Below are 115,343 nucleotides of genomic sequence, written 5' to 3' on the forward strand. Positions count from 1 at the left end.
AGCCAAAGACAAAAGAAAATAGCATCTCTATTAAAACGTGACCTTGTAGATGTTTTACAAAGTAGCGCTACACAAGGTGGTATGCAAGGTATTATTATTTCTGTGTCTAAAGTACGTGTGACGGTAGATTTATCGATAGCAAAAGCATATTTAAGTGTTTTTCCGAATAATAAAGGGAAAGAGCTTTTAGAAGGCATTAAGTCTAATGCTCATCTTATTAAGCATGAATTATCACAACGCACAAAACATCAATTAAGGCGAATGCCTCAATTAGAATTTTTTATGGATGACTCTTTAGAATATATTAATCAAATAGAAAAATCTCTTAAAGGCAAAGAAAATCCTATTAATAATCCTGATCTTTTAAGTAAAAGAAAAAAATCATAATTGAACGTTTCTCTTTACATCGCAAAACGTTATTTGTTATCCAAAAGTAGCAACAATGCTATTAATTTCATATCTATAATTGCAGCTATAGGTGTAATATTAGGTTCTGCTTCTCTTTTTATTGTACTTGCCGGTTTTGCTGGATTAAAGGATTTTACATTAGAATTTTCTTCGTTAGTCGATCCTGACTTAAAGGCTGTTCCTGTAACAGGAAAATCTTTTGTGCTTTCTGAAAAACAAAAAAAAGAATTAACCAATATTGAAGATATTGCGAATTACTCTCAAATTATCGAAGAGCGTATTATTGTTTCGTTTGATGATAAAAACTATTTAGCCTCAATAAAAGGTGTTGATGAAAATTACCAGAAAGTCAACAACATTGATTCAGTTATTCAATATGGCAATTGGCTAACCCAAAACACCCATGAGATTGTTGTAGGCTGGGGAATTTCAAGAAATCTTTCTTTTGGGGTTTTAGATTATGGTAAAGCTGTGAGTCTTTATGTCCCCAAGCCTGGTAAAGGCCAAATTACTTCTAGAGAAGACGCATTTAATTTAGTAAACGCTATTAATGTCGGAATATTTGATATTAACGAAAACTTAAACGATACATATGTTTTTGCCCCAATCAGCCTTGCTCAAGATTTATTAAATTATTCTTCAGATCAAGTTTCTGCATTAGAATTCAAATTAAAATCTGAAACAGACGAAGAATCGGTTAGAAATAGAATTAATTCTGTTTTAGGCGATAAAGTCTTACTGAAAAATAGAACTCAACTGAATACTACACTATATAAGATGTTAAATACTGAGAACCTTGCTGTTTATTTAATATTTACACTTGTTTTAATTATTGCGTTATTTAACGTTATAGGCTCTATCATCATGATGATTTTAGACAAAAAATCCAGTCTTAATACATTGTTTAATCTTGGAACAAGCGTTAAAGATATTCGTAAAATATTTTTTATACAGGGAACTTTAATGAGCGTTTTTGGTGGATTGATCGGGATATTTTTAGGTTTAATCCTCGTTATCCTCCAACAGCAATTATCCTTAATTATGATTACACCGAGTTTGCCCTATCCAGTAAGTCTTAAACCTATGAATTTTGTTTTGGTGTTTGTAACCATTTCTGTTTTGGGGATTATTGCTTCCAAAATAGCATCAAGTAGAGTTACTAAAACATTTGCCAGCAACTATACAAACTGATACTCTGAAAATTTTTCAAGTACTTCATCAAAAGCAGCAAATACATCTTTGCTTTCATCGCTGGTGACCATTTTCATTCTATATTCTTTAAAATTTGGAATACCTTTAAAATAATTGGTGTAATGTCTTCTGGTTTCAAAAACACCTAACTTTTCACCTTTCCAGTCAATAGACATTTGTAAATGTCTTCGCGCAGCTTCAACGCGCTCATGAATTGTAATAGGCTTTAAAACTTTGCCCGTTTTAAAATAATGTTTAACCTGTTTAAAAAACCAAGGATTACCAATACTTGCGCGACCAATCATAGCGCCATCAAGACCATAAATATCTTTCATTTCTTTAGCTTTTTCCGGTGAATCAATATCACCATTCCCAAAAACTGGAATGTGCATTCTTGGATTGTTCTTTACCTCTGCAATAGGTTTCCAATCTGCATTCCCTTTATACATTTGAGCTCGTGTACGGCCGTGAATTGCAATAGCCTTACAACCAACATCTTGTAATCTTTCAGCAACTTCTACTATCTTAATAGAATCGTGATCCCAGCCTAATCGTGTTTTTACAGTTATGGGCAGGTTAGTGCGTTTTACTATTTCTGCTGTTAGTTTTTCCATTAAGCAAACATCTTTTAAAATACCTGCACCAGCACCTTTACTTACTACTTTTTTTACAGGACAGCCAAAATTAATATCAATAATGTCTGGGTTAGATTTTTCAACGATATCAATAGTTTGTAGCATACTGTCTAGATTTGCTCCGAAAATTTGAATTCCAACAGGTCGTTCCTTTTCATAAATATCTAACTTCATAACACTTTTTGTAGCGTTACGAATTAAGCCTTCGCTAGATACAAATTCGGTGTAAACAACATCAGCGCCTTGTTCTTTGCACAAAGCTCGAAAAGGCGGATCACTTACGTCTTCCATTGGCGCTAACAGCAATGGAAAATCAGGTAATTCTATGTTGTCTATTTTTACCAAATCTTAAAATTTAATTTCTGCTTCTACTTCTTTCCCGTTTCTTTCAACAACTACAGTTGTTTTATCTCCTTTTTCGAAAACCGAAAGTGATCTCATATAACTCATCAAGTCTGTTATTGTGCTGTCGCCAAGTTTAATAACAATATCGCCTTTTTGTAATCCAGCTCTTTGTGCTGGTTTATCTTCACTAATACCATCAATACGCATGCCTTCGCCATCAAACAAATAATCTGGTACTACGCCTAAACCAACTTTAAAGCGAGGTGTTTCTTCACTTTCGTTTTTAGTTTTTCTAAAAGCCAATTTACCATTGTCGTCCAGATCTGTTATGATGTTATATATATAATTTGAAATGGTCTCCATGCCTTTATAATTCAATTTGTTTGAGTCATCAGAAGGTTTATGGTAATCTTCATGCTGACCTGTAAAAAAATGCAGGACTGGAATATCACTATTGTAAAACGATGTATGGTCGCTTGGCCCTACCCCAGATTCATTTTCAATAATTTTAAAACTTTTATTATTTGAAGTGACTATTTGCTTTAAAATAGGAGATGTGCCAACACCATAAACAGCTAATGTACTGTCTTGTTTTAATCTTCCAACCATATCCATATTTAACATATAATTTGCTTTTGTAAGATCTATGGAGGCATTTTTTGTAAAATAATTTGAACCTAGAAGACCCATTTCCTCACCCGAAAAAGCAATAAACAAGTAATTGTTATTTGGGTTTGAAGTCTTTAATTTACCAGCTAAATTTAACATAACTGCAACACCACTTGCATTATCATCTGCTCCATTGTGAATTGCTTTTTCAGAACCTCTATACAAAGACCCTTCTGCGCCATAGCCTAAATGATCGTAATGAGCGCCTATTATTATGGTGTTTTCAGCCTCATTGTCTATAAATCCAATAACGTTAGTTCCTGTAATTGTACTATCTCCTTCAGCTGAATAAGTGACTTTTTGATGAGGATTGGTTTTGGGCTTAAAGGAAAACTCCTGAAAATAGTTATTTGTTCCTTTAGCCATTAATCCAATATCTGTAAATCGTTGTGCAATATATTCTGCGGCTCTTTTCTCTCCTTCGGTTCCTGTTTGACGACCTTCTAAACCATCATTGGCCAAAAAAGTAACATCTTCTTTTATTTTGTTTTCGGGAACATACGCATTTTCACATCCGAGTAGCGATATAAAAAGAACCAGTAACGATATTTTCTTCATGCTTTAAACATTATTTTAGCGCAAATTTAATATTATTCTTTTTTATGAAGTATTGCTTTTCGTTATTAATCCTTATTATAATCCTGTCTTGTAAAAATAACCCTTCTTCTAAAGTTTTTTATGGAGAAACCGCCGAAGCTAAAGATTCTTTAATTTATCCCGAAGAAATACATTTTAAATCCTTACGGCAAGTAACTTTTGGAGGCGATAATGCGGAGGCCTACTGGAGTTTTGATGACCAACAATTGGTTTTTCAATCAAACAATAAAAACTGGAATGTAGGTTGCGACCAAATGTTTTTAATGAATGTTACAGACACTTTTGATAGTATCGTGCCACCTATGATAAGCACTGGGAAAGGGAGAACTACTTGCGCATACTTTCTGCCTGATAACAAACATATAGTTTATGCCTCGACACATCTGAAAGATGAAAATTGTCCCGAAACTCCTTTAAGGGTTAATGGTAAATATGTTTGGCCGATATATGATTCTTATGATATTTTTGTCGCTGATCTTAACGGGAATATCACTGCTCAACTTACTGATGAGGTTGGATACGACGCTGAAGCAACTGTTTCTCCAAAGGGTGACAAAATAGTTTTTACATCTACGAGAAGTGGTGATTTAGAACTTTATACTATGGATCTCGATGGAAACAATTTAAAACAGATAACCAGTGAATTAGGATATGATGGCGGTGCTTTTTTTTCTCCTGATGGAACAAAAATTATTTTTAGATCGTCAAGGCCAAAAACAAAAGAAGAAATTAAAGAATATAAAGACCTTTTAGCCGAAGGATTGGTTCAGCCAACCGAAATGGAGCTATATATATGTAATTCAGATGGGTCTAATTTGAAACAGCTTACGCAATTAGGAAATGCTAATTGGAGTCCATTTTTTCATCCTTCTGGCAATAAAATTCTATTTTCTTCAAACTTTGAGGCAGAAAGGGGATTTCCGTTTAATTTATATATGATCGATATTGATGGAAAAAATCTAACTAGAATTACGCATGGTGAAACTTTTGATGCGTTTCCAGTATTTTCAAATGATGGCAAGAAACTTATTTTTTCGTCTAACAGAAATAATGGCGGTGGACGAGATACCAATTTGTTTATTGCAGAATGGCAAGATTAATCTCTTTCTTTAAGTCTGTCTCTTTCTTTAAGGTCAATTTCTTTTTTATTATTAGTTAACCTGAAGTTTCCAAACTTATAATTAAAGCCAATAGTAAACATCTTGTTTTCTGTATACCAATCAGAATAAATATCTTGATTTTGATATCTGGTGGTCTGATTAAAGTTTAATGTGTCAAAAATATCGGTGAAACCTAAACTTAAAGACGCTCTTTTGTTGCAAAATGTTTTTCTTAAATTAATATCTAAGCTTGATCTGGAACTTACATCAACTGGTCCTTCAGCTACAGGAGAAATAAATAGAAATGTTAAGTCTGCTGTTAAACTATTGTCCTTTAAAAAACTAAAATAATTTATAATTTGAGTGTAGAATGACCACTTATCATTATTCAGTAAATCATTCTGATTATCTTGAGAATAAAATTTATTGTCATAATAAAAAACTGATGCCAGAGCATACAGGTTCCAATTGGGAAATAATTCTGTATAAGTTGTAAAGTCCAATCCGTAAGTGATAGCGTGATCTAAATTAGTATACGCATATTGCAGTTCGTTATTTTCGTTGTCTTGAATTGTTAATTCAATAATTGGGTTTCTCTCATAACGATAATACAATTCGAAAGTAAAATCCTTTCTAAAAGTATATCCAAAAGTAAGGACATCATCAATCTGTGGTTTTAGTTCTGGGTCGCCCACTATATAATTATTTTCGTTCAAGTAATATTTGAATGGGTTCAGTTCTCGATATCTCGGTCTTTGTATACGTTTGTTGTAATTAAAATATAATTCGTTTTCTTCTGATAATGGTTTTAGGATATGAAATGAGGGGAAAAGCTTAAAATAATCGTTTTCGTTTAACGTGTTTGTAGACTGTGAATTACTTTTAATGTCAGTATATTCAGCTCTCAATCCTAATTTTAAATTCCAATTTTCAAAATCTGAAGTGTAACTTAAATAAGATGCATAAATGGTTTCGTCATAAAGAAAATTGTCTGAATTTAGAGGGTCAATTACAGATTGACCATTCATAAAATTATACTGTTCCAGAATGTTTTTTGAATCAATATCTGTAAATTTTGCTCCAGCCTCAAGCAGTTTAGTTTCTTTAATTGGCAATTCATAATCAATCTGTCCTGTATAAAGTTTTATTTCTTGACTAGATAATGTTTGGAACATACTGTTTCTGATCAATGAATTATCTGGCCAATAGTAATCTGTGTCAACATTTTGATTGCTTGTGAAATCAAAACTGGTATGGTGTGCGCTTACTAATAGCTTTTCTCCTTCTCTTTTAAATTTATGTAAGTAATCTAAGGTGAATGCAAGATTGTTTTTCTTACTAATTAAACTATTGCTTGTAACAAATGTAGAGTCTAATTGATTGGCAGAATTATATACAGCGGTTGTAGAATTGGCAGTTTGTTCTGTGCTTTTTTCTGGAGAAAGGAAAATGTTAGTGGTAAATCCAATTCTATTATTTTGATCTAATTCATACTCTAAATTGGTATTAATGCTTTGGTTTCCTGTTTTTCTCTCTCTTTCAAAATCTGTTTCCCAGCTATTTGCTGGCTGATTATTGTCAAAAAAGTTTATTGATTCATCTATTTGCCGATAATCTTTTCTTGGGCTTATACTATAATTTACATAGGCATTTAAATTTTTTGTTTTAAAAAAATGGCTTGTACCAATTGAATATTTTGGGAATTTTTTGCCTTGTTTATAGTTTCCGAAAACACTTCCATTATATCCAGAAATAACATTTTTACTAGTGATAATGTTTAAGACCACACCTCCTTCGGCTTCGTATTTTGTTGGTGGATTAGTGATGACTTCTATTGATTTTATGTTTGTAGCCGATGTTCCTTCCAGTAGTTGTTGAACCTCTTCTGATGATAAATGAACTTTCCTGTCGTTTATATAAATAGATGGTGTCCTGTTTTTAACTGTTATATTCTGGTCGCGAACTAAAACTCCTGGTGTATGTTTCAAAACGTCTAAAACATTGTTTTCAGAAAGTGTAGAATTTTCAACATTAAAAACTAATCTATCAACCAAACGCTTAACTGTTGGTTTTTTTGCAATAATAGTCACGCCATCAAGTTCTTCTGTTTTTTCTTTAAGAATTATGGTCTTTAGTTTTAAATCTTTACTTAAATCAAGAGTATCTCTATAAGTTATATAGCCTAAATAACTGACTTGAAAAGCATAGTTGCTTTGCTTAAGTTCGACTAATTTAAAAGTTCCGGATTCGTCTGTTGTTGTTCCATGAATTATTGCTGAATTACTGATATCTGAAACTATCACATTAGCAAAAGAAACTAGCTGGTCATGCTCATCTTTCACCGACCCAGAAATGGAAAAATTTTGTGCTATTATTAATGTAGGTAACAGCAGGCAGGAAACAATTAAAACAATTCTTTTAATAAAATTCAAATTCAATGTTTTAAAGTCGCAATATAGCATTTCTTTTGTATTTTAATCTACGGTAAAACCGTAATGGTGCCTTTGTGTTTTGTTTAAAATAAAGCTATTAAAGCATAATAAATCAACTATATTTGCAAAATCTTTTGTTTAGGATTTAGTCTTTATGAAGAATATTAGAAACTTTTGCATTATTGCCCATATTGATCACGGAAAAAGTACTCTTGCAGATCGCCTTTTAGAGTTTACTGGTTCTGTAACCGATCGCGAAAAACAGGATCAGTTATTGGATAATATGGATCTGGAGCGTGAACGAGGTATTACAATCAAATCTCACGCTATTCAAATGGACTATTCCTATAAAGGAGAACAATACGTTTTAAACCTTATTGACACACCTGGTCATGTTGATTTTTCATATGAAGTTTCTCGTTCTATTGCAGCATGCGAAGGTGCTCTATTAATAGTAGATGCCGCTCAAAGCATTCAGGCTCAAACTATTTCGAACCTTTATTTGGCATTAGAAAATGATCTGGAAATCATTCCTGTGCTTAACAAAGTGGATTTGCCAAGCGCAAACCCTGAAGAAGTAACTGACGATATAGTGGATCTTTTAGGCTGTGATGCTTCTGAAGTTATTCCGGCTAGTGCTAAAACCGGAATTGGTATTGAAGAAATCTTAACCGCAATCATCGAACGCGTTCCTGCTCCAAAGGGTGATGAATCAGAGCCTTTACAAGCTTTAGTTTTTGATTCTGTTTATAACCCATTTCGAGGTGTAGAAACTTATTTTAGAGTTATTAATGGTGTTATAAAAAAGAATCAATTGGTGAAATTTATAGCCACTGGGAAAACTTATAACGCAGACGAAGTTGGTACTTTGCGATTAAAACAATTTCCTAGGAATGAAATTAAGGCAGGAGACGTTGGTTATTTAATTACAGGCATAAAAGAAGCTAAAGAGGTTAAAGTTGGAGATACGATAACCGACGCAAAATCACCAACCACCAATGCTATTTCTGGGTTTGAAGATGTAAAGCCAATGGTTTTTGCAGGTATCTATCCTGTGGACACAGAAGATTACGAAGAACTTCGCGCTTCTATGGAAAAATTACAGCTAAATGATGCATCATTAGTTTTTTCGGCAGAAAGCTCTGCTGCTTTAGGTTTTGGCTTTAGATGTGGGTTTTTAGGTATGCTTCATTTAGAAATAATTCAAGAGAGATTAGAGCGTGAATTTGATATGACTGTAATAACAACGGTTCCAAACGTGTCTTATCATGCGTTTACAAGAAAAGAACCTGATCAAATAATTATTGTAAATAATCCTTCAGACTTACCAGAACCGTCTACATTAGATCGTGTAGAAGAGCCTTATATTAAAGCTACAATCATTACAAAATCAGACTTTGTTGGTAATGTTATGTCTTTGTGTATCGAAAAAAGAGGAGTTATAAAAAATCAAACCTATTTAACAACTGAGCGTGTAGAACTAACGTTTGATATGCCTCTTGCTGAAATTGTTTTTGACTTTTACGACAGACTAAAAACGGTTTCTAAAGGCTATGCTTCTTTTGATTACTCTCCGATTGGTTTGCGAGAATCCAAGTTAGTTCGTGTAGATATTTTATTAAATAGCCAAACCGTTGATGCCCTTTCTGCTTTAATTCATGCTGATAATGCCTACTCTATTGGTAAGAAAATGTGTGAAAAATTAAGAGCATTGATTCCGAGGCAGCAATTTGATATTCCGATTCAAGCAGCTATTGGTGCAAAAATTATTTCCAGAGAAACCATTAAAGCATTGCGCAAAGACGTTACCGCAAAATGCTATGGTGGAGATATTTCCAGAAAAAGAAAATTGTTAGAAAAGCAGAAAAAAGGTAAAAAACGTATGCGTCAAGTAGGAAATGTTGAAATTCCCCAAGAAGCATTTATGGCAGTTTTAAAGCTTAATGATTAAGTGTTCTATTCTTTAAATTGATTTTTTTTAAATCAATTGTTATACTTTCTTAATTTAGATTGTTAAAACATTTTGTAACTTGTATATTACAATGGTTTTTGTAGTTAATTAATCTGTATTTTTTTAATGAAAGTCCTTTTTTATACTAAAGAATTTCCGCCACATGTCTATGGTGGCGCAGGTGTTCATGTGGAATATCTAGCTGACGAACTATCAAAATTTATGGATGTTGATGTTCGTTGTTTTGGAGACCAAGATGTTGAGCAACAACATCTGAATATTAAAGGGTTTTCAGAAAATCTTCTGGATTTTCACAAAACTAATGGAAAGATAAAACCAGTTCTCAACACATTGGCAACGTGTATTCAAATGAATGCTAATCCAATTGATGCTGATGTTGTTCATTGTCATACTTGGTATGCTCAATTTGCTGGAATTGTAGCTAAACTGTGTTATGGAGTTCCATTAGTTATTACGACTCATTCTTTAGAGCCCTTAAGGCCTTGGAAAAGAGAGCAACTGGGAAGAGGCTATGATGCATCTTCCTGGATTGAGAAAACTGCAATAGAAATGGCTGATGCGGTAATTGCCGTATCTAAAGAAACGAAAGATGATGTGTTGAAACACTTTGATGTTGATGCGAATAAAATAAAAGTTATCTACAATGGTATTAATCTTAAAGAGTATGTGTCAACAACAGATGCCTCTGCGTTAGAGAAATATGGTGTTGATAAAACCAAACCTTATGTACTTTTTGTGGGGAGAATTACGCGTCAAAAAGGGATTATTCATTTAGTAAATGCTATAAAGTTTATTGATGAAAACACACAGGTTGTATTGTGTGCTGGAGCGCCAGATACAGAGGACATTGCGAAAGAAATGGAAAATAGTGTTGCAGAAGCAAAAAAGACGAGAGACAATATTATTTGGATAGACAAAATGTTAGACAAAAAAGATGTGATTCAATTATATTCTCATGCAGATGTTTTTTGTTGTCCATCAATTTATGAGCCTTTCGGAATAATAAACATTGAAGCCATGGCCTGTAATACTGCTGTTGTTGCAAGTGCGGTTGGCGGAATCAAAGAGGTGGTAGTTCATGGTGAAACCGGTCTATTGATTCCTCTAGAACAACAACGGGAGGCGCCTTTTGAGCCAGTAAATCCAGATAAGTTTTCACAAGATCTGGCAATCGCCATCAATAAAGTTATACAAAACCCTGATTTGAAAAAAACCATGGCTAATAATGGAAGAAGGCGTGTTGAAGAAACTTTTGATTGGCAAGCCATTGCAAAACAAACAGAAGCATTATATCAATCTTTAATATAAATTTAAAATGATCAATAATAAAGTATTATCCATAATTCTTGGCGGAGGTCAAGGCTCTAGGTTATACCCTTTAACTGATAAACGTTCAAAACCAGCGGTCCCTATTGCTGGAAAATACAGGTTAGTAGATATTCCTATTTCAAATTGTATAAATTCTGACATAAAGCGCATGTTTGTCCTAACACAGTTTAATTCTGCTTCATTAAATAGGCATATAAAAAACACCTATCATTTTAGTTTTTTTAGTTCTGCCTTTGTTGATGTTTTGGCTGCTGAACAGACGCCAAAAAACAAAGGTTGGTTTCAAGGAACTGCAGATGCGGTTAGGCAAAGTATGCACCATTTCCTTGAGCACGATTTTGAATATGCCCTAATACTTTCTGGCGATCAGCTTTATCAAATGGATTTTGATGTAATGATAGATAATCATATGAAAAGTAATGCTGAAATTTCCATTGCCACAATTCCAGTAAATGCGAAAGACGCCACTTCATTTGGAATTCTAAAATCAGACAATCAAGACGTTATAACATCTTTTATTGAAAAACCCGATGTGTCGCTGTTGCCAGACTGGACTTCAGAAGTTAGTGAAGAAATGAAAAATAGTGAGAGAATATATCTTGCTTCAATGGGTATTTACATATTTAATCGTGATTTACTTATTGAATTGATGCAAGATGAAAGCACTATAGACTTTGGAAAAGAAATTATCCCACAAAACATTCACAAGCACAAAACAGTAAGCTTTCAATATGAAGGCTATTGGACAGATATAGGGAACATAGATTCTTTTTTTGAAGCCAATTTGGGTCTCACAGACAATATTCCAAAGTTTAATTTATACGATAAAATGCAGCGCGTTTATACACGTGCTAGAATACTTCCTACTTCAAAGATTACTAACACTCAATTCAGCCAAACTGTTATCGCTGAAGGATGTATCATTCATGCAAAGTCAATTGAAAAATCGGTCATTGGCATTAGATCTAGAATAGGAAAAGAATCTGTGATAAAAAACACCTATATGATGGGATCTGACTATTATGAATCGCTTGAGGAAATTGAGAAAAATCACATTTCTGTTTTGGTGGGTGTTGGCCAATATTGTAATATTAATAATGCTATTTTAGATAAAAATTCAAGAATAGGCGACAATGTAACCATTAATGGTGGTAAACATTTAGAAGATGCCGAAACTGAAACTTATGTTGTAAAGGACGGCATTGTGGTTATAAAGAAAGGAGCTGAACTGCCAAAAGGTTTTACTATTGGAGTTTAGTTTAAATTTACTTTGACGATTTATTAAATAGAAAGGCTATTATAACAAAACCAATTCCTGTAAAAATAGGTGGTTTCATGTTTCCTTTTACGCCAAGATAAATCATAACCGCTGCAACTATGATTAGTAAAATTAATAATACTTTGTTTGAATTCATTTTGTTTTATTGTTTAAAATAGATTCTAATGGTTTTCCTAAATATACTAATTTAAATCCTTTTTTTATTTCGTGTACATCTTTATTATAAGATGATATAATTTCTAATTCTCCTGATTGATCTTTTACAAATAGCGGAATTATATCTTTGTCCTGATTGGTTATTTCTATTAACTCGTCGTAATGTGATTTGTCTTTAATTGTATACTCGCGTATGTTAGGGTACATTTCGGCAACGTCACTTAACGACACGTAGTCATCTGTATGTGAAAATAGTCCTTCTTTTGGATTATTATTTGGATCTTTCATTTCTACAGATGTAATTAATCTAAATGAACCGTTCTCGCCAAATTGACTTCCAAATTTATTAATCGCATGGTTGTTTATATCAGAATTGCCTGTGAGCGCCATTAAATACCCTACATCATTAAGCTCAATATTGTCTAATAAAGCATCTGAATATATGTCGCTATTTATGGCTTCCAGCCCAAGTTCTTTGGCCTTCTTTATATTGGTTTGGTTACTGTCAATTAGCACAACATGTCTTCCATTAGATTCTAAATAATGACCTATCAGCCTAGATACTTTAGAGGCTCCAACTATGAGTATCCCTTCTGAATTAGTTAGAAATACACCTGCTAATTTTGCGAAAAGCCTTGCTGTTGTAGCATTTAAAAGTACGGTTCCAAGTACTATCATAAAAACTAATGGTGTTATATATTCAGCTCCTGCAACATCTTGTTTAATAAGTTTAGTCCCAAAAAGTGAGGCAATACCAGCAGCAACTATACCTCTAGGCCCAACCCAACTTATAAAAGTTTTTTCGTTTATTTTTAATTTTGATCTTGATGTGCTTAAAAAAACAGCTATAGGCCTAATTACAAAAACAACAATTCCAAAAAGTACAGCAGTATTCCAATTGTAAATCAACAACATATCATCAAAATCAATATTGGCAGCCAAAAGAATAAATAGTATAGAGATTAACAGAACGCTCAATGATTCCTTAAAATAAAGTAACTCTTTTCGGTTTTGAAGTTTACTATTCGCTAAAACCATGCCCATAACTACAACGGCTAAAAGGCCAGATTCATGAGCAAATATCTCTGATTCAACAAATACCAAAAGCACCGTTGAAAGCGAAACAACATTTAATAAATAATGCGGAATAAGATTTTTATTAATTGCAAACTTAAGAGCGTGAGCAAACGTAAAACCAAAAGTGGTTCCAAATAAAATAATTTTCCCAAACTCGATAAATGCTGTTTTTGTAAATCCACTATCACCACCAACGCTGATAAACTCAAAAACAAGTACAGCAACTAATGCCCCAATTGGGTCAATTAATATACCTTCCCATTTCAAAACAGCAGATACATCTTTCTTTAAAGGAATATTTCTTAAAATAGGTGTGATTACGGTTGGTCCGGTAACAATTATTAATGCTGAAAACAGAAAAGAAATTTCCCAACTTAAATAAAATATGTGGTGGGCGGCTATAGCTCCTCCAAAAAAAGTAATTGCAGCACCTAAAGTTATTAGCTTTGAAATAACTGGACCTACATTTCTGATTTCATCACGTTTTAATGTTAAGCCCCCTTCAAACAAAATCACACTGATGGAAAGTGAAACAAAATAATATAAGCCATCGCCAGGGAATAATCCTTTTTTACCGTTCCAAATTGGTTCTATCCACTTTGAACCGTCTTCACTCAAGAACTCGGCGGCAATAGGACCAACCAATAGACCAATTAGGATTAAAGGTAAAATAGCCGGTATTTTTAAACGCCAAGCAACCCATTGGGCCAATATTCCCAAAATAATTATTCCTGCTAATTCTAACATTACATCTGTTTTTGTCAAAATAACAAATAATTTCTTTAATACACGCCTTAAGTTTGTATTGGCTCTTTTTTATATTTTAAAAAATACTATCTTACAATTTTTATAACCTTTGAAAACTAGTCTTGTCTTTAAAACAGTTTAAAACAATTGGTATCGGTGTTACTTTTTCACCTAATCTTAAAGCTAATATTTATGAAGCTTCAAGACTGGCTTTAATGTTTAAATCTAAACTCGTTTTAATTCATGTCGGTGAGGTATCTGGTGAAAAGAAAAGAAAATTCAATAAGATTTTAGACCCTTTTTTTCAACAATCCCTTGAAGTAGAATTTGTTTTTAAAACTGGAGATCCTGTGGAGACTATTTTATCGGTGTGTCAAAATCAGGCTGTTGATTTACTCATTATAGGTGCATTAAAAAAAGAAAATATAGTAAACTATTACCTTGGTTCTATTGCCAGAAAAATAACCAGAAAGTCAACATGTTCCGTATTATTACTTATCAATCCAGCTATAAAAAGGGTTCCTTGTGAACACATTGTAGTTAATGGATTAAAGGACCCAAAAACGGAACAAACTATTATGTCGGCATTCTATGTAGCGCATCATTTAGGTGCAACAAAATTGACAATAGTAGAAGAAATTAATCAAAATGAAGTCGCGGTAAAAGTTGAAGATGATAAATCTTTAAGAAAACTAAACATTGTAAAAGAGAGAATAAAACTTCGAGAAACATCCAGAATTAAGAAAATAATTGAACATGTTTCAAAAAAACACACTAAAAATATTTCTATTAAATCACAACCTATTTTTGGTAAACAAGGTTATTCTATAAGTCATTATGCTCAAATTATTAGGGCAGATCTTTTAGTAATGAATGGACCTTCCAAAATGACTTTTTGGGATCGTTTATTTCCACATGACATAGAGCATATTCTAGCCGAATTACCAACAGACGTTTTAATTATTCAATGAGTCCTAAAAAAAATACGATAGCTCTATTTATTAAATCATTACCAAAGAATATTTTTTCTGGTTTTGTAGTGAGTCTTGTTGCTTTACCTTTAGGTTTGGGCTTGGCTATGGCTAGTGAAGCGCCTCCAATTTCCGGAATTATTGCTGCTGTTGTTGGAGGTATTGTGGTTTCCTTTTTAGGAGGAAGTCATGTAACGATTTCTGGACCAGGCAATGGTCTTGTTGGTGTATTATTGGTAGCTATTACAACCCTTGGATTAGAATCGGCTTATGCTGCTATTATTTTCTCTGGTTTACTGCTCACATTATTGGGTTTCTTAAGGCTTGGCAAATTGGCTGATTTTTTTCCTTCTTCGGCCATTCAAGGTATGCTAGCGGCAATTGGACTCATAATACTTGGAAAGCAATTTCATATTATGCTGGCTCACAAAATAAGCCGTGAAGACACTTTAGATTATTTATTGGAAATACCTTTTACAATTAACGATGCGCTTCATTATAATGATGAAGGGTTAATTTTTGCTGCTTTAACTGGTGTTGTCAGTCTACTTATCATGATATACTATCCTAAATTAAGGTATAAATATTTACAACTTATACCTGCGCCGATGTGGATTGTTTTATTGTCTGTTGGACTTAGTTATTATTTTGAGTTTATAGTGCATGAATCTAATCCTATTTCAATAAATTATATGATTGCTGGCATTCCCGAATTTAAAGACATTGTGGCGCAGCTACCATCAATTAATTTTAATAAAACCAACGAGTTAGCTTTTTGGGCTAGTGTTTTTGCCCTAACCCTAATTGCAAGTATTGAGTCTTTATTAAGTATCAAGGCGGTTGATAAGCTTGACCCTGAAAAAAGACGCTCAAATGTGAATTCAGACTTAAAAGCTCTTGGTGTAGCAACTATTGGCAGCGGTTTTTTAGGTGGTCTAAATGTTGTAACTGTTATCGCAAGAAGCTCGGTTAATGTAAATAACAATGCGAGTAATCGTTCTTCGAACTTTTTTCATGCTATATTTTTAATTGTTTTTGTTGTACTGTTTAGTTCTCAATTAACAAGAATACCATTGCCTGCTCTTATGGCAATTCTCGTTTTTACAGGATATAAATTGGCTTCTCCAAATACTGTAAAGAATATTTTCTCAATAGGAAAGGAGCAGTTGATAATCTTTTTTATTACGCTTTATATGACCCTTAAAGTTGGCTTAATTTTTGGAATTTTATGTGGTGTTATTGTCACATTCATAATTCATATTTTTCTTACTAAAAGTTTTCTGTTATTTATTAGAAATATCTTAAAACCAAATGTTCTTATGTTTCGAGAAGATGATGCTGACGGTAACTACTATGTAAGTGTTAAACATTTTTGTAGTTTTTTAAACTACTACAGGTTAAAAAGTAAGCTTGATGCAGTTCCTGAAAATCAGGATATTATTGTTGACTTTTCGTTGTGTGAGTTTGTTGATCATACTGTTATGGAAAACTTAAATAGTTATCGGGATTTGTTTTTAAAGCGTGGCGGACATTTTGAGGTGGTTGGGTTAGATTTACATGATACAGATTCACAACATCCTTTTGCCTTAAGACGCGTACTACCTGTTCCGAAAATTATTAAAAACAATTTAACTAGGCGCCAAACAAATATTGAGGAGCTAGCCAAAAGCTATAATTTAAAGTATATTCCAAAAAAGCAAAAAGACACATTGTTTTTAAACGATTTCAAGTTTTTTAGAACAAAGCCTATTAGTTATATATACAATCAATTAATGACTAAAAATAATGTTCTTAATATTTTTGATATTGAATTTTCAGAAGGAGAATTTATTGCAAAGGAGGTCGTGAAAACAACAATGCTCCATATTTCCTTAAAGAATAATATTCCTCAATTCACTCTTGACAGAGAAGGGTTTTTAGAAAAATTCTATGCTTTTGCTGGATTTAAAGATATTCCTATTCACAATCAAACCGATTTCTCAAAGCGTTTTTATCTTTTGGGCGAAGACGAAGAAGCTATAATTGAGTTTTTTAATGAAGATTTGGTTCATTTTTTTGAAAGCAACCCTTATTATCATATCGAATCTAACGGAAACTCCTTACTGGTGTTTAGTAAAGAGCGTCTAGCAAGCATTAAAGAACTCAAAGCATTATTTGATTTTGGTAAAAGGCTAAAGCAAGTAATTTCTTAAATTAGACGCCATGAAACTTTACCCCATAAATACTGGAAATTTTAAGCTTGATGGAGGAGCCATGTTTGGCGTTGTGCCTAAACTACTTTGGCAGAAAACTAACCCTGCAGATCAAAATAATATGATAGACCTTTCGGCACGATGCTTGCTAATCGAAGATGGAAAGCGTTTAACATTGATAGATACTGGAATGGGCAATAAGCAAAGTGATAAGTTTTTTGGATATTATAATTTATGGGGAAATGATTCTATCGATAAGTCGTTAAATAAATATGGTTTTAATAAAGATGACATCACAGATGTTTTTATGACGCATTTGCACTTCGATCATTGTGGAGGAAGTATTCAGTGGAATAAAAATCGAACAGGTTATGAGTCCGCTTTTAAGAATGCACGCTTTTGGAGCAATGAAGACCATTGGCTTTGGGCTACTGCACCCAATAAAAGAGAAAAAGCGTCGTTTTTAAAAGAAAATATTTTTCCTATTGAAGATTCTGGACAACTTAAGTTTGTGCCCATTCCTTCTGGGGATGTTTTAAAAAACTCTGAATTAGGTTTTGATGTGCTTTTTGCTAATGGACATACAGACAAACAAATGATTCCTATTATTCATTATAAAGACAAAATCATTGTATTTATGGCCGATTTGTTACCTACTGTTGGTCATTTGCCTTTACCGTATGTAATGGGTTATGATACTAGGCCCTTACTAACCCTTGATGAAAAAGAACGGTTTCTAAACAAGGCTGCCGATGAAAATTATTATCTGTTTTTAGAGCATGACGCCCATCATGAAATTATAACCGTACAATATACCGATAAAGGTGTTCGCCTCAAAAACTCTTTTTCTTGTGAAGAAATATTCAAATAATGTTTAAGCATCATGAAAATCTTAAAACCTACTTTTCTGCTTATTTATGGTGCCATAATTTTTAATAGTTGTGGAAGTGCAAATGTTATCCCTACGCCAATTGAGAACACTAATAATTTACCTTTAAAAGTATCTGAAATATCAGAACAAGAAAAAAAAGTATGGAGCCATCTGGATTTAATAAAAGATACTATTCCCGGAATGAGTGTTGAGAAAGCTTATTCCGAAATAATTAAAAACAGAAAAGGCGAAACAGTGATTGTAGCTGTAATTGATTCGGGAATTGATATTGAACATGAAGATTTAGCTGGCGTTATTTGGACAAATGAAGACGAAGTCCCAAATAACGGAAAAGATGATGATGGCAATGGATATGTTGATGACATTCATGGCTGGAACTTTTTGGGCGATGGTTATGATGAACAAGTGGAATACGTTAGAATTTTAGCGAAAGGAGATTTAGACAATCCTGATTACGCAAGGGCTCAACGGGAATACATAGAAGAGCGAAATAAATATACAGAGTACAAATCTAACTACGAACAAATCATTCAAAGTCTAAATTATGCTGATGAAACAATTTCTAAACACCTTGAGAAAAAAGAATATTCAATAGAAGAAATCAATGCAATCGAGACCGAAAATAGGCAACTACAACAATCTGTATATATCATTAACTATCTTGTTGATGATCTAGAATTAGAAACTGTAACTAATGCTAAAAATACACTCAAAGATGATTTAGAGGACATCAATAATTGGCTGGATGTTCGCCTCAATAAATCGTTTAAGGGTAGAAAAACAGGTGATGACCCAGATGACTTGTCTCAAAAATTTTATGGCAATGGGAATATTATGCCCATAAAGAAATCTGAAAGTCACGGAACACATGTAGCTGGTATAATCGCGGCCGAAAGAAAAAATGGTATAGGCATTGATGGTGTGGCTAATAATGTAAAAATCATGTCGCTTAGAGCAGTTTCAAATGCAGACGAATATGATAAAGATATAGCATTGGCTATTAGATATGCCGTGGATAATGGTGCAAAAATCATAAACGGAAGCTTTGGAAAATATTACTCTCCTCACCCAGAATGGGTTAAGGACGCGATCATTTATGCTGGAAAACATGACGTTTTATTTGTTCATGGTTCTGGAAACGAAAGCATAGATTTAGATAAAAAGAACAATTATCCAAATGATCAGTTTGATAATGGAAGCGAAATTTCCAATAATTTTATAAATGTTGGTTCTATTGAGTCAAAATATGGTTCTGGTCTCGTTTCAGCCTTTTCGAACTATGGTAAACTAAATGTAGATGTTATGGCGCCAGGTGGAGAAATATATTCAACAATGCCAAAAAATGAATATAAGGCTCAAAGTGGCACATCAATGTCTGCTCCTAGTGTTTCTGGCGTTGCGGCTCTAATAAGATCTTATTACCCTAAATTAACTGCATCGCAAGTAAAACATCTTTTAATGGATTCTGGTGTGTCAATAAATTTAAAAGTGATTGTTGGTGGAAACACTAATGATATCCGGCCTTTTAGTGAACTTTCAAAATCTGGCAAGATTGTTAACGCATACAACGCATTAATAATGGCCGACCAAATCTCTAAAAATTAAATTATGAAATATCCTTATTCTAATATCTTTAATCTTTTTATTGTATTTCTTGTCACAATTAAAATAAGCGCACAACCACATCCTGGTTATTGGCAGCAACATGTAGATTACACGATGGAAATTGATATGGATGTGGAAACCTATCAATATCAAGGTGTTCAAAAATTGGTTTATACAAACAATTCTCCTGATGTCTTAAATCGTATTTTTTATCATTTGTACTTTAACGCATTTCAACCTGGAAGTGAAATGGATGCTCGTTCACAAGCCAGTCCTGATCCAGATAGCAGAATTGGCAATAGAATTAGTGGTTTAAAACCTGATGAGATAGGATACATAAAAGTAACTTCTTTAAAACAAAATGGTATTGATTTAAATTACGAGACTGTAGGAACCATTTTGGAGGTTAGTTTGGCGAGCCCATTAAAGCCTGGTGAACAAGCAACTTTCGACATGCTATTTAATGCCCAAGTTCCTATTCAAATTCGTCGATCTGGAAGAAATAATTCTGAAGGTGTGGCTTTGTCAATGTCTCAATGGTATCCTAAACTTGCAGAATATGATTTTGAAGGATGGCATGCAGACCCTTATATTGAAAGGGAATTTCATGGTGTTTGGGGTAATTTTGATGTTAAAATAGCTATAGATAAAGATTACACCATTGGCGGAACAGGATATTTACAAAATCCAGATGAAATAGGGCATGGCTATACAAGCAGAGATGTCAAATCTCCAAAAAATGAAAAGTTGACTTGGCATTTTGTAGCTCCAAATGTGCATGATTTCACATGGGCAGCAGATCCAGAATATATTCATGATATCGCTCAAGTTCCTGACGGACCAACGCTTCACTTTTTTTACAAAAGTAATATGCCTAAAGGGAAGTTGGAAAATTGGAAAAACCTCCAACCTAAAGCCATAGAGCTCATGCAGTTTTTTAGTGAAACCATTGGTAAATATCCTTATGATCAATATTCCGTTATTCAAGGCGGTGATGGTGGTATGGAATATGGTATGTGTACTTTAATACTTGGAGAGGGAACATTTAATGGACTATTTGGTGTAACTGCTCACGAAATGGCCCATAGCTGGTTTCAGTTTTTGTTAGCCACAAATGAGCTTAAATATTATTGGATGGACGAGGGCTTTACAGAATACTATGGTGAGCTAGCAGAGAGTGTGATTTTTAACACAGATTTTTCGATACCAACCCAAAAAGTATATAATAGATATATAAATTATGTGCGGTCTGGTGTTGAGCAACCTCAAACAACTCAAGCAGACAGATTCTACTTTCGCAGCTCTTATAGTGTATCATCTTACTACAAAGGTTACATTTTTTTATCTCAACTAGGTTATATAATCGGTGAAGAGAATTTAAACAAAACAATCAAAAAATATTTTGAGGATTTTAAGTTTAAACATCCTATCCCTAATGACATTATGCGTACAGCAGAAAAGGTTTCCGGTTTGGATTTAGAATGGTATTTAACAGATTGGACACAAACCACAAATACTATAGATTACGGAATAAAGTCTGTTGAGGAAATCAATGGTGTAGCTAATATCAATTTAGAGCGAATAGGCTTAATGCCTATGCCTTTGGATATTCAAGTGGAATATACAGATGGTTCAAAAGAGCTTTTTTATATTCCTTTACAAATGATGCGTGGTGAAAAGCCAAGCGATCAGCCTATAACCGTTTTAAAAGACTGGGCTTGGGCATATCCCGTTTATAGTTTTGAAGTTAATCGCTCAATAAAAGAAATTAATTCAATTATAATTGATCCGAAAGGTTTAATGGCAGATATTAATACGTCCAATAACAGGGTGCAACAAAATTAATAGGTAGCATTAATACCACTTTTCATTTTTATATATACTTGTTTTTGCAGCTCTTTCTCTGCTAAAAAACTTTATATGGGTTTCGTCAATTTGTCGACTCCTATATCCAAATAAGTGAAAAATTTGTTTTGCTAAAAACTTTGCGGTTTTTAAATCTACTTCAAGTGTTTGTTTGTTTTTATCTTGCCAAGAAACCCCTGGTAACAAAACAAGTAGAGAATCTGCTTTAAGGTTTCTTAAGATTTTAGATAGTTTTAAAACAAATGGCGAGATTCTTCTTATAATAAAGAAACCTTCTTCTCCAATGTCTTGGTATAATGGCATAAACAGTTTTCCCTTCTTTTTAGACTTTATTATTTCATTATTGCTTTTTGCTAAAAGAGTGCCTTTTTTTATTTTTTGAAAACTTTCAAAACCGTTTATCATTTTAAAGGACTCGTCAGGTTTTATTTGGTGCAAATAGATTACCTCAAAAAATTCTGATGTTTTGTTAGATGCTTTTTTTAGTTTGTTAAAACAGTCCGAAACAGAAACGCTTTCTTTTACTACATTGTTTGAAAAAACAAGAGCAAGTTTTATAAATGCTTTTGCATTTTCTATGGCTTTAATATCCTCGTGTTGGCCAGATTCAAACCCTAAAGACACATAGCCCAACTCATTTATGTAACTTAATAATGGGCCTTGCAAAAACTCTTCAATTCCAAGAACAATTGGAACGGGAAATTGTTTAGCGAACTTTCGGTTTATTAATGCGTCGTTTATTGTAATAAAAGGAAGTGTTTTGCTGGAAGTTGTGTGTAAATCGATAAAATAAAACGGTGAATTTTCTGTTGCTATAATTTCCTTTAATAGGCTTAAGAGTTCTTTTAATTCTTTTTGTTCCACGGTTAAGGTATCTCTTCTGTTTAAAAAGTATAAATAACTTTTTGTCCAAAGCCTGTTTAGGTCTTTTTCAACATATCTTTTATTTTGCTTTAATGCGCTTATGTTTCCTGCAAGTCCATAAATTGTTCCTTTTACGTTTTCTGTGTTTATTTCATTTAAGGTTTGCTGAAGTGCTGTAACTCCTGCTTTCTCATTTCCGTGAATTCCCGAAATAAAAACAATGGTTGGGCCTTTTTCTTTTCCTTTAATTTTTGCAATAATTCTTGATGTCGAAGTTTGCGCTTTTGATTCTGTATTGGCTGTTTGTCCCATGCGTTTTATAAGTCTCTTGAAGTAATTATACCTAACAACTGTTTTTTATAAACTACAGGTAAACAATGAATGTTGTGTTGTTTCATTTTATTTTTTGCTTCCTCCAAGCTTTTATATTGTGTTATCGTATGTAATTCTTTTTTCATAACCTCATCTACAGAATAATTTACCCGATTAGGATCATCAAGAATTTTCTCAACATCTGTCCATGAAATCAAACCTATTAAATCCTTATTAGAATTAATCACTGGCATGTGATGAATGTTTTTCCATTTCATAATGTTTATAACCAATTCTACACTATCATTTTCATCAACCGAAAAAATATTGGTTGTCATTTTGTGTTTCACTTTTAAGTTGGCGTCAAATGAAATAGTGGGGTTATTATCAAGAATTTGCCATGAAGAAACAGGAAAATCTGATTCTTGTTTTGAGTACATTTTAGACACAAGAGTTTGTGCTGCCTCAAATGGCTTTTTCCTTTTTAATAAATTTCTATAACTATCAATAATCCATTGCGAACCATTGCTTGTTTTTACTCTGTTTTCAATAATAGTGAGATAATATTCGACATCATTAGGAGAAATACCAGCATCGTATAAACCTCTATAAGCTAACGGTAAGAACTCATCTAAAATTAGGTCTTTACTTGGCTGATACTTTCCGTTCCAATAAAATTGAGCAGCCATACCATATCGAGCAGCATTAAAGAAATTAGATTTCACATCTTTAAAATTCATTTTCTCATGAATATTGTCATACTTCTTTGGCTTACCAAGCATGACACCAACCCAAAACATTAAATTAGCTATTTCGTCCTTAATGGTTGGTCCTGAAGGAATATACCTGTTTTCAATTCTTAAATGTGGCTTGCCTTCATCACTAACGCCATAACAAGGTCTGTTCCAAGGATAAACTGTTCCGTTATGAAGGTTAAGGGCTTTTAGTTTTGGCGTTTCTCGTCTATTCAGCATCTCCACGCTGTCTAATATGTACTCTGAAGAAACTAAACTTCTAAATCTTGAAATGTTGTCTTTAAAAATATCTGTTATAGAGCCTGTTGCCCAGTTATTTCCAAAGCTGACTCTTGATTGCTTTTCATTAAGCATGAACGAATTTGCCCTAGTGTCTACGCTTTGGGTAAATAATGCAATTCTAGTTTCTTTCCATAATTCTTTTCCAAACAGCAAAGGAGAATTTGCACAAGCACTTAAAATGGGTCCAGAAATAGCTTGAGCCCAATTATAGCTATCTACAAAACTATCTGGATTAATCTGCAGGTGCATTTGAAAGCTGGTATTACAGCCTTCTAACATGACAGAGCTGTGTTTTAGGTTAAGCTCGTCTACTCCTTTTATATGTATATCAAAATCTTGTTTTCTGGATTCTTTAATGGCATCATTTATAACACTATACCTTTGTATTGGAGTCATATATTTTAACTTTACATATTTTAGGGCAAGAGTTGGTAAAATGCCTGTTAAAATAATTTTTGTGTTGTGTTTTTCTGCAGCTTTTTTTGCCAGACCTAATTTGGATTTTAATTCTTTGTGCAAATCTGAAAAGCAATTCCCCTTAAGTTCAATTGGGTCTAAATTCAATTCTAAATTATAACTTCCTATTTCGGTTGTAAAGTGATTATCACTAATTTCTTCCAGAACATCTAGCGCATTTTTGTTGGGATTATATTCGCTGTTAACCAAACAAAACTCCTGCTCTACGCCAATTCTAATAGGATTTTTTTCTATTTGATTATCTTGAATCATTATTTCTAATGCCTCAATATCTCTTAATAAATGATGTATATATTTTGCTTTGTCTTTCTTGCTATTGAGCTTAATAACCTTTAATTCTCCCATGCTAAAAAAGTTAATTATTAGAAATGTTAAATTAGTATAAGACAAGAATATATTATATGATTTTTATCATGCGGCATTGTGGACGCATATCGTTGGATATCATTACTTTTGTCTTTACCTTTAAAAATGATCTTATCTTATTCAAATAAAGAGAAGCTTAAAAGCAAAAAACTTATAGGGCAATTGTTTGCCGAGGGAAAGTCTATTACAAATTTTCCTTTGCGGTTAATATACCTTGAAACACATTTTGAAGATGGCTCTAAAATAAAAACTGGTGTTTCGGTAAGTAAAAAAAAGTTTAAAAGGGCTGTTGACAGGAATAGGATTAAAAGATTGTTACGTGAGGCCTATAGGCTTGAAAAACAGACTTATTTTAACAACATTACAACACAATATGCGTTTATGATTTTGTACATTGGTAATGAAAAACCCTCTTTTGAAAAGGTGTCAAAAAAGATGAAGAATCTTTTTGGCTTATTTCTTGATAAGGTTTCTTAAAAATGTTTTATATGAAAGCTTTTATATACTTTTTTATTATAGTGCTTCCTTTAGCATGTACAACCAACTCTAACAAGGAAGATGAATCAGAATTTTATGACGGAGAATTAAGTGAAATGGTGCTTGAAGAAGCGGTTTCAGATAATGCAATGATGGTTTCAAAAAGTTCAGTGCCGGCAACATATGATAAAAAAGTCATCAAAAATTCCTATTTGCGCTTTGAGACAGAAGATTTAGATAAAACCTATGACAAAATCATTCAATTTGTAAAACAAAATGAGGGTTTCATTCAAAATGATAATTCCAATAAATCTGGTAATAGACTATCTCGTAATTTAGAAATTAGAATACCTACAAGCAATTTCCAGAAAACCATAGATTCAATCAGTCGTTATGTGTCTTTTTTTGATACAAAACGCATTTCTGCTAGAGATGTAACTGAAGAATTTATTGATTTAGAAGCAAGGTTAAAAGCAAAGCAAACATTAGAAAAACGCTATTTAGAACTTTTAAGCAAAGCTAATAGTGTAAAAGAAATGCTTGAAATTGAGCGTGAACTTTCAAACATTCGTGAAGAAATTGAAGCTAAACAAGGACGTCTTAAATATTTGAATGATCAAGTATCGCTAAGTACATTAAATATTGAGTTTTATAAAATTACATCGCAGACAGGTGTCACTGTATCTTATGGTTCCAAAATGTGGAAAGCTCTTAAATCGGGTTTTAACGGACTCTCTATTTTCTTTTTAGCATTATTGAATATTTGGCCTTTTATTATAATAATACTCATTGGTTTTTTTGTAATTAAACGATGGATTAACAAAAAGAAGTGATTATGAAAAATTTAAAAAAAATTATAAAAAATAAAATTGTTTTGTCTGTTTTGGCAATGACAATTTTCCTTTCTACAACTGCATTTCGCAATGACTTTTTTGAAATTGCTAAACAAATAGAAATTTTCACCACGCTTTTTAAAGAGCTTAACATGAGCTATGTTGATGAAACTAATCCAGGAGATTTAATGGATACTGCTATTAAAAGTATGTTAAGTGATCTTGATCCCTACACTAATTTTTTGAACGAGCAAGATGTTGAAGCTGCAAGAATTAACAATACTGGTGATTATATAGGTATAGGCGCCAAAGTAAAAACCCTTAAAGATAAGCTTGTTATTATTGAACCTTACAAAGATTATCCTGCAGATGAAGCCGGTCTTAAAGCTGGAGATGAAATTATTAAAGTTGGTAATACGCTTGTTGAAAGTTATAAAGAAGATTCTGGTGATCTTTTAAAGGGTTCACCAGGTACCACTATAGATGTTACATATGTTCGCCAAGGTGAGCGGAAAACAGCAACCATTAAACGTGCTGAAGTGGAAATAGATGCTGTTCCTCATTTTTCTATGATAGATAATAAAACTGGATATATTGTATTGAGTAGATTTAATAATAAAGCATCCTCTCAAACCAATTATGCAGTAAGAGATTTAAAAGCTCAAGGAGCTGAAAGACTTATTTTAGATTTAAGAGGAAATCCAGGAGGCTTGCTTCATGAGGCAGTAAATGTCGTAAATATTTTTGTGCCTAAAGGTCAACTTGTGGTTGAAACTAAATCTAAAGTCAAGAAATTCAATAGAACTTACTATACACAAAAAGAGCCACTTGATACAGAAATTCCATTAGTTGTTTTAATAAATGGAACTAGTGCTTCTGCAAGCGAAATTGTTTCGGGGACATTGCAAGATTTAGATAGGGCTGTAATTGTTGGTTCTAGAAGTTATGGAAAAGGATTGGTTCAAAGACCAAAACAACTTACCTATGGAACTCAAATAAAGATCACAATATCCAGATATTATACACCTTCAGGTCGTTGTATTCAGGCATTAGATTACTGGAATCGTGACGAAGATGGTAAAGCTGTCAGGGTAAAGCAAGAGAACTACAATGAATTTAAAACTAAAAACGGACGGAAAGTTTTTGATGGCGGTGGAGTTCTACCAGATGAAATTATGGATATCACTAAAAATTCTGCGATTACTAATGTTTTAATTAATGATGATTTCGTCTTTAATTTTGCTACAAATTATTATTATAATCATAACATAACCGATTTTAATAATTTTAAAATTACAGATTCTGACTTTTTAGATTTTAAACAGTATTTGGTTGCTAATGGGTTTTCATTTGAAACAAAAACAGAAAAATCTTTAGCAAAAGTTATTGAGATTGCAAAGGAGGAAGAATTGGCAGACGATATTCAAAATGATTATAGTACTTTATTAACTAATTTAAATTTAGCAAAAGTTAATGCAATTGATGAAAATAAACAGCAAATAAAAGCACTGCTAACAGATGAAATTGTGAAACGCTATGTGTATAGAGAAGGTTTATATAACTATTATACATCACATAATCCTGAAATAAAAAAGGCATCTGAAATACTTAAAAATCCAACGACCTACTTTAATTATTTACGATGATTTTTAGAATGTTATTTTAAAACTGTTTCGTAGCTTTATTGATGTAGTTAGTGCGATTGGGTATAAATCATATTTATATGTGGAATATTGTCTTCAAGATATTCCTCGCCCACTGGAATAAAACCTAATTTTTTGTAAAAATCTTTTAAATAGCATTGTGCAGAAATACGTATGTTGTTTTGATTATAGTTTTTCTCTACAGCCTCAATAGAAGCATTCATTATATCATACCCATATTTAAACTGTCTATATGCTTTTGCAACCACTACTCTACCAATACTGGCTTCATTAAAATAATCTCCTGGTTTAAATAGACGGGTGTATGCAATCAGTTTGTGATCTTTAAAACCTAAAACATGTAGCGCTTTTTGGTCTTTATAATCGATATCCTGATAAACACAATCTTGCTCAACTACAAATACTTCAGAACGCAGATGAAGAATATCATAAAGTTCTAATTTAGATAATTGGTTAAATGATTTTACTTGGATATCTAACATAATTAATCTTGAACAATAATATCTTTTGCATCACATTTACCAAATTCTGGTTGAATATTAACATGATTGATTTTAAATTTATGGTACAATATTTCTTCTATGTCTTCAAGAATTTTATCAAATTCAGATAATGAAATATTGTCTTTAAAATCTATATGTGCTTCCAAATGAACTTCATCTTCATTTAATTGCCAAACGTGAACATGATGTACGTTTTTAATACTTTCTATCTGTTGTACCTCTTTTATAATATCCTTTACATGAATGTCTTCCGGTGTAAACAACATGAGGACTCTAAACGAATCCTTTAGTAAGTCAAAACCAACCCAAACCAAGTATAATGCAATTACCAAAGTTAATACCGTATCTACCCAAAAGATTTCATAGAATTTCATTAACAAGCCACCTATTAAAACCGCAACACTTGCTAACATATCTGTTAATAAATGTAAATATGCGGAGCGCATATTCATGTTTTTAGCCGCATCCTTCTTTAATAATAAAACACTAAAACCATTTGCAAAAATAGCTAATAACGATAACCAGATTACTAGATTTGATTCTATTTCAACAGGATTCTGGAACCTTTTTATAGCTTCTATGATTAATAAAACAGCTATTATAATTAATGTTGAGGCATTAACAAAAGCTGCTAAAATTTCTGCTCTTTTAAAACCAAACGTTCTTTGTAAAGAAGCAGATTTTTTTGCTAAAACATTTGCAATATAACTTACAATAAGAGAAAGTACATCTGTAAAATTATGTAAGGCATCACTTAAGAGAGATAAACTTCCGGAAAGTAAACCACCAATAACTTGGGCAACGGTAATAACAATATTTAGAAGAATAGAAATAACTAGATTTCTTCCTTTTAAATTGCTGTGGTTATGATTTGAATGATTATGAGAGTGAGAATGACTCATTTAACAGGATAATGGAATTTTATTGATGCGTCTGTCATGACGACCTCCTTCAAAACTGGTGTTTAAAAAGGTTTCTACCATTTCTATAGCCTGTTCTTTTGCGGTAAAGCGCGCTGGAATACTTAATATATTAGCATTATTATGGCTTCTGGCTAGTTCTGCAATCTCTTTGGTCCAGCAAATAGCCGAACGAATACCTTGATGCTTATTTGCAGTCATACTGGCTCCATTACCACTCCCGCAAATAATAATTCCAAAATCAGCTTTATTATCTTCAACATCTTGCGCAACAGGATGTATAAAATCTGCGTAATCTACACTATCACTAGAATCAGAGCCATGATTTAATACCTCTATCCCTTTAGATTCTAGGTATTTTAAAACAGCGAATTTATATTCAGTTCCTGCGTGATCATTTCCTATAGATATTTTCATAAAAAACTAGCTTATTTTATAGATACCAAAGTTACAAAATAACAACTATTAATATCTAAATGTTCATTAGTATATTCATTAGTTGTTAATAAATGTTTATTATTTTCTAATAGATAAATTTTTTAATCTAGAAATTTTTTACAATTAAAAATAAGAATATAAAATTCAATAAATTATATCTTTTGTTATAACAATCTTACGAGATTAAAATACCTACATACCAACATAAAATTTTTAAAAAGATATGAATAAAACGATGTGTTCTAAACTTATAAACAGTTGTGTATAATTATCATAAAACCTTTATATATGAACACATTAGATATAATTATACGGTTAATTAATAGCTGATAAAAAGTAAATAAGCTATTTTCAAAATAAAAAATAAAAAAGTTATAAGCCTTATTAACACACTATAATAATCACTATTTTCTTTTTTAAAATTTTTAAATAACCTAATTATATAATATATATTGTTAATAATAGTAAAAACTGGTTTAATTTAACTATCTTCAATAAACTGTAAATCAGTTTACTATAGAATTACCAGATAACCAAAATTTAGAAAAAGTTTATATCTATAATAATTTTGGAAATCAGTCAAACCTCACACAAGAGAGTCATAAATTCTTCATAACTCGCGTCTGGACTTTATTATGTAGAGATAGTAATTGATCAAGGAAAAGCTACTAAAAAATTAGTTAAAGAATAGTAAATATTACCAATACTTATCTCTATTAAATATATCAAAGAGATTTAAAAATATAATATTATGAAAAAACCATTCCTTCTTTTATTAAGTATAATGATCTGGTCTGTTGGTTCTAGCCAAATTGTTTTTGACGAACATATACTAGCAGAAACCTTAGAACAAGCCATTGATGTATATGCTTTTGATATTGACGGAGATGGTGATTTAGATTTATTAGGCAATGAATCTTACGGACATATTTTATGGTTTAAAAACACCGATGGACTCGGTGACTTTAGTGAGGCGATTACCATTGAGAAATTGGGATATAGTGTTGTCGACACCTTTACTTCAGATCTAGACGGAGATGGTGATCAAGATGTTATAATTGCTACTTCTGGTGGTATCCATTGGTTTGAAAATATGGATGGTGAAGGCACCTTCAGCACTTTAATTGATATTGGAACAGGATGGGGTGGAGGAAGTGCTTTTGCAGCCGATCTTGACGATGATGGCGATATGGATATTATTGCTGGATACTATGATGATTTATTTGGTTCATTACAATGGTATAAAAACGATGGTTTCGGAAATTTTACAGATGGTATTGCAATGCCGTCTGACCGATTGGTTATAGATGTATTAGCTATAGACATAGATAACGATAATGATCTAGACTTATGTACAACCTCCTACTTTTCAGCTGGACCAGGAGGTACTTCTAGTCATACGGTTGGTTGGTATGAAAACACCGATGGTTTAGGGACTTTTAGTACCCAAAATGTATTTTCAACAGGAAGCGGTCGTATTGGCGATGTTATAAGATCTACGGATCTGGACGGAGACGGTGACCCAGATATATTAATAGGCGGAGAAGGGACATTAGGAGATCAGGTGATTTGGTTTGAAAATTTAGATGGCATGGGAACCTTTGGTCCAGAACGGGTTATAGCAGTGGATTTAGAAAAGTTATATATACATGGAATTCATATAAATGACGTTGATGCTGACGGAGATATGGATGTGATTGCCTCATGGGATGATGGAATTGGGTACGGTGAGATTGTATGGTATGAAAACATCGATGGTCGAAGGAATTTTGGGTACAAACAAATAGTCACATCAACTTGTGAATACGGCGGATCGATTTATTCTGGAGATTTTGATGGTGATGGTTATATTGACGTGTTTGGAGCATCATTGGATAAATTTACTTGGTATGAAAATTCTTTGATTCTTGGAAATATTGATTTTGATACGTCTCGATTTTCAATTTATCCCAATCCAGCAAAAGACCAATTCACCATTAGTTTAAATAAGGGTATAGAATTAGATCATGTTAATATCTACAATCAATTAGGGCAATTAATAAGTTCTACTCACGAAACAACAGTTAGTAATTTAGGTTTATCATCAGGTATGTATTATGTTGAAATCATCAAAAATACAGGAAAAGCAACTAATAAAATTGTTATCGAGTAATACTTAATGGATTGATTTAAAAGAATTCATCTAATTTTGAATCCACCTCACATGAATTAAGCGCGTCCGAACGATAAAAAACTCAATACTTAAAGAGAAAATAATTATTTTATATATATTGTTAAAAATAGCAAAACCTAGTTTAGTTTTCCTATCTTCAGAAAACTATAAATCAGTTAATTATGAAATTATTTTTGTATTTTTTCCTATGCCCTTTTTTTCTATTTAGTCAAACTCAAATTGGTAATGATATTGATGGTGAGGCCGCAGGGGATCATTCAGGATGGTCTGTAAGTTTATCTAATGATGGAAGTATGGTTGCTATTGGCGCTAATGGTAATGATGGTAACGGTGATTTATCGGGTCATGTCCGAATTTACGAAAACCAATCCGGTACTTGGACGCAAATAGGTAATGATATTGATGGAGAGGCCGCAGGAGATCAATCAGGATATTCAGTAAGTTTATCTAATGATGGAAGTGTAGTTGCTATTGGTGCGCCTCTGAACGATGATAATGGAAATTTATCGGGTCACGTCCGAATTTACGAAAACCAATCCGGTACTTGGACGCAGATAGGTAATGATATTGATGGAGAACTAGCGGTTGATCGATTAGGATTTTCAGTAAGTTTATCTAATAATGGAAGTTTGGTTGCTATAAGCTCTCCTTGGAATGATAATAATGGGAATGAATCAGGCTATGTACGAATTTTCGAAAACCAGTCCGGCACTTGGACCCAGGTAGGAAATAATATAGAAGGTGAAGCGGCAGAGGATAGATCGGGAACTTCAATAAGCTTATCTAGCGATGGTTCTATAGTTGCAATAGGAGCTTATCAGAATGATGGTAATGGAAATTTATCTGGTCACGCACGAATTTACGAAAACCAGTCCGGTACTTGGACCCAGATAGGTAATGATATAGATGGTGAAGCTGAAATTGACTATTTCGGTCATTCAGTAAGTTTATCCAGTGATGGTACCATAGTTGCTATTGGAGCTATTTTTAATAGTGGTAACGGAGGTTCATCAGGTCATGTGCGCATATTCAAAAATCAATCTGGTACTTGGACCCAAATAGGTAATGATATTGATGGTGAAGCAGCAGGAGATCAATCAGGATATTCAGTAAGTCTATCCAGTGATGGTAGTGTAGTTGCTATTAGTGCTAATGGTAATGATGGAGCTACTGGAGTAGATTCAGGTCATGTACGTATTTATAAAAACCAATCCGGTACTTGGACCCAAATAGGTAATGATATTGATGGTGAGGCAGCAGGTGATGTTTCAGGATGGTTTATAAGTTTATCGGGTAATAGCAGTATAGTCGCTATTGGGACAATATTTAATGACGGCAATGGAGTAGATTCAGGCCATGTACGTGTTTATGATTTAAGTGGTTTATTATCATTAGATGAGTTTGTATTATCAAATTTTAGTATGTTTCCAAATCCAGCAAAAAATATAATTACTATTCAGTTAAAAGGAGGAATGGAATTAGAAAAAGTTAATATCTATAATTATTTGGGTCAATTTATAAGTTCTACAAAGGAGAATATTATAAATTCATCTGAACTTTCGGGTGGTATCTATTTTGTTGAAATAGAAACTAATAAAGGAAAAGCGTCTAAAAAACTAATTATAGAATAAAAAACGATATAGATAATATTTTGAGGCTTACGGTTTAACGTAAGCCTTTTTTATTATTTAACCTTAAGAGAACACTATTAAATAATTATGTAGTATATATTATACATAAGTCTAGTATGTCAAAAATATGAAGTAAGTTTTTTCTTTAAATTTTTGTATATTTATCATACAACCAATTACTTATAAGATATGAAACAATTATTACTCTCATTTATATGTGTATTTTGTATCACTTTAAACTACTCACAGACCTTTACTATAGATGGATTAGAATATACTGTTACTGATGGAACAAACGTCTCGGTAAAAAAAGGAAATAGTACCTGCCCAACAGGTGCATTAAATATACCTGAAACAGTTGAAGATAATAGTATAACATATACAGTAACTAGTATAGAAACCACTGGTTTTATAGGTTGTATAGATATTACAAGTATTAGTTTTCCAACAAGTATTACTACTATTGGTGTTAATGCTTTTAATAATTGTACAGGTTTAACAAGTATTACTTTACCAGAGGGTCTTATTAGTATTGATTCTGCTGTTTTTTATAATTGTACTAACTTAACAAGTGTAAATTTTCCAATAAGTCTTAATAGTATAGGAAGTTCTGCTTTTGGTAATTGTGCTAGTCTAGCAAGTGCTAGTTTACCAGAAGGTCTTACTAGTATAGGACAAGGATCATTTCAATCTTGTGCGAGCCTAACGAATGTTGTCTTACCAGATAACCTAACTAGTATAGATAATTATGTTTTTAATAATTGTACTAACTTAACAAATATAAATTTTCCATCAAGTCTTACTACTATAGGAGAATCAGCTTTCGGTTATTGTACAAGTTTAACAAGCGTTAATTTACCAAATAGTCTTACTAACATAGCAGATTTCGCTTTTACTAGTGCAGGATTAATAAGTGTTGATATACCAGAAAACATAACTGTAATTAATATGAGTGCTTTTGGTTATTGTTCAAACTTGATCAGTGTAAATTTTCCATCAAGTCTTACTACTATAGGTTCTAGTGCATTTCGTTCTACTGGATTAACAAGTGTTAGTCTACCTGCAAGCCTTACAAGTATAAATGGTTTTGCTTTTCGTGATTGTACTAGTTTGACAAGTGTTAGTCTATCTAATGGTCTTACTAGTATAGGACAAGGATCATTTCAGTCATGTACTAGTTTAATAAGTATTGATCTTCCTGCAAGTCTTACAAGTATAAGTGATTTTGCTTTTCAAGATTGTACTAGCTTAACAAGTGTAACAGCCCGAATGCCGACACCACCAATAATAAATTCTAATGTATTTTTAAATGTAAATATAGAAGGTATGCCATTATTTGTTCCTTCTGGTTCAGAAACATTATACCAATTTGAAAACGTCTGGGAAGAGTTTCTAATCCAAGCTTTAAGTACAGCAGAAATTAATCTATTAATAGCTTTACAATTATATCCAAATCCAGTAAAAGATTTATTTAATATTAGTATTAACAATGATCTTGAATTACAAAAGATTAATATTTATAATAGTTTAGGTCAGAATATGCTAACCACAAATTCTAAAGAAATAGCTATAAATAGCTTTCAATCTGGAATCTACTATGTTGAAGTTTTAACAGATAAAGGAAAAGCAACAAAACAGATTATAAAACAATAAACTCTAATTAAGACTTTTAAAAGGTTGTATTAATACAGCCTTTTTTATTATTTAGCCTTAAGAAAACACTATTTAATATTTAAAGTGTAGCTTTGCACCAGTCTTAAAAGATTGATTTAAAAGAATTCACCTAATTTTAAATCTGCTTCACGTGAGTTAAAGTTCGTCCAAACAATAAAAATCAATACTTTTAAAACAAAATAATTAATAAGATTTCCACAGTTGTGGAAACAAGATGAAATAAATGACAAGAAAGAAAAAAAGGAAATCATCTAACAAGATTTCCAACCTTACAAATACGATCTTAAGTATTTTAAAAAAAGATAGAAACCAATCCTTTAATTATAAACAAATAGCTGCTAAACTTGGTGTTAACGATGCAAGTAGCAGAAATCAAATTATTAAAAAACTTCAACAATTAAAAGCAAAACAAGAAATTGAAGAAGTAGAACGAGGTAAATTTAAAGCGATTGTTAATACCGAGTATCATACAGGAATTTTAGATATATCACAAAAAGGTTCAGGATACGTTATTTGCGATGATTTTGAAGAAGATATTTATATAGCTTCAAATAATATTAATCGTGCTCTAGATGGTGATGAGGTTGAGCTTTATGTATATAAAAGGTCAAGACGAGGCAGATTTGAAGGAGAAATTACAAAAGTTTTAAAAAGAGCAAAAAGCGATTACGTTGGCGTCATTCAGATTCATAAAAGTTATGCCTTTGTTATTGCAGATAGCAACAAAATGTATAAAGATATTTTTGTACCTATCAATAAAATAAATAAAGCAGAAGATGGTGATAAAGTTTTAGTAAAACTTGAAGATTGGCCAGAAAAGGCTGATTCTCCTTACGGAAAAGTGCTTAAAGTTCTAGGAAAACCTGGAGAGCACAATACTGAAATCCACTCCATTTTAGCCGAATACGGTTTACCTTATGAGTTTCCTCACGAAGTAGAAGATTATGCTAACAAAATTGATACATCTATTACAAAAGAAGAAATTGCTAAACGAAGGGACATGCGTAAAGTATTAACCTTTACTATAGATCCAAAAGACGCAAAAGACTTTGATGATGCATTATCTTTTCAAGTTCTTGAAAACGGATTATTTGAAATAGGAATTCATATTGCAGATGTATCACATTATTTACAACCTAATACGGTTCTAGATGATGAAGCTTATGAACGGGCAACGTCTGTTTATTTAGTAGATCGTGTAGTGCCAATGCTTCCAGAGATATTATCAAACAATGCATGTTCTTTAAGACCACACGAGGAAAAGTATACGTTTTCTGCTGTTTTTCAAATGAATGATAAAGCAGAGGTTAAGAATCAATGGTTTGGTAGAACGGTCACGTATTCTGATACAAGATTCGCTTATGAAGAAGCGCAAGCAATCATTGAAAAAAATATCACCATGAGCGCAGTCGAAACATCTCAATTACATAAAATAGATACCAATATTCCATCTGAAGTTTCATTAACAGGAAAAGATTATCAAACTTCGCCAGAAATTGCGCAAGCAATACTTAAACTTGATGAACTTGCTAAAATTATGCGTAAAAAACGCATGAGTTCTGGAGCAATCTCCTTTGATAAAGTAGAAGTAAAGTTTAATTTAGACGAAGAAAATAATCCAATAGGTGTTTTTATTAAAACAAGTAAAGAAGCAAATAAGCTAATAGAAGAGTTTATGCTTCTTGCAAATAAAAAAGTGGCAGAATATATTGGTAAACAAAACCCTAAAAAGACATTTATATATCGTGTTCATGATGAGCCCGATGATAGTAAATTAGCTGCTTTACAAGGTATTGTTTCTAAATTTGGTTATAAGCTCAACTTTAAAGACAGAAAGTCTATAACAACATCACTAAATAATTTATTACAAGATGTTGTTGGGAAAAAAGAACAGAATTTAGTGGATACTTTGGCTATTAGAAGCATGAGTAAGGCAGAATACACCACACAAAATATTGGTCATTATGGTTTAGCTTTCGATTATTATAGTCATTTTACGTCACCAATTAGGCGTTATCCTGACGTGATGGCACATCGTTTATTACAACATTATTTAGATGGCCAAAAATCTGTAAATGAAGACATCTACGAAGAAAAATGCCAGCACTCTAGTAATATGGAATATCTTGCGACAAAAGCTGAAAGAGATTCTATAAAATACATGCAAATTAAGTTTATGCAAGACCATCAAGACGAAGAGTTTCTTGGTGTGATATCTGGTGTGACAGATTGGGGAATTTATGTAGAAATTATTTCCAATAAATGCGAAGGCATGGTAAGAATTAGAGACATTAAAGACGATCATTACGATTTTGATGAAAGCCAATATGCTTTGGTCGGCAGGAATACTAAAAATACATACCAATTAGGAGATGAAGTTTTGGTTAAGGTTAAAGAAACTGATCTTATAAAAAAACATTTAGATTTTAATTTAATTGGTAAAAACGAAGACAATCATTAACTTTTTACACTATAAAATTTTATCATGGTTTTAACAACAACAGACACTATTGAAGGCTTTAAAATACAAGATTATTTAGGTATTGTTTCAGGTGTTGGCGTTAACGCAAGAAAAGCTACTTTTACATTTAATGTTGAAAAATATTTTAACTCTTTAGAGGAAAGTGTTCTTCAAATAAAAGAAGAAGCATTTCAAAAAATAAAAGAAAACGCAAAAAAATTGAATGCAAATGCTATAGTTGGTATAAGTGTTGATGTAGAAACATTTCCATCATCTATGTATATAATGGTATCTGTAACAGGAACAGCCGTTAGAGTTGGTTAAAAATTAATTCTTTAATCCATTAAATAAAACAGTAAAAATGAAAAATTTAGTCTTAACCTTAACAATGCTTATTTCTTTAGTTGCTTTTTCCCAAAAAGGAATAGAAAAAAAAGTAGGAGAATTTAAATCGCTTAAAGTCTATGATTTAATTGAAGTAAAACTTATTAAGTCTGATGAAAACAAAATAGTAATTTTAGGGAAGAATACCGAAGATGTTTTGTTTATAAACAAAGATGGAAAGCTAAAAATAAGAATGGCTTTAGAAAAAATATTCAACGGTGAAGATACCCGAATCAATTTATATTACACAAATATTGATGTTATAGATGCCAATGAAGGCGCATACATTCATTCAGAAGACGAAATTAAGCAGTATGAAATAGATTTAAATGCTCAAGAAGGTGCTTTTATAAAAGCGAAGATAGATGTCACTTATGCAAACATAAGATCTGTTACAGGAGCTAGTGTTCAGGCCTACGGAAAAGCAAAACATCAGGATGTCTCCATTTACACAGGAGGAACCTATAAGGCCCAAAATCTTGAAACAGAATTCACAGATGTTTCTATTAGAGCAGCAGGAGAGGCGCATGTAAAAGCATCAACATTAGTCAACGCTAAAGTTAGGGCTGGAGGAGATATTTATATTTATGGAAACCCCGAAAGAGTTGATGAAAATAAAGTTTTAGGCGGACGAATTAAACACATGGATTAATGGTTGGCGATTAAATAATAGAGTTTTATGATGAACGATATAATATCTGCGATTCCTTTTGGTATCATCCTATCGTTTACCATAGGGCCTGTTTTTTTTGTCTTGCTTGAAACCGGTGCCACCAAAGGATTTAAAAGCGCCCTTATATTCGATCTAGGAGTTATTCTCGCAGATATTGTTTTTATTTTAGTTGCTTTTTACAGCACCAATAGACTTCTTGAAAAGGTAAAAGACGATCCAAGCTTCTTGATTTTTGGTGGGGTTTTATTGGTAGCCTATGGGTTTATCACTTTTATTAAAACATCAAAATCATTTAGATCTATAGTTAAAGAATACCATAAAGTAGAAATTCAAAAAAACTACGGAAAACTTTTTTTAAAAGGATTTTTATTAAACTTTATTAATATTGGTGTCTTACTAGGTTGGCTTGGCTTTATTTTAATAGGCAATTCTTTAACCAATAGCACAGATGGCATTTTTGTGTTTTTAATAACTATACTCGTGGTTTATTTCATTGTAGACGTTTTTAAAATATTGGTTGCAAAAACGCTCAAAAATAAGTTAACACCTCGGTTAATTTTTAAAACCAAAAAGATAATTGCATTAGTGATTTTAGGTTTTGGGATTTTACTGTTGGTTCAAGGATTCTTTCCTAATGAAAAAGAATTAATTAAAGACAAAATAGAGCAATTTAATCCAATAAACGAAAAGCCTCCAGAGTAAATTTCTAAAGGCTTTTTTTGAGGCGTCTAGCGGATTCGAACCGCTGTACGAGCTTTTGCAGAGCCCTGCCTAGCCACTCGGCCAAGACGCCTAATTTTGATTGCAAATGTAAAAAAAATTAAGGGTTAACAAAGATAACAACTTATTTTTTGCGCTTTTCAGTCATTTTAATAGTTACCTTTTCAACATCACCACCTATAGGAGGATTTAGCTTACTTATCCATACAGTAGCTTTGTCGACCAATTCATGCTCTTTAATTACCCTATTTAAAATACGTTCTGCAACAGTTTCTAGCAAATGTGATGGTTTTTGCATTTCTTCTTTAACAACTTTGTTTAAAAACACATAATCTACCGTATCATGAAGCATATCGGTTTGTGAAGATTTTTTAAGGCTTGCATTAACCTTTAAATCAACCCTGTAGTCGCTCCCTATTTTTTTTTCTTCAACCAAGCAACCATGATAGGCGAAAACCCTGATATTTTCAATTTTGACTATTCCCAATATATTAGAATTTATAAGTGAAAAAATAACACGTATTTTGATAACTTTGTAAACTTATTAAAAACTCATGAGCGAAGAAACCAAATCGTTAAATTTTATAGAGCATATTATTGAAGAAGATCTAAAAAATGGACTACCTCAATCTTCTTTGCGATTTAGATTTCCACCAGAGCCAAATGGTTATTTACATATTGGGCATACAAAAGCTATAGGTATAAGCTTTGGTTTAGGGGAAAAATATAATGCACCTGTCAACCTTAGATTTGACGACACTAACCCAACAAAAGAAGAGCAGGAATATGTTGATGCAATCAAAAGAGACATCTCTTGGCTAGGGTATAAGTGGGCAAACGAATGTTATTCATCAGATTACTTTCAGCAACTGTATGATTGGGCTATAGAATTAATAAAGGAAGGTAAAGCTTATGTTGATTCGCAATCTAGTGAGGCTATGGCGGAGCAAAAAGGCACACCAACGCAACCAGGTATTGATGGGCCTTATCGCAATAGGAGTGTTGAAGAAAATATAGATTTATTCCAGCGCATGAAGAATGGTGAATTTGCCGAAGGAACACATGTATTGCGGGCCAAAATAGATATGCAAGATCCAAACATGTTAATGCGTGACCCATTAATGTATCGCATATTGCACGCACATCATCATCGCACAAAAAACCAATGGTGTATTTACCCAATGTACGATTGGACACATGGTGAAAGCGATTATATTGAACAAATATCTCACTCGCTTTGTTCATTAGAGTTTAAACCACACAGGAAACTTTATGATTGGTTTAAGCATAATGTTTACAAGTATCAATCAAAAGAATTACCATTACTTCCTAAACAACGTGAATTCGCCAGATTAAATTTAAGCTATACCATAATGAGTAAGCGTAAATTATTAAAACTAGTACAAGACAAAATTGTTTCAGGATGGGACGACCCTAGAATGCCAACAATATCAGGCTTAAGAAGAAGAGGCTATACACCAAACGCCATTAGAAAATTTGTTGAAACAGTAGGAGTTGCCAAACGAGATAATGTTATAGATGTATCTCTATTAGAGTTTTGTATTCGAGAGGATTTAAATAAAATAGCCCCAAGAGTTATGGCTGTTTTAAATCCTGTTAAAGTAATTATTACTAATTATCCAAAGGAAAAGGAAGAATGGCTTGATGCAGAAAATAACCCTGAAGACGAATCTTCAGGATTTAGAAAAGTTCCTTTTTCTAGAGAAATATATATTGAAAATGAAGATTTTAAAGAACAAGCAAATTCAAAATATTTCAGATTAACAATCGGAAAACAAGTTAGGCTAAAGAATGCATACATCATAAAAGGTGAAAGTGTTATTAAAGATAGTAATGGAAATATTGTTGAAATACACTGCACTTATACCGAAGACAAATCGATAAAAGTGAAAGGAACTTTACATTGGGTATCGGTTAGGCACGCCTTAAATGCTGAAGTTAGAGAGTACGATAGACTTTTTATTGATGAAGCACCAGACAGCCATTCAGATAAAGATTTTATGGATTTAATCAATCCAAATTCATTAAAAATTATTAACGCATTGGTAGAACCAAGTCTCAAAGAAGCTAAAATAGGCGATAGTTTTCAGTTCCAAAGGTTAGGCTACTTTAATGTTGATCAGGACTCAACATCAGGGAATTTAATTTTTAACAAAACAGTTGGCTTACGTGATACTTGGTCTAGACAATCAGACAAACAAAATCAACACCCAAAAAGTTTAAGCTCTAATCAAAATCATCGCAAAGCTATCGATATTATTAAACAGCTTGGGAAAAAGTATACTAACTACCCAGAAGACAAGCAACAAAAAGTTAAAGCTGAAATTCAAGAATTAGCTATAAATGTTAGCTACGATGAATTGTCCCCTTTGTTTAATACCGCAGCCAAAAAGGTCGGGACTCGAATAGCAACATTGATAACACTCAAGGTTTTATTGAACAAAGGACTTGAAACTAATGAAGATATTCAAGATTTTATTGCAAAGGCAGTAGAGGATTCGAATGAGGTTTTATCTAACGAAGCAACCTCGATGTAGTTGTTAAAAAGCAAGACCGCATTTATATTTTTCATACATTTAACACACTAACTAAATTTGTTTAATATGGAAATTAATTTTTTAGCACTAATTGCTGCGGCAGTTTCTGCTCTTGTAGTGGGTTTTGTTTGGTACAACCCAAAAGTATTTGGTACAGCTTGGATGAAGGCTGCAGATATGACTGAAGAAAAAATGAAAGGAGCAAACATGGGTAAAATATTTGCCCTTGCACTCTTTTTTGCATTCTTATTGGCATTCGCATTACAGTTTATAACTATTCACCAAACAGGTGCTTTAGGAATGGTGGGTGGAGACTTATCGACTGCAAAACCATCATTTCAGGCTTTTATGGATGATTATGGCACAGCCTACAGAACCTTTAAACACGGCGCCCTACATGGAGTCATTGCTGGAATATTCATTGCCCTACCAATTATTGGAACAAACGCTTTATTTGAGCGCAAAGGAGCTAAATATATTTTTATAAACAGCGGCTATTGGATTGTTACTCTTTCAGTAATGGGAGCAATTGTTTGTGGTTGGGTCTAATTTGTAACTAATATTAATTTTAAAAGACTAAACGATAACGTTTGGTCTTTTTTGTTTTTGTATTGATAAACTTTAAAGTATATAGTTCTGCAGAGCATCTTCCGGATTCTTGGGATAATCTTCCTATTAATGATGTTTTCTTAAAAAGACATTTTTTAGAAGGGTTAGAAAGAGCTTACCCCGATAATATTTCCGTTTACTATATAGGTGTTTTTTCAGATGCGAATATGGTTGGAATAGCGATTGTACAGCGTGTTAAATTGTATGCTAAAGAGATGTTTAGAAACAATAGTTCGACTTTTTTAAAACAGGTATTGAAGTCAACCGTAGCAGGATTTCTAAAAGGCAACATTTTAGTGGTTGGAAATTTAATGCATACAGGTCAACACGGTGTTTATTTCAATATAGAGCAAATACACGTTCCGGAATATATTAATGTTTTGTTTAAAGCCCTTAAAGAAATTCAACAGGATATAAAAACAAACTATAATAAGAAAATACGTTTAATATTATTTAAGGATTATTTCGAGGATGACAAACTATTAGCAGAAGTTCCTTTATTTAAATTAAACGGGTTTTACAAGGTAAAAGTTCAACCCAATATGATCATGAACATTAGATCGAATTGGCAAGTTTTTGAAAATTATGTATCGGCCATGAACACCAAATACAGAACAAGGTATAAAAGAGCATTGAAAAAATTTGGTGTTATTAAACGTAATGAATTAAGCGAATCACAAATTGAAGAAAATCACAAGGAACTGTATAAACTCTATTTAAATGTCTCAAACAATGCTTCATTCAACACATTTATTCTGCCCGAAAATCATTTTTTGATTTTGAAAAGACAACTAAAAAACAATTTCAAAGTTTTTGGATACTATCTAAACAATCAGCTTATAGGATTTTATACTTTGATCCTTAACAATTCCGTTCTTGAAACTTATTTTTTAGGTTATGACGAGGAACATCAATATCAAAATCAACTTTATTTAAACATGTTGTACGATATGGCTAAATATGGTATTAACAATAAGTTTTCTTCAGTAGTTTACGCCAGAACAGCCATGGAGATTAAAAGTTCAGTTGGCGCAAAACCCAAAGAGATGTATATGTATATGAAACATACCAACAACTTTGCCAATATGATTTTAAGGGTTGTATTCAATCTACTAAATCCAAAGCGAAACTGGGAAGAAAGACATCCTTTTAAATAGAAAAACGCCAGAAAAGTGTCTCCAGCGTTTATCCTTTTACTAATAAAAGAACCAGACTATTCTTTTTTCTTATTAGAGCTTTTCATGGCTTCACCTATTTGATTACTTGCTGTAAAACTGGCCACCATATCGTTTAGCATATTGCTTCCTGCTTGAGGAGAATTAGGTAAAAGAATTAAGTTACTATTAGTTTCGCCGCCAATAGCCTGAAGCGTATCATAATGCTGTGTAACTACTATTAAAGCAGACGCTTCTTGAGAATTGATACCAACTTTATTCAACACTTCTACAGACTCTTCAAGTCCACGAGCGATTTCTCTTCTTTGGTCAGCTATCCCTTGACCTTGTAATCTTTTGCTTTCGGCTTCAGCTTTTGCTTTTTCAACAATTAAAATACGAGCTGCATCGCCTTCAAATTGTGCGGCAATTTTTTCACGTTCAGAAGCATTGATTCTATTCATTGCTTGTTTAACCTGTGGATCAGGATCAATATCAGTAACAAGCGTTTTAATGATGTCAAAACCATAGTCAGACATGGCATCGTTTAATTCTGCCTTCACTGCAAGAGCAATGTCGTCTTTTTTCACAAACACGTCGTCTAATTTCATTTTTGGAACTTCAGCCCGAACCACATCAAACACATAAGATGTAATTTGATCGTGCGGATAATCTAGTTTATAGAAAGCGTCATAAACCTTATCTCTTATCACTTTGTATTGTACAGATACTTTTAACCTTACAAACACATCGTCTAAAGTTTTGGTTTCGATAATAACATCTAGTTGTTGGATTTTTAAACTCAAACGCCCGGCAATCCTATCAACTAATGGAATTTTAATATGCAATCCAGAATGGCGAATACTTTGAAATCGACCAAAACGCTCAATGATTACTGCCGTTTGTTGCTTAACTATAAAGAAAAGCGAAATAAAAATAATTAAACTAATAAAGATAATAGGGATAAGATAAAAGTTCATGGTTTTATTATTAAATGGTTATGAAAAATTAAGATACAAAATTTATGCTATATTTGATTTGCTTATCAAAATCATTATGCAACAACAACTTTATACCCTATTAGTAGCTTTATCTATAGGGTTTGTTACACCAATTTTAGGCCAACATGGTAATTATCAAATTAGCAACGGCTTTGGTGTTATGGGAGGAATAACACAATATGACATTGTTACTGATAATTTCATCACAACAAAAGGTAATGGTTTTATTGGAGGAATGAGCGCAACGGCAGATCTTCCACATAGATGGTACAATGTTAGTTTCGGCATGCAGCTTTCAGAAAATCATCTAGAAATTTCAGGTAGAGGTGCTAGTCTTGGACCTTCGGGACAGGAAATTGAATACAAATTGTTTGCTGCTCAAGTGGCTTTATTGATGCATGTAAAAGTTATCGAGAATCATTTTTTAATAGACCTTGGCCCAATGATTCAGTATAATGGTAAGATGGAACTTAAAGATAAAAACCAGGAGAATTATTTTATAGACAATTATACAAATCTAACAGCTAAAGATATCACAAACATTTCCCAATTTCATTTCAATGGCGCAATTGGGGCATCGGTTGGAGTTAGGCAATTCAAGGTCAAGGCTCAATATATTTATGGTTTCACAAATATTTTGCAAAAACTTAATAAAAAAGATTTAGACACTTCTGGAATGGAAGATGATTTTAAAGGAAATCAATCTATGCTGGCTCTAACAGCAATTTTCACTTTTTAGCTCAAGCTAAAGTATTAATTAAATTTTCAATGCGGATTATGCTTTCTTCTTTGTTAATCATTGACATTATTTGAAACAAATCGGGACCTTTTAAGTCACCAACCAAAGCCAAACGCAGTGGCAGCATAACTTTACCAAAACCAATTTCTTTTGAATTAATCCAGCTCTTAATTTCTGATTGCAGGTTTTCCGAAGAAAAATCGTGAATTGAATTCAAAACAGAAATTAATTCATTCATAATAGCTTCAGAATCTTCTTTCCATGCTTTTTTAGCCGCTTTCTCATTGAGTTCTGTTGGAGTCACAAAAAAGAAATAACTTAAATCCCAGAAATCTGAAATAAAACTTGCGCGTTCCTTTACTAAATCAATAACCATTGAAATGTAAAAATCATTTACGTCTTTTAGTTCTTCACGTATTTTTTTAAACTGTTCAGCTAAAACACGACTTGATTGTTTTTGCATATAATGGTGGTTATACCATTTTGTCTTTTCTGGGTCAAACCTAGCGCCAGATTTATGAACCCTATCTAAATCAAAAGCTTCAATAAGCTCTTCTAAGCTGAACACCTCTTGTTCCGTCCCTGGATTCCAGCCTAAAAATGCTAAAAAGTTAATAACGGCTTCCGGAAAGTAACCATCTTCTCGGTAGCCCCTTGAAATTTCATCTGTTTTATGATCTTTAAAGGCTAACGGAAAAACAGGAAAACCTAATTTATCGCCATCTCGCTTGCTTAATTTGCCTTTTCCTGTTGGCTTTAATATTAATGGTAAATGTGCAAACTCTGGAGCACTCCAACCAAAAGCCCTATATAGCAAAACATGTAAGGCCAAAGAAGGCAACCACTCTTCACCACGAATTACATGGCTTATTTTCATTAAATGGTCATCCACAATATTAGCCAGATGATAGGTTGGCATACCATCACTTTTAAATAAAACCTTATCATCTAATATGTTTGTGTCAATTTGAATATCACCGCGAATAATATCATTTAGATGAAGTGTTTCATTTTGTGGGTTTTTAAACCTGATCACATAGTCGTCGCCATTCGAGATACGTTTATTCACTTCTTCGTCAGAAAGGACTAAAGAATTCACCAAACGACCTTTTTCTCTATTGTGCCAATTATAAATAAATGTTTTTCCTTTAGCCTCATGGTCTTTTCTATGAAAGTCTAATTCTTCTGAAGTATCAAATGCATAATACGCATTTCCGTCTTTTACCAATCGTTCAGCATATTGCTTGTAGATATACTTGCGCTCACTTTGTTTATAAGGACCAAACTTTTCATTCTTTCCAGGGCCTTCATCAAAAGAGATTCCACACCAATTTAAGGATTCAATAATATATTCTTCTGCACCTTCCACATACCGGTTTTGATCTGTGTCTTCTATACGAAGAACAAAAGTTCCTCTATGTTTTTTTGCAAACAAATAATTAAATAAAGCAGTACGAACACCTCCAATATGTAAAGGTCCCGTTGGACTTGGTGCGAAACGCACGCGAACATTTGTATTCATGCAGAAAATTTTCAACAAAGATAAAACGATAATTATTAATTGCTAGGGTTGTACAGCAATCATTTCTCGAGGAATTCGTTTATTCATAATTTTAAACCACAGCGGTGGGAACAATGCCAAAACCATTGAAGTTGGATAACCAAAGGGCATTTGCGGACTTGTATCATGGCATTCTAATATTTGGTATTTTTTTGAAGATTTATAGTGATGATCGCTATGTCTCGTGAGCTCATATAGCACAATTCTCCCTACAATATGATTGGAGTTCCAGGAATGTATTTCCTTAACACGTTCATATCTACCAGAAGATGTCTTTTGTCGCGTCAAACCATAGTGCTCAATATAGTTGACCGTTTCAAGAAGTAAAACACCAACAACGGCACTCAATACTGTAAAAAGGAGGCCGATTTCCCCAAAAAAGATGTAAACAACAACCAAAAACAAAGCGTTAAGGACAATATACCAAAACATATCATTTTTTAGTGACAGAAATAGGTAGTTATTATTCTTCAATAATTTTAACTGAATTCGCCATGCATTTATATATTGCCTAAAAATGGAACCTATCCAAAATGAATAAACAGGCTGGTTATATCTAGCCGTTGCAGGATCCTCTCGGGTAGCTACGTGTAAATGATGACCAAAGTTATGCTCGATATAAAAATGCATGTAAAGCGCCGGCAACAATAGTATTTTGCCTAAAAACCGTTCGTTTGTTGATTGCCTATGTCCTAGTTCGTGACCAACATTTATCCCGTTAGTTCCTAATACCATTCCAACCGATAGAACAGCACCTACAATTTCATAAGTCTTTAAAGTGTTTGACACAACAATAAACAATGAAAAAACCAACAAACCATAAACAATAGGGATATTTAAATACAACAACCAATCAAAAAGCAAATTAATGCTTCTTTGGTCTTGTTCTACATCAGAATAATAGGTGTTCTTTTGAGGCAAGAGGATTTCAAAAACTGGAATAATGCCAAAAGCATAAACAGGAGTTAAATATGTCCAGATGCCTTGAAAATATATGCCCAGAAATGCAGTAACAGGAATTGTTAGAGCGGCAAGATACTTTAAATCTCTAATTGTATTTATAAAAATAGTATTCATTTTTAACATAAGGTTACCAAATTTAGTGATTTAAAGAACAAAATAAAATTGTAGTTTAGTGAGTTGTAATGCTATAACATAAGTGTTTTGAGTAGTTTTAATAATATTTTAAACAAGTTAGAAAACTTTATAAGACGTTTTTATATAAATGAACTTATTAAAGGCTCAATAATGTTCTTTGTTGTAGGTTTCTTGTATTTATTAACAACCTTGTTAATTGAGTATTTTTTATGGCTCAACACAAGCGGAAGAACACTTTTATTTTGGTTGTTTATAATAGTTGAGATTGGACTGCTTTTTAAATTTATTCTCGTTCCTGTTTTAAAACTATTTAGATTGAAAAAGGGAATAGATTACGAATATGCTTCAAAAATTATAGGAAACCATTTTCCTGAAGTCAATGATAAGCTTTTAAACCTTCTACAGTTAAATAAAGACAGAAATCAATCGGAATTATTAATTGCAAGCATAGAGCAAAAATCTTTACAATTAAAACCAATTCCGTTTAGGCTAGCAATAGATTTTAAAAATAGCCTTAAGTATCTTAAATATACTACAATCCCAATTATTATTCTGCTTGTGTCTTTTGTTTTAGTTGATAAGAACTGGTTTAGTGATAGTTATAAACGAGTGGTACACTACCAAACGGCTTATGAGCCACCAGCTCCTTTTCAATTTTATGTTTTAAACGAAAATTTAACGACAAACGAAAATGTAAATTTTAAACTCGTTGTTAAAACATTAGGCGATATTGTGCCAGAAGCACCTCAAATTGTGTTTAACGGTGAATCATATTATTTGCAACAAAACTCAACTAATGAGTTTGAATATCTGTTTTCCCAACCAAAGGAAAATGTTTCGTTCAAGCTGTTTGCAAATAATGTGACTTCAAAAGAATATGAATTAGAAGTGAATAGCGTTCCCGCGTTGTTGAATTTTGAAATGAATTTAGATTACCCTTTGCACACGCATAAGAAGGATGAGATTATTAAAAATACAGGAAGGGCTATAATTCCGGAAGGAACAAAAGTTTCTTGGCAACTCAGAACTAAAGCAGCAAGTAAAGTCAATTTATACTGTGAAGACACCTTACAATTTCAATTTGATGCAGCCAACGCTTTTTCTGCCTCTAAAAGTTTGTATAGAAATTTCAGCTACAGTATAAATTTGAGTAATGATAAACTTAAAGATTACGAAAGCCTAGCTTTTAATATTGATGTAATTAAAGATGAATACCCTGAATTAAAGCTTAAATCAGAAATAGACTCATTAGATCATCAAACACTTTATTTTTATGGGCAGGTAAGTGATGATTATGGCTTAAGAAAACTTAATCTGGTATATTATCCAATTGAAGACGAAGCTCAAAAGCAAATCGAAGAAATTCCCTTAAACGGCTCTAATCTTGATGATTTTATTAGTGTTTTTCCAGACAACCATAATCTTGTTGAGGGCATTTCCTATAATTTATATTTCCAGCTTTTTGATAATGACGTCATTAATAACTTTAAAAGTGTGAAAAGCAAAATATTCACTTTTAGAAAGCTAACCAAAGAAGAAGAAACTCAAAACAAACTTCAAGAACAAAGTCAAACGATTAACGAATTAAGCAAGTCACTAAAAAAAATAGATGAACAAGACAAAAGACTAGAAGATTTTTCTAAAACTCAAAAAGAAAAACAAGAACTTAATTTTAATGATAAGAAAAGGTTAGAAGATTTTATAAAACGCCAAAAACAGCAGGACGAAATGATGAAAAACTTCAACAAAAGATTGAAAGACAATTTAGAAGATTTTCAGAAAGAAAACGAGGAAGAAGACACTTTTAAAGAGGATTTAAAAAATCGTTTAAACGAAAATGAAGAACAGTTAAAACAGGACGAACAACTGCTTAAAGAACTTAAAGAATTACAAGAAAAAATCAATAAAGAACAGTTAACAGAAAAGCTTGAACAACTTGCAAAACAAAATAAAAACAAAAAAAGAAGTTTGGAGCAACTTTTAGAGCTCACCAAACGGTATTATATTGGTAAGAAATTAGAAAAATTACAAGAAGAATTAGAAAGCCAAGCTAAAGAGCAGGAAAAACTATCTAACGAACGGGAAGAAGACAATACTAAAGATAAACAAGATGAGCTGAATAGGAAGTTTGAAGATTTTCAACAAGAAATGGAAGAACTTAAAAAAGAAAACCAAGAATTAAAAAAGCCTTTAGATATTAACGAATCAGAAAGAGACGAAAAACAAGTAGAAGAAATGCAGCAGAATGCTTCTGAAGAGCTTCAAAAGAAAGAGGAGTCAAGTGATTCCGATGAAAAACAAAAAACACAAAACAAAGCAAAACAAAATCAGAAAAGAGCTTCAGAAAAAATGAAACAGATGGCTCAAAAAATGGCTCAGGCCATGCAAGCCGCTAGCGGTGAACAATTAAATGAAGACACAGAAATGTTAAGGCAGATTCTAGACAATTTGGTTTTGTTTTCTTTTGAGCAAGAAACTTTAATGAACCGTTTTAAGACTATTGAAATTAATCACAGTAAATATCCTTCTTATTTGCGCAAACAAAGTAATTTAAGAGAGCACTTTGAGCATATAGATGACAGTTTATTTGCCTTATCATTAAGACAACCAAAACTATCTGAAACGGTTAACAAGGAAATAATTGAGGCTTTTTACAACATTGATAAATCACTAGAAGAGCTTGCAGAAAATAGGCTTTATTCAGGAGTTGCAAGTCAGCAATACACCATTACTGCGGCAAACAATTTGGCAGATTTTTTAAGCAATGTATTGGATAATCTGCAGCAACAATTAAATCCTGCGCCAGGGCAAGGAGGAGATGGGGATATGCAACTTCCTGATATTATTATGAGCCAGGAACAATTGAATAAAAAAATGGAAGAAGGAATTAAAGATGGAGAAGACAATCCTAAAAAAGATGGCGATACTAATGAAGGAGAAGAAGGTAAAGAAAAAAAAGAAGGAGATAGAGAAGGCAATAAATTGGGTGAAGGGCAAAATAATAGTGAACAGCTTAATGGACAGCTATATGAGATTTATCAAAGCCAACAAAAGATTAGGCAAGAATTAGAAGAAAGAATTGCCAAGGACGGATTAAAGGGTCAAGCAGGTAATCTTCTTAAGAAAATGGAGGACATTGAACTCGAGCTATTAAATAAAGGGTTTACTAACCAAACATTGGAGAGAATGATTAAGCTACACCATCAACTTTTAAAGCTTGACAAGGCGACATTTCAACAAGGCCAAGATAATAAACGCGAATCCCAAACCAATAAAAACATTTTTAACGAAAACCCCAACAGTAAAATTCCTACCGCAAAAGAATATTTCAACACTACAGAAATATTAAACAGATACGCATTACCTTTGCAACCCAATTACAAAGAAAAAGTCAAAGAGTACTTTAATAAGGAGAATGATTCAATTTAATTTTGAAACCCAATTTACTTTACAAAATTCTGAAAAAATTAATCAGTGGATTTCTAGTGCTATCATTGCCGAAAACAAAGTTGAAGGCGACATTTCTTACATCTTTTGTGATGATGATTATTTACACAAAATTAATCTGGAATTTCTTGGTCATAATTCACTAACAGATATTATTAGCTTTGATTATACTGTAGGAAAAATAATACATGGCGACATATATATTTCTGTTGAAAGAGTAAAGGAAAACGCTCAAATTTTTAAAAATAATTTTGATGATGAACTGTGTAGAGTTATTATACATGGAATCTTGCATTATTGTGGATATAGGGACAAAAGCAATAGAGAGCGAACAGAAATGAGGGCTAAAGAAAATGCATATCTCAAGAAACTTAAATCAATTATGTAAATTGAACTATATTTGCAAACCGTTTTTTAATAGTCTAAACGTTATGTTTCACGTGGAACAATTATGAGTTTATTTCAAGATATATATGATGTCATTGTAGTCGGAGCTGGTCACGCTGGTAGTGAAGCTGCTGCTGCTGCCGCAAACATGGGCAGCAAGACACTGCTTATCACAATGAATCTACAAAACATAGCTCAAATGTCATGCAATCCGGCCATGGGAGGAATTGCTAAAGGTCAGATTGTACGTGAAATTGATGCTCTTGGTGGTTATAGTGGAATCGTTAGTGACACTTCGGCGATTCAGTTTAAAATGCTGAACAAATCTAAAGGTCCTGCTATGTGGAGTCCCAGAGTACAGAGTGACAGAATGAGGTTTGCTGAAGACTGGAGGTTAATGCTTGAACAAACGCCTAATCTTGATTTTTATCAGGAAATGGTTTCTGGACTCATTATAGAGGGCGATAAGGTTGTTGGAGTTAAAACGTCACTTGGTTTATCAATTAAAGCCAAAACGGTAGTTTTAACTAATGGCACTTTTTTAAATGGGCTAATTCACATTGGCGATAAAAACTTTGGCGGCGGAAGAGCCGGCGAGAAGGCCGCTACAGGAATTACTGAACAATTAGTTGATTTAGGGTTTGATTCAGGAAGGATGAAAACAGGCACACCTCCTAGAGTAGATGGTAGATCTTTAGATTATTCTAAAATGTTAGTTCAATCAGGCGATAAGAATCCAGAAAAGTTTTCATATTTAGACGTCACCAAACCTTTAGAAAAACAGCGAGATTGTCATATGACATATACTAGTCCAGAAGTTCACGATTTGCTTCGTGAAGGATTTGACCGCTCACCAATGTTTAATGGAAGGATAAAAAGTATCGGACCGCGTTATTGCCCTTCTATTGAAGATAAAATTAATCGTTTTGCTGACAAAGAACGACACCAGCTTTTTATAGAACCGGAAGGTTGGAATACGGTTGAGGTATATGTTAATGGCTTTTCGACGTCACTTCCCGAAGACGTTCAATTCAAGGCCTTACGGTCGGTTTCTGGTTTTGAGAAGGTTAAATTTTTCAGACCAGGTTATGCTATTGAATATGACTATTTTCCTCCAACACAATTAAAGCATTCTTTAGAAACTAAAATTATTGATGGCCTATTTTTCGCAGGTCAAATAAATGGAACTACAGGTTATGAAGAAGCAGCATCACAAGGTTTGATGGCCGGTATTAACGCTAGTTTAAAAGTTCAAAACAAAGAATCCTTCACATTAAAAAGAAACGAAGCATATATTGGTGTTTTAATTGATGACTTAATTACCAAAGGAACAGAAGAACCTTATAGAATGTTTACCTCAAGAGCCGAATACAGAACCTTGTTGAGGCAAGATAATGCAGATACTAGGCTAACACCAAAAGGTTATAAAATAGGTTTGGCCAGTGAACTCCGTTTAAGGAGAATGGAAGAAAAAAAGTCAAAGTCTTTTGGTTTTGTTAATTTTTTCAAGGAAACTAGCGTTAGGCCAGAGGATGCAAACCCAGTTCTAGAGCGAAACAATTCTTCGCCAATGAAACAATCTGACAAGATGTTTAAAATATTTTCAAGACCTAACATCTCAATAGATGATATGAGAGAATTTGAATCTGTTGAGAACTATATTAAAGAGAACAATCTAGATGATGAGGTTATAGAACAAGCTGAAATTCAGATTAAATATTCTGGTTATATAGAAAAGGAAAAGAATAATGCTGACAAGTTAAATAGACTTGAAAACATTAAAATCCCTTCTAATTTTGATTATTCACAAATAAAATCCATGAGTTTTGAGGCCAGAGAGAAATTAAAAAATGTACAACCCTCTACAATCGCTCAAGCTTCAAGAATAAGTGGAGTTTCTCCAAATGACATTTCTGTCTTATTGGTTTATATGGGTAGATAATATTACTTCGTTCCACGTGGAACAATTTAAGTTTAATGACGAACAATAAACAAACATTATCAGTTAAAGATCATTCGGTTTCCCAAGAAATGTTTCAATTATTATATAATGAAGATTATAAAATGTTTGAAACTTTTCCAAAACCAACTCTCGAGAACCTCTTGCAATACTACCAAAGTGAGGATTATATTTCTCACACAGATTCCAAACGGAACCTTTTTGAAAGAACGTATCAATTCGTTAAAAGAATTTCCTTAAAAAGAAAATTGAAATTAATTAGCGCCTACGCTTTTAGTAATAAAACGCTGCTAGATGTTGGTTGTGGCACGGGAGAATTTTTGCATATTGCACAAAAAAACAATTGGCATGTTACAGGCGTTGAACCTAACAAAAAAGCCAGAACAATTGCTAATAAAAAAAACAACGATCAAGTATTTAATATAGATATGCTGTCTAAATTGCACAAGGAAAGTTTTCAGATTATTACTCTTTGGCATGTTTTAGAGCACATCTATGATTTAAATGAACTTATCAAAACACTAGAAAGTCTATTAATTCAAGAAGGCGCAATTATTATAGCCGTTCCAAATTATAAGAGCTATGATGCAGGTTACTACAAAGAATTTTGGGCAGCTTATGATGTTCCAAGACATTTATGGCATTTTTCTCAAGAATCTATTCATAAGCTATTTAATGACTTTAACATGCATGTTGAAAAAGTTAAGCCGATGTTTTTCGATGCATTCTACGTGAGTTTACTTTCGGAAAAATACAAATCAAAGAAAATGAATTTGTTAAAAGCATTTTTAGTTGCAACATATTCAAATTTAAAAGCTATTAAAACAAAAGAACACTCTTCTTTGTTATATGTCATAAGAAAGAACGCGAAAAGCAATTAGATGAGCTTATTTTCTATAAAAATCGCTAATCAATACAGATTGTCTTTAAAAAATTTATCATTGATTTAAAAGCCTTATTTAAGCCCATAAACAATAGATTATTTCTATTGAATATTTAAAATATATTGAATAATCTAATTGAAATTAAAAATGAATAATTAGGCATCTTATGTTTACATTTGCAAAAACTTAAATTAAAACTTAATGAAGAATTTATTAGCAAGTATAATATTGGTTTGTTTATTCATGTCATGCCAACAACAAAAAATAGGTTTTGTAGATAACGTAAAGTTAATTAATGATTACCAAGAGAAAAAGGATCTAGAAAACAAGCTTCAAATCAAAATCAATGCTTTTCAAAAAAGGACAGATAGTTTAAGGCAAGCCTTTCAATTAGAAATTAATGAGGCCGAATTAAAAGCTCGTAAAATGTCTCAAACCGATTTGCAAAAATTGTCACAAGAGCTTCAACAAAAAGAACAGATTTTATCTCAAAGAGTTCAATTTGAGCAACAACAAATCACACAGGAAAGCCAATCTACAAACGATTCTCTCATAAAAAAGGTAAAAAAGTTTGTTCAGGATTATGGAAAAACGAATGGCTACACCTATATTTTAGGAAGTAACGAAGCCGGAAGCGTGATGTTTGGTCAAGACGAAAACGATCTTACACAAACTATTCTCGATGCTTTAAACAAATCTTATAAAGAATAATTTTTTTCAGAGGCCATAAGTGATGTAAAATAAAAACCTCCGTTTAGTTATAAACTTAACGGAGGAAAATAATAAAAGGCCTCTCTCGTCTTTTATTCTTTTTTTAGAGTAGGTGTGTTTACATAGATAAATATTTTAAAATTTGCGATAAAGACTTATAGTTTGGGGTCTTGCTTTATCGCAATTATTAATTTCTTTATTATTAGTAACACAATTTCTATTTTAACAAAAAACAGAAATTGCTCCTAATATAATTGTAGGCAAAAAAAATAAGATTTGGGTTTTGGAGCTTTTGCAAACTAAATAATAACATTTGGGATGGTGCTTACACACAATATTATTTAGTTTAACAATTAACTTTTGTGCTTTTCAAAAACTGATATTTAAAACACTCAAGTTATATGTATAACAGTTATAAAATAAAACACCCTACTTTTTTCTTTAATTTTTTCTTTAATTTTGAAAATAACTTGAAAAATAGCATTTTCTAAAAAATGAATATAAAAGCCAAATCTGTCTGTGAGGACAATGCCTACAAAGATCTTTTTGACCTACACTCCAAATCCTTACGGAATTTTATTTACTATAAATGTGGCGATATACAACAAGCCGAAGATATTGTTCAAGATGCGTTTATAAAACTGTGGGATAACTGTTCTAAAATTGTGTTCGAAAAAGCAAAATCATTTTTGTACACAGTAGCGAGAAATAATTTCTTGAACGAAGTAGCTCACAAAAAAATAGTTTTACAACATCAATCAAATTATAAAAACGATAGGACCAACGAATCTCCAGAATTTTTATTAGAAGAAAAACAATTCATGGAAAAGCTAGAAAGGGTCATAGCTGATTTACCCGAAAAACTACGTGAAGTTTTTCTGTTAAGTAGAATTGATAAAAAGAAATACGCAGAAATAGCTGAAATGCTGGATATATCTGTAAAAGCAGTAGAAAAAAGAATGAGCCAAGCCTTATTAATATTAAGAGAAAAGATTGATAATAATATATAAAGTAGGGTAAATCGAGATTTAAATGTTTTAGTATTATAGAATTTTATAAAAATGGATAAACAATTTTCTAAAGACAGCTTTTTAGCGCGTTGGGTTTCTGGCGATTTATCTTCGCAAGAACTGGAAGCGTTTAAAAAGTCAGAAGATTTTGTTGTTTTTAATAAAATTAATGAAGCCTCAAAAAAGCTAGAAGCCCCAATCTTCAATGCCCAAGGTCTATTTAATAAGATACAAAAACAAAAATCTACAAAAACCTCTCAAGAAGAAACTAAAGTTATAAGACTGATTCCTTCTTGGGCCTACGGCGTTGCGGCATCTATAGTTATTGCATTAGGTGTTTTTTACTTTACAAATATGCAATCAGAATTTAACACAGAATATAGTGAGCAATTGGCTGTAGTGCTGCCAGATCAATCTAAAGTTGAACTAAATTCTAATTCTCATTTATATTTTAAAAAATTACGTTGGAATTCAAATAGAGAAGTTAGTTTAGATGGTGAAGCCTTTTTTGATGTAGAAAAAGGATCCACTTTTAGAGTAATTACTTCAGAAGGAACAATTGAAGTTCTTGGCACAGAGTTTAATGTAGTTTCAAGAGATAATTATTTTGAAGTACTATGTCATGAAGGCAAGGTTCAAGTTGAGAATATAGATAGTGGGCAAAGAACGGTTTTAACCAAAGGGAAAGCAGCTAGATTTGTGAACAATAGCCTTGAATCTTGGGATTTTAATCAGTTGAAACCAGATTGGTTAAGCGGCGAAAGCACGTTTAAAAATGCTCCTTTATCTCAAGTTATTATTGATTTAGAAAACAAGTACAACATTAACTTTGATGCATCGAATATTGATAAAGACAAAAGATTTACTGGAGGGTTTACACACAAAGATCTAAATTTGGCTTTAAAAACAGTATTTACCCCAATGGAAATTTCATTTACTGTAAACGAAAAAAACATAATTGTCTTAAATTCAGCGCATAAAATTCAAAGAGATAAGTAAATTTTATTATTATTGTTATAAATTGTAAAGCCCTTTTTGCAAACAACAGCAATAAATGAAATTTAAACTAGCTCTACTTATTTTTTTCTGTTCGTTTTATCTTGCCTCTCAAGAAAAGGTTTCTGTTAGCTATTCAAATACTCCATTAAGTGAAGTAATTTCAGACATAGAGACAAAGTTTGACATTAGATTATCGTTTAACCCGCAATTGACTTCAAATCAATATGTTACCTATCAAAATATTAGTGTTTCATTGTTAGAATTATTTATTGAAATTGAAGGACAAACAAGCATTCAATTCGATAAAGCCAATGATAGATTTTACCTTATAAAAAGACAAGCCGAACTCAATTTATCCAATACTCAAGAGCTAGATGAAGTAGTAATTAAAGAATATATTACATCTGGCGTTAAAGAAAACTTAAATGGGTCTATCAGCATTTCTCCGAAAGAATTAGGGATATTGCCAGGACTTACTGAACCAGATGTATTACAAAGTATTCAATTAATACCAGGTGTTCAAAGCCCAACAGAAACAGCTTCAGGACTATATATAAGAGGAGGAACACCAGATCAAAATCTAATATTATGGGATGGAATAAAAATGTACCAATCAGGACATTTTTTTGGCACCTTCTCGGTGTTTAATCCGTATATAACAGAAGATATTAAACTCTTTAAAAGAGCAACAAATGCTGAATATGGCAATAGAATTTCAGGAGTTGTAGATATTACTTCAGATAATAAAATCACAGATAGTCTTCATGGTGGTTTTGGATTTAACATGACACACTTTGACGCCAATCTTAAAATACCGGTGAGTAAAAAGTTTTCTTTATTAGTGTCAACAAGAAGGTCATTTACAGATATATTTAACACACTTACATTTAGAAATCTTTCAGAAAGGGTTTTTCAAGACACAAAAATTTCTGAAGGGAATAAGGTTTTTGAAGATGATGAAGTGACTACAACTAAAGACCTATTCTATTTTTCAGATTTTACAGTAAAAGCAATAATCAAACCGAGTGATAATGATCAGATAACAATTAGTAATTTATTTACCAAGAACAAACTGGATTATGGTTTTTTAATAGAAGAATATGAAGAGGCTTCTCAAGACAAGCTCGATATAGAAAATTTTGGCACTAGCATATTGTGGAACCATAATTATTCAGAAAATTTTTATCATTCCTTGAGTTCTTATTTTTCGAAATACGATTTAGAGTATGTTGGTTCTAATAGCATTACAGACGAATTTAGCAATGAACTTAAAAAACTTAATGGGATTGATGATTTTGGGCTTTCATTTGATACAGACTGGAAAATAAATACAACATCTGAAATTGGCATTGGATATCAGTTTTCAACAAACAAAGTAGATTATACTTTGAGCTTTAAAGATAGTGAAAGCCCCGAAGATGATTTTACCGAGATAAATTCTGAAATAAATAACATCCACGCTTTTTATGGAAGTTATCAGCTTAAAAAGGAGAATAAATGGCTACTAAATTTAGGTGTAAGATCAAATTATATTTCAATATTGGATAAGATTTTTATTGAGCCTAGACTACTATTTGAAGCTCAATTACATAACAATTTAAGATTTAAATCATCTTTAGAACGACTTCATCAATCTGTAAGTCAGGTGGTTGAATTTAATACTCAAGAGTTTGGTCTCGAAAATCAAATCTGGGTACTTTCCAATGGTGTTAATGCTCCTTTACTTAAAAGCACACAAATTACTGCTGGATTTGTGTATAATAAGAATGGATGGAATATAGATATAGAAGGCTATTATAAAAACATTGGAGGATTAACATCATTTACAATAGGATTTAATAATGCAGATGAGTTATTTTCACAAGGGGAAAGCAAGGTTTTAGGCTTGGATTTGCTTTTAAAGAAAAAGATAAATAATTATAGAACTTGGTTAAGTTATTCATTAACTAATAATGAGTTCACTTTTAATGACATAAACGACGGCGAACCATTTCCCGGAAATTTTGACATAAAACATTATTTAACATGGGCTCACACGTATGAATGGAATAAATTTCATGTTTCTTTAGGGTGGAATTTAAGATCTGGGACGCCATATACAAAAGCACTAGGAGTTGTAGAAACAGATGATGGTTATGAAATTGAGTATGATAAAATTAATAGTGATAGATTACCTTTTTATCAAAGACTGGACATTTCAGGAACATACAAATTCAATATTTCTGAAAGCGAAAGATGGAAAGGAAAACTAGGCTTCTCTTTGATAAATGTCTTTGACCGTAAAAATACTTTGAGTAGAACTTACGAGAAAAGACAAAGCACTACAGATAATACAGAAATATTGAGAGAGATTAACAAAACCTCATTAGGAATAACACCTAATTTGGTTTTTAGAATAGAGTTTTAAACACTTTCTTTTTTTGAAGATTTTTTATGGAGTAGCCGAGTAAGTTTAATAGATAAATCTGTTAAAATTATCTTTGCATTTCCATTTCGCTCAATGTGATAAATAGCATTTTGAAACTCTTTAGCTATCTCTAAAATATTTGCATCATGTATAAAAGGAGCAAATTTTTCAAGCTTAAAATCTTCAGATTTTGGCTCAAAAAACACAAGCTCTTTTGCTTTATAGTTAAGCAACATAGCTTGTCTAAAAAGATTTTGGCAGAAATGTAAAAATTGTTTTTGAGTTTCTCGTCCAGTACGTGAAATTTCCTCACTCCATAATAGCAAATCATGTATTGCAGCCTTATTTCCTTTGGCTTTAAAAGCACTTCTTACCCAATAAACAAACCATTTTTCAAATTGTATTTCTTCAGAGTCCTGATAGACTAGATCACACGCCTTATTATAGTTGCCATTAGCCTGATGTGCTATTTTTGAAGCAATGTTTGCATCCAACTCATAATTTTTAATTAAACCTTCTTTTATCTCATTTTCAGATAAAGCTGGAAAATATAGCGTTTGGCATCTTGATTTTATAGTGCTAATAATTTGTTCTTCATCTTCTGCGATGAGTATAAAAACGGTCTTTTGAGGAGGTTCTTCAATAAGCTTTAAGAGCTTGTTGGCACAGCTGGAATTCATTTTTTCAACCATCCAAAGAATCATAATCTTATAACCACCTTCATAAGACTTTAGAGTTAGGGATTTTACAATTTCACCAGCTTCGTCTACTCCAATTTGTCCTTGTTTATTTTCAACACCAAGAAGTTTATACCAATCAAACAAATTACCATAAGGTTGCCTCAAAACGAGTTGCCTCCATTCTTCTAAAAAATGACTTGAAACGGGATGACTCTTTATTTTATGATTTGTTGTTACTGGAAACGCAAAGTGCAAATCGGGATGAGTTATTTGATTGAATTTTAAATTGCAGTATTTGTTTCCAGTATTATTTTCCCCATTATTGTTTTGACACAAAAGATATTGCGAATAAGCAATGGCCATCGGCAAAGTTCCACAACCTTCGGGCCCTATAAATAATTGAGCATGAGGAATTCTACCCTTATCGATACTGTTTGTGAGGTAATTTTTAATATAGTTTTGACCTAAAATATCTGAAAAAAGCATAAAACAAAGATATATGAAATCATTTATCTACCCGCAGGAAATCCGATATTAAAAGCAAGTTGTCGATTAAATCTTAAGCTCAAAATCATTACAGCTAAATTAATAGTTGATTAACTAATTTTTTAGGTGGTTATAGCATATTTTTTTAAAATTGATTGCTATTAATCCCAGTTTCCCCTCAAAACTTAAAACTTAACATTGTGAAAATATACGGTTTAATACTGCTGTTTTTAAGTCTAGCCTCTCTAAATTTAAGGGGTCAAAATTCCTTTCAAGGATTTGAAGGTTCAATAGATGACAATTGGAACTATAATACAAACATCCCGTTTTATAATTTAAATGGTAATGATGTTTGGGGTGCTATTTCAGGTTCTAACGGAAGAATTGATGGAGCTTACAAAGGAATCTCCTATATGGCGGGAAGGGATTTAGACAATCCATATTCAGAATCTGTTTCAGGAACATCTTCACCAGAACACATTTTAACTTTTCAAACTATAGCTGTTAATGGCGCTCCATCGGAGCTCTCATTCAGGATAAATTATGTGTTTTTAGATAAAAATGATTATATATATTTTCAAGTAAAATATGACAATGGAAGTGATTGGAGTTCTCCAGATGTGCATACAGATGTTTTTAATACATCTCAAAACGGAAATTTTGCAACAAACGATTGGGTAGAATTTAATCACACAATACCTTCAGGAAAAAGCCATGTTAGATTTCGTTTGGTTTTTTACCAAAACGGTAATGGGTATATTGGTTTAGATAATGTTCAACTGTTGTCGTTTCCTTTATCTATAGAAAACAACAAAATAGATGGTTTTGCTTACGGGCCAAACCCTATAAACAATATTCTTAATTTAAGGGCAAGAGTTGCTCTCGATAAGGTTTCAGTATTTGATATTTCAGGCAAAGAAATATTTAGTAAGCGAGGTGACACTAAAGAAATGACTCTAGATGTTTCCAACCTTGCTACTGGAGTGTATTTAGCTAAAATAGAATCTCAAGGTCTCTCTCAAACAGTAAAAGTGATTAAGCGTTAGAAAAAGAAAGCTTTTATTATAATTTTTGGAATCCGAGTAAAATTTTAACATGTTACTCGGATTCTTCATTTATATTTGTTTTCAAAACAAGTTTTTAATGAAAACACTTAAAGATTTTAATTTTAACAATAAGAAAGTTTTAATAAGAGTAGATTTTAATGTACCACTTAATGATAAGTTCCAGGTAACTGATTCAACAAGAATAGTTTCTGCTAAACCTACAATTATTAAAATTTTAGAAGACGGAGGAAGTTGTATACTAATGTCTCATTTGGGTAGACCAAAAGGAGTCCAAGACGAATTCTCATTGAGGCACATAGTTCTAAAAGTAGAAGAGATATTAGGGGTTAATGTAAAGTTTAGTAATGGCTGTATTGGACCTGAAGCTGAAAAAGCCGCAAGCAAATTAAAGCCAGGAGAAATACTTTTGTTAGAAAATTTAAGATTTCATGAAGAAGAAGAAAAAGGAGATATTAATTTTGCAGAAAAGCTTTCTCAACTAGGGGATTTTTATGTCAATGATGCCTTTGGCACAGCACATAGAGCGCATGCGTCAACAACAACAATAGCACAATTCTTTCCAGACAGCAAATGCTTTGGCTCTCTTTTGTTTAAGGAAATAGAGGGCATTGAAAAGGTTTTCAACACAGGAGAAAAACCTGTTTTAGCTGTTTTAGGTGGCGCAAAGGTATCTTCAAAAATTACAATTATTGAAAACATTCTTGATAAAGTCAATCATTTAATAATAGGAGGAGGAATGACCTTTACATTTATAAAAGCACAAGGAGGTCAAATCGGGGATTCAATATGTGAAGATGATAAAATGACTTTAGCATTAAAGATTTTGGAAAAGGCTAAATCTAAAAATGTAATAATCCATTTACCAGTAGATGTGGTAGCTGCAAACGCTTTTGATAATGATGCAGAAACCAAAGTAGTTGATGTTTTTTCGATACCAGATAACTGGCAAGGTTTAGATGCTGGACCCAAAACAATTGAAATCTTTGACTCGGTAGTTAATGAATGTAAAACAATTCTTTGGAATGGACCTTTGGGTGTTTTTGAAATGCCGAACTTTGCAAAAGGAACAATTGCTCTTGGTAATTCAATAGCAAATGCAACAGAAAATGGAGCATTCTCACTTGTTGGAGGAGGAGATTCTGTTGCAGCTGTCAAACAATTTGGCTTTGAAGAAAAAGTAAGTTATGTTAGCACAGGAGGAGGAGCCATGTTAGAAAGTCTTGAGGGCAAAACACTTCCTGGAATAGCAGCAATTTTAGAGTAAATTTTATATTTTGCCAAAAGTACGATTCAAGTGCCTTAATGCGTTACTCATAAGAAAATAAATAAATGAATTTAAAAGTTATTCCACTAATATTTTTGTTAGGGTTTTTTGTTGGGTATTCACAAAATGATATTGATCAAACAATTACATCCGACACATTAATTGACGGGAACACTTATAATTTACAAGAACTAAAACCGGTTATAGATTCAATTACAAGAGAACTAGTAGACCATAATGAGGCTGCTAGTTATGATCAAAAGTGGTTTGATGAACTTTATAACTCATCTTTATATGATACTATTTACAAATCTATAGCCGAACTTAAATATGATTCGATATACTATCCAGAACTTCCTACTGATACACTTAAATTTAGATTGGCTTTGCTTAATGCCAAAACGCCTTTCAATGTTGAATATAATCCTTCTTTGGAGAGTGTCATAAAGAGCTATCTAAAAAATCGTAAAGAGACTTTAGAAAGATTAATGGCCTTGAGTAAATATTATTTTCCAATGTTTGAAAAGGAGTTAGATAATTACGACATCCCTTTGGAAATTAAATATTTGGCCATAGTAGAGTCTGCGCTTAAACCTCGAGCTAAATCTAGAGTTGGTGCAACTGGATTATGGCAATTCATGTTCTCTACCGGAAAGCAATTTGGTCTTGATGTTAGTAGTTATGTTGACGAAAGGAGCGACCCAATTAAATCTACAGAAGCAGCATGTAAGTATTTAGTTAACTTATATGAAATATTTGGTGATTGGGATCTTGTTTTAGCAGCATACAATTCTGGACCGGGAAACGTAACAAAAGCCATTCGAAGATCTGGAGGCTATCAAAACTATTGGAATATAAGGCCATATTTACCAAGGGAAACAGCAGGGTATTTACCTGCGTTTTTAGCTACAATGTATATTTTTGAGTATGCTTCAGAGCACGGTTTTGACCCCAAGGCACCTGAAATCACTTATATTGAAACAGACACAATTAGAGTTAAACAAATGATAACTCTTGATCAGGTTTCAGAACTTACCAAAGTTCTGATAGAGGAATTACAATTTTTAAACCCTTCCTATAAGCTTGATATTATACCTTATATTGAAGACGAAAATTATGTGTTAAGATTACCAAGAAGCGAGGTTGGAAAGTTTGTGAACAATGAAACTCAAATTTATGAATACGCAAAAGCAGAGTTTGATAAAAGAGAAAAACCATTGCCTCAATTTTTTGAAGCAGAGTCAAGAATTCGGTATAGAGTAAAATCTGGAGATTATTTAGGACGAATTGCAAGAATGTATAGCGTTAGGGTTAGCGACATAAAACGATGGAATGGTTTAAGGAGTAACAATATACATATTGGACAACGCCTAACAATTTACCCTAGAAGTCCAAATACGTCTCATACATCATCAAGTAGCTCCTCAAGTAGCGCTCCTCAAGTAACAAGTTCTAACACGTATATTGTAAAAAACGGAGACTCCTTGTGGAGCATTTCACAAAAATTTCCAGGAGTTTCTATTCAAAATATTAAAGATTGGAACAATATTAGCGGTACAAAATTAAAACCAGGAATGGAACTTATAATATCCAAAAGATAAATCATTCTTAAAATAAGAATTCAGATTATGAGAAAAATAATTTTACTAATTGTACTTGTTTGTTTTACTGTTATTGGATGCCAAAATAAAAAATCTTCCAATCAGAGGGTTTTATCAGATTCTTCAGGAAACATTAACAACCTCTCAGTTATTATCGAAAATGATCTTTGGCAAGGTAGTGTAGGAGAAGCTATTAGAGATGTTTTAGCATCACCTGTAGATGGGCTTCCTCAAGACGAGCCCTTGTTTAGCATGAGTCAATTACCACCCCAAGTTTTCAGTGGTTTTACCACACACAACAGGACTGTGTTAAAGATAGAAAAAGGAAGAGCTAAAAATTTTAGAATAGCAAGAAATGTGTTTGCCAAGCCGCAAAAAGTTGTTGTAATTTCAGGAGAATCCAATCAAGAAATTATTGATTTAATTAATCAGAATTCGAAAGAAATTATCAAGGCGTTCAAAGATGAAGAGCTAAAAGAAAAACAAAGACGTATTAAACTTTCACTTTATGATGATAAACCAATTCAAGAAGAGTTAGGATTGTCACTTAAGTTTCCAACGGCTTATAGAATTGCTAAACATGAAGGGAAATTCTTTTGGATTAGAAAAGATATTACAACAGGAACAACAAACCTTTTATTGTACGAATTACCTCTTAATTCTATAACAAAAAACGACAGCTTAATGAGTCGAATTATAAAAGTTAGAGACTCAATAGGAAAAGTTCATATACCAGGACCAACTGAAGGAACATACATGATTACCGAACAAGCATATGCTCCATTTCAATTTGAAACAACAATTGATAATAAATCAACTATAGAAACAAAAGGGAATTGGGAAGTTCATAATGCATTTATGGCTGGGCCTTTTATTAATTATGTAATTGAAGATAAGCCTAATAATAGGTTGGTAGTAATTGAAGGTTTTGCATTTGCTCCTTCGGTCGAGAAAAGAGAATATATGTTTGAATTGGAAGCGATAATAAAATCAATAGAAATAGAATAAAAAAAGCCCAACTTATTGTGTTGGGCTTTTTTTATTAAATTAAGTCACTAATCTTTTTTATTTTCAGATTTATCATCCTCTTTACTTGCGTCTTTAAACTCCTTTATTCCACTACCCAATCCTCTCATAAGTTCAGGAATTTTTTTACCACCAAATATTAATAAAATCACTACTGCAATCAAAACTATTTGTGGCCAACCAATAACTAGAGGTAACATTAATAAGCTCATAATACATTATTTTAAACAACAAAGTTAATAATTTAAAGTTTAATATAATCTAAGTTTACTCGCAACTTTAAGAAAACTAAAAGGACATATGATATAATTTTAATTAATTTTGCTTTTAATATGGCAGAAACAAAAAAAGGGTCCAAAAAAATAGCGCAAAAACTTCTTCACAAGTATCGATTAGTGATCTTAAACGAGGATACTTTTGAAGAAAGACTGTCCTTTAAGTTAACAAGACTCAATGTTTTTGTTTTGATGTCCATATTGTCTATTTTACTCATAGTTTCTACAATTTTATTGATTGCGTTTACACCTTTAAGAGAATATATTCCAGGATACTCTTCAACTGCACTGAAGAAACAAGCAATAGAATTGAACTATAAAACAGATTCTTTACAAAAGGTTATTTATTTAAACGAACAATATTTCGCTTCTATAAAAAGAGTATTAGAAGGGGATGTTTCTACAGTAAACTTTAACAGAGACTCAATTATTGAAGCAGCAAAAATTGATATAAACACTATAGATTTAAATCCAACAAAAGAAGATTCTTTGTTAAGAGAAAAAGTTAATAAAGAGGATAAATATAATTTGTTTGAGTCTGCAACATCTCATGTTAATTTTGTACTTTTTCCTCCAGTTAATGGAAATATTAGTGAAGAATACAACTCCAAAGAAAAACACTATGGAGTTGATATTATAACACCAAAGGGAACACCTATAAAAGCAGCAGCAGATGGTACAATTATATTTTCAGAATGGACTGCAGAAACAGGTTTTGTATCCATAATTGAGCATAGCCATGGATTAATTTCAGTTTATAAACACAATGCTTCATTAACAAAATTTCAAGGCGAACTCGTGAAATCAGGTGAGGTTATAGCAACTTCTGGTAACACAGGCGAATTTACAACAGGACCACATCTACACTTTGAGCTCTGGAGTGATGGGTATCCAATTAATCCAACAAATTTTATTGATTTTAATAAATGATTTCCTTAAAGTCAACATTAGCTAAACCATATTCGAAAAAAGTATTTAAAGACATTCAAAAATGGGCTCAAAACCCAATTAAAACCCAGACTAAAGTTTTTAAAAAGCTAATAAAAGAGGCAAAGTCTACTAAATTTGGGGAAGACCATGATTTTAAAGACATTAAAACTCATCAAGATTTTGTCGATCGTGTTCCAATTCGCGAATATGAAGAACTAAAACCCTATATCTTAACCGTTTTAAATGGCAAAGAAAATATCCTTTGGAAAGGTAAGCCATTATACTTTGCAAAAACATCAGGCACAACTTCAGGAGCTAAATATATTCCAATAACCAAAGAAAGCATGCCAAGTCATATCGATGCAGCACGAAATGCGATTTTACTCTATATAAACGAAACGGGCAAAACCAAATTTATAGATGGCAAAATGATTTTTCTTCAAGGAAGCCCTGAATTAGAAAAGAAAAACGGAATAAACATTGGGAGACTTTCTGGAATAGCTGCACATTATGTGCCTAAATACCTACAGAAAAACAGATTACCTTCTTGGGAAACAAACTGTATTAATGATTGGGAAACAAAAGTTGAAGAGATAATTAAAGAAACTTTACCAGAAAATATGACAGTAATTTCTGGTATTCCTTCGTGGGTCCAAATGTATTTCGAAAAAATAATTCTTCAAACTAATAAACCAATTGGTGAGGTATTTGAAAACTTTACTCTTTTTATTTACGGAGGAGTTAATTATGAACCTTATCGAGCAAAATTTGAAAATTTAATAGGAAGAAAAGTTGATAGTATTGAACTGTATCCAGCAAGTGAAGGTTTTTTTGCATTTCAAGACACACAATTAGAAAAGGGAATGCTATTGCAGTTGAATTCAGGTATTTTTTACGAGTTTGTTAAAGCCGATGAGTTCTTTAATCAAAATAGAGAAAGAATTACATTAGAAGAAATACAAATTGGGGTTAATTATGTTATGATTATTTCTACAAACGCAGGTCTTTGGGCATACAATATTGGGGATACAATAGAATTTACTTCAACAAACCCGTATCGAATAATTGTAACAGGCAGGATAAAGCATTTCATTTCAGCTTTTGGCGAACATGTTATAGGCAAAGAAGTAGATCATGCTATTAAAGAAGCATTAGAAAATTCTAATGCACAGATGACAGAATTTACTGTCGCACCACAGATTAATCCAGATTCTGGGTTACCATACCATGAATGGTTTATAGAGTTTAGCAAAGAACCTGAATCACTGGATGATTTTGCAAGTATAATTGACAAATCCCTGCAAAATCAAAACAGTTATTATTATGATTTGATTAAAGGAAAAATATTGCAAACACTTAAAATAACGAAAGTTGTTAAAGATGGGTTTAATCAATACATGAAAACAGAAGGGAAATTGGGAGGACAAAATAAAATACCTCATCTTACGAATGACAGGACAATTGCTAATGCTCTATATAAGTTAAAAATGATTAAATAGTACTATCTTTACAAGCTTAATAATGTATATGGGTAATAAAAAAAATCACAATAGAACAAGAGCTCAAGAGAGCACAAATGCTATTGAACGTATGTACATCACAATGAGGCATCTATTTAATAGGGGCTTTTATAAACCCATGGGAATTTCCGGAGAAACACTGCGAGAATCTTTATTGCTTTTAAGGCCAGAAATATATGGGTCCATTGCCGAAGAAAAAGCAGAATTAAATGGTTTACTTTATGTAATTGACAGACTACCTCAAGGTATAGAGGAATGCTCTTTTATTAATCTCACAAGTGACGAGGGTTATGCAAATTCTCACTTCAAACCTATTATTCCAGAAAAAAGAAGGCGCAATTGTTATCGTATTGATGACGAGCAAATAAACATTGAAATTACCAGAGGGCGTTCTGAAATCTATGACATTTTAACCCATCTTACGTTTCTTTTTATAGAATCTCATAAAATTAGTAAACGTGTTTTAATTGGAGATAAAGGGTTGACCACTAGGGATTGGGTAAAATTAGAAAGTGCGGTTTTGTCTAAAAATAAACTAACACAACCAGAACGCGAAGTCGCCGTTACTCATGCCGCAAATATTTTAGGCAGAACTTTTAATGAAATTCAAGAAGTCTATGAAGATTTTTCAGAACCTAAACAACCTGAAAGAATCCTTCATATAATTTATTGGCTAGGTAAACTGGCTATTGAAGAAGTCATAGAAAACAAAAAACGCACAGTTACATTTAGTCCAGTTTTAAGAGAACGATTAGGGCATCACATACATGGGGAAGTTTGGGCAAATGATATAAAAAAGATATTACATCAACAAAACCTTTTGGAAAGACCAATTCATATTATAAGTGCAAATATGCATAGTGTGATGAATACCTTATTTTCGCCAAATGCTTTAAAATCTTTAGTTGCAAAAAAAGATATTTTTGAGATATATGAAATTTTAAGCAATAGGAATAATGAATCTCTTCGCTTAAAGGTGAAAAATGAGGCTCTAAAGCATGGCATGACTTTTATTGGAGATAGCTCCGGAACCAATATTGATGTTCAAATATTTGATAGTAGTAAAATAGATTTTTCTAAAACAGATTTAGAATTCAACGAAAGTTTTTTAAAATCTGAAAAGCCTGTTATATTTGTTATGGACTATGCTTTTGGAGAACAAGCATACGAGACTATAGACGAATTGTTAAAACCCTTTAAGTATAAAGGGCAAAAAATTCATTTAAACGTACAGTCCATATCAATAATGGGGAAAGCTGGAATTCTTGAAGGAGGAAAAGGAGATATTATGATTCCTTCTGCACATATTTTTGAGGGGACGGCCGATAATTATCCTTTTGAAAATGAATTAAGTAAAACAGATCTTGAAGGTCAAGGAGTTGATGTATATGAAGGCTCTATGATTACAGTTTTAGGCACCTCGCTACAGAACAAAGACATCTTAAAGTTTTTCCACAACTCAACATGGAATGTCATAGGTTTGGAAATGGAAGGAGCACATTATCAAAAGGCCATACAAGCAGCATCTAAAGTTAGAGCAAGTATTTGTAAAGATGTTAAAGTAAGATATGCGTATTACGCTAGTGATAATCCTTTGGAAACTGGAAGCACATTAGCTTCTGGAGGCCTTGGGACATCGGGAGTAAAACCAACCTATTTAATAACCAGAAAAATATTACAGCAAATATTAAATTAACAAGTTAAGCTATGAGTGAGAATATACAACACCAACCTTCAGAGGAAGTCGATCTAGGACAATTGTTTAAGCTAATAGGCAATACATTTAATAGACTATTTAAATTCATTGGAAGCATATTAAACAGTCTTTTTTTAGCTTTTGTTTGGCTGATCTTTTTTATAAGGAGGCACATTGTAAAGTTAGGTTTGGCTGCAGTTATTGGTTTTGGCTTTGGTTATTTAAAGGAAAAAACTTCAGACCCAGTATTCAAGTCGTCAATTGTAATAAAGCAAAATTATGAGACAGGAGAAGTGCTTAACAGTTTGGTTGAAAGGTATAATGATTTAATTTCAGAGAAGGATTCAATTGTATTGGCAGAAAACTTAAAAATTTCTCCTAAACAAGCTAATAGCCTAAAGGAATTAAAGTTAGAATCAATTTTAGATGAAAATCAAAAACTAAAACTATTTGATGTTTATACAAAAGAGATGGATTCTGTATTAGCATCTAGTATAAGTTTTGAGTCTTATTTAGAAAAAGGGAAAGAGTATGATTATCGATATCAAAGAATAACTCTTAAAGCAAAATCAAAAGACGTCTTTAATAAAGTCTTAACCCAGTTAGTAGCAAATGTTGAGTCTAATACTTTCTTTAAGAATGAACAAAAAAAGGATCTAGTAGAATTAACTAATCGTGAAAATATTATAAAAGAATCCCTTAAAGAATCAGATTCATTACAAAAAGTTTATCAATTTGTTTTGGAAAAGTCTGTAGAAGCTTCAGTAGGTTCTCAAACAAGTGTTACTATTGACAATACAGAGGACAAGAGTATTACGAAGGAATTTGAATTATACACAAAAGATTTAGAATTAAGAAGAGAACTTGTACAAATAGAAAGAGAAAAAGAGGATTTAGCAGATATTATTGAAATTGTTTCTAATGTACAAAGCGATGGAACTTTTGATTTCAAAACTGACATTTTTGGATTCTCTATAGGGACGAAGGTATTTTATAGTGTCTCTTTAATAATTTTAGTTTTCATTGTCTTGATAGGGCTTGAGTTTCTTAAATTTTTGGAAAAATACAAAGACAAAGTATAACATAAATGACAATTTTAATTACAGGTGGAGCAGGTTTTATAGGTTCAAATTTTATTGATTATTTCCTAAACAAGCATCAAAATATTAAGATTGTAAATTTAGACAAACTCACTTATGCTGGAAATTTAGAAAACTTGAATGAGATTTCTAATAACTATAGATATACATTTGTAAAAGGAGATATTTGTGATAAGAAATTGATTGAAAAATTATTCAATCAGTACAATTTTGAAGGCGTTATTCATTTTGCAGCAGAGTCTCATGTTGATAATTCAATACATAGCCCAGATGAATTTATAAAAACCAATATATTTGGGACATTCAATTTATTAGAGACTGCCAAGAATAATTGGATGAATTCACCTCATAGTGTTAAAAAAGAGCATAAAAACAGTAGATTTCATCATATTTCAACAGATGAAGTTTATGGCAGTTTGGGAGAAACGGGATTTTTTTCTGAAAAAACACCATACGCGCCAAATAGTCCTTATAGTGCTTCAAAGGCATCTTCAGATTTTTTAGTTAGAAGTTATTACCATACTTACGGGCTTAACGTTGTAACAACAAATTGTTCAAATAATTATGGACCTAAACAACATAAAGAAAAGTTAATCCCAACAATCATTAGAAAAGCTCTTAAAGGCGAAAGAATCCCAATTTATGGCAAAGGAACCAATGTTAGAGATTGGTTATATGTTTTAGATCATTGTAAAGGAATTGATTTAGTATATCACAAAGGAAAAATAGGAGAAACATATAATATTGGAGGTGATAATGAATATCAAAATATTGATGTGGCCAAAGAAATTTGTGAAGTTCTAGACACTAAAATACCAAAAAATGAATCTTACAAAAAACAGATTACATTGGTTGAAGATAGGCCAGGCCATGATTTCAGATATGCAATTGACGCTTCAAAAATTAAAATTGAATTGCATTGGGAAGCCCAAGAAAACTTTAAATCTGGAATTACCAAAACAGTTAATTGGTATATAAATAAATATAAAAATTAAATGAAAGGAATTATTCTTGCCGGAGGTTCAGGAACTAGACTTTATCCATTAACTAAAGTTGTAAGTAAACAACTCATGCCAATTTATGATAAACCAATGATTTATTATCCATTGACAACTTTAATGTCGGCAGGAATTAAGGAGATTCTAATTATTTCAACATCAAAAGATACTCCAAAATTTAAAGAGCTACTGGGTGATGGTGCAAACTACGGGTGCTTGTTTAGTTACGCAGTACAAGAGCAGCCTAACGGTTTGGCTGAAGCCTTCATCATTGGAGAAGAATTTATTGGGAATGATTCTGCCGCTTTAATTTTAGGAGACAATATTTTTTATGGTTCAGGGCTACAACAAACATTACAGGCAAATATAAATCCTGAAGGAGGCGTTATTTTTGCTTATCACGTTCAAGACCCAAGGCGATATGGTGTTGTTGAATTTGATGCTAACATGAAAGCAATTTCTATTGAAGAAAAACCACAAAACCCTAAATCTAATTTTGCTGTTCCAGGAATTTACTTCTATGATAACCAAGTAATTGAAATCGCTAAAAATATTAAACCAAGTAAGAGAGGCGAATTAGAAATTACAGACGTAAACAGGGCTTATCTTGAACAAGGCAATCTTAATGTCCAGATATTGGATAAAGGAACAGCATGGCTAGATACCGGAACGTTTAATTCTTTAATGCAAGCTTCACAATTCGTTCAAGTTATAGAAGAAAGGCAAGGGTATAAAATAGGTTGTATAGAAGAAACGGCTTATAGCATGGATTATATTAATAAAGAACAATTAAATAAATTAGCAGAGCCATTACTAAAAAGTGGTTATGGCGAATATCTTCAACAATTAAAATAGAATGAAAATTAAAGAAACCTATTTAAAAGGTTGTTTTGTAATTTCTCCAAATGTTATTGAAGACGAAAGAGGTTATTTTTTCGAGAGTTTTAACTATCAATCATTTAAAAATCTTACTGGCATTAGCCAAAATTTTGTTCAGGATAATCAATCGAAATCTTCTTTTGGAGTTTTAAGAGGATTACATTATCAAACAGGAGATTATGCACAAGCAAAATTAGTAAGGGTCATTAAGGGAAAAGTATTGGACGTTTGTGTTGATATTAGAGCAGGCTCTGACACTTTCGGGAAATATTTTTCAATTATTTTAGATGATATCGAAAAAAAACAACTGTATATACCTCGGGGTTTTGCTCATGGCTTTTTGGTATTAGAAGACGAAACCATTTTTTCTTATAAATGCGATAATTATTATAATAGGTCTTCAGAAAAAGGTATTTTATATAGCGATCCAACAATCAGAATTGACTGGAATTTTCCAGAAGAAAAATTAATACTATCTAATAAAGACAAACACTTACCTACGTTTGAAACTATATTCAAATGAGCATTAATATTTTAGTCACAGGAGCTAACGGACAATTAGGAAAGACGCTTAAAGACGAGTCCTCAAACCTCAAAGGCGAATATTGTTTTACGTTTGTTTCAAAAGCTGAATTAGACATTACTAATCCTAAGCAGATTGAAGTTTTTTTAGAAGAAAAAGAATATGACTATTGTATTAACTGTGCGGCATATACCAAGGTAGAACAAGCAGAAGACTCTGCCAAAACAGCTTTTAAGGTAAATGCAGAAGCAGTTAAGTATTTAGGAACTATCTTCAAAAAAACGAATACAGTTTTAATACACATTTCTACAGATTATGTTTTTGACGGCAGTAAAAATAGTCCCTATTTAGAAACAGACGATGTAAACCCAATAAACGTGTATGGAAAATCAAAATTTTTAGGAGAACAACACGTCCAAGATATTCTAGATAATTATTTTATCATTAGGGCTTCTTGGTTATATTCAAAATATGGGCATAATTTTTTAAAGACAATAATTAGTAAAATAAAACAGAATGAAAGGTTAAACGTTATTTCTTCACAAACAGGAACACCAACAAGTTGTATAGATTTATCAAAATTTATCTTTCAACTAATTACAACTAGAAACACAAGTTATGGGATTTATAACTTTTCTGCTAATGGAGAAACAACTTGGTATGATTTCGCTTTATTTATAGCGAAACACTTTCCCGAATATAACACATCAAAAATAGTTCCGCTTAATGAGTTTAACACCAAGGCCCAAAGACCTTCTTACAGCGTGTTGGACAACTCCAAATCACAGCAAATATTGTCCAACCAGAGTTTTTGGCAAAAAAGCGCGGATGATGTTATTGCCGATATATTAAACAATTAATTAGTTGAAATCAAATTCAAAAGCATTAAATTTGGAGTTTTAAAAATTAATTAGAGAACAGTCTCAATATTACTTTACAAACAATAAAAAAAGGGAGTATGCAAAAAAAAGTAGCCTTAATCACTGGAGTTACTGGACAGGATGGTGCGTATTTAAGTGAATTTCTTTTAAAGAAAAATTATGAAGTTCATGGTGTAAAAAGAAGGGCTTCGTTATTTAATACTGATAGAATAGATCATCTATACCAAGACCCACATGAAGAGAATATTAATTTTTTTCTCCATTATGGCGACCTCACCGATAGCACCAACCTAACTAGAATTATACAAGAAGTACAGCCAGATGAGATTTATAATCTTGCCGCAATGAGCCATGTGCATGTTTCTTTTGAAACACCAGAGTATACTGCAAATGCAGATGGGTTAGGAACTTTGAGAATTCTTGAAGCGATAAGAATATTAGGGTTGGAGAAAAAAACTAAAATCTATCAAGCTTCAACTTCAGAATTGTATGGTAAAGTTCAAGAAGTACCTCAAACAGAAACTACACCATTTTACCCAAGAAGCCCTTATGGTGTTGCAAAAATATATGCCTATTGGATTACAGTTAACTATAGAGAAGCTTATGGGTTATTTGCATGTAATGGAATTTTATTCAATCATGAATCTCCTATACGTGGAGAAACATTTGTTACAAGAAAAATTACTAGAGCAACATCAAGAATTGCACTTGGGCTTCAAGACAAAATTTATTTAGGCAATCTTAATGCTCAAAGAGATTGGGGACATGCAAAAGATTATATCCGTATGATGTGGATGATTCTTCAAGCAGATAAGGCAGAGGATTGGGTAATAGCTACTGGTAAAACTACTTCAATTCGTGATTTTGTTAAAATGTGTTTTTCATACATCGGTGTAGAATTAGAATTTAAAGGATCTGACTCAAATGAAAAAGGATATATCAAAGCATGCAACAACCCTGAATTTCAAATAGAAATAGGTAAAGAAGTGATTGCAATAGATGATAAATATTATAGACCTACAGAAGTAGATTTGTTAATTGGAGACGCGACAAAGGCAAAGGAAAAATTAGGTTGGGTGCCAGAATACGATTTAGACGCTTTGGTTAAAGATATGATGTCTAGCGATATTAAGCTCATGCAAAAGCAGCAGTATTTAAAAGATGGTGGCTACAAAATCAAAAATTATTTTGAGTAAAGTTTAAATGCAAAAAACATCCAAGATATATATTGCAGGGCATAGAGGCCTGGTGGGTAGTGCTATTTTAGAAAACCTTGAATCGAAAGGCTATAATAATATTCTAACCAGAACACATTCAGAACTTGATTTAACCAATCAGAAAGAAGTTGCTAATTTTTTCAGCAAAGAAAAGCCTGAGTATGTTTTTCTAGCTGCAGCGAAAGTAGGTGGTATAGTTGCAAATAATGTTTACAGGGCTGATTTTATTTATCAGAATATGATGATTCAAAATAATGTGATTCATCATAGCTATTTGAACAATGTTAAAAAACTTCTTTTTTTAGGGAGCACTTGTATTTATCCAAAGAATGCCCCTCAACCAATGAAAGAGGAGTATTTACTTACAGATATTTTAGAATACACAAACGAGCCCTATGCCATTGCCAAAATTGCAGGAATAAAAATGTGTGAAAGTTATAATTTACAGTATGGCGCAAACTTCATTTCAGTTATGCCAACCAATCTGTATGGTCCAAATGATAATTTCGATTTAGAAAAATCACATGTGCTTCCGGCACTTATTAGAAAAATATATCTTGCGAAACTATTAAATGAATCTAATTTTAGCGCAGTCTTAAAAGATTTAAAAATGGACTCAATACAAAATGCCAAAGCTTATTTAGAAACTTTTGGAGTCACTAAAAACAGAGTTGAAATTTGGGGAAGTGGAAAACCACGAAGAGAATTTTTATGGTCTGAAGATATGGCGGACGCTTGTGTTTTTATTATGGAGAACAGAGATTTCTCCGACACATATTCAGAGGAAGAAACCGAAATAAGAAATACACATTTAAATATTGGTACTGGTCATGATATTTCAATTCAAGAATTAGCAGAAATGATCAAAACAATTGTTGGTTATGATGGCGAGCTGTTTTATAATACAAGTAAACCAGATGGCACAATGAGGAAGTTAACAGACGTTACCAAATTAAATGGATTAGGATGGAGACATTCGGTTGAACTAGAGGAAGGAATAAAAAAATTATACAAATGGTATGTTAGAGATTAATAAGAGTTTAAAAACTGCAATTGAAGCATCTTTAAAAGCAGGAAAAGTCATTATGGAAGTCTATAATTCAGTTATTGAGGTAGAATATAAAGATGATAAATCACCTTTAACTGAAGCCGATAAAAGAGCCAATACAATTATTAATTCGTATTTGATTCCAACAAAAACCCCTATAATTAGTGAAGAAAACAAACAGACCGAATATGAAGTGAGAAAGAATTGGGACTCTTGTTGGGTAGTTGACCCAGTTGATGGCACTAAAGAGTTTATTAAAAGAAATGGAGAATTTACCGTAAATATAGCATTGGTTAAAAATGAAAAACCAATTTTAGGAGTTATATATGTTCCGGCCACAAAAACCGTTTATTTTGCAGATGTAGAAAATGAGATTGCTTTAAAATCTCAAGTCAATTCACATGATGTTTCTGTTGAGGGGGTTTTGGAACAAGCAATTAAATTACAACCAAAAGCATCAAATTCAAAATTAATTCAAGTTGTCGGTAGCCGTTCACATATGAGTCAAGAAACGTTGGATTTTGTTGAAGGATTAAAACAAAGCGGAAAAGAGGTAGAAATCGTTTCAAAAGGAAGTTCTTTAAAGTTTTGCTTAGTGGCCGAAGGAAATGCTGATGTTTACCCAAGGTACGCTCCTACAATGGAATGGGATACTGCAGCAGGACAAGCAATTTGTAATGCTGTTGGCGTCAATGTTATTTCAAAAGAAACCAACCAACCTTTACTATACAATAAAGAAAACCTTCTGAATCCATGGTTTTTAGTGTCTAAAACGTAATGTCTATGACGGAATACAAAAAAGAGTCTCATTTGCGTAGTATTATAAAAGGCATTTCATGGCGTATAGTTGCTACTTTAGATACAATTTTAATAGTCTTATTCATTACCTGTTTATCAGGGAATTGTAGTATAGACGATGCTATAAAAATTGGTGTAGCAGAGTTTTTAATAAAGCTTATTGTGTATTACATTCATGAGAGAGTATGGCAAAAAGCTTTAAAAGAGGGAAAACTTTCAGCAAGAAAAACACTTTTAAAAACTATTTCTTGGAGAGTAATAGCAACAACTATGACTTTTATTATTTCTGGAACAATTCTTAATGCTTTTGATGAAATAGCTTTATATATTGCCTTAATAGAATTATTTACGAAATTTGTACTTTATTATTTTCACGAAAGATTGTGGTTAAAAATTCCACTAGGAAAGATTAGAAATATTTTTTCAGAACATTAAACTGTCAAATGAAAGAGAACATAATTCCGCATACATATCAGATTTCAAAAAATGACCGAAAAAAGTCAAATAACCACAATTCGTTTTTATTATGGTTTACAGGGCTTTCGGGTTCTGGGAAATCTACAATCGCTAATGTTGTTGAACAAAGGCTTCACGAAAAAGGAATAAAAACATATACGTTGGATGGGGACAATATAAGAAAGGGTATTAATAGCGACCTTACTTTTTCTCCTGAAGATAGAACAGAAAACATACGTAGAATAGCAGAGATTGCTGCTCTTATGATAGATGCAGGGTTAGTAGTTCTAGCTGCTTTTGTATCACCCTATAAAAAAGATAGGGAAAACATTAAAAGTATCGTCAAAGATGTTAATTTTGTCGAAATATTTGTAAACACTAGTGTTGAAGAATGTGAACGACGAGATGTAAAAGGGCTTTACAAGAAAGTTAGAGCAGGAGAAATTAAGAACATGACAGGAATTTCTGCACCCTATGAAGCACCTACACATCCAGATATTGAAATTAAAACAGAAGTCGAATCTGTTGAGTCGGCTGCCAATAAAATTACAGATTATATATCTGAAAAATTAAAACTCTAAAAATGAGTAAGTATTTTTTAAACTATTTAGACGAATTAGAAAGCGAAGCAATTTATATTTTGCGAGAAGTATGGGCTCAATTCCAAAATCCAGTAATATTGTTTTCTGGAGGTAAGGATTCTATAGTTGTAACTCATTTAGCAAAAAAAGCATTTTATCCTTCGAAGATACCTTTTCCTTTAATGCATGTAGATACTGGGCATAATTTTCCTGAAACCATTGCTTTTAGGGATAATATTATTAAAGAATTGGGAGCTCAACTTATTGTTGGATCTGTACAAGAATCTATTGATGATGGTAGAGTAGCGGAAGAAAAGGGAAAAAACGCCACTAGAAATGCTCTCCAAACAACAACTTTATTAGATGCTATTGAGTCAAATAATATAGATTGTGCTATTGGCGGTGGAAGGCGAGACGAAGAAAAAGCTAGAGCCAAAGAACGGTTCTTTTCTCATAGAGATGATTTTGGTCAATGGGATCCTAAAAATCAGCGGCCTGAACTTTGGAATATTTTCAATGGAAAACATTTTCAAGGCGAACATTTTAGGGCTTTTCCAATAAGTAACTGGACCGAAATGGATATTTGGAATTATATTAAAAGAGAAAATATTGACATTCCATCATTATATTTTGCTCATGAGAGAGAAGTGGTATGGAGGCAAAACTCTTGGATACCAAATTCAGAATTTCTAATTCTAGAAGACCATGAAGAAATCGTCACTAAAAAGATACGATTTAGAACATTAGGAGATATTACTATTACAGGAGGAGTAGAATCTGATGCAGATACCTTGGAAAAAATAGCGAATGAAGTTGCAGGAATGCGTCAAACAGAACGCGGCAATAGAAGTGATGATAAGCGTTCTGAATCCGCTATGGAAGACAGAAAGCGTCAAGGATACTTTTAATCAAAAGTTTTAATTCGAAAAACATATAATAAAACATGTTAGATAACAATCAATTATTACGATTTACAACCGCGGGAAGTGTGGATGATGGTAAGAGTACTTTAATTGGACGATTACTCTACGATTCAAAATCAATTTTTGAAGATCAATTAGAAGCCATCGAAAACACAAGTAAAAAGAAAGGTCATGACGGTGTAGATTTGGCATTATTTACAGACGGTTTAAGAGATGAAAGAGAGCAAGGTATTACTATTGATGTTGCCTACAGATATTTTACAACACCTAAACGAAAATTTATTATAGCTGATACGCCTGGTCATATACAATATACACGCAACATGGTCACTGGAGCATCAACTGCAAATGTGGCAACTATTTTAATTGATGCGCGTCATGGGGTTATAGAGCAAACTAAAAGACATGCCTTTATTGCCTCTTTATTGCAAATACCACACATTATTGTGTGTATTAACAAAATGGATTTAGTCAATTTTTCTGAAGACGTTTTTAATACTATTGTGACTCAATTTGAAGAAATTTCTTCAAAAATGTTGGTTACAGATGTGCGTTTTATTCCTATGAGTGCATTATTGGGCGATAATGTTGTTAATCGTTCAGAAAACATGCCATGGTATCAAGGAGCACCAATGTTGCATACTTTAGAGACGATGCATATAAGTAGCGATATTAATAAGGTAGATTCTCGTTTTCCTGTACAAACCGTATTACGTCCGCAGCGAGAAGGATTTATTGATTATAGAGGTTACGCAGGACGAGTTGCTGGAGGCATTTTTAGAGTAGGTCAAGAAGTTACGGTTATGCCTTCGGGCTTTACATCCAAAATTAAGTCTATTGACACTTTTGATGGACCTTTAGAAGAAGTCTATGCACCAATGTCCGTATCTATAACTCTTGAAGACGATATTGACGTAAGTCGAGGCGATATGATTGTGAGATCAAACAATAAACCAAGAGCATTACAAGACATAGACGTTATGTTGTGCTGGTTAAATAACAATCCTGCTAAACCAAGAGCTAAATACACAATTAAGCACACTTCGAATGACCAAACCGCAATGATTAAAGAAATTATACATAAGATAGACATCAATACTTTAGAAAGAATTACTGATGATAAAGATTTAAATATGAACGACATTTCTAAAGTAAAAATAAGAACCACAAAGCCTTTAATGGTTGATGAATATCGCGAAAACAGAACCACAGGAAGCATTATACTAGTTGATGATTCAACCAACGAAACTGTTGCTGCTGGGATGATAGTTTAGTTAGTATACAAAGCAACCCTAGTTATACAGGCTTTAAGCTTTTGCCTCTATATAAAGTGAATTTGGTTTATATTCATTACCATTTTGGTCAAAATCAAGACCATAATTATTCCAATTAGTAATGGTACTAGAATTATATTTCTGGGTTTGTGGTTCTTTGAATCCAAAATTGATTAATAATGTACTTAAGCTAATTCTATCATACATCCATTGATGGGTTTCTCCTCTTCGTCTAGCATCTCCCAAAAGAAGGTTTTCAAGATACCTTCTAAATGGCTTTTGTTGGCTAACACCATACGACTCCCTTCTTACAGATTGCTCTATTATTGCTGAAATATATTGGTTGTGCTTTTGAGCTTCAACATCATTTTTTTCCGAAACCTCAATGTGCGAGACGTAATCTCTACACACTTTTTCCATATCGGGAACTACTATTCGTAAAATACCATTAGGTTTGAGTACCCGTTTAATTTCTAATAAAAATTGTTTAGCCACATCTTGATCGAGATGTTCAAGTAAGTGTGAATGATAAACAACATCTATTGAATTTGACTCAAAAGGAATTCCTTTAGCAAGATTATGAACCATAATATTATTGCCCAGTTGTTTAAATCGTTCTAAACGGATTCCTTTAACAAAAAGCGGAACAATATGTCTTAATAGCCAGTTTCTTTTTAGGCGTAAATAGATAGACCAGTCAATATTAGTTACTTCCGGCTTTATACTTGTTTTCGTCCCACAACCAAGATTTAGTATTTTCATTTCTTCATTTTTAGCAATATTTTCTAAACAACAGTTTCATTTTACTTCATTAAGAAAACTTCGACAAATTAACGTAAAATTTTCCTAAATTTGGGCTCAATTAAAGTTGTAAAAAAAACTCCCATATAATTTTTAATAATAATATAAATGAAATTAAAACTTAAAGTATTCGTAGTATTGTTAATTTTACTTTCGCTGTCTTGTAAGGATAATAATAAAACCGAAATACCTACTGCCCAGAACATAGAAGAGGAAACCAGTAATACCAACAAATTGATTTTTGAAATAGATTTAAAAACATCAGAACCTGATGACTTCTCCTTATTTTTAAATGATATTTTTTTGAACAACAGCCAGTTTATGAATATATCTATAAAGAGTAAATTGAATTCCAATGAAACAGAAAAAGTATTACATTTTGAATTTCCAGAAGGTATAAAACCCGACAGACAAATGTTTTTGGCATTGGGCACAAAAAAGGAAAAAGAAGTTCAAATTAATAGTATAACTATTTCGTATGGTGACTTGGAGCATGTAATTACAAAAGGAAATTTATTACAGTACTTCACGATGAATAAGTATGTAGAGTATAACTCTGAAACAAACACTTTAACTACTAAATCTGTGGATAATAGACATAACCCAATTATATTTGTTAGACCAAAGATTTTGGATAGCTTTCAAGATTTAAATTAAACAGATTTTGCATTGATTAGTTTTTTTAAAGATAAGGACAAAAACTTCATTGAGCTTCTTAAGGGAAGCTCAATTTCTTTAATAGTAAGACTATTAGGAATGGCCTTTGGCTATTTGGCTATGATCTTTATAACAACCAACTATGGCGCTGAAGAGTGGGGAATATATTCGTTGTGCTTTACTATTTTAAGCATAACGATTTTATTACCAAAGTTTGGATTTGATAATTCATTGGTACGAATTATAACTGAACTGAACACTTTTAATGACAAGAAACAGATTATCACAGTTTTATTTAAATCACTTTTTATTTCAGCAATTTTATCATTGGTTGTCATTTTTGCTATAAATGCTTTTTCTGAAGTATTGGCCAAAGAAGTTTTAAATCAAAAAGAAATAGAACCATATTTAATAATTGTTGGTTATGCGATTTTCCCTATGACTGTTTTAGTCATTATTTCGGCCATATTTCAAGCTTTAAAGAAACCTATGTTGTTTATGCTCTTTCAAACAACATTAATAAACATTTTATTTTTAATACTACTTGTTATTTTCCATTGGAAGGAAATAGAATTTAATATTTTTAAGCTATACTTCTATTCTATTTGTATCGCTTTGTTTTTTGCAATTTTATTAGTCGTGTTTACCTTATGGAGAAAACAAAACACACTTATATTAAGAAAAAACATTTACAGTTACAGAAAAATAGTCAATATCTCTGTGCCAATGCTACTTTCAAGTTCTTTTGCCCTCTTAATGGGCTGGTCAGATATTCTCATGTTGTCTTTTTTCAAGACTACTAAAGATATTGGAATTTATAATTCGTCATTAAAACTAGCTGCGTTATCTGGAATTACCCTAATAGCCATCAATGCAATAGCTACGCCTAAGTTTGTAGAATTTTTTTCCAAAAACGACATGAACGGGTTAAAGGAAACCGTAAAAAAGTCAACAAAAATGATATTTCTACTTACAGCTCCAGTTTTATTTGTGTTAATTGTTTTTTCAAAAAAGATTTTGTCTTTTTTAGGTGATGAATTTGTAGTAGGGTATTTGGCTTTAGTATATTTGTGCATTTCAAGGTTTATAAATGCCATATCTGGTTCGGTTGGATATATTATGCAAATGACAGATCAACAAAGAACGTATCAAAATGTAATAATACTAGCATTTTTAATTAATCTTGGTCTAAACTTTATTTTAATTCCGGACTATAGTTATAATGGTGCTGCAATCGCCAGTTCTGTTGCAATGATTTTTTGGAATGTTACATTGGTTTTTTTGATAAAAAAAAGACTAGGATTTTGGACTATTTATATTCCATTTTTATCTAAATAAAAGCAAATTTGGAAACACCAATATTTATTTTTTCTTTGCCGCGGTCTGGTTCAACATTATTGCAAAGGGTCTTAATGTCCAACCCTCAAATTTGTAGTGTTTCAGAACCATGGATCCTATTACCACAAATCTACATTTTACGAAAAGAAGGAACCCTTTCAGATTACTCTAGTCTTACAGCACATAAAGGGAATATGGATTTTATTAATAACCTTCCTAATAAAGAAGAAGATTACTTTGATTCATTAAGACAATTTATGTTAGACCTGTATTCAAAACAATGCCAAAATAATGAACAATATTTTTTAGACAAAACACCACGTTATTATTTAATCATTGATGAAATCGTCAAACTCTTTCCAAAAGCTAAATTCATTTTTTTATTCAGGAATCCAATTCATGTTTTTGCATCTATAATTAACACTTGGGGCAAAGGGAGATTTAGAAAGCAATATGCGAACTATAATGATATTGTTGATGGAACCAAAATGTTGAGTCAAGGTTATTCTAAATACATGGGAATAAGTATTTCTATCAAATACGAAGATTTTATTTTAAATCCATTAGAAGAATTAGATAAAGTCTCAAATTATCTAAATATAGATTTTAATAAAGAATCTTTAAAGCTGTTTAACTCCCAAAACACAAAAGGATCTCTTGGCGATTTTTTGGGACCAAGTTCGTATTCAGAAATTTCTTCTAATGGCCTTGGAAAATGGAAAACAACTTTTAATTCAAAGATTAGAAAGAAATTCGCAATTTCTTTAATTAAAAAAATCAGATCAGAAGATTTGGAATTACAAGGATACAATCAAAAAGAAATTATATGTGAGATTAATGCATTAAACAGTAAACAAAATAGCAAGTTTTTTATGGATTTGTTTGATTACATAGTTGGATATATAATTAGAAAATTTAATTTGAATTTATTTTTTGTCAAAGAATTTTCATGGATTAAAAAAAGACCTCTTTCTTGAGATTATATAGGATGTTTATTACCCAAAAAGAATTATTAAAGTTAGCGATATATGCCAATGTCATATATGTCGCCTTGCTTTTTTTATTTCGACCAGATGGATTTAATATTGAGAATATAGTAATTACATCCTTTTTATTAACTTCTGTTGTAATTATACTATTCTTATGTTATATCAATAGAAAAAATCTTTTAAGTATACCTAAAACTACTAGAATAATTTTTTACTTACTTCTTTTTTGGAGTGTAATTGTGGTTGTAAGAAGTTTTTCATTAAACCTTCAAGATTGGCTCACTAACTTTGGCAATGTTTATATGGCTTTTTCATGGTTCGTCCCTGTATTAATTATTTTAGGTCAAAAAGTTGAAAACTGGAACGTAATTGTTGGAGCTATTTTTTTTATGTTTATGGTAATGATATTTGCCTATGCCTTTTTTCCTGTAGAAGGGAAATCTCCAACCGAATGGACTTGGCTTTTAAGACCCATTAACTTTATTTTTTTACTAGGAGTATATAGGTTTAAATTAACAAATCGAATTATTATTATTATTGCATTAACTATCTATATTCTTTTAGCAATTAATTTAAAACAAAGAATAGAATTTCTTTTTTTATTTTTAGTGCTATTTTTTTTAATAATCGAGAGACTAAAACATATAAAAATTAAAAGAGTTTTTTTGAAATACATCATCTTTAGTTTTGTAATTTTGCTGATTTTAGTCTTCACCTATGGCTATGAAAATATAAACCGAATGGCTAATAATATAGTTGAATTTCAAGATTCAAGAACCTTTTTATTTAACGAATTATTTGATGATTTAAGTAATGCTGAAACTATTTTTGGGAAAGGGTCTCTAGGAACCTATTTCAGCCCTTTTATGGAACACACCAAAAACTACATCACTAATTATCTAAATCTAGAATGGTGGGGAGATGCTTCGGATAGAATAACAATTGAAGTTGGGTATTTACAAATGATTTTAAAAGGAGGCTTTGTTCTTTTTTTACTCACGGTAACTTTAATGATAAATTCAGCATATTTGGCTATTTTTAAATCGAATAGTAAATTCATTAAAAGGCTGGGGCTGTTTATTCTAATCATGACAATATTAAGCTTAATATCTTTCAGACCTGCTTTCACACCAACGTTTATAATTCTTTGGTTTGCTATTGGAACTGTATTGAACAAGAACAACAGAAAAATGACAGATGAAGACATTCAAAAAAGATTCTTATTTAGATGAAGCAAACGCCTTTAATTAGCATTATTACGGTTGTTTATAATGGAGAGCAACATATACAACAAACAATTAATAGTATAAAACACCAAACATATAAAAACATTGAGCATATAATTATTGATGGAAACTCAAGCGATGGGACTTTAGATATTATAAAGAAAAATAAATCTGTTAGTAAATATATAAGTGAACCCGACAGAGGTATTTATGATGCAATGAATAAAGGAATTAATATCGCTTCAGGAGAACTAATAGGGATATTAAACAGCGATGATTGGTATGAATTAAGTGCGGTAGAAATTGTAGTTAATGAATATTTAAGAAACCCGAGTAAGAGAATTTTTCATGCAGACCGTTTTGATGTATTAGAAAATGGGGCAAAAAAAAAATTCACTTTTAACCCTTCTAAATTCAAGTTTAAGTATTATTCAATGACCTATAGCCACCCAGCAATGTTTATTCATGAATCAATTTACAAAGTTAGAAAATACAACACCTCTTTTAAGTCTATTTCAGACTACGAGTTTGTCCTTAAGTCTTTTTTAACTAACAAGAAATTATTCCACTATATTAACAAACCTATAACAAATTTCAGACTAGGAGGGACAAGTGGTCAATTGTCGTTTGTAAACTTATTAAAAGAAAATTTTCAAGCCCGAAGAAATGCTGGAATGACTTATATAGAATGTATATTTTTTTTAATATTAAGAGCATCTGGGGAAAGTTTAAGAAGCTTAATGGGCTATTTTAAAAACAAAAATTAATGAATGCTGTATTTACGGTTTCTACACCAAACTATTTAGGTTTCTCAATATCATTATTTAATAGTTTAAGAAAACACAATATAGAAACAGATTTTTATATTGTATTATTTCGACCTACAACAAATGAATTCGAGTCTCATATTCCAAAAGAAATTAAAATTCTATATATAGACGAATTAGGGTTAGATGAAGTTGTTAATAATTTAGTTAAACGCTTTCCTATTAATAAGATGTGTATGGCGTTTAAGCCAGTTGCTGCCAAAATGATTCTTAAACTAAATCCGGAAATCCAGAAGCTAGTTTTTCTTGATTCTGATATACTAATTTTTAATTCGTTAAAAAACATTTGGTATGATTTAAACTCTTCAAACATCTTACTAACACCTCACTTACTAACACCCTTGGCAAACGACAAAGAAAACATTGAGTTAAGAATGCTGTCTAGAGCCGGAGTTTTTAACACAGGTTTTTTTGCGGTTAAAAAGTCTAATGAAACAATAAAATTTTTAGATTGGTGGTTTGAAAAACTCATAGCGTTTGGATTATTAGGCGACCAAGTTTGGCTTAATTTTGCCCCTACCTTTTTTAATGTTAAAGTGTCACAACACAAAGGGAACAATGTAGCTTTCTATAATTTACCAAACAGAAAAATAACATTCAATAAAATAGATAATAAGTATTTAGTAGACAAGGAATATGATTTGGTGTTTTTTCACTATATAAAGCATAATCCTTTTAATAATCAAAACAAAATTAGTTCTGCAAGATTGATTCAAAAACAACTAACTTTTGAAAATCACCCTGAATTAATTCCCATATTTAATGACTATAAAGAATCTTTATTAAGCGCTAATTTTTCTTTTTATAAAAACCTTAAATTTTCACAGCAAGAACAATCATTTTTTGTGAGAAAATATGTAAATTTTAAGCATCAATTTATTAGAATATGCTATAAATTAATCTTTGATATTGTTAGCTTAAAAAAATAAATAATTATGCTTGATTTCTCAAAAGAAGTAAATGAAATTAAACAAGAGATTCGCAAATTTTTAAATCAAAAAAAAAGAATATTTTTAACCTCATCGTTTCAATCGCATAGCATACCGCTTCTTCATATAATTGCAACTTTAGAATTGAAAGTCGATATATATTTTATCAATACAGGATTTCACTTTGTAGAAACACATGTTTTTAAGAATAAAGTTTCTAGCATGTTAGGCCTTGAGGTTAAAACCATTGAGTCTCCAATTCCAAAAATAAATCAAAAAGATAAAAATGGGTTTTTTTATTATACAAGCAACACCAATTATTGTTGCCATTTAAACAAGGTTTTACCTACTAATGATTTGCTTAACGAATATGATGTATGGATTAGTGGAGTTAGAAAAGATCAGAGTTCCTTTAGAAAAAATTTGCAGAAAATAGAAAAAACTCCTAATGGCAAATTAAGGTACCATCCTATGTTAAATTGGAATAGTAAATTGATATATCAATATAGACAAAAATATCACTTACCAGAACACCCTTTAGAATCTCTCGGGTATTTTAGTATTGGATGCCAACCATGTACAGTTAATGTTAGTAACATTAATATTGAAGACGGTAGAGATAGTAGATGGTTTGGTCAGAATAAAATGGAATGTGGGCTGCATACTAATTTAATAGAAAAAAAATGAATGTTTTAGTTACTGGTGGTTTTGGATATGTTGGCTCATCTCTAATTCCTATATTATTTAAAAATGAAGAGATAAAAAAAATTGTTATTTATGACAACCTGTCAAACAATAATTATGATTTGGTTTTATCTCATTTAAGATTGTTGAGTAAAGTAACTTTTGTAGAAGGTAGCATTTTAGACAATGAATTATTGAAGGTAGTATTTAAGAAGCACGAAATACACACCATAGTACATCTTGCAGCCAAAACAGTCACGCCAATGAGTGATAATGGATTTCACGAATTTGATCAGATAAATCATTGGGGCACAAGTATTTTAGTTGACGCAATTAATAGTGTAAAGTCTGTAAAGAATATAATATACTTGAGTTCTTTTTCTGTTTACGGAATATACAAAAGTAAATTTAATGAGAATGACAATCCAATGCCATACTCAAATTATGGGAAGTCTAAATTTTTAGGAGAAAAAGAAATATTGTTACGCCTTCCTAAATCTATTAATAAATTTATATTGAGATCAGGAGTCTTGTATGGGTGTACCATTGGTTATAAACCAAATACAGTTCTTAATAAGTTTATTTTTGAAGCCCATTTTTCTAATAAAATCCAAATATTTGGAGATGGAAATCAAAAAAGGTCATTTATTCATGTTCAAAGATTAAGCGAAACTATTTCTGGCGTCATAACAAATACTGCAATTAAATCTGGTGTTTATAATATTTTAGATCATTCATATTCAGTAAATGATTTAGCCAAAATTCTTACTCAGATTTATCCAAATATCGATTTAATTTATATGAATAGGGATCATAGTATGAAATCAATTGAAATTGAATCAAATTATAATTTAAACTCTCTATTAAATTTAAAACAAGCTAAAAACATAGATTATTACCTTAAAAGGGAATTAAGTAAATTTTCGTTTTAATAATGAAATTTGAATAAGTAAATAAAATAAAATACTTTTGCCGAATAAATAAAATTATATGAGAAAAATATTTGTATTAGGTGGTGACGGGTTTTGTGGTTGGCCATCTGCCCTTCATTTATCAAATAAAGGATTTGATGTAACTATTATAGATAATCTTTCAAGAAGAAATATTGATAATGAATTAGGAGTAATGTCGTTAACTCCAATTGCAACTATTCAAGAAAGAATTAAAGCCTGGGAAGAAATTAGTGGAAAGAAAATAGAATTTTATAATATTGATATTGCTAAAGAATACACCGTTTTTTTAGACTTAATTTTAAAAAAAACTCCTGAAACTATAATTCATTTTGCAGAACAGAGAGCTGCTCCTTATTCAATGAAAAGTAGTAAGCACAAAAGATATACGGTAGACAATAATCTGAATGCTACAAATAATGTTTTATGCGCAATAGTCGATTCTGGTTTAGACATTCATTTAGTACATTTAGGGACTATGGGAGTTTATGGCTATGGAACAGCTGGAATGAAAATCCCTGAAGGTTATTTGGAAGTATTCATGAAGACAGAAGACGGGAAAGAAGTTTCTAGTGAAATATTATATCCAGTAAACCCAGGTAGTATATATCACATGACAAAGACACAAGATCAGCTGCTGTTTTTATATTACAATAAAAATGATAAATTAAAAATCACGGATTTGCATCAAGGTATAGTTTGGGGAACTCATACCGCTGAAACAAAATTAGACGAAAGACTTATTAATAGGTTTGATTATGATGGTGATTATGGGACCGTATTAAATAGATTTTTAATGCAGGCTGCTATAGGCTATCCATTAACAGTTCATGGTACAGGTGGACAAACAAGAGCTTTTATACATATTCAGGATTCTGTAAAATGCATTGAATTAGCAATTAAAAATCCTCCTAAAGAAAATGAAAAAGTAAAAATATTTAATCAGGCAACTGAAACACATAGGGTAAGAGATTTAGCAAATTTAATTTCCGAAATGACCGGTGTAGAAATTCAAAATGTCAAAAACCCTCGAAATGAAGACGCTGAAAACGAATTAAGAGTTGAAAACAAAAACTTTTTAGAATTAGGATTAAATCCAATTACACTTGAAAAAGGCTTGTTAAAAGAGGTTAAAGAGGTTGCTCAAAAATACACCCACAGATGTAACAAAGAGATGATACCTTGTAAATCTTTATGGACAAGTGACACCAAAACTAAAGTATTGATATAATAGATTAAACTAAACATATTCTAGAAATCATATGCTATTTTAATATTGAAAAACATGTGTATTAAACTCAATGAGTATAAATTATTTAATAGCAATCTTGAATCAATATTAGAAAAAAACAAAAAAATTGTTATTAATACAATTAATGCGCATTCATATATTGTAGCCAAAAAAGATGCCGAATTTAAAAATGCACTAGTAAAAAGTGAGGTCTTGCTGCCCGATGGAGAAGGTATTGTTTTCATGGTTAAGCAGCTTCAAGGTATTAAAATAAGGAAAATTGCAGGAGCAGACCTTCACCTTTTTTTGTTGGACTATGCTAATAAAAAAAAACTTAAATGCTTTTATTTAGGGTCTAATCAAAAAACTCTTAATTTAATAAAAGAAAGGCTCTCTGATTCTTATCCTAATCTAAAATTCAGTTTTTTTTCTCCACCATTTAAATATGAGTTTTCGGTAGAGGATAATAATAAAATGATTTCTGAAATCAATTCTTTTAATCCTGATATACTATTTGTAGGGATGACCGCTCCTAAACAAGAAAAATGGGTTACCAAAAACAAAGAATTCATTGACGCAAAGATTATATGCTCTATAGGAGCTGTTTTTGACTTTTTTGCTGGAACAAAAAAGAGAGCTCCAGCTTGGCTAATAGCCTTAAAATTAGAATGGTTTTACAGAAGTTTCACGGCTTGGCGACTGGCAAAACGTTATTTATATTCTACACCTCTCTTTTTAATAGAATTATATAGATTGAAATTATTCCCTAAACAAAATAAAGCTGATGTTTAATGAATTATATTTTAATATAAAAATAATTCTTAAGCAAAAAGACATTTCGTTTTTAGCTTTTATAATTTCATTGTTTTTACTTCCAAACTCCATTAATTTAAGCACTTTTGCTTTAGTAACAGCTGTCACTTTAAAGATTATTCAGGCGATTTTTTTTCAAAATAAATTATTAAAAACCAAAGCTTTAAAGTATTCTGCTTTGCTGGGCTTATTGTTTTTTATTTATATACTGTTGAGTTCAATATTTCAAACTAGTTTTAAAAATACAATTGAGTTATTCAATAAGCAATACTCACATTTTGCGCTTTTGTTTTTAGCCCCATTGCTTTTTAAAAAAAGGGGTGATAACAAATTATTACTATATTCTTTTTTACTAGGAACAATTACCGCTGTTGTTTTAGTTTTTCTGATTTCGATGCTTAATGGAACGCCTTTTAATAGAGTTGCCTTCTTAAAATATTTAGATATACATCACACTTACCTTGCAATTTTTTTACTGTTTATTCTTAACCTAATACTTAACAATTTATTTAATTTTAAGAAAGGATTAACCAATTCATATAAAGCGATATTTTTAACAATTGCGGTGCTTATTATTGCAGTTTTATTTCAGTTAGAAAGTAAGGCTTCAATGATTATTATTATTGGACTCATCGTTTTTTATATTTTTCAAAAACTAAACATCAAAAGACTTTCATTATTCATTATCTCACTTTTTGCATTTATGTTTTTAATCAATGCTTTTAATAACAAAATACACACTAGTTATGAAAAAGCATTGGATTTTAGGTTACAGCTATGGGAAGAATCTTTTAATATATTTAAGGAGTCTCCAATTATTGGAAATTTGAAAGCTCCAGAAAAGGATTTATTGAATTTTAACCATTATGTAAACGGCAAATATTTTTTTCTAGATTCAGATTTAAATAGTCATAACCAATATCTTTCTATTCTGATGAGATTTGGAGCGTTAGGCACTATGATTTTATTACTTTACGGGGTATATATCATAGCTTTGATAATGAAGACCAAACAAAAATATACTATTAGTGAATTTATTGGTTTCTCTCTCATCATCTTATTCATGTTCTACATTGAAAATGTTATAGATAGGCATCATGGGATTGTTTATTTTTCAGTTTTTTATAATTATTATTTAGTGGCATTTGAAAATGAAAAGAATTAATATACTTATTTTTATTTTCGGCACTTGTGCCTTTGCACAAAATGTTGAAAGCCTCCTTAAAACCGATTTCGCTATCAGAGATTTTATTACTGTTAATGATTCTGTTTATTTTATAGAAAAACGGGATGTTCACATATTAGATTCAAAAAAAAATAAAAAATTTAAATATTTTATAGGTGGGTATGGTTTAGAAATGGAACTCATTAATAATAATAGTGTTTTGGTAACAGCTTCAAATGAATTAGTTAAAAACATTTCTTCTGTCAGATTTTTCAATACCAAGAACAATAGACCTGAAAACACATACTTTTATAAAAAAGGAAAAATATTAGACTTTGTATTAATTCCAGAACTTAAATTATTTGTTCTTAGCCTAACAAACAAAAAAATAATTGTAGTTAATTATCAAGAAAGACCAAAATTTCACAAAACTATAGAGATTAATATTGAAGCAATAGCTAGAAAAATGATTTATAAAGACAATAGTCTTTATTTTTCAACAGATAAGGGAGAAATATATAAATATAACTTTAGAGATTACAAGAAAACAAGGCTGTATAATTCTAAGGAATTAATAACAGATTTTTTGATTGATAAAGAAAGGCTAATTATTTCAACAATTAACGGAAAACTACAATCAGTTAATCTAAATACTTTTTCCTCCTCAAATCTAACTTTCAACGATAACTTTATAAACGTACTAGTATTTTATAACCATGAAAAATTAATTTGTGGCACTTGGACAGGGAAAATATTCATAGTTGATTTAAACTCTTTTTCAGTAAAAAATGAATTTAGTTTTCATAAAAGATCGATTTTGTGTATTAAGAAAATAGATAATCAAGAAGTGTATTCATCAAGTCTTGATAAGACTCTTAAAAAATGGCAATTACATTAAATGTTAATAAGTATATTTATCACCAAATTGTATTAAGTTTTTTACAGTATTTTAAGATTTAATCGTTTGAATAGGAATTCATTTTTTACGAGTCTTAAAAACGGTTTTAAGTTTAAAATGACATTAACCCCAATAATATTAAACAAACAGTATGAAAATATCAGTAATAGGAACAGGCTATGTAGGATTAGTAACAGGAACTTGTTTAGCAGAAACAGGGAATGAGGTGCTTTGCATAGATATAGATAAAGACAAAGTAAAGCAAATGCAAAAGGGTGAAGTTCCAATTTATGAGCCGCATTTAGATGTTTTATTTGAAAGAAATATAAAAGCGAACAGATTAAAATTTTCAAACTCTTTAGAAGAAGGTTTAATGCACGGAGATATAATATTTCTTGCATTACCAACACCAGAAGATGAAGATGGTTCTGCAGACCTTTCTTATGTATTGGGCGCAGCAGCAGATATTGGAAAATTAATTAAAGATTATAAGGTCATAGTTGATAAAAGCACTGTACCAGTTGGAACAGCAGATAGGGTACGCAAAACCATTGCAAAAGAGACCAAGGTTGAATTTGATGTCGTTTCTAATCCTGAGTTTTTAAGAGAAGGGTTTGCTGTAGATGATTTTTTAAAACCAGAACGAATAGTAATAGGATCTAGTTCAGAAAGGGCGACTGAGCTTATGAAAAAGTTATATAAACCCTTTGTACGTTCAGGAAATCCAATCCTTATCATGGACGAAAAGTCTGCTGAACTTACCAAATATGCGGCAAATTCATTTCTGGCAACTAAAATTACCTTTATGAACGAAATCGCGAATTTTTGCGAGAAAGTTGGAGCAGATGTCGATAAGGTTAGGGTTGGAATAGGAACAGATTCAAGAATAGGGAAACGTTTTTTATTTCCAGGTATCGGATATGGAGGTTCCTGTTTTCCAAAAGATGTAAAAGCTCTTTTTAAATCTGGAACAGAGGTAGGGTATCATTTTAACATTCTCGATTCAGTTATCAAAGTCAATAGTCTTCAAAAAACGATTCTAATACCTCGTATAGATGCCTATTTTAAAGGGAATTTAAAAGATAAAACGATAGCTATTTGGGGGTTGGCTTTTAAACCAGAAACAGATGATATCAGAGAAGCACCTGCATTGTATATTATAGAAGAACTTCTTTGTCGAGGAGCAAAAGTTACTGCTTATGACCCCGAAGCAATGACAAATGTAAAAAGGAAAATAGGAAATAAAATTTCATTTTCCTCTAACATGTATGAAGCTCTTAATAACGCAGATGCATTAGTTATTTGTACAGAATGGAGTATCTTTAGAACACCAGATTTTGGCAAAATAAAAGACAAGCTAAAAAACAATGCAATTTTTGATGGCAGAAACCTTTACGATTTGGAGGAGATTAAAGAAGAAGGGTTCTATTATAGTTCAATAGGAAGATAAATATGAAGAGAGTTCTCATAACAGGTGCAGCGGGCTTTTTAGGATCTCATTTATGTGATCGCTTTTTAAAAGAAGGATTCTATGTCATTGGAATAGATAACTATATTACTGGCGATAAAAAAAATCTAAATCATTTAAATAACAATTCAAATTTTGAGTTTATTGAACATGATGTTACAGAATTTGTAAAAATTGAAGGTAATTTAGATTATATTTTGCATTTCGCATCGCCAGCAAGCCCAATAGACTATTTAAAAATTCCAATACAAACACTAAAAGTTGGCTCTCTAGGAACCCATAATTTGTTAGGTTTAGCTAAAGCAAAAAAAGCAAGAATTCTTATAGCCTCAACCTCTGAGGTATATGGAGATCCTCTTATTCATCCTCAAACCGAAGATTACTATGGCAACGTTAATACCATTGGGCCAAGAGGTGTTTATGATGAAGCAAAACGTTTTCAAGAGTCAATTACAATGGCTTATCATAGATTTCATGGTTTGGAAACTAGAATTGTGCGAATATTTAATACATATGGCCCCAGAATGAGACTAAATGATGGTAGAGTTATTCCTGCATTTATGGGTCAAGCATTAAGAGGTGAGGATTTAACCGTATTTGGGGATGGCTCACAAACACGTTCGTTTTGTTATGTTGATGATCAGATAGAAGGTATATACAGACTGTTATTAAGTGATTATGCTTACCCAGTTAATATTGGAAATCCCAATGAAATAGCGATAAAAGACTTTGCTGAAGAAATTATAAAATTAACGGGTACAGATCAGAAAATCGTTTTTAAAGATTTACCAATAGATGATCCAATGCAACGTCAACCAGACACGACTCTTGCTAAAAAGTTACTTGGTTGGGAAGCAAAAGTAACCAGAGAACAAGGAATGTTAAAGACTTTTAATTATTTTAAAGGACTTTCTCAAGAAGAACTGCATAAAAGAGAACATAAAGATTTTTCAAATCATATTAAAAAGTAATGCCATACAAACCAGGAAGATATTATAAGCTGATAAAACCATTGTTTTTGACAATGGATTTGTTTATCATCAATGCAACTATCTTTTTGTTTGAAACCAACATCACAAACACCTATATTTTCATCGGATACATTTCTTTAATGTGGATTATTGTCTCTTTAAAAAATGATTTTTATGAAGTGCAAAGAAACACAAGAATTGTTCAAATAATTACGCTTTTAGTAAGGCAAATAATATTATTTGCTTTAATTCTTTATGCATTTATAGGATTTTTTAAACAACCAAATATTAGCCGGTTAGCACTAGGAAGCTATGTGATTTCTGTTTTTGTTTTCATTACTTTCTTCAAGTTCTTTTCCTATTTTTTATTAAGTAAGTATAGAATTTATTTAAAAGGAAATTTAAGAAGGGTTATTGTAATTGGTGACAACAAGAAAACCAAACAACTCATAGATATTTTTAACACGAGACATGATTTCGGATATGAATTCAAGAAACAATTTTGTTTAAAAAACGAAAGTTTTTCTTTAAACCAATGTTTTGAATACATAAAAGAAAATGGAATTGACGAAATATATTCTTCAGTATCCGAATTAACCAACAAACAAATAAACGAACTTATTGATTTTGCAGACAATAATTTAAGAGAGTTAAAATTCATACCAGACAATAAGGATATTTATTCTAAAAAACTCAAGTATGAATATTACGATTATATTCCAATCCTAATTTTAAGAGATATCCCATTAAGCAATACAATTAATAAAATAACCAAAAGAACATTTGATATTATTTTTTCCTCTGCGGTTATTATTCTTTTGTTATCTTGGCTCACACCACTAATAGCCCTTTTAATTAAGTTGGAATCTAAAGGGCCGGTATTCTTTAAACAATCTAGAAATGGGTTCAACTACAAAGAATTTGACTGTTATAAGTTTCGCTCTATGACTCCAAATAAAGATGCTCACAAATACCAAGTAAAACGTGGAGACCATAGAATAACTAAAGTTGGCAAATTTATTAGGAAAACCAGTATTGATGAATTACCACAATTCTACAACGTATTATTTGGAGATATGTCAGTTGTTGGGCCTAGGCCTCATATGGTTAGCCACACAGATATGTATGCTAAAAGAATAGATAAATTTATGGTTCGTCATTTTGTAAAGCCAGGAATAACAGGATTGGCTCAAATAAGTGGCTTTAGAGGAGAAGTTGAATCAGATGCGGATATAATAAATAGAGTAAAGTATGATATCTTTTATATTGAAAACTGGTCCCTTTTGTTAGATTTAAAAATAATCGTTCAAACATTTTTAAATGCAGTTAAAGGAGAAGATAAAGCTTATTAGATAAGTTTTTCTAAACGATTTAATTGAGTTTCAAAATCAAACTTTTCATAAGCCGTTTCCCTTATTTTGGCCTTGCTTTTTAAATCAATTTTTAAATTTCGAACTTCAGAAATTACATTATTTAGGCCTGTATAATCATTCGGCTTAACAGCCCAACCGAGTTCTAAATTTTCAATAATCTGCTCTCCTTCACCTCCGCCAAAATAAATCATTGGTAAACCCAACCGAGCATATTCAAATATTTTCGAAGGAACAGATCCATAAATTCTATTTTGTAGAGGAATAATAGCGGCATCATGCTTAATTATTTTGTCATGTAAGTCATTCCTTTTTAGTTCACCGTGATAAAATATAGGCAGCTCTTTATTATTTGAAATAAATTGTTCAATTTTTTTTTGTTCAGAACCAGATCCATAAATATGAAACTCCATATTATTGTAGTCTAATTCTTGGCAAAGCTTATAAATCCCTTGAGCTACACCTAACAAACCGGCATAAACAAGCTTGATTGTATTTTCGTCAGAATTACTAAATTCAATTTCTGGTGGTTCAAAATCTGGATAGTTCCTATATAAAAATGCTTCTTTTTGAGGTATTAAGGAAGTCACATGAGATAGGATTTCTTCACTCTGCCCTAAAACCAAATCAGCTTTTCTATAATTGAACCGCTCAATTTTTTCAAGCAACTCATAACCAAAATTTTTTTTAAAAACACCCAATTCTACCCCAACTATAGGCCATAAGTCACTTACATTTAGTACCAACTTTCTTTTTTTAGACTTTAAAAGCAACATACTTGTAAAGGCAACAAGTAATGGCGGTGATTGTACGATAACAGTTTGAGGAATTTTATTCCACAAAAAAAACCACATCAAGCTGAAGCTATAAGAAAGCATAGCTAATAAGCGTATGAATTTATTTTTAGAATTAGTGGCATAAATCCAAAGCCTATATATTTTTATACCATTTTCGATTGTACTTACTTTGAATTTACGTTTATAAGGCTCGAAGATTTTTCCAGTTGGGTAATTAGGTAAAGGCGTTATTACCGAAACTTGAAAATTATGTTTTTGAAGACCATTTGCCAAATGAAATATCCTGTTTGAAGCTGCTCCAATTTCAGGAGGATAATAACTTGTTAAAATAAATACTTCTTTCACTTGAGCTTAAATATTTCAATCAAATGATTTACAATCCGTTCGGCTGACTGTCCATCCCAAAGTTCTGGAATTTGCCCTTGCTTCCAATGTCCAGAAAACAATGTTTTAAAGGCTTCATCAATTTTTTCAGGATTATTCCCAACCAGAATGTTTGTTCCAATTGCACAGGTTTCAGGCCTTTCAGTTGTATCTCTTAACGTTATACATGGCACGTTCATTACAGTTGCTTCTTCTGTTATCCCTCCAGAATCTGTTAAAACACCCAAAGCATTTTTTACTAAATAATTAAATTCCAAATACCCTAAAGGCGATATAAAATGAAGGTTTTTAAAATTGAAATTAAGTGTCTCGAGTATTTTTCTAGTTCTAGGATGCGCAGGAAATATTATATGAAAATCTTTAGTTAACGAGGTAATTAGGTTCAATAAAGTTACAAATTGCTCTTCTTCATCAACATTGCTCGGCCTGTGTAATGTTAATACAAAATATTTTCTCTTCTGTAGGTTCAATTCTTTCCAAATTTTGGGCGGATTTAATCTGGAACTGTGTTTGAGTAAAGTATCAATCATTACGTTACCAACAAAAAATATTTGATTGTCGGGAATACCTAAACGCTTAAGATTTTCATTAGCATGAATTGAAGTTGTAAAAAAAAGATCTGTTAAGCTATCTGTTACAATTCTGTTTATTTCTTCTGGCATTGTCATATCTCCAGAACGAATTCCTGCTTCAACATGAGCTACTTTAATTCCTTCTTTTTTTGCAACTATGGTGCATGCCATTGTAGAGGTTACATCACCAACAACCAACACCAAATCACATGTATTTTGTTCTAATTCTTTTTCAAATTCAATCATTATAGCAGCAGTTTGTTCTGCTTGAGTGCCACTTTTTACATTTAAATTTATATCTGGGAACGGAATATCAAGCTCTTTAAAAAAAGTATCGCTTAAGTTATTATCATAATGTTGCCCTGTATGAACCAGTCTATAATGAAGATCAAAGCCAAGTCTAATCTTTTTTTCAATTGCTTCAATAATAGGAGCAATTTTCATAAAGTTTGGACGTGCTCCAGCTATTATGGTTATGTTCATTTGTTTTATTTCATTAGAGAGATAAACTGCTTCAATTTACCACTTTTTGAACGTTGTATTGTATCCTGTTTTTTAAAAATAATATGGAGTCCCTTTTCTAAATAGTTCTCCATTGCAGTAATGATTTTTGCTTTTTTATCATTTGAAATTGCTATTTCTCCCGAATAATTAATTTTAAAAGTATCAATCTTCAATTGCTCAATTACAAATTCTTTAATATGACCATCGTCTTCAATTATACTTTTGGTAATATAATAAAAAGTCAATCCAGCCGCTTTTTTCCCACTAGGTAATATGGCAATATCATTTGTTCTTCCTATTAGGGTTTCTAATATGGGTTTTTTTAAAGTACTTTTTTCAGAAAGCACACCAACATCACCAATATCATATCTAATAAATGGATGTGCTTTGTTATAAAGAGACGTTATAACAACTCGACCTTCTTTACCAAATGGCAATACGTTATTTTGCTCATCGAGTATTTCAACTAATAATGTTTCATTATTAATCTGCCATTCATTTTCAGGGTTGTCAAAAGCAATCAAATCCAATTCAGAAGCTCCATATTCGTTAATTACTGGCACGCCAAATTGCTCTTGCATTAATACTTTATCTTCTTCAAATAACATTTCAGAAGTTACAAAACAATATTCAAGTGTTGGGCAAACATTGGTCAAAACAATCTCTTTTTTTTGTAAAAATTTTGCAAATTGAACAATCGGACTTGTGTAACCATTTATATATTTGAATTTAGTGTTTATGAATGAATGGAATACATTTTCAAATTCAGAATCACCCAAATTAAATACTGAAAACCGTATACGATTACTAAAAAAATCTTTTAATCGTTCTTTATAATAGCCTTTTTTATCTAATGGGATACCATAAAATCGAGCTTGCTTTGAGGTGTTGAAATTTAATCCAAACCATCCAAATCTATTTTGAATAACAGCCCAGGTTAAAGCATGACAAAATTTGTCTTTTGCAAAAATAAATGGATCTCCAGAAGAACCTGAAGTTTTATTTACATAAACGTTTTTTGCATTATATTTATTAGATAGTCTTTGTTTTAAAGGTTGTTGCAAATCCCGTTTAGTCATTACAGGAACATTTAACCAATCATTTATGTTAACATTTTTAGCAAAAGATTTATAAAACTGATTTTCTTTTAGATGATGGGATAAAATATCTTTTTTTGCAGTTTCAATATAATTTTTAAACTCCTCTTCATTTAGTTTTTGAATGTTATCCAAAAAAAGCTTTGCCCTCCTAATTGGAAAGCCATTTATTTGTAAAGAAAAATCAAATAAATTCAAAAGGAAAAAATGATTTTATGTTTTTGTAAAATAATTGTTTTTTAAGCGCAAAAGCAATTATTTTTGCCCAAACTACCCACATATGACAATTTTAATTCTTGGATCTGGAGGAAGAGAACATACATTTGCCTGGAAAACAGCTCAAAGCCCTTTATGTAAAAAATTATATGTAGCACCAGGTAATTCAGGTACCGAAGAAGTAGCTGAAAATCTAGCAATTGGTGTCACAGATTTCTCTTCTATTAAAAAAGTTGTTTTAGAAAAAGGAATTGATATGGTTGTTGTTGGCCCAGAAGACCCATTAGTAGAAGGTATTCATGATTTCTTTTTAAATGATAAAGATCTAATGCATGTGGATGTTATTGGACCAGAAAAGGCTGCTGCTGCTTTAGAAGGCAGTAAAGAATTTGCAAAAGAATTTTTGTTTAGACATAATATACCAACTGCAGCATATCAGAGTTTTAACGTTAATAATGTTGAAGAAGGTTATGCGTTTTTGGAAACACTCAAACCTCCTTATGTTCTAAAGGCAGATGGATTAGCAGCTGGGAAAGGGGTTCTGATTTTAAAAGATATAACACAAGCAAAATCAGAGCTTAAAAGTATGCTGGTTGATGCTAAATTTGGAGAAGCAAGTTCTAAAGTTGTGATTGAAGAGTTTTTGGATGGTATAGAATTAAGTTGTTTTGTATTAACTGACGGTAAGAATTATAAAATACTTCCAACAGCCAAAGATTATAAACGCATCGGTGAAGGCGATACTGGCTTAAACACAGGTGGTATGGGAGCAGTTTCTCCAGTGCCATTTGCCACAAAAGAATTTCTTTATAAGATAGAACATCGTATTGTTAAACCAACAATTACTGGTCTTCAAAAAGATAATTTACCATATAAAGGATTCATCTTTATTGGTTTAATAAAAGTAGGAAACGAACCTAAAGTTATAGAATACAACGTTAGAATGGGAGATCCAGAGACAGAAGTAGTTTTACCAAGACTGAAAAATGATATGGTTGAAATTTTTCAAGCAATAGCTAATCAAACATTGGATAAAATTGACATTGAGATTGATGAACGTTCAGCAACAACAGTGATGTTGGTTTCGGGAGGCTATCCAGAAACTTATGAGAAGGGAAAAGAAATCTTTGGGATAGAAAAAATTGAAGGTTCAATTCCGTTTCATGCAGGAGCAAACCTAAAAGATGGTAAAATAGTTACGTCAGGAGGTCGAGTTATGGCAATAACTAGTTATGGTAATACCTACGAAGAAGCATTAAAAAAATCTTATCAAAATATAGAAAAACTACATTTTGATAAGATGTATTATCGTAAAGATATAGGTTTCGATTTATAAATATTCGTGTGCAGTTACACTCTTATCTTCTTCATTATTATCGTTGTAGCCTTTTAATTGTTTCATCCAGTAAACAAAAGCCACTAAAGAAATAATGGTAAATGTCCAAGACACAATATTAGATAACCACCAATTATTTAAGTCTAATTCTCTTAAAACATCAAATGGCCAAAACAGGTAATCAACAAATAAATCTTGTATAGCGTAAAAAAAATCTTTCATCTGTAGTATATTTACCTTACAAAAATACAAAAACACTTAATGATTACAAGCATTTTTAGTAAATCTAAACCAATAAACTTCATAGTTGTATTTTTTATTTCGCTATTTGCTTATGTAATTGCAAATTTCAAGTTGAGTAATGAAGTATACAACTTTAATGATATACTAGAAAAAATAGTAATTTTTGGCGTATGCTATTTTTCAATTCTTACATTAAATTTCATTGTTGGAAAAAATAGTTTAACACAAAAAAACAACTACGAAATCTTATTGTATAGTTTGTTTTTGCTCATGCTTCCCAAATCTTTATTGAGTGATAAAATAATAGTCTCCAACTTTTTTATACTTCTGGCTTTAAGAAGAACATTAAGCTTACGCTCTCAAATTAATTTAAAAAAGAAACTCTTTGATGCTTCTTTTTGGGTTGCTATAGCTTCGCTTTTCTATTTTTGGGCAATTCTTTTCTTCATCTTAATTTATGCTGTTTTACTACTATTTACTGATAATAAGATTAAAAATTGGATAGTGCCATTTACAGGATTACTTACTGTGTTATTAATAGTAGTATCATATTCTATAATTGTAAACGGAGATTTTTTTGGAGCTATAAAGATCGCATCTGATATTAGCATTGACTACAGCAATTTTAATTCATCAAAGGATATTATTGCAATAACCATTTTATTGTCATTTGGAGTTTGGTCGTCTATTTTTTATTTGGCCTCTATAAGAAAAAGAATGAAAAAGTTTCGACCAATTTTTAAATCCATCTTCATAAGTTTAGCAATTGCATTTGTAATCATGATAATTGCACCAGATAAAAATGGGAGTGAATTCTTGTTTCTTTTTCCAACACTTGCAATTGTTGTGGCAAATTATATTGAAACCATTAAAGAAAAATGGTTTAGAGAAATATTTCTCTTAATATTAATTATTTCGCCGATTGTTTTACTAATTCTGTAGTTTTTCACCAAAAGCTAAATCTCCAGCATCTCCCAAACCAGGAACTATATAACCTTTGTCATTTAAGTTGTCGTCAATTGCAGCAATCCATAAATGTGTATCTTCTCTAAAGTGATTTTTAATATAATCAACACCAGCCTGTGCTCCAATAACACTTACCAAATGAAGATTTCTTACTTTGCCAAATGGTTTCAGGGCTTCAAATGTAGCAACCATAGATTGTCCAGTTGCTAACATTGGGTCTGCTAAAATCAAGGTTTTGTTCTCCAGGTTTGGACATGCAAGATATTCTACAATAATTTCAAAACTTTCAGGGTCATGTTTATGATGTCTATACGCTGAAATAAAAGCATTTTGCGCGTCATCAAAATAATTCAACAATCCATTGTGCAATGGCACACCAGCTCTTAATATTGAACACAAAACAATATTATCATCAAGCGTCATCATGTTTGCATTACCTAAAGGAGTTTTTATTGTAGAAGTTTTATAATTTAAAACTTTACTTAATTCATATCCAAGAATCTCACCTATACGTTCTATATTTCTTCTAAAACGCATACTGTCTTTTTGGGTTTCAGTATCTCTCATTTCAGACAAAAAAGTATTTAGGATAGAATTTTCTTCAGATAAATTATGAATATGCATAACTGTTTGAGATGTTTTTAGAGTCGTAAAGTTAAGTAAATAGACTTATATTTGTATCTAAATTTAGCAAGCAATGTTTTCAAGTAAAGCCAATGTAATTTTTCAAAACGTTATTGAAACCTATCACGTCATAAATACGGTTGACCAACCTTTTAAAAACAGGTATGATGAAAAAACGGAACTTATTGAGCATCTGTTGTATAGAAAATGTTGGATAGATACCGTTCAATGGCATTATGAAGACATTATTCGCGACCCAAATATCGATCCTGTTGCGGCACTGAAATTAAAGCGCCAAATCGACGCTTCAAATCAAGATAGAACAGATATGGTTGAATATATTGACAGTTACTTTTTGGAAAAGTATAAACACGTAACTCCAAAAAGCAATGCAACCATTAATACTGAAAGTCCTGCTTGGGGAATTGATAGATTGTCAATATTAGCATTAAAAATTTATCACATGAATGAAGAAGCAACTCGCATTGATGCATCTGATGCTCATAAAGCTAACTGTCAATCGAAATTAAACGTTTTATTAGAACAAAGAGAAGATTTGTCTTCTGCAATTGACACACTACTTCAAGATATTGAAAATGGAGACAAATACATGAAAGTTTATAAACAGATGAAGATGTATAATGACGATGAGTTGAATCCTGTTTTAAGAGGTCAGAAATAAACTTACTCGAATTCTCGAGATGCCTAACATAAAACATATACTAGTAATTCGTCTTTCTGCTATGGGAGACGTGGCTATGACAGTTCCTGTTTTAAGAGCTTTTCAAGAACAATATCCAGATATTAAACTTACCGTTTTAACAAGAGAATTTTTCAAACCTTTTTTTAGAGATTTAAAGAATGTAAGTGTGTTTTCAGCAGATGTTAAAAGAAAACACAAAGGCGTTTTGGGCTTATATAAATTGTCAAAAGAATTAAAAAAACTTAACACTGACGCAGTTGCAGATTTGCATAATGTGTTACGCTCAAATATTTTAAAATTCTTTTTACTTGGGATAAAAGTTGTTCAAATTGATAAAGGAAGAAAAGCAAAGCAAGCTTTAATTTCTGGTAAAGAGGTTAAGCAACTCAAAACAACAGTTGAGCGCTATGCAGACGTTTTTAGAAGGTTAGGTTTTCTTTTGGATTTATCAAACCCAAAATTCCCAGAAAAAAAAGCATTAAGCAACAAAGCAATTGAAATAATTGGAAGCGACACTAAAGAATGGATTGGTATCGCGCCTTTTGCAGCGTATGAAAGTAAAATGTATCCATTGGACTTACTAACAGAAGTTATTAATTCTCTTTCTAAAAAATATAGGATCTTACTTTTTGGTGGAGGAAAGCATGAGATTGAACAACTAAACAAGCTTCAAGATGAGTTTGAAAATGTGACCAGCATTGCTGGAAAATTATCTCTTAAAGAAGAGATAGATGTTATTTCCAATTTAGACGTCATGCTCTCGGCTGATTCAGGTAATGGGCATATTGCTGCGATGCTTGGCATAAAAGTAGTCACTATTTGGGGCGTTACACATCCTTTTGCTGGATTTACGCCTTTTAATCAACCAACTGATTATTGTTTACTTCCCGATAGAGATAAATTTCCAAAAATTCCAACCTCTATTTACGGCAATAAATATCCAGAAAACTATAAAGAAGCAATAAGGAGTATTTCTCCAGAAACGATAGTTAATAAAATAAATTCGATTTTATCATGAGTTAAACATCATCGTAATCAACATAAATGATCGAGGTAGTTGGTTGTGATTGGCAAGTTAAAATTAAACCTTCTGCAACCTCACTATCTGTTAAAATATTATTTTGCCTCATGGTTACCTGACCTTCTTTTAGTCTTGCTAAACAACTACTACAAATACCTCCTTGGCAAGAATAAGGCGCATCTATCTTTTCAGAAAGGGCTGCTTCTAAAACGGTTTTTTTAGAATCCATTACAAAATCAAACTCTTCATCATCCAGCATCACTCTTACATTTGTTTGACCAATCACAGCGTTTATTATATTGGTTTTTTCAGGAGTGGCAACAGTAAATAATTCAAATTTTATATTGCTTTCAGAAACATGATTTTCAATCAAAACATCTTTAACCATGTAAATCATGGCTTCTGGGCCACACAAATAAAAAGTATCAACTGAAGTTTTATTAAATAGATTTTTGATGACGAAGTTGACTACACTTTTATCAATTCGTCCAAACAATGCATCTTCTTTTTGTGCCTGACTAAATACAAATTGGATTTTAAGTCGATTATTATATTGAGTTTGCAGAGCTAAAAGTTCATTATAAAAGATGGTGTCTTCAGGCGTTTTGTTTCCATAAATTAAAATAAAGTTACTTAATGGCTCTTCTTCCAAAACTGTTTTTACAATACTCATTATTGGCGTAATCCCACTTCCAGCAGCAAATGCAGAGATTGTTCTTGATTTGCTTTGGTCTGGTTCAAAAGTAAACCTACCATTAGGTTCTGAAACCTCTATAACGTCATTTACTTTTAATTCTGAATTTGCAAATTTTGAAAATACTCCATGCTCTACAGCTTTTACAGCAACTTTAAGTTCGCCACTTTTAGATGAAGAGCAAAGCGAATAATCTCTTCTTATTTCTTGACCTTCTAAAGAGGTTTTTAAAGTGATATACTGACCTGCCTTAAATGAGAAAGTGTCTTTTAAGTTTTCAGGAACATTAAAACTAATAGTAACAGCTTTTTGAGTTACTTTCTTAATTTCTTTTATTGTAAGTTTATGAAATTGCGACATTTATTTTTTTGGCAAAAATATAAAACATAAATAGTATTTGAGTTTTGATTGTAACAAAATCTGATATAATATTACTTATACATTAAATCTAACCTAAAACAAATGAAATTAAAGCACTTCTTTAATTTAGAATGGAAACAATATTTTAGATCATCGTATTGGCAAAAAAGTGTAGCACTAAACATCTTGCTCATATTTGTTGCTTTATATTTTATAGCAATATTTTTGTTTTTAGGAATTGCTCTTTATCCAATTTTAATAGAACAACTTCCAGATCAAGACCCTTTAAACATAGTAAATAGCATATTATTTTATTGGATTCTTGCAGATATTTTGATGCGTTTTTTCTTTCAAAAACTACCTGTAATGTCAGTCAAACCGTTGTTGACTTTACCAGTGAGGCGTAGCAAAATTGTGCATTATGTTTTAGGGAAGTCTGCATTATCTTTTTTCAATTTTTTACCACTTTTTGCAATTATTCCATTTGGCGTGACCTTAATTGTAAATGATTATCCAGTAAATTCGGTTTTAATTTGGATGCTTTCGCTTTTAATAATTACATTGATTATTAACTTCTTGAATTTTATAATTGAAAGCCTATCTTCTCAAACAGAGTTATCGTTTTTGCCCATCATCGTTTTTGCTGGAGGATTGTTTGTATTAAATTATTTTAATGTTGTTTCATTTTCAAGCCTATTATCTAACGGAATCTCTTCAATTTACAGTAATCCAATTTTAGTAGTGATTCCTCTTGCTATTCTACTTGGACTTTATATAGCTAATTTCAAAAACTTAAAGAAGCAGTTGTATCTAGATAGTTCATTAAAGTCTAAAACTGAAGAAGTTAAAACTTCAGATTTAGCGTGGACAAGAAAATTTGGCAATGTTGCTCCTTTTCTGCAATTGGATTTGAGACTTATTTGGAGAAACAAAAGACCTCGTTCTTCAGTTTTTATTTTAATTATTGGATTACTTTACGGTTTGTTTTTTTATCCACAGCCTACATATCAAGATATGCCTTGGTTTTTTGCATTCATTGGTATTTTTGTAACGGGCATCTTTTTAATCAATTTCGGGCAGTTTATTCCAGCTTGGGATAGCGGTTATTATAAAATGTTAATGAGTCAAAATATAAAGTATGAAGAGTATTTAAAATCAAAATTCACGCTAATGGCAGCCAGTGTTATTATTCTTTTTGTTTTAAGCATTCCGTATGTTTATTTTGGATGGAAGATTTTAATTGCACATTTTGCTGCGGCAATTTATAACATAGGAGTAAATACGCATGTTATATTGTTTGGAGGCTCATATAACAGAAAGAAAATAGATTTAAATCAAAGAGCTGCATTTAATTATCAAGGCACGGGAGCTGTACAATGGCTTATTGGAATTCCGCTATTGCTTATTCCGCTAGGTTTATTTGCATTGTTTTATGTGATTTCAAGTTTTGAAATAGCTTGTTTATTGTTGATTATTTTAGGAGTGATAGGAATTGTTTTTCATCAAAAACTCATGAGGTTCATAACTCTTAAGTATTTAGACTCAAAATATAAAATGATTGACGCATTTAGTCAAGAAACTTAATTTAAAAATCATGATAGTAACATCAGACCTTACAAAAGTATACAGTAATAAAACGGTTTTAAAAATACAAGGTTTAGATATTCCTAAAGGACAAAGCTTTGGTTTAGTTGGTAACAACGGAGCTGGTAAAACCACATATTTTAGTTTGTTATTGGACTTGATAAAACCAACTACTGGTAAAATTAAAAACAATAACATTCAAGTAGATGAAAGCGAAGACTGGAAACCATTTACCTCAACTTTTATTGATGAAAGTTTTTTAATAGGTTATTTAACACCAGAAGAATACTTCTATTTCATAGGAGACCTTAGAGGGCAAAATAAAGCAGATGTAGATGCGCTGTTGTCTCAATTTGAAGACTTTTTTCATGGTGAAATTTTAAACCAGAAAAAGTATTTAAGAGACTTAAGCAAAGGGAATCAAAAGAAAGTCGGGATTGTTGCTGCACTTATTGGCAACCCAGAAGTTATAATTTTAGATGAACCTTTTGCTAATTTAGATCCAACAACGCAAATACGCTTAAAAGCCATCATAAAAGATCTTGCCGAAAAACAAGGTGTCACAGTTCTAATTTCAAGTCATGATTTACTTCATGTAACAGATGTTTGTGAACGAATTGTTGTGCTTGATAAAGGCGAAATTATTAGAGACTTAACCACTAGCGAGGCAACCTTAAAGGAATTAGAAACACATTTTGCTCAATAATCGTTTCATCTAAAAGAACTTTTATTTTATAGCTATATCCAAAAAGATGTTTATTTTTACGCTTTAACATAATAATAACAAGAGTTTATAGTTATTTATTAGATTAAAGCAACCTATCTTTTGAAAACATTTTTAAAAGTCATATCAGTTGTCGCAATTACAGCAATTTTCATAACAAGCTGTTCTCGTAAAAAAGACAGCTTTGTTAGTAGAAACTTCCACGCTGTAGCAACAGAATACAACACGTTATACAATGGTTATAACGCACTTCAAGAAGGTAAAATCACACTTAATGAATCTTATAAAGACAACTATTGGGAAATTTTACCGATAGAAAGAATGCAGGTTTCAGATGAGGTAATTTTACCAGGAGAATCTGAAAATGAAAATTTCACAAGAGCTGAAGAAAAAGCAGTAAAAGCTATTCAGAAGCACAGTATGAATATTAAGGGTAAAGAAAAGAATCCTCAAATAGATGAGGCTTATTTATTACTTGGTAAAGCAAGATATTTCGATCAACGTTTTGTGCCTGCTTTAGATGCCTTTAATAATATTTTAAATAAATATCCTACAAGCGATAAGATAAATCAAGTTAAAATCTGGAAAGAAAAAGCTAATATTCGTCTTGAAAATGAAGAATTGGCCATTAAAAATCTAAAACGTCTTTTGGAAGAGGAAGAGTTAGAGGATCAAGATTTAGCTGATGCAGCATCAATGCTTGCTCAAGCTTATATTAACACAAAATCTATAGATAGTGCAGTTACACAATTGGAGATCGCATCAAATGCTACAAAAAACAATGACGAGCGCGGAAGATTTCGATTTATCCAAGGACAATTGTATAATGAATTGGGTTATAAAGACAGTGCTAACATAGCGTTTGATAAGGTCATAGAGTTGCATCGTAAAACACCAAGAATATATTTGATCGCAGCACATATTGGAAAAGCTAAAAACTTTGATTTTGAAAATCAAGATAAATTAGCATTTCACGAACTCTTAACTGATTTAGAAGAAGACCGTGAGAATAGACCATATCTTGATAAAATCTATCACCAAATTGCACAATACCATTTAAACAATGGTTCAGATTCCCTAGCCGTGGAATATTTCAACAAGTCTTTAAGAGAACCAAGTGAGGACAAAAGATTAAAGGCGAGAAGTTATGAAGTTTTAGCCGAAATGAGTTTCAATAATTCTTTATACAAAGAAGCAGGTGCTTATTATGATAGCACTTTAACCAATTTAGAGCAGAGCACTAAAGAATTTAGGGTTGTAAAACGCAAAAGAGACAACTTGGAAGATGTAATTTATTATGAAAACATAGTTCAAGTTGATGATAGTATCATGAATCTTGTAGGCATGTCTGAAGCGCAAAAACTAAAGTTTTTTACCCACTATATAGATATACTCAAGGCGAAAGTCGAAGCTGAAAAAGAGAAACAGGAAATTATAGAAAGAAACAAAGGCCTTGTTGTCGCTGATAAGAATTCAAAAGGCAATAGACCAGGGTTGCAAGGTAGTTTAAATAGAAGTGGAGGTTTGCCAAATCAAGCCTCAACATTTTATTTTTATAACCCAACAACTGTTTCTTTTGGAAAAAATGAGTTTATTAAAGTTTGGGGTGATAGACAGTTGGAAGACAATTGGAGGTGGTCTAATAAAACCAGCTCTGGCTTAAACAACACCAACACCATTGATGATGTACTAGCTACTGCTTCTGAAGATGAACTGTATGATCCTGAATTTTACATATCCAAAATCCCTTCAACAGAAAAAGAAATAGATAGCATTACCAAAGAAAGAAACTACGCCTATTATCAATTAGGTTTAATTTATAAGGAGAAGTTTAAAGAATACGATTTGGCAAAGACAAAACTTCAACAATTGTTAAGCAATAACCCGGAAGAACGCTTGGTTTTACCAGCAAAATATAATTTATATAAAATTTATTCTGTTTTGGAGAATAATGATGAAGCCGAGATTGCCAAAAACGATATTATAACTAACTATCCAGACTCAAGATATGCAACAATTTTGATGAATCCAGAATTGGCATCAACCAAGGACGAAAGCAGTCCAGAAAGTTTATATAAAAATCTATATAAGCTTCATGAAAAACAGGAATATGTTGAAGTTATCTCAAAATGTGATGAATATATCAATATGTTTGATGGTGACGCCATGGTTGCAAAATTCGAATTGTTAAAAGCAAATGCCATTGGCCGTTTGTATGGTTATGAACCTTATGCGAAAGCCATAAATTATGTGGCTTTAAACTATCCAAATGATATAGAAGGGAAAAAGGCAGAAAACATTTCCTTAAACATGCTTCCAAAGTTGGCAAGCAAAGAGTTTGTAGATGACACATTGGAAAAAAATGTAAAAGCCGTATACATGTTCAATAATCCCAAAGAAGAAGAGTTGAATACATTTATCACAACTTTGAATGAAGTTATTGGAAATTCGCATTTCAAAAATATTGTTGTCTCTACAGATGTTTACGATTTAGATACTTTACTAGTACTTGTACATGGTTTAGAATATATAGATGAAGCAAAAATGTTTAACTTATTATTTAAAGAAGAAGATAGGAACAAAGTTAAAAAACCTGATTTTGTAATTTCTTCTTCAAATTATCAAATAGTCCAAATACATAAGAATTTAGACGAATATTTGAGCATAAATAATAACTAAAATTATAAGATTATGTTCTCAGAAAATAAAAAAGAAAAGCAATCAATTGAAGGTACTTCAAATCAGAACATAGTGTCTAAAGGCACTAAAATAGTAGGAGATTTAATAAGTGAAGGCGACTTTAGAATTGACGGTCTTGTTGAAGGAAACTTAAGAACATCAGGTAAAGTAGTTGTTGGTAAATCCGGACATATTAAAGGAACACTTCAAGGTACAGACGCTTATTTTGAAGGAAAATTTTCTGGAAAACTAGCTTTGTCAGGCACTTTAACATTAAAGACTTCGGCTCATATAGAAGGAGAAGTTGTTGCAGGAAAATTGGCAGTTGAACCAGGAGCAACATTTAACGTTACATGCGTAATGAAAGGTACCGTAAAAGAATTTAACAAAGGTGACCAACAAAAACCAACAGGATCGACACCATCAGGTTCAGAAAGATCGGCTTAATAACTATGCTCGCTTTACAGGTATTGGTTTTCAAATGCTTGCTACAATTGGGTTAGGTGTCTTCGCAGGTATAAAATTAGACGAACATTACCCTAATCAATATCAATTATTTAGTATTATCTGCTCGTTAGCTTCAATAGGAATTGCGCTTTACAGTGTTATTAAACAAGTAACCAAATCAACAAAAAAATAAAACAAATCTAAATGACCAAAGACACCAGTAATTTTCTAATTCGTCTTTTATTATTTTCATCTGTTCTTTTTGGAATTCACTTTTATATAATTTATGAGTTTTTTGACGGGAAACTGTATATACCGTTATATGCGATATATGTTTTCAATGCACTTTTGGTTTTTCTTGTGTTTTCTATTCTGAATTATAGGAGTAAACGAGGTAGTCAAAAAATATATCAACTCTTTTTAGGATTAACCATTATCAAAATGGTTTTAGCAATTGTATTTTTGCTGCCAATTATTTTTGGAAAATCAGACTATACTCAACTAGAAATTCTCAATTTTTTCATACCATATTTTCTGTTTCTAACGTTTGAAATTTTGAGCATTAATAATTTTCTCCAAAAAAGCTAAACATTGTTGTTTTTAGTTTGCCAATTAATTTAATGCGTGTATATTTGCACCGAATTTTAGAAAAGGCATTTTAATTGGACAAACTAATGCAAATCAAAACGTTTAAAACACTGCTTTTTAGCTTTTTACTTTCATTTTCTTTTATTGGAAATGCTTCAGAAAAGACATCCAGTGAAACCAGTCAAGAAGAGTTTAACGTTACAGATATGATCATGCATCATATTAAGGACGCTCACGATTTCCATATCATGGATTGGAAAGGACACGCTATTTCTTTTCCACTACCAGTGATTCTTTGGACAGACAATGGTTTAGTGACGTTTATGTCTTCTGAATTTCACCATGATGATAGCGGTAAAGTAGTAGTTGAAAGAAAAGGGCAAAAGTTAGTCAAGTATCATGAAGAAATATATTACGCAAGCAATGATGCTGAACATGATTCTTATATTAGCCATGACGAACAACATCATGCTGTAAATGATAAACCGTTAGACTTTTCAATTACCAAATTAGTATTTTCAATGTTCTTATCTATTATATTGCTGGTATTAATATTTGGATTGTCTGCAAGAGCTTATAAAAAATCTGAAAATGGTGTTCCAACAGGTATTGCAAAATTTACAGAGCCTTTAGTTGTTTTTATTAGAGACGAAGTTGCAATTCCAAATATTGGCGAGAAGCATTACAAAAGGTTTTTACCTTTCTTATTAACTTTATTCTTTTTTATCTGGATTAATAACCTGATGGGATTGATTCCGTTTTTTCCATTTAGCGCCAATTTAAGTGGAAACATAGCATTTACTTTAGTATTAGCAATCATCACATTTGTTATTACAACTTTAGTAGGGAATAAAGATTACTGGAAACATATTTTCTGGATGCCTGGTTTACCGGTGCCAATGAAATTGTTTTTAGCACCTATTGAATTTATGGGCATTTTTATCAAGCCAATATCACTTATGATACGATTGTTTGCTAACATTTCAGCGGGACACATCATTGTATTGAGTTTAATTTCATTAATATTTATTGCAAAAAGTATTTGGGTCGCACCTGCGTCTATTTTCTTTTCAGTATTTATTAGTGTAATTGAAGTATTGGTAGTTGCCATTCAGGCATATATATTTACTCTATTGTCAGCTCTTTATATTGGGTCTGCAATGGAGGAACATGAACACGAACATTAATTAATTTTTTTAATATTTTAACACTATGAGTTTAGCATTATTACAGGAAGCAGCAACAACCGTTGATTACGGAGCTTTTGCAGCTATTGGAGCAGGACTTGCAGCTATTGGTGCCGGAATAGGTATTGGTAGAATAGGTGGTTCAGCAATGGACGCTATTGCACGTCAACCAGAAATGCAAGGAAAAATCCAAGCATCAGCAATTGTTATACTTGCCTTCGTTGAGGCGGTAGCACTTTTTGCGGTGGTTGTATCCTTAATTAAGTAAAAAAAGATGGGTGCAACGGTTGGTTGCACCTCTTTTTAAGTATTAAAAAATAGAATTTAAATTATATAAGAAATGGATTTAGTTACTCCAGATGTCGGATTGTTGTTTTGGACATTTATCTCTTTTGCCGTGCTATTTTTTCTGTTGAAAAAATTTGCATGGAAACCAATTGTTGGTACGGTAAACGATAGAGAAAAATCTATTCGTGAAGCTTTAGCATCTGCTGAAAAAGCACGATTAGAAATGCAAAACCTTCAAGCAGATAATGAAAGAATTCTAAAAGAAGCCCGTGTTGAGAGAGAAAACATGCTTAAAGAAGCACGCGATTTAAAAAACAAAATGATTGCAGACGCTAAAGAAGAAGCTCAAACACAAGCTAGTAAACTTATTAGCCAAGCACAAGCGGCAATAGAAAGCGAAAAAAATGCAGCACTGGCTGAACTAAAAAGCCATGTAGCTGGATTAGCTGTAGATATTGCAGAAAAGGTAGTTAGAGAGGAGTTGTCAAGCAAAGATAAACAGCTAAAATTAGTTCAATCAATGCTGGGAGAAGCTAAATTAAATTAATTGTAATGGCAGGAGAAAGAGCAGCAATACGTTATGCAAAAGCGGTTTTAAGTTTGGCAAATAAAGATAACAAAGCCGAAGCTGTTAATAACGACATGAAGTTAATTGTTGAAACCTTGGCAAAAAATGAGGATTTACATAATGTACTTCAAAGTCCTGTTGTGCGTTCTTCGGTTAAAAAATCTATCGTATTAAGTGTTTTTTCAGATATCAAACCAAACACAAGCAACTTAATTGATACCCTTATAACAAATAAAAGAATCAGTATTTTAAGCAATGTTGCTTCAAAATATATTCAGATTTATAACGAGTTAAGAGGTAGTCAGGTTGCTACAGTAACTACAGCAGTTGAAATTACAGCAGACCTTAAAGAAGTTGTTCTTCATAAGGTTAGAGAATTAACAGGTAAAAAGGTTGAATTAAAAAACGTAATTGATAAAGATATTTTAGGAGGCTTTATTTTACGAGTTGGTGATATTCAATACAATGCAAGCATTTCCAGCCAACTAAATAAATTAAGACGAGAATTTACATTAAATTAAAGAACATAGAAACATCTAAATAAAATGGCAGAAGTAAAACCAGCTGAAATTTCAGCAATCTTAAAACAACAACTTTCAGGTTTTGAATCAGGAGCTTCATTAGAC

Annotated in this window: 104 protein-coding genes and 1 tRNA gene (2 of these 105 only partly in view); 81 read left to right on the forward strand and 24 right to left on the reverse strand. The window is 31.7% G+C overall.

Annotated features, from left to right (window positions below):
- Both rbfA and AAFP94_RS03450 read left to right on the forward strand, forming a co-directional pair.
- Nucleotides 1-387 carry the 3' portion of a 30S ribosome-binding factor RbfA gene (gene rbfA / locus AAFP94_RS03445; protein ID WP_316660483.1) on the forward strand. Its footprint begins 9 nt before the window's first position, so 387 of the gene's 396 nt are visible here — the last part of the coding sequence; its start codon lies beyond the left edge, outside the window; its stop codon occupies nucleotides 385-387.
- Nucleotides 388-1,599: an ABC transporter permease gene (locus AAFP94_RS03450; protein ID WP_316660482.1), complete on the forward strand. Its 1,212-nt coding sequence runs from the start codon at nucleotides 388-390 to the stop codon at nucleotides 1,597-1,599.
- Here the strand turns inward: AAFP94_RS03450 and dusB are convergent.
- A complete protein-coding gene (gene dusB, locus AAFP94_RS03455; protein ID WP_316660480.1) occupies nucleotides 1,587-2,579 on the reverse strand; it encodes a tRNA dihydrouridine synthase DusB in 993 nt (330 codons plus the stop codon). The genes AAFP94_RS03450 and dusB overlap by 13 nt on opposite strands.
- A gap of 3 nt (nucleotides 2,580-2,582) precedes the next feature.
- Nucleotides 2,583-3,806, reverse strand: coding sequence for a M28 family peptidase (locus AAFP94_RS03460; protein ID WP_316660479.1), 1,224 nt, complete (start codon nucleotides 3,804-3,806; stop codon nucleotides 2,583-2,585).
- Nucleotides 3,807-3,850: 44 nt separating this feature from the next.
- Between AAFP94_RS03460 and AAFP94_RS03465 the strand changes: the two genes are divergently transcribed.
- Nucleotides 3,851-4,945 (forward strand): TolB family protein, encoded by a 1,095-nt coding sequence (locus AAFP94_RS03465; protein ID WP_316660478.1) that lies wholly within the window; start codon nucleotides 3,851-3,853, stop codon nucleotides 4,943-4,945.
- On the opposite strand, the gene AAFP94_RS03470 is transcribed toward AAFP94_RS03465, so the two are convergent.
- Nucleotides 4,942-7,377, reverse strand: a complete 2,436-nt coding sequence (locus AAFP94_RS03470) for an outer membrane beta-barrel family protein (protein ID WP_316660477.1) — start codon at nucleotides 7,375-7,377, stop codon at nucleotides 4,942-4,944. The two genes, AAFP94_RS03465 and AAFP94_RS03470, sit on opposite strands and share 4 nt — an antisense overlap.
- Nucleotides 7,378-7,531: 154 nt before the next feature.
- On the opposite strand from AAFP94_RS03470, the gene lepA reads away from it, so the two are divergent.
- The 3 genes from lepA (at nucleotide 7,532) to AAFP94_RS03485 (ending at nucleotide 11,936) form a co-directional block, all read left to right on the forward strand.
- Nucleotides 7,532-9,328: a translation elongation factor 4 gene (gene lepA / locus AAFP94_RS03475; protein ID WP_316660475.1), complete on the forward strand. Its 1,797-nt coding sequence runs from the start codon at nucleotides 7,532-7,534 to the stop codon at nucleotides 9,326-9,328.
- A gap of 126 nt (nucleotides 9,329-9,454) precedes the next feature.
- Complete coding sequence (gene glgA, locus AAFP94_RS03480) at nucleotides 9,455-10,657, forward strand: glycogen synthase (protein WP_316660474.1); 1,203 nt, start codon at nucleotides 9,455-9,457, stop codon at nucleotides 10,655-10,657.
- 7 nt (nucleotides 10,658-10,664) lie between these two features.
- Nucleotides 10,665-11,936, forward strand: coding sequence for a glucose-1-phosphate adenylyltransferase (locus AAFP94_RS03485; RefSeq protein WP_316660472.1), 1,272 nt, complete (start codon nucleotides 10,665-10,667; stop codon nucleotides 11,934-11,936).
- Between the two features lie 7 nt (nucleotides 11,937-11,943).
- Here the strand turns inward: AAFP94_RS03485 and AAFP94_RS03490 are convergent, their stop codons facing one another.
- Together AAFP94_RS03490 and AAFP94_RS03495 are read right to left on the reverse strand one after the other, a co-directional pair.
- Nucleotides 11,944-12,093, reverse strand: coding sequence for a hypothetical protein (locus tag AAFP94_RS03490; protein WP_316660471.1), 150 nt, complete (start codon nucleotides 12,091-12,093; stop codon nucleotides 11,944-11,946).
- Nucleotides 12,090-13,937 (reverse strand): cation:proton antiporter, encoded by a 1,848-nt coding sequence (locus AAFP94_RS03495; RefSeq protein ID WP_316660470.1) that lies wholly within the window; start codon nucleotides 13,935-13,937, stop codon nucleotides 12,090-12,092. The genes AAFP94_RS03490 and AAFP94_RS03495 overlap by 4 nt, the downstream gene beginning before the upstream one ends.
- 122 nt (nucleotides 13,938-14,059) lie before the next feature.
- On the opposite strand from AAFP94_RS03495, the gene AAFP94_RS03500 reads away from it, so the two are divergent.
- The 5 genes from AAFP94_RS03500 to AAFP94_RS03520 are packed head-to-tail and all read left to right on the forward strand — an operon-like array spanning nucleotide 14,060 to nucleotide 21,442.
- Complete coding sequence (locus tag AAFP94_RS03500; protein ID WP_316660469.1) at nucleotides 14,060-14,908, forward strand: universal stress protein; 849 nt, start codon at nucleotides 14,060-14,062, stop codon at nucleotides 14,906-14,908.
- Nucleotides 14,905-17,100, forward strand: a complete 2,196-nt coding sequence (locus AAFP94_RS03505; protein WP_316660468.1) for a SulP family inorganic anion transporter — start codon at nucleotides 14,905-14,907, stop codon at nucleotides 17,098-17,100. Before AAFP94_RS03500 ends, AAFP94_RS03505 begins: the two co-directional genes overlap by 4 nt.
- Before the next feature lie 10 nt (nucleotides 17,101-17,110).
- Complete coding sequence (locus AAFP94_RS03510) at nucleotides 17,111-17,971, forward strand: MBL fold metallo-hydrolase (protein WP_316660466.1); 861 nt, start codon at nucleotides 17,111-17,113, stop codon at nucleotides 17,969-17,971.
- Between the two features lie 12 nt (nucleotides 17,972-17,983).
- A complete protein-coding gene (locus AAFP94_RS03515; protein ID WP_316660464.1) occupies nucleotides 17,984-19,597 on the forward strand; it encodes a S8 family peptidase in 1,614 nt (537 codons plus the stop codon).
- A gap of 3 nt (nucleotides 19,598-19,600) precedes the next feature.
- Entirely contained in the window at nucleotides 19,601-21,442 is a 1,842-nt protein-coding gene (locus AAFP94_RS03520) for a M1 family metallopeptidase (RefSeq protein WP_316660463.1), read from the forward strand.
- Between the two features lie 9 nt (nucleotides 21,443-21,451).
- Here AAFP94_RS03520 and AAFP94_RS03525 read toward each other — a convergent pair whose 3' ends face one another.
- Nucleotides 21,452-22,639 (reverse strand): succinylglutamate desuccinylase/aspartoacylase family protein, encoded by a 1,188-nt coding sequence (locus tag AAFP94_RS03525; protein WP_316660461.1) that lies wholly within the window; start codon nucleotides 22,637-22,639, stop codon nucleotides 21,452-21,454.
- Between the two features lie 5 nt (nucleotides 22,640-22,644).
- A complete protein-coding gene (locus tag AAFP94_RS03530; protein WP_316660460.1) occupies nucleotides 22,645-24,498 on the reverse strand; it encodes a CBS domain-containing protein in 1,854 nt (617 codons plus the stop codon).
- 126 nt (nucleotides 24,499-24,624) lie between these two features.
- On the opposite strand from AAFP94_RS03530, the gene rnpA reads away from it, so the two are divergent.
- Genes rnpA through AAFP94_RS03545 form a run of 3 tightly spaced genes read left to right on the forward strand, consistent with a single transcriptional unit; the run spans nucleotide 24,625 to nucleotide 27,475 of the window.
- Nucleotides 24,625-24,996, forward strand: coding sequence for a ribonuclease P protein component (gene rnpA / locus AAFP94_RS03535; protein WP_316660459.1), 372 nt, complete (start codon nucleotides 24,625-24,627; stop codon nucleotides 24,994-24,996).
- An 11-nt stretch (nucleotides 24,997-25,007) separates the two neighbouring features.
- Nucleotides 25,008-25,829, forward strand: coding sequence for a DUF4349 domain-containing protein (locus AAFP94_RS03540; RefSeq protein ID WP_316660457.1), 822 nt, complete (start codon nucleotides 25,008-25,010; stop codon nucleotides 25,827-25,829).
- Between the two features lie 2 nt (nucleotides 25,830-25,831).
- Nucleotides 25,832-27,475 carry a S41 family peptidase gene (locus AAFP94_RS03545; RefSeq protein WP_316660456.1) on the forward strand — a complete coding sequence of 548 codons (1,644 nt, stop codon included), beginning with the start codon at nucleotides 25,832-25,834 and terminating at the stop codon, nucleotides 27,473-27,475.
- Between the two features lie 47 nt (nucleotides 27,476-27,522).
- Here AAFP94_RS03545 and AAFP94_RS03550 read toward each other — a convergent pair whose 3' ends face one another.
- Genes AAFP94_RS03550 through rpiB form a run of 3 tightly spaced genes read right to left on the reverse strand, consistent with a single transcriptional unit; the run spans nucleotide 27,523 to nucleotide 29,333 of the window.
- Nucleotides 27,523-27,975 (reverse strand): GNAT family N-acetyltransferase, encoded by a 453-nt coding sequence (locus tag AAFP94_RS03550; RefSeq protein ID WP_316660455.1) that lies wholly within the window; start codon nucleotides 27,973-27,975, stop codon nucleotides 27,523-27,525.
- A 2-nt stretch (nucleotides 27,976-27,977) separates the two neighbouring features.
- A complete protein-coding gene (locus AAFP94_RS03555; protein WP_316660454.1) occupies nucleotides 27,978-28,898 on the reverse strand; it encodes a cation diffusion facilitator family transporter in 921 nt (306 codons plus the stop codon).
- Nucleotides 28,899-29,333, reverse strand: coding sequence for a ribose 5-phosphate isomerase B (gene rpiB, locus AAFP94_RS03560; RefSeq protein ID WP_316660452.1), 435 nt, complete (start codon nucleotides 29,331-29,333; stop codon nucleotides 28,899-28,901). It abuts the gene before it with no gap.
- A 772-nt stretch (nucleotides 29,334-30,105) separates the two neighbouring features.
- On the opposite strand from rpiB, the gene AAFP94_RS03565 reads away from it, so the two are divergent.
- The 7 genes from AAFP94_RS03565 to AAFP94_RS03595 all read left to right on the forward strand — a co-directional run bounded on the left by AAFP94_RS03565 (nucleotide 30,106) and on the right by AAFP94_RS03595 (nucleotide 39,052).
- Entirely contained in the window at nucleotides 30,106-31,506 is a 1,401-nt protein-coding gene (locus AAFP94_RS03565) for a T9SS type A sorting domain-containing protein (RefSeq protein ID WP_316660451.1), read from the forward strand.
- Between the two features lie 182 nt (nucleotides 31,507-31,688).
- The gene (locus tag AAFP94_RS03570) at nucleotides 31,689-33,158 is read left to right on the forward strand and encodes a T9SS type A sorting domain-containing protein (protein ID WP_316660450.1); all 1,470 of its coding nucleotides are present in this window, start codon (nucleotides 31,689-31,691) and stop codon (nucleotides 33,156-33,158) included.
- Between the two features lie 189 nt (nucleotides 33,159-33,347).
- Nucleotides 33,348-34,811 carry a leucine-rich repeat domain-containing protein gene (locus AAFP94_RS03575; protein WP_316660449.1) on the forward strand — a complete coding sequence of 488 codons (1,464 nt, stop codon included), beginning with the start codon at nucleotides 33,348-33,350 and terminating at the stop codon, nucleotides 34,809-34,811.
- A gap of 244 nt (nucleotides 34,812-35,055) precedes the next feature.
- Nucleotides 35,056-37,293, forward strand: coding sequence for a ribonuclease R family protein (locus tag AAFP94_RS03580; protein ID WP_316660448.1), 2,238 nt, complete (start codon nucleotides 35,056-35,058; stop codon nucleotides 37,291-37,293).
- A gap of 24 nt (nucleotides 37,294-37,317) precedes the next feature.
- The gene (locus AAFP94_RS03585; RefSeq protein ID WP_316660447.1) at nucleotides 37,318-37,617 is read left to right on the forward strand and encodes a heavy metal-binding domain-containing protein; all 300 of its coding nucleotides are present in this window, start codon (nucleotides 37,318-37,320) and stop codon (nucleotides 37,615-37,617) included.
- Nucleotides 37,618-37,654: 37 nt separating this feature from the next.
- Complete coding sequence (locus AAFP94_RS03590) at nucleotides 37,655-38,329, forward strand: head GIN domain-containing protein (RefSeq protein ID WP_316660446.1); 675 nt, start codon at nucleotides 37,655-37,657, stop codon at nucleotides 38,327-38,329.
- 27 nt (nucleotides 38,330-38,356) lie between these two features.
- Complete coding sequence (locus tag AAFP94_RS03595; protein WP_316660445.1) at nucleotides 38,357-39,052, forward strand: LysE family translocator; 696 nt, start codon at nucleotides 38,357-38,359, stop codon at nucleotides 39,050-39,052.
- Between the two features lie 20 nt (nucleotides 39,053-39,072).
- Here the strand turns inward: AAFP94_RS03595 and AAFP94_RS03600 are convergent.
- Both AAFP94_RS03600 and folB read right to left on the reverse strand, forming a co-directional pair.
- Nucleotides 39,073-39,143, reverse strand: a tRNA-Cys gene (locus tag AAFP94_RS03600).
- Nucleotides 39,144-39,194: 51 nt separating this feature from the next.
- On the reverse strand, nucleotides 39,195-39,557 hold the full coding sequence (folB, locus tag AAFP94_RS03605; RefSeq protein ID WP_316660444.1) for a dihydroneopterin aldolase: 363 nt from the start codon (nucleotides 39,555-39,557) through the stop codon (nucleotides 39,195-39,197).
- Nucleotides 39,558-39,624: 67 nt separating this feature from the next.
- On the opposite strand from folB, the gene AAFP94_RS03610 reads away from it, so the two are divergent.
- The 3 genes from AAFP94_RS03610 (at nucleotide 39,625) to AAFP94_RS03620 (ending at nucleotide 43,394) form a co-directional block, all read left to right on the forward strand.
- Complete coding sequence (locus AAFP94_RS03610; RefSeq protein WP_316660443.1) at nucleotides 39,625-41,628, forward strand: glutamine--tRNA ligase/YqeY domain fusion protein; 2,004 nt, start codon at nucleotides 39,625-39,627, stop codon at nucleotides 41,626-41,628.
- Between the two features lie 66 nt (nucleotides 41,629-41,694).
- The gene (locus AAFP94_RS03615; RefSeq protein ID WP_316660441.1) at nucleotides 41,695-42,177 is read left to right on the forward strand and encodes a DUF1761 domain-containing protein; all 483 of its coding nucleotides are present in this window, start codon (nucleotides 41,695-41,697) and stop codon (nucleotides 42,175-42,177) included.
- A gap of 41 nt (nucleotides 42,178-42,218) precedes the next feature.
- Nucleotides 42,219-43,394, forward strand: coding sequence for a GNAT family N-acetyltransferase (locus AAFP94_RS03620; RefSeq protein ID WP_316660440.1), 1,176 nt, complete (start codon nucleotides 42,219-42,221; stop codon nucleotides 43,392-43,394).
- Between the two features lie 56 nt (nucleotides 43,395-43,450).
- Here AAFP94_RS03620 and AAFP94_RS03625 read toward each other — a convergent pair whose 3' ends face one another.
- The gene (locus AAFP94_RS03625) at nucleotides 43,451-44,371 is read right to left on the reverse strand and encodes an SPFH domain-containing protein (RefSeq protein ID WP_316660439.1); all 921 of its coding nucleotides are present in this window, start codon (nucleotides 44,369-44,371) and stop codon (nucleotides 43,451-43,453) included.
- On the opposite strand from AAFP94_RS03625, the gene AAFP94_RS03630 reads away from it, so the two are divergent.
- The gene (locus tag AAFP94_RS03630; protein ID WP_409628063.1) at nucleotides 44,370-45,131 is read left to right on the forward strand and encodes a hypothetical protein; all 762 of its coding nucleotides are present in this window, start codon (nucleotides 44,370-44,372) and stop codon (nucleotides 45,129-45,131) included. The genes AAFP94_RS03625 and AAFP94_RS03630 overlap by 2 nt on opposite strands.
- A gap of 1 nt (nucleotide 45,132) precedes the next feature.
- Here AAFP94_RS03630 and gltX read toward each other — a convergent pair whose 3' ends face one another.
- Complete coding sequence (gene gltX, locus AAFP94_RS03635) at nucleotides 45,133-46,653, reverse strand: glutamate--tRNA ligase (RefSeq protein WP_316660437.1); 1,521 nt, start codon at nucleotides 46,651-46,653, stop codon at nucleotides 45,133-45,135.
- A 42-nt stretch (nucleotides 46,654-46,695) separates the two neighbouring features.
- Complete coding sequence (locus AAFP94_RS03640; RefSeq protein WP_458256408.1) at nucleotides 46,696-47,745, reverse strand: alkane 1-monooxygenase; 1,050 nt, start codon at nucleotides 47,743-47,745, stop codon at nucleotides 46,696-46,698.
- A 360-nt stretch (nucleotides 47,746-48,105) separates the two neighbouring features.
- Between AAFP94_RS03640 and AAFP94_RS03645 the strand changes: the two genes are divergently transcribed.
- From AAFP94_RS03645 to AAFP94_RS03680, 8 genes are all read left to right on the forward strand, one after another.
- Entirely contained in the window at nucleotides 48,106-51,219 is a 3,114-nt protein-coding gene (locus AAFP94_RS03645) for an AAA family ATPase (protein ID WP_409628065.1), read from the forward strand.
- Nucleotides 51,206-51,625 carry an rRNA maturation RNase YbeY gene (gene ybeY, locus AAFP94_RS03650; protein ID WP_316660432.1) on the forward strand — a complete coding sequence of 140 codons (420 nt, stop codon included), beginning with the start codon at nucleotides 51,206-51,208 and terminating at the stop codon, nucleotides 51,623-51,625. Before AAFP94_RS03645 ends, ybeY begins: the two co-directional genes overlap by 14 nt.
- A 63-nt stretch (nucleotides 51,626-51,688) precedes the next feature.
- Complete coding sequence (gene mnmG, locus AAFP94_RS03655) at nucleotides 51,689-53,566, forward strand: tRNA uridine-5-carboxymethylaminomethyl(34) synthesis enzyme MnmG (RefSeq protein WP_316660430.1); 1,878 nt, start codon at nucleotides 51,689-51,691, stop codon at nucleotides 53,564-53,566.
- Nucleotides 53,567-53,601: 35 nt separating this feature from the next.
- Nucleotides 53,602-54,465, forward strand: a complete 864-nt coding sequence (locus AAFP94_RS03660) for a class I SAM-dependent methyltransferase (protein WP_316660429.1) — start codon at nucleotides 53,602-53,604, stop codon at nucleotides 54,463-54,465.
- Between the two features lie 204 nt (nucleotides 54,466-54,669).
- On the forward strand, nucleotides 54,670-55,179 hold the full coding sequence (locus AAFP94_RS03665; protein ID WP_316660428.1) for an OmpH/Skp family outer membrane protein: 510 nt from the start codon (nucleotides 54,670-54,672) through the stop codon (nucleotides 55,177-55,179).
- Between the two features lie 494 nt (nucleotides 55,180-55,673).
- Entirely contained in the window at nucleotides 55,674-56,189 is a 516-nt protein-coding gene (locus AAFP94_RS03670) for an RNA polymerase sigma factor (RefSeq protein ID WP_316660427.1), read from the forward strand.
- Between the two features lie 51 nt (nucleotides 56,190-56,240).
- Nucleotides 56,241-57,188 carry a FecR family protein gene (locus AAFP94_RS03675; protein ID WP_316660425.1) on the forward strand — a complete coding sequence of 316 codons (948 nt, stop codon included), beginning with the start codon at nucleotides 56,241-56,243 and terminating at the stop codon, nucleotides 57,186-57,188.
- 55 nt (nucleotides 57,189-57,243) lie between these two features.
- Nucleotides 57,244-59,595 (forward strand): TonB-dependent receptor plug domain-containing protein, encoded by a 2,352-nt coding sequence (locus AAFP94_RS03680; protein WP_316660423.1) that lies wholly within the window; start codon nucleotides 57,244-57,246, stop codon nucleotides 59,593-59,595.
- Here AAFP94_RS03680 and AAFP94_RS03685 read toward each other — a convergent pair.
- Complete coding sequence (locus tag AAFP94_RS03685) at nucleotides 59,592-60,761, reverse strand: DNA polymerase III subunit (protein WP_316660422.1); 1,170 nt, start codon at nucleotides 60,759-60,761, stop codon at nucleotides 59,592-59,594. The two genes, AAFP94_RS03680 and AAFP94_RS03685, sit on opposite strands and share 4 nt — an antisense overlap.
- Nucleotides 60,762-60,961: 200 nt before the next feature.
- Between AAFP94_RS03685 and AAFP94_RS03690 the strand changes: the two genes are divergently transcribed.
- From AAFP94_RS03690 to AAFP94_RS03705, 4 genes are all read left to right on the forward strand, one after another.
- Nucleotides 60,962-61,807 (forward strand): T9SS type A sorting domain-containing protein, encoded by an 846-nt coding sequence (locus AAFP94_RS03690; RefSeq protein WP_316660420.1) that lies wholly within the window; start codon nucleotides 60,962-60,964, stop codon nucleotides 61,805-61,807.
- A gap of 97 nt (nucleotides 61,808-61,904) precedes the next feature.
- Nucleotides 61,905-63,092 carry a phosphoglycerate kinase gene (locus AAFP94_RS03695; protein ID WP_316660418.1) on the forward strand — a complete coding sequence of 396 codons (1,188 nt, stop codon included), beginning with the start codon at nucleotides 61,905-61,907 and terminating at the stop codon, nucleotides 63,090-63,092.
- 65 nt (nucleotides 63,093-63,157) lie between these two features.
- Complete coding sequence (locus AAFP94_RS03700) at nucleotides 63,158-64,693, forward strand: lytic transglycosylase domain-containing protein (protein ID WP_316660416.1); 1,536 nt, start codon at nucleotides 63,158-63,160, stop codon at nucleotides 64,691-64,693.
- A 27-nt stretch (nucleotides 64,694-64,720) separates the two neighbouring features.
- Nucleotides 64,721-65,701 (forward strand): DUF4837 family protein, encoded by a 981-nt coding sequence (locus AAFP94_RS03705; protein WP_316660415.1) that lies wholly within the window; start codon nucleotides 64,721-64,723, stop codon nucleotides 65,699-65,701.
- 47 nt (nucleotides 65,702-65,748) lie between these two features.
- Here the strand turns inward: AAFP94_RS03705 and AAFP94_RS03710 are convergent, their stop codons facing one another.
- On the reverse strand, nucleotides 65,749-65,931 hold the full coding sequence (locus AAFP94_RS03710) for a twin-arginine translocase TatA/TatE family subunit (protein ID WP_316660414.1): 183 nt from the start codon (nucleotides 65,929-65,931) through the stop codon (nucleotides 65,749-65,751).
- A gap of 120 nt (nucleotides 65,932-66,051) precedes the next feature.
- On the opposite strand from AAFP94_RS03710, the gene AAFP94_RS03715 reads away from it, so the two are divergent.
- The 15 genes from AAFP94_RS03715 to AAFP94_RS03785 all read left to right on the forward strand — a co-directional run bounded on the left by AAFP94_RS03715 (nucleotide 66,052) and on the right by AAFP94_RS03785 (nucleotide 80,818).
- Nucleotides 66,052-66,924, forward strand: coding sequence for a M23 family metallopeptidase (locus AAFP94_RS03715; RefSeq protein ID WP_316660412.1), 873 nt, complete (start codon nucleotides 66,052-66,054; stop codon nucleotides 66,922-66,924).
- On the forward strand, nucleotides 66,921-68,423 hold the full coding sequence (locus tag AAFP94_RS03720; RefSeq protein WP_316660411.1) for a GH3 family domain-containing protein: 1,503 nt from the start codon (nucleotides 66,921-66,923) through the stop codon (nucleotides 68,421-68,423). Before AAFP94_RS03715 ends, AAFP94_RS03720 begins: the two co-directional genes overlap by 4 nt.
- Before the next feature lie 28 nt (nucleotides 68,424-68,451).
- On the forward strand, nucleotides 68,452-70,140 hold the full coding sequence (locus AAFP94_RS03725) for a DUF6909 family protein (RefSeq protein WP_316660410.1): 1,689 nt from the start codon (nucleotides 68,452-68,454) through the stop codon (nucleotides 70,138-70,140).
- An 11-nt stretch (nucleotides 70,141-70,151) separates the two neighbouring features.
- Nucleotides 70,152-71,222, forward strand: a complete 1,071-nt coding sequence (locus AAFP94_RS03730; protein ID WP_316660409.1) for a hypothetical protein — start codon at nucleotides 70,152-70,154, stop codon at nucleotides 71,220-71,222.
- A gap of 5 nt (nucleotides 71,223-71,227) precedes the next feature.
- Complete coding sequence (gene rfbB, locus AAFP94_RS03735) at nucleotides 71,228-72,235, forward strand: dTDP-glucose 4,6-dehydratase (protein ID WP_316660408.1); 1,008 nt, start codon at nucleotides 71,228-71,230, stop codon at nucleotides 72,233-72,235.
- Nucleotides 72,236-73,093: a glucose-1-phosphate thymidylyltransferase RfbA gene (gene rfbA / locus AAFP94_RS03740; protein ID WP_316660407.1), complete on the forward strand. Its 858-nt coding sequence runs from the start codon at nucleotides 72,236-72,238 to the stop codon at nucleotides 73,091-73,093.
- A gap of 1 nt (nucleotide 73,094) precedes the next feature.
- Nucleotides 73,095-73,640 carry a dTDP-4-dehydrorhamnose 3,5-epimerase gene (gene rfbC, locus AAFP94_RS03745; protein WP_316660406.1) on the forward strand — a complete coding sequence of 182 codons (546 nt, stop codon included), beginning with the start codon at nucleotides 73,095-73,097 and terminating at the stop codon, nucleotides 73,638-73,640.
- Nucleotides 73,637-74,500, forward strand: a complete 864-nt coding sequence (rfbD, locus tag AAFP94_RS03750) for a dTDP-4-dehydrorhamnose reductase (protein ID WP_316660404.1) — start codon at nucleotides 73,637-73,639, stop codon at nucleotides 74,498-74,500. The genes rfbC and rfbD overlap by 4 nt, the downstream gene beginning before the upstream one ends.
- A 98-nt stretch (nucleotides 74,501-74,598) precedes the next feature.
- A complete protein-coding gene (gene gmd / locus AAFP94_RS03755) occupies nucleotides 74,599-75,717 on the forward strand; it encodes a GDP-mannose 4,6-dehydratase (RefSeq protein WP_316660402.1) in 1,119 nt (372 codons plus the stop codon).
- A 7-nt stretch (nucleotides 75,718-75,724) separates the two neighbouring features.
- Entirely contained in the window at nucleotides 75,725-76,771 is a 1,047-nt protein-coding gene (locus AAFP94_RS03760; RefSeq protein WP_316660400.1) for a GDP-L-fucose synthase family protein, read from the forward strand.
- Complete coding sequence (gene cysQ / locus AAFP94_RS03765) at nucleotides 76,758-77,564, forward strand: 3'(2'),5'-bisphosphate nucleotidase CysQ (RefSeq protein ID WP_316660398.1); 807 nt, start codon at nucleotides 76,758-76,760, stop codon at nucleotides 77,562-77,564. Before AAFP94_RS03760 ends, cysQ begins: the two co-directional genes overlap by 14 nt.
- 5 nt (nucleotides 77,565-77,569) lie before the next feature.
- The gene (locus AAFP94_RS03770; RefSeq protein WP_316660396.1) at nucleotides 77,570-78,019 is read left to right on the forward strand and encodes a DUF2061 domain-containing protein; all 450 of its coding nucleotides are present in this window, start codon (nucleotides 77,570-77,572) and stop codon (nucleotides 78,017-78,019) included.
- A gap of 8 nt (nucleotides 78,020-78,027) precedes the next feature.
- Nucleotides 78,028-78,621 (forward strand): adenylyl-sulfate kinase, encoded by a 594-nt coding sequence (cysC, locus tag AAFP94_RS03775; RefSeq protein WP_316660394.1) that lies wholly within the window; start codon nucleotides 78,028-78,030, stop codon nucleotides 78,619-78,621.
- Between the two features lie 2 nt (nucleotides 78,622-78,623).
- Entirely contained in the window at nucleotides 78,624-79,529 is a 906-nt protein-coding gene (gene cysD, locus AAFP94_RS03780; RefSeq protein WP_316660393.1) for a sulfate adenylyltransferase subunit CysD, read from the forward strand.
- 35 nt (nucleotides 79,530-79,564) lie between these two features.
- The gene (locus AAFP94_RS03785; RefSeq protein WP_316660392.1) at nucleotides 79,565-80,818 is read left to right on the forward strand and encodes a sulfate adenylyltransferase subunit 1; all 1,254 of its coding nucleotides are present in this window, start codon (nucleotides 79,565-79,567) and stop codon (nucleotides 80,816-80,818) included.
- A 33-nt stretch (nucleotides 80,819-80,851) separates the two neighbouring features.
- Here the strand turns inward: AAFP94_RS03785 and AAFP94_RS03790 are convergent, their stop codons facing one another.
- Nucleotides 80,852-81,580 (reverse strand): class I SAM-dependent methyltransferase, encoded by a 729-nt coding sequence (locus AAFP94_RS03790; protein WP_409628076.1) that lies wholly within the window; start codon nucleotides 81,578-81,580, stop codon nucleotides 80,852-80,854.
- 147 nt (nucleotides 81,581-81,727) lie between these two features.
- On the opposite strand from AAFP94_RS03790, the gene AAFP94_RS03795 reads away from it, so the two are divergent.
- The 15 genes from AAFP94_RS03795 to AAFP94_RS03865 all read left to right on the forward strand — a co-directional run bounded on the left by AAFP94_RS03795 (nucleotide 81,728) and on the right by AAFP94_RS03865 (nucleotide 97,117).
- Nucleotides 81,728-82,276 carry a hypothetical protein gene (locus AAFP94_RS03795; RefSeq protein WP_316660389.1) on the forward strand — a complete coding sequence of 183 codons (549 nt, stop codon included), beginning with the start codon at nucleotides 81,728-81,730 and terminating at the stop codon, nucleotides 82,274-82,276.
- A 12-nt stretch (nucleotides 82,277-82,288) separates the two neighbouring features.
- Entirely contained in the window at nucleotides 82,289-83,614 is a 1,326-nt protein-coding gene (locus tag AAFP94_RS03800) for a flippase (RefSeq protein ID WP_316660388.1), read from the forward strand.
- Between the two features lie 8 nt (nucleotides 83,615-83,622).
- Nucleotides 83,623-84,591, forward strand: a complete 969-nt coding sequence (locus tag AAFP94_RS03805) for a sulfotransferase family protein (protein ID WP_316660387.1) — start codon at nucleotides 83,623-83,625, stop codon at nucleotides 84,589-84,591.
- On the forward strand, nucleotides 84,588-85,835 hold the full coding sequence (locus AAFP94_RS03810) for a hypothetical protein (protein ID WP_316660386.1): 1,248 nt from the start codon (nucleotides 84,588-84,590) through the stop codon (nucleotides 85,833-85,835). Before AAFP94_RS03805 ends, AAFP94_RS03810 begins: the two co-directional genes overlap by 4 nt.
- Entirely contained in the window at nucleotides 85,832-86,596 is a 765-nt protein-coding gene (locus tag AAFP94_RS03815) for a glycosyltransferase family 2 protein (RefSeq protein ID WP_316660384.1), read from the forward strand. The genes AAFP94_RS03810 and AAFP94_RS03815 overlap by 4 nt, the downstream gene beginning before the upstream one ends.
- Nucleotides 86,596-87,585: a glycosyltransferase gene (locus tag AAFP94_RS03820; RefSeq protein WP_316660382.1), complete on the forward strand. Its 990-nt coding sequence runs from the start codon at nucleotides 86,596-86,598 to the stop codon at nucleotides 87,583-87,585. Before AAFP94_RS03815 ends, AAFP94_RS03820 begins: the two co-directional genes overlap by 1 nt.
- Nucleotides 87,586-87,591: 6 nt before the next feature.
- A complete protein-coding gene (locus tag AAFP94_RS03825) occupies nucleotides 87,592-88,272 on the forward strand; it encodes a phosphoadenylyl-sulfate reductase (protein WP_316660380.1) in 681 nt (226 codons plus the stop codon).
- Entirely contained in the window at nucleotides 88,269-89,201 is a 933-nt protein-coding gene (locus AAFP94_RS03830; protein ID WP_316660378.1) for an NAD-dependent epimerase/dehydratase family protein, read from the forward strand. The genes AAFP94_RS03825 and AAFP94_RS03830 overlap by 4 nt, the downstream gene beginning before the upstream one ends.
- A gap of 58 nt (nucleotides 89,202-89,259) precedes the next feature.
- Nucleotides 89,260-90,450 (forward strand): NAD-dependent epimerase/dehydratase family protein, encoded by a 1,191-nt coding sequence (locus AAFP94_RS03835; protein ID WP_316660376.1) that lies wholly within the window; start codon nucleotides 89,260-89,262, stop codon nucleotides 90,448-90,450.
- 54 nt (nucleotides 90,451-90,504) lie between these two features.
- Complete coding sequence (locus AAFP94_RS03840) at nucleotides 90,505-91,242, forward strand: WecB/TagA/CpsF family glycosyltransferase (RefSeq protein ID WP_316660374.1); 738 nt, start codon at nucleotides 90,505-90,507, stop codon at nucleotides 91,240-91,242.
- Nucleotides 91,235-92,428, forward strand: coding sequence for an O-antigen ligase family protein (locus tag AAFP94_RS03845; protein WP_316660373.1), 1,194 nt, complete (start codon nucleotides 91,235-91,237; stop codon nucleotides 92,426-92,428). Before AAFP94_RS03840 ends, AAFP94_RS03845 begins: the two co-directional genes overlap by 8 nt.
- Nucleotides 92,415-93,326 (forward strand): WD40 repeat domain-containing protein, encoded by a 912-nt coding sequence (locus AAFP94_RS03850; protein WP_316660372.1) that lies wholly within the window; start codon nucleotides 92,415-92,417, stop codon nucleotides 93,324-93,326. The genes AAFP94_RS03845 and AAFP94_RS03850 overlap by 14 nt, the downstream gene beginning before the upstream one ends.
- Nucleotides 93,327-93,477: 151 nt before the next feature.
- On the forward strand, nucleotides 93,478-94,776 hold the full coding sequence (locus AAFP94_RS03855) for a UDP-glucose dehydrogenase family protein (protein ID WP_316660370.1): 1,299 nt from the start codon (nucleotides 93,478-93,480) through the stop codon (nucleotides 94,774-94,776).
- Between the two features lie 2 nt (nucleotides 94,777-94,778).
- Nucleotides 94,779-95,765: a UDP-glucuronic acid decarboxylase family protein gene (locus AAFP94_RS03860; protein ID WP_316660368.1), complete on the forward strand. Its 987-nt coding sequence runs from the start codon at nucleotides 94,779-94,781 to the stop codon at nucleotides 95,763-95,765.
- Entirely contained in the window at nucleotides 95,765-97,117 is a 1,353-nt protein-coding gene (locus tag AAFP94_RS03865; protein ID WP_316660366.1) for an undecaprenyl-phosphate glucose phosphotransferase, read from the forward strand. Before AAFP94_RS03860 ends, AAFP94_RS03865 begins: the two co-directional genes overlap by 1 nt.
- On the opposite strand, the gene AAFP94_RS03870 is transcribed toward AAFP94_RS03865, so the two are convergent.
- The 3 genes from AAFP94_RS03870 to AAFP94_RS03880 are packed head-to-tail and all read right to left on the reverse strand — an operon-like array spanning nucleotide 97,114 to nucleotide 100,687.
- Nucleotides 97,114-98,277, reverse strand: a complete 1,164-nt coding sequence (locus tag AAFP94_RS03870; protein WP_316660365.1) for a glycosyltransferase family 4 protein — start codon at nucleotides 98,275-98,277, stop codon at nucleotides 97,114-97,116. The genes AAFP94_RS03865 and AAFP94_RS03870 overlap by 4 nt on opposite strands.
- Entirely contained in the window at nucleotides 98,274-99,371 is a 1,098-nt protein-coding gene (wecB, locus tag AAFP94_RS03875; RefSeq protein WP_316660364.1) for a non-hydrolyzing UDP-N-acetylglucosamine 2-epimerase, read from the reverse strand. The genes AAFP94_RS03870 and wecB overlap by 4 nt, the downstream gene beginning before the upstream one ends.
- Nucleotides 99,372-99,376: 5 nt before the next feature.
- Nucleotides 99,377-100,687: a phenylacetate--CoA ligase family protein gene (locus tag AAFP94_RS03880; protein WP_316660362.1), complete on the reverse strand. Its 1,311-nt coding sequence runs from the start codon at nucleotides 100,685-100,687 to the stop codon at nucleotides 99,377-99,379.
- Nucleotides 100,688-100,769: 82 nt separating this feature from the next.
- Between AAFP94_RS03880 and purD the strand changes: the two genes are divergently transcribed.
- Nucleotides 100,770-102,041 (forward strand): phosphoribosylamine--glycine ligase, encoded by a 1,272-nt coding sequence (gene purD, locus AAFP94_RS03885; protein WP_316660361.1) that lies wholly within the window; start codon nucleotides 100,770-100,772, stop codon nucleotides 102,039-102,041.
- Here purD and AAFP94_RS03890 read toward each other — a convergent pair.
- A complete protein-coding gene (locus AAFP94_RS03890; protein WP_316660360.1) occupies nucleotides 102,036-102,263 on the reverse strand; it encodes a DUF6341 family protein in 228 nt (75 codons plus the stop codon). The two genes, purD and AAFP94_RS03890, sit on opposite strands and share 6 nt — an antisense overlap.
- A 39-nt stretch (nucleotides 102,264-102,302) precedes the next feature.
- On the opposite strand from AAFP94_RS03890, the gene AAFP94_RS03895 reads away from it, so the two are divergent.
- Nucleotides 102,303-103,226 (forward strand): DUF6427 family protein, encoded by a 924-nt coding sequence (locus AAFP94_RS03895; protein ID WP_316660357.1) that lies wholly within the window; start codon nucleotides 102,303-102,305, stop codon nucleotides 103,224-103,226.
- Here the strand turns inward: AAFP94_RS03895 and upp are convergent.
- Nucleotides 103,215-103,874: a uracil phosphoribosyltransferase gene (gene upp, locus AAFP94_RS03900; RefSeq protein ID WP_316660356.1), complete on the reverse strand. Its 660-nt coding sequence runs from the start codon at nucleotides 103,872-103,874 to the stop codon at nucleotides 103,215-103,217. The genes AAFP94_RS03895 and upp overlap by 12 nt on opposite strands.
- A 73-nt stretch (nucleotides 103,875-103,947) precedes the next feature.
- Here upp and AAFP94_RS03905 point away from each other — a divergent pair, with 73 nt between their 5' ends.
- Both AAFP94_RS03905 and AAFP94_RS03910 read left to right on the forward strand, forming a co-directional pair.
- A complete protein-coding gene (locus AAFP94_RS03905) occupies nucleotides 103,948-104,556 on the forward strand; it encodes a DUF4254 domain-containing protein (RefSeq protein ID WP_316660354.1) in 609 nt (202 codons plus the stop codon).
- A 19-nt stretch (nucleotides 104,557-104,575) separates the two neighbouring features.
- Nucleotides 104,576-105,595 carry a glycosyltransferase family 9 protein gene (locus tag AAFP94_RS03910; RefSeq protein ID WP_316660353.1) on the forward strand — a complete coding sequence of 340 codons (1,020 nt, stop codon included), beginning with the start codon at nucleotides 104,576-104,578 and terminating at the stop codon, nucleotides 105,593-105,595.
- Nucleotide 105,596: 1 nt separating this feature from the next.
- Here the strand turns inward: AAFP94_RS03910 and AAFP94_RS03915 are convergent, their stop codons facing one another.
- Nucleotides 105,597-106,652 carry a ferredoxin--NADP reductase gene (locus tag AAFP94_RS03915; protein WP_316660352.1) on the reverse strand — a complete coding sequence of 352 codons (1,056 nt, stop codon included), beginning with the start codon at nucleotides 106,650-106,652 and terminating at the stop codon, nucleotides 105,597-105,599.
- A 102-nt stretch (nucleotides 106,653-106,754) separates the two neighbouring features.
- On the opposite strand from AAFP94_RS03915, the gene AAFP94_RS03920 reads away from it, so the two are divergent.
- The 10 genes from AAFP94_RS03920 to atpA form a co-directional block, all read left to right on the forward strand.
- Entirely contained in the window at nucleotides 106,755-108,236 is a 1,482-nt protein-coding gene (locus AAFP94_RS03920; protein WP_316660351.1) for a DUF5687 family protein, read from the forward strand.
- A 10-nt stretch (nucleotides 108,237-108,246) separates the two neighbouring features.
- Complete coding sequence (locus tag AAFP94_RS03925; protein WP_316660350.1) at nucleotides 108,247-108,942, forward strand: ABC transporter ATP-binding protein; 696 nt, start codon at nucleotides 108,247-108,249, stop codon at nucleotides 108,940-108,942.
- A 120-nt stretch (nucleotides 108,943-109,062) separates the two neighbouring features.
- Nucleotides 109,063-111,639 carry a type IX secretion system periplasmic lipoprotein PorW/SprE gene (gene porW, locus AAFP94_RS03930; protein WP_316660348.1) on the forward strand — a complete coding sequence of 859 codons (2,577 nt, stop codon included), beginning with the start codon at nucleotides 109,063-109,065 and terminating at the stop codon, nucleotides 111,637-111,639.
- A 12-nt stretch (nucleotides 111,640-111,651) separates the two neighbouring features.
- Nucleotides 111,652-112,086, forward strand: a complete 435-nt coding sequence (locus AAFP94_RS03935) for a bactofilin family protein (protein WP_316660346.1) — start codon at nucleotides 111,652-111,654, stop codon at nucleotides 112,084-112,086.
- Nucleotides 112,031-112,279 carry an AtpZ/AtpI family protein gene (locus AAFP94_RS03940; RefSeq protein ID WP_409628087.1) on the forward strand — a complete coding sequence of 83 codons (249 nt, stop codon included), beginning with the start codon at nucleotides 112,031-112,033 and terminating at the stop codon, nucleotides 112,277-112,279. Before AAFP94_RS03935 ends, AAFP94_RS03940 begins: the two co-directional genes overlap by 56 nt.
- 481 nt (nucleotides 112,280-112,760) lie before the next feature.
- Nucleotides 112,761-113,861 carry a F0F1 ATP synthase subunit A gene (gene atpB, locus AAFP94_RS03945; protein ID WP_316660345.1) on the forward strand — a complete coding sequence of 367 codons (1,101 nt, stop codon included), beginning with the start codon at nucleotides 112,761-112,763 and terminating at the stop codon, nucleotides 113,859-113,861.
- A 25-nt stretch (nucleotides 113,862-113,886) separates the two neighbouring features.
- The gene (gene atpE / locus AAFP94_RS03950; protein WP_316660344.1) at nucleotides 113,887-114,129 is read left to right on the forward strand and encodes an ATP synthase F0 subunit C; all 243 of its coding nucleotides are present in this window, start codon (nucleotides 113,887-113,889) and stop codon (nucleotides 114,127-114,129) included.
- Nucleotides 114,130-114,201: 72 nt separating this feature from the next.
- Entirely contained in the window at nucleotides 114,202-114,696 is a 495-nt protein-coding gene (locus AAFP94_RS03955; RefSeq protein ID WP_316660342.1) for a F0F1 ATP synthase subunit B, read from the forward strand.
- A gap of 5 nt (nucleotides 114,697-114,701) precedes the next feature.
- On the forward strand, nucleotides 114,702-115,238 hold the full coding sequence (gene atpH / locus AAFP94_RS03960; RefSeq protein WP_316660340.1) for an ATP synthase F1 subunit delta: 537 nt from the start codon (nucleotides 114,702-114,704) through the stop codon (nucleotides 115,236-115,238).
- A gap of 24 nt (nucleotides 115,239-115,262) precedes the next feature.
- Nucleotides 115,263-115,343, forward strand: partial view of a F0F1 ATP synthase subunit alpha gene (gene atpA / locus AAFP94_RS03965; protein WP_316660339.1) — the start only. It continues 1,500 nt past the right edge of the window; the window shows 81 of its 1,581 coding nt (coding positions 1-81); it begins with the start codon at nucleotides 115,263-115,265; its stop codon lies beyond the right edge, outside the window.

Source organism: Gilvirhabdus luticola (assembly GCF_040117515.1).
In the GTDB taxonomy this organism is placed as follows: domain Bacteria; phylum Bacteroidota; class Bacteroidia; order Flavobacteriales; family Flavobacteriaceae; genus Gilvirhabdus; species Gilvirhabdus luticola.

Bases quoted from the DNA above. Each gene is read 5' to 3' on its own strand.
- AAFP94_RS03460 (WP_316660479.1), bottom strand. From the start codon at position 3,806: ATGAAGAAAATATCGTTACTGGTTCTTTTTATATCGCTACTCGGATGT.
- AAFP94_RS03465 (WP_316660478.1), top strand. From the start codon at position 3,851: ATGAAGTATTGCTTTTCGTTATTAATCCTTATTATAATCCTGTCTTGT.
- lepA (WP_316660475.1), top strand. From the start codon at position 7,532: ATGAAGAATATTAGAAACTTTTGCATTATTGCCCATATTGATCACGGA.
- glgA (WP_316660474.1), top strand. From the start codon at position 9,455: ATGAAAGTCCTTTTTTATACTAAAGAATTTCCGCCACATGTCTATGGT.
- AAFP94_RS03485 (WP_316660472.1), top strand. From the start codon at position 10,665: ATGATCAATAATAAAGTATTATCCATAATTCTTGGCGGAGGTCAAGGC.
- AAFP94_RS03490 (WP_316660471.1), bottom strand. From the start codon at position 12,093: ATGAATTCAAACAAAGTATTATTAATTTTACTAATCATAGTTGCAGCG.
- AAFP94_RS03495 (WP_316660470.1), bottom strand. From the start codon at position 13,937: ATGTTAGAATTAGCAGGAATAATTATTTTGGGAATATTGGCCCAATGG.
- AAFP94_RS03505 (WP_316660468.1), top strand. From the start codon at position 14,905: ATGAGTCCTAAAAAAAATACGATAGCTCTATTTATTAAATCATTACCA.
- AAFP94_RS03510 (WP_316660466.1), top strand. From the start codon at position 17,111: ATGAAACTTTACCCCATAAATACTGGAAATTTTAAGCTTGATGGAGGA.
- AAFP94_RS03515 (WP_316660464.1), top strand. From the start codon at position 17,984: ATGAAAATCTTAAAACCTACTTTTCTGCTTATTTATGGTGCCATAATT.
- AAFP94_RS03520 (WP_316660463.1), top strand. From the start codon at position 19,601: ATGAAATATCCTTATTCTAATATCTTTAATCTTTTTATTGTATTTCTT.
- AAFP94_RS03525 (WP_316660461.1), bottom strand. From the start codon at position 22,639: ATGGGACAAACAGCCAATACAGAATCAAAAGCGCAAACTTCGACATCA.
- AAFP94_RS03530 (WP_316660460.1), bottom strand. From the start codon at position 24,498: ATGGGAGAATTAAAGGTTATTAAGCTCAATAGCAAGAAAGACAAAGCA.
- rnpA (WP_316660459.1), top strand. From the start codon at position 24,625: ATGATCTTATCTTATTCAAATAAAGAGAAGCTTAAAAGCAAAAAACTT.
- AAFP94_RS03540 (WP_316660457.1), top strand. From the start codon at position 25,008: ATGAAAGCTTTTATATACTTTTTTATTATAGTGCTTCCTTTAGCATGT.
- AAFP94_RS03545 (WP_316660456.1), top strand. From the start codon at position 25,832: ATGAAAAATTTAAAAAAAATTATAAAAAATAAAATTGTTTTGTCTGTT.
- AAFP94_RS03550 (WP_316660455.1), bottom strand. From the start codon at position 27,975: ATGTTAGATATCCAAGTAAAATCATTTAACCAATTATCTAAATTAGAA.
- AAFP94_RS03555 (WP_316660454.1), bottom strand. From the start codon at position 28,898: ATGAGTCATTCTCACTCTCATAATCATTCAAATCATAACCACAGCAAT.
- rpiB (WP_316660452.1), bottom strand. From the start codon at position 29,333: ATGAAAATATCTATAGGAAATGATCACGCAGGAACTGAATATAAATTC.
- AAFP94_RS03565 (WP_316660451.1), top strand. From the start codon at position 30,106: ATGAAAAAACCATTCCTTCTTTTATTAAGTATAATGATCTGGTCTGTT.
- AAFP94_RS03570 (WP_316660450.1), top strand. From the start codon at position 31,689: ATGAAATTATTTTTGTATTTTTTCCTATGCCCTTTTTTTCTATTTAGT.
- AAFP94_RS03575 (WP_316660449.1), top strand. From the start codon at position 33,348: ATGAAACAATTATTACTCTCATTTATATGTGTATTTTGTATCACTTTA.
- AAFP94_RS03580 (WP_316660448.1), top strand. From the start codon at position 35,056: ATGACAAGAAAGAAAAAAAGGAAATCATCTAACAAGATTTCCAACCTT.
- AAFP94_RS03585 (WP_316660447.1), top strand. From the start codon at position 37,318: ATGGTTTTAACAACAACAGACACTATTGAAGGCTTTAAAATACAAGAT.
- AAFP94_RS03590 (WP_316660446.1), top strand. From the start codon at position 37,655: ATGAAAAATTTAGTCTTAACCTTAACAATGCTTATTTCTTTAGTTGCT.
- AAFP94_RS03595 (WP_316660445.1), top strand. From the start codon at position 38,357: ATGATGAACGATATAATATCTGCGATTCCTTTTGGTATCATCCTATCG.
- AAFP94_RS03610 (WP_316660443.1), top strand. From the start codon at position 39,625: ATGAGCGAAGAAACCAAATCGTTAAATTTTATAGAGCATATTATTGAA.
- AAFP94_RS03615 (WP_316660441.1), top strand. From the start codon at position 41,695: ATGGAAATTAATTTTTTAGCACTAATTGCTGCGGCAGTTTCTGCTCTT.
- AAFP94_RS03630 (WP_409628063.1), top strand. From the start codon at position 44,370: ATGGTTTTATTATTAAATGGTTATGAAAAATTAAGATACAAAATTTAT.
- AAFP94_RS03625 (WP_316660439.1), bottom strand. From the start codon at position 44,371: ATGAACTTTTATCTTATCCCTATTATCTTTATTAGTTTAATTATTTTT.
- gltX (WP_316660437.1), bottom strand. From the start codon at position 46,653: ATGAATACAAATGTTCGCGTGCGTTTCGCACCAAGTCCAACGGGACCT.
- ybeY (WP_316660432.1), top strand. From the start codon at position 51,206: ATGATTCAATTTAATTTTGAAACCCAATTTACTTTACAAAATTCTGAA.
- mnmG (WP_316660430.1), top strand. From the start codon at position 51,689: ATGAGTTTATTTCAAGATATATATGATGTCATTGTAGTCGGAGCTGGT.
- AAFP94_RS03660 (WP_316660429.1), top strand. From the start codon at position 53,602: ATGACGAACAATAAACAAACATTATCAGTTAAAGATCATTCGGTTTCC.
- AAFP94_RS03665 (WP_316660428.1), top strand. From the start codon at position 54,670: ATGAAGAATTTATTAGCAAGTATAATATTGGTTTGTTTATTCATGTCA.
- AAFP94_RS03670 (WP_316660427.1), top strand. From the start codon at position 55,674: ATGAATATAAAAGCCAAATCTGTCTGTGAGGACAATGCCTACAAAGAT.
- AAFP94_RS03675 (WP_316660425.1), top strand. From the start codon at position 56,241: ATGGATAAACAATTTTCTAAAGACAGCTTTTTAGCGCGTTGGGTTTCT.
- AAFP94_RS03680 (WP_316660423.1), top strand. From the start codon at position 57,244: ATGAAATTTAAACTAGCTCTACTTATTTTTTTCTGTTCGTTTTATCTT.
- AAFP94_RS03685 (WP_316660422.1), bottom strand. From the start codon at position 60,761: ATGCTTTTTTCAGATATTTTAGGTCAAAACTATATTAAAAATTACCTC.
- AAFP94_RS03695 (WP_316660418.1), top strand. From the start codon at position 61,905: ATGAAAACACTTAAAGATTTTAATTTTAACAATAAGAAAGTTTTAATA.
- AAFP94_RS03700 (WP_316660416.1), top strand. From the start codon at position 63,158: ATGAATTTAAAAGTTATTCCACTAATATTTTTGTTAGGGTTTTTTGTT.
- AAFP94_RS03705 (WP_316660415.1), top strand. From the start codon at position 64,721: ATGAGAAAAATAATTTTACTAATTGTACTTGTTTGTTTTACTGTTATT.
- AAFP94_RS03710 (WP_316660414.1), bottom strand. From the start codon at position 65,931: ATGAGCTTATTAATGTTACCTCTAGTTATTGGTTGGCCACAAATAGTT.
- AAFP94_RS03715 (WP_316660412.1), top strand. From the start codon at position 66,052: ATGGCAGAAACAAAAAAAGGGTCCAAAAAAATAGCGCAAAAACTTCTT.
- AAFP94_RS03720 (WP_316660411.1), top strand. From the start codon at position 66,921: ATGATTTCCTTAAAGTCAACATTAGCTAAACCATATTCGAAAAAAGTA.
- AAFP94_RS03725 (WP_316660410.1), top strand. From the start codon at position 68,452: ATGGGTAATAAAAAAAATCACAATAGAACAAGAGCTCAAGAGAGCACA.
- AAFP94_RS03730 (WP_316660409.1), top strand. From the start codon at position 70,152: ATGAGTGAGAATATACAACACCAACCTTCAGAGGAAGTCGATCTAGGA.
- rfbB (WP_316660408.1), top strand. From the start codon at position 71,228: ATGACAATTTTAATTACAGGTGGAGCAGGTTTTATAGGTTCAAATTTT.
- rfbA (WP_316660407.1), top strand. From the start codon at position 72,236: ATGAAAGGAATTATTCTTGCCGGAGGTTCAGGAACTAGACTTTATCCA.
- rfbC (WP_316660406.1), top strand. From the start codon at position 73,095: ATGAAAATTAAAGAAACCTATTTAAAAGGTTGTTTTGTAATTTCTCCA.
- rfbD (WP_316660404.1), top strand. From the start codon at position 73,637: ATGAGCATTAATATTTTAGTCACAGGAGCTAACGGACAATTAGGAAAG.
- gmd (WP_316660402.1), top strand. From the start codon at position 74,599: ATGCAAAAAAAAGTAGCCTTAATCACTGGAGTTACTGGACAGGATGGT.
- AAFP94_RS03760 (WP_316660400.1), top strand. From the start codon at position 75,725: ATGCAAAAAACATCCAAGATATATATTGCAGGGCATAGAGGCCTGGTG.
- cysQ (WP_316660398.1), top strand. From the start codon at position 76,758: ATGTTAGAGATTAATAAGAGTTTAAAAACTGCAATTGAAGCATCTTTA.
- AAFP94_RS03770 (WP_316660396.1), top strand. From the start codon at position 77,570: ATGACGGAATACAAAAAAGAGTCTCATTTGCGTAGTATTATAAAAGGC.
- cysC (WP_316660394.1), top strand. From the start codon at position 78,028: ATGAAAGAGAACATAATTCCGCATACATATCAGATTTCAAAAAATGAC.
- cysD (WP_316660393.1), top strand. From the start codon at position 78,624: ATGAGTAAGTATTTTTTAAACTATTTAGACGAATTAGAAAGCGAAGCA.
- AAFP94_RS03785 (WP_316660392.1), top strand. From the start codon at position 79,565: ATGTTAGATAACAATCAATTATTACGATTTACAACCGCGGGAAGTGTG.
- AAFP94_RS03790 (WP_409628076.1), bottom strand. From the start codon at position 81,580: ATGAAAATACTAAATCTTGGTTGTGGGACGAAAACAAGTATAAAGCCG.
- AAFP94_RS03795 (WP_316660389.1), top strand. From the start codon at position 81,728: ATGAAATTAAAACTTAAAGTATTCGTAGTATTGTTAATTTTACTTTCG.
- AAFP94_RS03815 (WP_316660384.1), top strand. From the start codon at position 85,832: ATGAAGCAAACGCCTTTAATTAGCATTATTACGGTTGTTTATAATGGA.
- AAFP94_RS03820 (WP_316660382.1), top strand. From the start codon at position 86,596: ATGAATGCTGTATTTACGGTTTCTACACCAAACTATTTAGGTTTCTCA.
- AAFP94_RS03825 (WP_316660380.1), top strand. From the start codon at position 87,592: ATGCTTGATTTCTCAAAAGAAGTAAATGAAATTAAACAAGAGATTCGC.
- AAFP94_RS03830 (WP_316660378.1), top strand. From the start codon at position 88,269: ATGAATGTTTTAGTTACTGGTGGTTTTGGATATGTTGGCTCATCTCTA.
- AAFP94_RS03835 (WP_316660376.1), top strand. From the start codon at position 89,260: ATGAGAAAAATATTTGTATTAGGTGGTGACGGGTTTTGTGGTTGGCCA.
- AAFP94_RS03840 (WP_316660374.1), top strand. From the start codon at position 90,505: ATGTGTATTAAACTCAATGAGTATAAATTATTTAATAGCAATCTTGAA.
- AAFP94_RS03845 (WP_316660373.1), top strand. From the start codon at position 91,235: ATGTTTAATGAATTATATTTTAATATAAAAATAATTCTTAAGCAAAAA.
- AAFP94_RS03850 (WP_316660372.1), top strand. From the start codon at position 92,415: ATGAAAAGAATTAATATACTTATTTTTATTTTCGGCACTTGTGCCTTT.
- AAFP94_RS03855 (WP_316660370.1), top strand. From the start codon at position 93,478: ATGAAAATATCAGTAATAGGAACAGGCTATGTAGGATTAGTAACAGGA.
- AAFP94_RS03860 (WP_316660368.1), top strand. From the start codon at position 94,779: ATGAAGAGAGTTCTCATAACAGGTGCAGCGGGCTTTTTAGGATCTCAT.
- AAFP94_RS03865 (WP_316660366.1), top strand. From the start codon at position 95,765: ATGCCATACAAACCAGGAAGATATTATAAGCTGATAAAACCATTGTTT.
- wecB (WP_316660364.1), bottom strand. From the start codon at position 99,371: ATGAACATAACCATAATAGCTGGAGCACGTCCAAACTTTATGAAAATT.
- purD (WP_316660361.1), top strand. From the start codon at position 100,770: ATGACAATTTTAATTCTTGGATCTGGAGGAAGAGAACATACATTTGCC.
- AAFP94_RS03890 (WP_316660360.1), bottom strand. From the start codon at position 102,263: ATGAAAGATTTTTTTTACGCTATACAAGATTTATTTGTTGATTACCTG.
- AAFP94_RS03895 (WP_316660357.1), top strand. From the start codon at position 102,303: ATGATTACAAGCATTTTTAGTAAATCTAAACCAATAAACTTCATAGTT.
- upp (WP_316660356.1), bottom strand. From the start codon at position 103,874: ATGCATATTCATAATTTATCTGAAGAAAATTCTATCCTAAATACTTTT.
- AAFP94_RS03905 (WP_316660354.1), top strand. From the start codon at position 103,948: ATGTTTTCAAGTAAAGCCAATGTAATTTTTCAAAACGTTATTGAAACC.
- AAFP94_RS03910 (WP_316660353.1), top strand. From the start codon at position 104,576: ATGCCTAACATAAAACATATACTAGTAATTCGTCTTTCTGCTATGGGA.
- AAFP94_RS03915 (WP_316660352.1), bottom strand. From the start codon at position 106,652: ATGTCGCAATTTCATAAACTTACAATAAAAGAAATTAAGAAAGTAACT.
- AAFP94_RS03920 (WP_316660351.1), top strand. From the start codon at position 106,755: ATGAAATTAAAGCACTTCTTTAATTTAGAATGGAAACAATATTTTAGA.
- AAFP94_RS03925 (WP_316660350.1), top strand. From the start codon at position 108,247: ATGATAGTAACATCAGACCTTACAAAAGTATACAGTAATAAAACGGTT.
- AAFP94_RS03935 (WP_316660346.1), top strand. From the start codon at position 111,652: ATGTTCTCAGAAAATAAAAAAGAAAAGCAATCAATTGAAGGTACTTCA.
- atpB (WP_316660345.1), top strand. From the start codon at position 112,761: ATGCAAATCAAAACGTTTAAAACACTGCTTTTTAGCTTTTTACTTTCA.
- atpE (WP_316660344.1), top strand. From the start codon at position 113,887: ATGAGTTTAGCATTATTACAGGAAGCAGCAACAACCGTTGATTACGGA.
- AAFP94_RS03955 (WP_316660342.1), top strand. From the start codon at position 114,202: ATGGATTTAGTTACTCCAGATGTCGGATTGTTGTTTTGGACATTTATC.
- atpH (WP_316660340.1), top strand. From the start codon at position 114,702: ATGGCAGGAGAAAGAGCAGCAATACGTTATGCAAAAGCGGTTTTAAGT.